The following is a 115,343-nucleotide window of genomic DNA, read 5'->3' as shown; positions in this document are numbered from 1 at the left end:
AGCAAGGTATACGACACACGCAATTTATAATAAAACATCTAAAGTGACACAAACTGATAATCAACAGGATGTTTCAAATGATAGTACAGACGAGGCGGATACTTCTTCATGATGTTTAGCTGACCTGTTGTGTAAATTAATCTGTGAGAATCAGAAACAATTAGAATATCATCTAGATATTGTTTTCCTATACTGATTTTGATATTTCGAGTCATTAAAGGTAGTTTGTTAGCAACAATATAAATTTTAGATTTTGTAAAAGCATTCATAGTTTTACATTAAAAAACCGGACAGAGTAAAAATCGTTTTGATTTTCATTCTGCCCGGTTGTTCATTTTTTATAGATTAACTTTAGTGAATAATAACTTGAAATTATTTAGCATACAGTTTACGTTGTAACTTATCTTCTGTAAATACCCAGCCAATATAAGAGTGGTCTATGACATTATCGTTTGTTACATGTGCAATTGCCACAAATGAATAATGATCATTTTTTAAATAACGCAAATCAATCAAACGAATTTCAGTAGAACCATCTGCTAACGTTGTTGTTTGCCAACGATAGATTGATGAAAAGTTTAAAAAAGTACGTATATCTTTATTACCTTTGACTTTCCATAAAATGGAGTCTGTTGATAATGTTTGACGTTCCACTTTATCACTAAACACCACATTCCTACCATATGCTTTTCCAACATAGTCATGTGCATCAGTTTGTATCGCGACACGCCATTCCATAAATTTTATTGTTGGCGCAACAAATACTTTAACAGGGTGATGCTCTTGTTGAATTGCTTTTAAAGCTTGTTGCTTAATTACGGCTCTCATTTTAAAACGAATCATGTAATAAATGATTAGTAAAGCGATTATAGGAAAGAAGACTGCAAATGGATGCAAGCCTATAACCCATAATACAATACCAATACAAAGAACTGTGAAAATAATAGGGTCAAATGTGTTAATCACACTTAATTGAATCCATTTGTTTGTGATAGGTCTAAGTGCTTGTGTACCATAAGAATTGAATATATCTACAAAGACATGTAAAAATACTGCGAGCTGAGCCCACATCCATACATGAAATGGGTTGGTTCCACTAAAGAACGTGAATATTAAAAATGTAATTAAAATTGGCCATAGTATTGTGAAAGGGATGGAATGCGTGATACCTCTATGATGCGAAATATATGTTGCATTGTCCTTTAATTTAAGAACAGTATCCCCATCAGGAATTAATGAACCAACGATAAGGGTTGTAGCTGTTGCACCAAACGTAGAAGCCATTGCTGGATCTTGAGTTGCAAGTGCTGTAAGGCCCACCCCAATTGCGATATGTGTTGCAGTGTCCATATCAGTTCACTCATTTCATAATATTATATATACCATTATAATCCAATTTCGCAAATAACTAAATTAACTTACATACTAACCATGATTTTAATGTACAATAAAAACATTATGAGTAAAGACAATTAATTTTGGTGAGGAAAGGGTTTTATAAATGTATCAGCAGTCTAGTTTTAAAGAAAATTTGATACACTGGTTTGATGAAAATCAAAGAGAAATGCCATGGCGACAAACGACCAATCCGTACTATATTTGGTTAAGTGAGGTCATGTTACAACAGACACAAGTTAAAACAGTTATTGACTATTATCATCGTTTTGTTGAACGATTTCCAACTGTGGAAGTTTTGAGTCAAGCTTCGGAAGATGAAGTGTTAAAGTATTGGGAAGGCTTAGGATATTATAGTAGAGCTCGAAATTTTCATACGGCGATTAAAGAAGTTTATGATAAATATGAAGGCTTAGTTCCCAAAGATCCTGATCAATTTAAAGCGTTAAAAGGTGTTGGCCCATACACACAAGCTGCAGTAATGAGCATTGCATATAATGTACCACTAGCAACTGTAGACGGAAATGTTTTTCGAGTATGGTCTAGATTGAATGATGACTATCGAGATATTAAATTACAATCGACGAGGAAATCGTACGAACAAGAATTGTTACCGTATGTTACTACAGAAGCTGGAACGTTTAATCAAGCTATGATGGAATTAGGGGCATTAATTTGTACACCGAAAAATCCATTATGCTTATTTTGTCCAGTTCAAGAAAACTGTGAGGCATTTGATAAAGGTACATTTGAAAAGTTACCTGTTAAATCTAAAAATGTAAGTAAAAAAGTAATTGAGCAATCCGTCTTTTTAATTAGAAATAATCAAGGTCAATATCTGTTGCAAAAGCGTAGCGAAAAATTATTGCATGGTATGTGGCAATTTCCTATGTTTGAAAGTGAGCATGCTAGACGTAAAATGACTGAAAAAATCGGTCATGACATTCAACCAGTAGAAACACCTATTTTTGAGTTGAAGCATCAATTTACTCATTTAACATGGAAGATTAAAGTATACGCCGTTTCAGGAGCAATTAACATTGAAACATTACCAGATGACATGATTTGGTTTGATTTAAGTGATCGAGATCAATATACATTCCCTGTACCTATGTCAAAGATTTATCAATTTATAAATGGGTAACATTCGATGATTGGTAATATTATCGGAAAACATAGTGACATTAATTTTAAAAAGTATAAATGATATCTTTAAATCTCATAGAATAACAATGTCAAAAAGTTAAAGTGTTGATATATAAAAGTGATGATTTTATATACTTTAAATGGGACATGTAAATCTCTGTTGTAGTACTTAGCAATATTACCGAGTTTAATTATTAAGTAGTAAAATCTTATTTCGTAAAAATATGTATTTATATAATACTATTTCTGAAATATGCTATAATTTATAATGGTTAAATTAACAGAAGGTGGTGTGGAGTATGGTCAGAGAATCCATACCTAAAGAAGGGGAAAACATTAAAATTCAGAGTTATAAACATGATGGTAAGATTCATCGCGTTTGGTCTGAAACAACAATATTAAAGGGTACTGATCATGTTGTCATTGGTGGCAATGATCATACGTTAGTAACGGAAAGTGACGGAAGAACTTGGATAACACGTGAACCGGCAATTGTTTACTTTCACTCAGAATATTGGTTTAATGTTATCTGCATGTTTAGAGAAGATGGAATTTATTACTATTGCAATTTGTCATCACCATTTGTTTGTGATGAAGAGGCATTAAAATATATAGACTATGATTTAGATATTAAAGTATATCCAAACGGAAAGTATCATTTATTAGATGAAGATGAATATGAGCAACATATGAATCAAATGAATTATCCGCATGATATTGATATTATTTTAAGACGCAACGTGGACATTCTTCAACAATGGATAGAACAGAAGAAGGGCCCATTCGCGCCAGATTTTATCAAAGTTTGGAAAGAACGTTACAAAAAAATTAGACAATATTAAGCAAATAAAGTGTAAATACTGATTAAATCATTTATATTGACTTAGTGATGTAAAGAAGTATGATAACTTTTGCTGTCGTGTGGGGACACAGTATCCATAGATTAAATTGAATAGAATATAACATACGAATAAGACAACGTATTTAATCACATGAATATGACAGAGGTTGAGATATCTTAATTTTAAAAATGTAAATTGTAAGAAGAATTTACATCTACAAATTATGTATCCAACCTCTATTCATTTTTATGCTTATGAATAGGATAGGGCAATAGATTAGGGGGGATTGTATGATTAAACGATATTTGCAATTTGTTAAGCCATACAAATATCGTATTTTTGCAACGATTATTGTTGGGATAATTAAGTTTGGTATACCAATGCTTATACCACTTTTAATTAAATATGCAATAGATGGCGTGATTAATAACCACGCACTAACGACTGATGAAAAAGTTCATCATTTAACTATTGCCATTGGTATCGCATTATTTATTTTTGTAATAGTGAGACCACCAATTGAATTTATACGTCAATATTTGGCGCAATGGACAAGTAATAAAATATTGTATGATATACGTAAAAAGTTATACAACCATTTACAAGCTTTAAGTGCGAGATTTTATGCTAATAATCAAGTAGGTCAAGTAATATCTAGAGTGATTAATGATGTTGAACAAACAAAAGATTTCATTTTAACCGGGTTAATGAATATTTGGTTAGATTGTATAACAATTATTATTGCACTATCCATAATGTTCTTTTTAGATGTGGAATTGACTTTAGCAGCACTGTTTATCTTCCCATTTTACATTTTAACGGTGTACGTTTTCTTTGGAAGATTAAGAAAATTGACACGTGAAAGATCTCAAGCATTAGCTGAGGTTCAAGGATTCTTGCATGAACGTGTTCAAGGTATTTCAGTCGTTAAAAGTTTTGCGATTGAAGACAATGAAGCGAAAAACTTTGATAAAAAGAATACTAATTTCTTAACACGTGCGTTGAAACATACAAGATGGAATGCCTATTCCTTTGCCGCAATTAATACAGTTACAGATATTGGACCAATTATTGTCATCGGTGTTGGTGCATATCTTGCTATTTCTGGATCAATCACAGTAGGTACACTTGCAGCATTTGTTGGATACTTGGAGTTATTGTTCGGACCTTTACGTCGTTTAGTCGCATCATTTACAACTTTAACGCAAAGTTTTGCTTCAATGGACCGTGTATTCCAATTAATTGATGAAGATTATGACATCAAAAATGGTGTTGGTGCTCAACCTATTGAAATTAAACAAGGTCGTATTGATATTGATCATGTTAGTTTTCAATATAACGATAACGAAGCTCCAATTTTAAAAGATATTAATTTGAGTATTGAAAAAGGAGAAACAGTTGCTTTCGTAGGTATGAGTGGTGGTGGTAAATCAACATTAATTAACTTAATACCGAGATTTTACGATGTAACTTCTGGGCAAATTTTAATAGATGGTCACAACATTAAAGATTTTTTAACGGGAAGTTTAAGAAATCAAATAGGATTGGTGCAACAGGATAATATTTTATTCTCTGATACAGTTAAGGAAAATATTTTACTTGGTCGTCCAACAGCAACAGATGAAGAAGTAGTTGAAGCGGCGAAAATGGCTAATGCACATGACTTTATTATGAACTTGCCACAGGGATATGACACTGAAGTAGGTGAACGAGGTGTTAAATTATCAGGTGGTCAAAAACAAAGATTATCGATTGCTAGAATATTTTTAAATAATCCGCCAATTCTTATCTTGGATGAAGCAACAAGTGCACTTGATTTAGAAAGTGAATCCATTATTCAAGAAGCATTAGATGTGTTGAGTAAAGATCGAACGACACTTATCGTAGCGCATCGCTTGTCCACTATTACACATGCTGACAAAATTGTCGTAATTGAAAATGGACATATTGTTGAAACAGGTACGCATCGTGAATTGATTGCAAAACAAGGTGCTTACGAGCATTTATATAGCATTCAAAACTTATAAAGTATTAGTTGTTTGACTTCAGTACAATCTTGTAGGGAAGATTTGTAACAGGATGGTGGGGTCATAACATAGAAAAAGCAGTAAGAGATTTTCTTCATTGAAAATAATCTTACTGCTTTTTTAAATTTAATTTCGAGATTCAATATTACTTTATCTCATTGTGGTATTAATTACAGGAATTGCTTTAAACTTATAAATCAAAGTCTTCTTCAACAATTTCAATGTCTGCATCAGATCTATGATATGTGAAAAAGCTAATTCTTATGCGGTCTAAATGCTCTAAATGGTGTCGATACTCTTCGATGGCTGCAACAATTTGCATAACATTGGCAAACGAATATTCCGTTTGATAAGGATGATTTATTAACTCATGCTGAAATGTAGACAATAAATCTTTTTTCTGCGGATTATCTAACTCATAATCAACATGTGTCACATTATAACGTGCTTTTTTAGAAAGGCTAGCTAAAATTTGCTCGTGAAAAGCAGTTAATGAATCTAAATCTAATTTGATTTGTAATAGGAAATTGTTATTAAGTAAATATAAGTCGTTTTGATAACGCGACAATTTGTTTAATACTTCATAAGCTTGTCTAGTCGTCTGAACTACTTCTCTGAAAAGTATTTTCTTTCTATTCTGTTGGTGAATATGTTTTTTTGTAATAGGACGTTCTTCGCTATAGTAATCATAAATTTTCTCTAACTTTTCGACACGTTGTTTTAAATTATGACTATCTTGTTTAATATTATTAAACTCCGTCGTATCATTTAATACTAATTTAAACCACATAAAAATATCTGAGGATATATTTAATGAATTATAGTAAATTTTTGTTTCAAATTTAGGTGGTAGAAACACAAAGTTAACTAGAGATGAACTTATGACACCAATCATTACAAGTACAAACCTGTAAAAGGCGGTAATATAGAAAGAACCGGTATGTTGTCCCATAATGATTAATGCTGTTACACTCGCCAAAGTAGCAACATGTGCTAAATTAAATTTAAATAAAATAGCAATAAGTACTATGACGGTAACACCCATAATGATAAAATTATCACTAAAAATTGTTACCATTGTAACAGATAATATGGCACCTATAATGTTACCCAATGCTTGATCAGAAACTGTTTTAAATGAACGATAAATACTAGGTTGCATTGCAACAACAGCACTGACACCAGCTAAGGCTTTCAGACCAACATCATCCGGTAGTAAAGAAGCGATAGACATAGCTAAAATAATGGCTATACCAGTTTTAAAAATCCGAGCTCCTAGTCTCAAAAATAATGACGCCCCTTTTAAGTTTATTGAATATCTAATATTCGTATTCATTACTGTTATACACTTACTAGTTACAAAATTCAAGCTTATTTATAGTTGTTAAAATAAATCATACATAATACTGATAGCGATGTAAAACTTTAGTCAGAGATTAAAAGAGTATAAATTTGTAAAATAAAAACTCACATAGTGACATATCAAGTTAAACGTTAATAGTTAACGATATAAAATGAATCTACTATGTGAGCATTTGTTTTATTTTAATTCAATTAAAAATATACTTCCTTAAAAGTTATTTCATTTGACTAAAAGCATAGTCTGCAGCTTTTAAAGTTTGTTTAATATCTTCTTCTGTATGTTCAGTTGTTAAGAACCAAGCTTCAAACTTAGAAGGTGCTAAATTGATACCTTGATTTAACATTAATTTGAAAAATTTACCGAACGCTTCGCCGTCAGAATGTTCAACTTGATCATAATGTGTGACTTTTTCATCTGTAAAGTACAATGTTAAAGATCCATAAATACGATTAATTGTAGCTGTGATATTATGTTTTTCGATTAATTTAAGTAAACCTTCTTCTAGTTGTTGGCCTAAGCTGTCTAATTTTTCATAAACACCGTCTTGTTCTAGTACTTCGAGTAATGCAATACCTGCTTTCATAGATAACGGGTTACCAGCCATTGTACCAGCTTGATATGCAGGTCCTAGAGGTGCTACTTGTTCCATAATATCTTGACGTCCACCATAGCCTCCAATTGGTAAACCACCGCCAACAATTTTACCAAATGCAGTTAAATCAGGGATAACACCTAATAAATCTTGAGCGGCACCGTAATGGAAACGGAATGCAGTAATTACTTCATCATAAATCACTAGTGTCCCATTGTTATGCGAAATTTCATTAACCTCTTCTAAAAATCCAGGTTGAGGCATTACCATTCCAAAGTTACCAACAATTGGTTCTACTAATACTGCGGCAATTTCATCACCCCAAAATTCAATTGCTTCTTTATATGCGTTAATATCATTGAAAGGTACAGTAATGACTTCACGTGCGACGCTTTCTGGAACACCAGCTGAGTCTGGAGAACCGAGCTGAGATGGGCCACTACCTGCTGCAACCAATACTAAATCAGAATGGCCATGATAAGATCCAGCAAATTTTATAATTTTATTTCTTTTAGTATATGCACGTGCAACACGAATTGTTGTCATGACTGCTTCTGTTCCAGAATTTACAAAGCGAATTTTCTCAAGAGATGGAATTGCATCACGTAATTTTTTGCTGAATTCAATTTCTAATTCAGTCGGTGTACCAAATAAAACACCTTTAGCAGCTTGTTCTTGAATTGCTTTAGTAATATGAGGATGTGCATGCCCCGTAATAATTGGACCGTATGCTTGAAGGTAATCAATAAATTTATTGCCATCGACATCATATAAATATGCACCGTGTCCTTCTTTCATAACAACAGGTGCACCGCCTCCTACAGCTTTATAAGAACGAGAAGGGGAATTGACACCGCCTAGAATATATTCGTTTGAAAGTTGTTGTAAACGTTCACTTTCACTAAAATTCATTTATATCAACCTCTTTTAATTTAATATTTTCATCTAATATCGTATCATAAAATTATTATAATGAAGAAAAAGGTGATTATATGTTGCAAAAAGGAGAACAATTTCCAATATTTAAATTAGAAAATCAAGACGGAACTGTCATTACAAATGATACATTAAAAGGTAAAAAGGCGATTATATATTTTTATCCTAGAGATAATACACCTACTTGTACCACAGAAGCTTGTGACTTTAGAGACAATTTAGAAATGTTCAATGATTTAGATGTTGCAGTATATGGTATAAGCGGTGATTCAAAGAAAAAACACCAAAATTTTATTGGGAAACACGGATTGAATTTCGATTTATTAGTAGATGAAGATTTTAAATTAGCTAAAGAAACTGGCGTATATCAGTTAAAAAAATCATTTGGCAAAGAAAGTATGGGCATTGTAAGAACGACTTTTATAATAGATGAACAAGGTAAAGTATTAGATGTTATCGAGAAGGTTAAGGTTAAAACACAAATAGAAGAACTTAAAAACATTTTGGGGTGACATATATGAAAGTTGTTGGGTTAAATCGTATGCGTGAAGTTGAAACTGAATTACAACAACGCTTTTCAGATTTAGATTTTAAATTTTATAAAAAAGCATCAGAAATACCTGAGAGCGACTTGGCTGATTTAGATATATTAGTTGGTTATGATGGCGGTATCAATGAGGCATTTTTACAACGTTGCCCGAATTTAAAATGGATTGCATGGTTTGCAACGGGTGTAAATACATTACCGTTAGATTATATTGCAGATCACGGCATACTTTTAACTAATGGAAAAGGTGTTCAAGCTAAACAATTATCTGAATACATTTTAGCTTTCATTTTAGATGATTATAAAAAGATGAAACTATCATATGATAACCAACGACAACATATATATGATTCGAAAATAACTGGTAAACGCCTATCAGGACAAACAGTTTTATTTTTAGGTACAGGTGCAATTGCTACTAGAACTGCGAAGTTAGCAAAGGCTTTTAATATGAATTTAATTGGTCTGAGCAAGTCAGGTCAGAACAAAGATGAGTTTGACGAGATATATACTATCGAATCACTTGAAAGCACATTACCAAATGCTGACATTATTATAAATGCTTTACCAGAAACGCAAGAAACGATTCATTTACTAAAGAAAAAACATTTTGAATTAATGAAAGATGAAGCACTTTTTATAAATATAGGACGAGGTAGCATAGTTAAAGAAGCGGTCTTAATAGAAGTATTAAAAAGTAAAGTTATTCGACATGCATATTTAGATGTGTTTGAAAATGAACCTTTGAAACCTAATCATGAATTATATGAATTGGAAAATGTAACTATAACAGCGCATATAACTGGTAATGATTATGAGGCAAAGTATGACTTATTAGATATTTTTAAAAACAATCTAGTTAATTTTCTCAATAAGAATGGTCTAATTGAGAATGAAGTTGATGCTAAAAAAGGCTATTAAATGAAATCATCATGTAAATATTGACACGCGCGCAATACTACAGTTATATTTATAGTAAGTAATAATAATTATTATATAAGAAAGATGGTGATATAGATGAGTGTTGAAATAGAATCAATTGAACATGAACTAGAAGAATCAATTGCATCATTGCGACAAGCAGGCGTAAGAATTACACCTCAAAGACAAGCAATATTACGTTATTTAATTTCTTCACATACTCATCCAACAGCTGATGAAATTTATCAAGCACTTTCACCTGATTTTCCAAATATAAGTGTTGCGACAATATATAATAACTTAAGAGTGTTTAAAGATATTGGAATTGTAAAAGAATTAACATATGGAGACTCATCAAGTCGATTCGACTTTAATACACATAATCATTATCATATTATATGTGAACAATGTGGTAAGATTGTTGATTTTCAATATCCACAGTTAAATGAAATTGAAAGATTAGCTCAGCATATGACTGACTTTGACGTAACACATCATCGAATGGAAATTTATGGAGTTTGTAAAGAATGCCAAGATAAATAATTTAACTTTGGTAGTATGACAAATTAAAAAAGCGTTAGCTTACTTCATATAAGTAAGCGTAATATTTAAGAAGTTAAACGACATGAAAGTTGTTTAACTTTTTTTTATGCTTATTCTGAAAAATATTTAAATTGAAGAAAAGAATATTCTAACTACGGAAGTGGTATTAACTAATAACTAGTATCCTTTATAAATAAACATAAAAATATTCAAACGAAGGTCTACTAAATAACTATCCATAAAGTGAGTATAAGTTTGTTTGTAAAACTGAAGTAAAAAGCATAAGGAATTACACTTTAAATACATATAGTACTTACGAATAGAAAATAATCCCTTCAACAGTAATTTTTAAACAAAAATAAGTGTTGTTTTATGTTGACTCTACTAGAATAACTTGATATTATATAAAAGTCGTCAAACGGCACTAATATTTAAAAAACAAATGTTTTAAGTTGTTGATTTAAAATATTAATAAAGTGTAAATTTGACTATTGAAATTCGAACAAATACATAATAAAATAATATTTGTTAAATTAATTGAGTTAGGAAATTTATTTTTTAGAAATAAAATAATTAAAAATAATTCTTGACTTACAAAAACTTACGAGTTATAATTAAATCTTGTAAGTGACAAACGAACATTGAAAACTGAATGACAATATGTCAACGTTAATTCCAAAAACGTAACTATAAGTTACAAACATTATTTAGTATTTATGAGCTAATCAAACATCATAATTTTTATGGAGAGTTTGATCCTGGCTCAGGATGAACGCTGGCGGCGTGCCTAATACATGCAAGTCGAGCGAACGGACGAGAAGCTTGCTTCTCTGATGTTAGCGGCGGACGGGTGAGTAACACGTGGATAACCTACCTATAAGACTGGGATAACTTCGGGAAACCGGAGCTAATACCGGATAATATTTTGAACCGCATGGTTCAAAAGTGAAAGACGGTCTTGCTGTCACTTATAGATGGATCCGCGCTGCATTAGCTAGTTGGTAAGGTAACGGCTTACCAAGGCAACGATGCATAGCCGACCTGAGAGGGTGATCGGCCACACTGGAACTGAGACACGGTCCAGACTCCTACGGGAGGCAGCAGTAGGGAATCTTCCGCAATGGGCGAAAGCCTGACGGAGCAACGCCGCGTGAGTGATGAAGGTCTTCGGATCGTAAAACTCTGTTATTAGGGAAGAACATATGTGTAAGTAACTGTGCACATCTTGACGGTACCTAATCAGAAAGCCACGGCTAACTACGTGCCAGCAGCCGCGGTAATACGTAGGTGGCAAGCGTTATCCGGAATTATTGGGCGTAAAGCGCGCGTAGGCGGTTTTTTAAGTCTGATGTGAAAGCCCACGGCTCAACCGTGGAGGGTCATTGGAAACTGGAAAACTTGAGTGCAGAAGAGGAAAGTGGAATTCCATGTGTAGCGGTGAAATGCGCAGAGATATGGAGGAACACCAGTGGCGAAGGCGACTTTCTGGTCTGTAACTGACGCTGATGTGCGAAAGCGTGGGGATCAAACAGGATTAGATACCCTGGTAGTCCACGCCGTAAACGATGAGTGCTAAGTGTTAGGGGGTTTCCGCCCCTTAGTGCTGCAGCTAACGCATTAAGCACTCCGCCTGGGGAGTACGACCGCAAGGTTGAAACTCAAAGGAATTGACGGGGACCCGCACAAGCGGTGGAGCATGTGGTTTAATTCGAAGCAACGCGAAGAACCTTACCAAATCTTGACATCCTTTGACAACTCTAGAGATAGAGCTTTCCCCTTCGGGGGACAAAGTGACAGGTGGTGCATGGTTGTCGTCAGCTCGTGTCGTGAGATGTTGGGTTAAGTCCCGCAACGAGCGCAACCCTTAAGCTTAGTTGCCATCATTAAGTTGGGCACTCTAAGTTGACTGCCGGTGACAAACCGGAGGAAGGTGGGGATGACGTCAAATCATCATGCCCCTTATGATTTGGGCTACACACGTGCTACAATGGACAATACAAAGGGCAGCGAAACCGTGAGGTCAAGCAAATCCCATAAAGTTGTTCTCAGTTCGGATTGTAGTCTGCAACTCGACTACATGAAGCTGGAATCGCTAGTAATCGTAGATCAGCATGCTACGGTGAATACGTTCCCGGGTCTTGTACACACCGCCCGTCACACCACGAGAGTTTGTAACACCCGAAGCCGGTGGAGTAACCTTTTAGGAGCTAGCCGTCGAAGGTGGGACAAATGATTGGGGTGAAGTCGTAACAAGGTAGCCGTATCGGAAGGTGCGGCTGGATCACCTCCTTTCTAAGGATATATTCGGAACATCTTCTTCAGAAGATGCGGAATAACGTGACATATTGTATTCAGTTTTGAATGTTTGTTCATTCAAATTAATGGGCCTATAGCTCAGCTGGTTAGAGCGCACGCCTGATAAGCGTGAGGTCGGTGGTTCGAGTCCACTTAGGCCCACCATTAATTTAATACCTATTTGGGGGCTTAGCTCAGCTGGGAGAGCGCCTGCTTTGCACGCAGGAGGTCAGCGGTTCGATCCCGCTAGTCTCCACCATTATTTGTACATTGAAAACTAGATAAGTAAGTAAAATATAGATTTTACCAAGCAAAACCGAGTGAATAAAGAGTTTTAAATAAGCTTGAATTCATAAGAAATAATCGCTAGTGTTCGAAAGAACACTCACAAGATTAATAACGCGTTTAAATCTTTTTATAAAAGAACGTAACTTCATGTTAACGTTTGACTTATAAAAATGGTGGAAACATAGATTAAGTTATTAAGGGCGCACGGTGGATGCCTTGGCACTAGAAGCCGATGAAGGACGTTACTAACGACGATATGCTTTGGGGAGCTGTAAGTAAGCTTTGATCCAGAGATTTCCGAATGGGGAAACCCAGCATGAGTTATGTCATGTTATCGATATGTGAATACATAGCATATCAGAAGGCACACCCGGAGAACTGAAACATCTTAGTACCCGGAGGAAGAGAAAGAAAATTCGATTCCCTTAGTAGCGGCGAGCGAAACGGGAAGAGCCCAAACCAACAAGCTTGCTTGTTGGGGTTGTAGGACACTCTATACGGAGTTACAAAGGACGACATTAGACGAATCATCTGGAAAGATGAATCAAAGAAGGTAATAATCCTGTAGTCGAAAATGTTGTCTCTCTTGAGTGGATCCTGAGTACGACGGAGCACGTGAAATTCCGTCGGAATCTGGGAGGACCATCTCCTAAGGCTAAATACTCTCTAGTGACCGATAGTGAACCAGTACCGTGAGGGAAAGGTGAAAAGCACCCCGGAAGGGGAGTGAAATAGAACCTGAAACCGTGTGCTTACAAGTAGTCAGAGCCCGTTAATGGGTGATGGCGTGCCTTTTGTAGAATGAACCGGCGAGTTACGATTTGATGCAAGGTTAAGCAGTAAATGTGGAGCCGTAGCGAAAGCGAGTCTGAATAGGGCGTTTAGTATTTGGTCGTAGACCCGAAACCAGGTGATCTACCCTTGGTCAGGTTGAAGTTCAGGTAACACTGAATGGAGGACCGAACCGACTTACGTTGAAAAGTGAGCGGATGAACTGAGGGTAGCGGAGAAATTCCAATCGAACCTGGAGATAGCTGGTTCTCTCCGAAATAGCTTTAGGGCTAGCCTCAAGTGATGATTATTGGAGGTAGAGCACTGTTTGGACGAGGGGCCCCTCTCGGGTTACCGAATTCAGACAAACTCCGAATGCCAATTAATTTAACTTGGGAGTCAGAACATGGGTGATAAGGTCCGTGTTCGAAAGGGAAACAGCCCAGACCACCAGCTAAGGTCCCAAAATATATGTTAAGTGGAAAAGGATGTGGCGTTGCCCAGACAACTAGGATGTTGGCTTAGAAGCAGCCATCATTTAAAGAGTGCGTAATAGCTCACTAGTCGAGTGACACTGCGCCGAAAATGTACCGGGGCTAAACATATTACCGAAGCTGTGGATTGTCCTTTGGACAATGGTAGGAGAGCGTTCTAAAGGCGTTGAAGCATGATCGTAAGGACATGTGGAGCGCTTAGAAGTGAGAATGCCGGTGTGAGTAGCGAAAGACGGGTGAGAATCCCGTCCACCGATTGACTAAGGTTTCCAGAGGAAGGCTCGTCCGCTCTGGGTTAGTCGGGTCCTAAGCTGAGGCCGACAGGCGTAGGCGATGGATAACAGGTTGATATTCCTGTACCACCTATAATCGTTTTAATCGATGGGGGGACGCAGTAGGATAGGCGAAGCGTGCGATTGGATTGCACGTCTAAGCAGTAAGGCTGAGTATTAGGCAAATCCGGTACTCGTTAAGGCTGAGCTGTGATGGGGAGAAGACATTGAGTCTTCGAGTCGTTGATTTCACACTGCCGAGAAAAGCCTCTAGATAGAAAATAGGTGCCCGTACCGCAAACCGACACAGGTAGTCAAGATGAGAATTCTAAGGTGAGCGAGCGAACTCTCGTTAAGGAACTCGGCAAAATGACCCCGTAACTTCGGGAGAAGGGGTGCTCTTTAGGGTTAACGCCCAGAGGAGCCGCAGTGAATAGGCCCAAGCGACTGTTTATCAAAAACACAGGTCTCTGCTAAACCGTAAGGTGATGTATAGGGGCTGACGCCTGCCCGGTGCTGGAAGGTTAAGAGGAGTGGTTAGCTTCTGCGAAGCTACGAATCGAAGCCCCAGTAAACGGCGGCCGTAACTATAACGGTCCTAAGGTAGCGAAATTCCTTGTCGGGTAAGTTCCGACCCGCACGAAAGGCGTAACGATTTGGGCACTGTCTCAACGAGAGACTCGGTGAAATCATAGTACCTGTGAAGATGCAGGTTACCCGCGACAGGACGGAAAGACCCCGTGGAGCTTTACTGTAGCCTGATATTGAAATTCGGCACAGCTTGTACAGGATAGGTAGGAGCCTTTGAAACGTGAGCGCTAGCTTACGTGGAGGCGCTGGTGGGATACTACCCTAGCTGTGTTGGCTTTCTAACCCACACCACTTATCGTGGTGGGAGACAGTGTCAGGCGGGCAGTTTGACTGGGGCGGTCGCCTCCTAAAAGGTAACGGAGGCGCTCAAAGGTTCCCTCAGAATGGTTGGAAATCATTCATAGAGTGTAAAGGCATAAGGGAGCTTGACTGCGAGACCTACAAGTCGAGCAGGGTCGAAAGACGGACTTAGTGATCCGGTGGTTCCGCATGGAAGGGCCATCGCTCAACGGATAAAAGCTACCCCGGGGATAACAGGCTTATCTCCCCCAAGAGTTCACATCGACGGGGAGGTTTGGCACCTCGATGTCGGCTCATCGCATCCTGGGGCTGTAGTCGGTCCCAAGGGTTGGGCTGTTCGCCCATTAAAGCGGTACGCGAGCTGGGTTCAGAACGTCGTGAGACAGTTCGGTCCCTATCCGTCGTGGGCGTAGGAAATTTGAGAGGAGCTGTCCTTAGTACGAGAGGACCGGGATGGACATACCTCTGGTGTACCAGTTGTCGTGCCAACGGCATAGCTGGGTAGCTATGTGTGGACGGGATAAGTGCTGAAAGCATCTAAGCATGAAGCCCCCCTCAAGATGAGATTTCCCAACTTCGGTTATAAGATCCCTCAAAGATGATGAGGTTAATAGGTTCGAGGTGGAAGCATGGTGACATGTGGAGCTGACGAATACTAATCGATCGAAGACTTAATCAAAATAAATGTTTTGCGAAGCAAAATCACTTTTACTTACTATCTAGTTTTGAATGTATAAATTACATTCATATGTCTGGTGACTATAGCAAGGAGGTCACACCTGTTCCCATGCCGAACACAGAAGTTAAGCTCCTTAGCGTCGATGGTAGTCGAACTTACGTTCCGCTAGAGTAGAACGTTGCCAGGCAGTTTTAAATCGGAGAATTAGCTCAGCTGGGAGAGCATCTGCCTTACAAGCAGAGGGTCGGCGGTTCGAACCCGTCATTCTCCACCATTTATTCTTACATATTGCCGGCCTAGCTCAATTGGTAGAGCAACTGACTTGTAATCAGTAGGTTGGGGGTTCAAGTCCTCTGGCCGGCACCATGGAAGAGCCATTAGCTCAGTTGGTAGAGCATCTGACTTTTAATCAGAGGGTCAGAGGTTCGAATCCTCTATGGCTCACCATTTGCGGGTGTGGCGGAATTGGCAGACGCACTAGACTTAGGATCTAGCGCCTTACGGCGTGGGGGTTCGACTCCCTTCACCCGCATATGCAGAAGTAGTTCAGCGGTAGAATACAACCTTGCCAAGGTTGGGGTCGCGGGTTCGAATCCCGTCTTCTGCTCCATTTTTATAGTGCCGGGGTGGCGGAACTGGCAGACGCACAGGACTTAAAATCCTGCGGTGAGTGATCACCGTACCGGTTCGATTCCGGTCCTCGGCACCATTTTCAATAAAAACATATGCGCCCGTAGCTCAATTGGATAGAGCGTTTGACTACGGATCAAGAGGTTATGGGTTCGACTCCTATCGGGCGCGTTAATTATACGGGAAGTAGCTCAGCTTGGTAGAGCACTTGGTTTGGGACCAAGGGGTCGCAGGTTCGAATCCTGTCTTCCCGATATACTGTAATTATTATGGGGGCTTAGCTCAGCTGGGAGAGCGCCTGCTTTGCACGCAGGAGGTCAGCGGTTCGATCCCGCTAGTCTCCACCATATTATTTACAAACTATATAAGGCGGTGTAGCTCAGCTGGCTAGAGCGTACGGTTCATACCCGTGAGGTCGGGGGTTCGATCCCCTCCACCGCCACTATTTATTAGTTGTAAAATTATATTTAGGACCTTTAGCTCAGTTGGTTAGAGCTAACGGCTCATAACCGTTCGGTCGCAGGTTCGAGTCCTGCAAGGTCCATATAATTTTGGAGGAATACCCAAGTCCGGCTGAAGGGATCGGTCTTGAAAACCGACAGGGGCTTAACGGCTCGCGGGGGTTCGAATCCCTCTTCCTCCGTTTTACTAATGGTCTCGTAGTGTAGCGGTTAACACGCCTGCCTGTCACGCAGGAGATCGCGGGTTCGATTCCCGTCGAGACCGCCATTTAATTTTATAATTAATAGCGATTTACCTATAATAATGGAGGAATACCCAAGTCCGGCTGAAGGGATCGGTCTTGAAAACCGACAGGGCCTTAACGGGCCGCGGGGGTTCGAATCCCTCTTCCTCCGCCATTATTTTTTATTATCGCGGGATGGAGCAGTTCGGTAGCTCGTCGGGCTCATAACCCGAAGGTCGGTGGTTCAAATCCGCCTCCCGCAATATTTTATAGGTCTCGTAGTGTAGCGGTTAACACGCCTGCCTGTCACGCAGGAGATCGCGGGTTCGATTCCCGTCGAGACCGCCATCATTACATTTTTATTATGGTTCAGTAGCTCAGTTGGTAGAGCAATGGATTGAAGCTCCATGTGTCGGCAGTTCGACTCTGTCCTGAACCATTTCTTAGCCGGCCTAGCTCAATTGGTAGAGCAACTGACTTGTAATCAGTAGGTTGGGGGTTCAAGTCCTCTGGCCGGCACCATTTATGGAGGGGTAGCGAAGTGGCTAAACGCGGCGGACTGTAAATCCGCTCCTTCGGGTTCGGCAGTTCGAATCTGCCCCCCTCCATTTATTATTTTTAATAGGGGCATAGTTCAACGGTAGAATAGAGGTCTCCAAAACCTTTGGTGTGGGTTCGATTCCTACTGCCCCTGCCATGGCGGCTGTGGTGAAGTGGTTAACACATCGGATTGTGGTTCCGACATTCGAGGGTTCGATCCCCTTCAGCCGCCCTTATTATTAATGGGCTATAGCCAAGCGGTAAGGCAACGGACTTTGACTCCGTCACTCGTTGGTTCGAATCCAGCTAGCCCAGTTATTGGCGGCATAGCCAAGTGGTAAGGCAGAGGTCTGCAAAACCTTTATCACCGGTTCAAATCCGGTTGCCGCCTCCAGGTTTATGCGGGAGTAGTTCAACTTTTAGAACACGTTCCTTCCCGGAACGAGGTATAGGTGCAAATCCTATCTTCCGCTCCATAATTTAATATTTGCGGGAGTAGTTCAACTTTTAGAACACGTTCCTTCCCGGAACGAGGTATAGGTGTAAATCCTATCTTCCGCTCCATAATTGCTTCCAAAGGGAAGTTTTTTGTTTACCATTAAGCCGGTGTGGCGGAATTGGCAGACGCGCGGGACTCAAAATCCCGTTCCACTTGTGGAGTGTCGGTTCGACCCCGACCACCGGTATAATTAACTGTTATTTACATAACATAACGTATTAGAAACCTTGTAAAACAAGGTTTCTTTTTATTTCTCTCTATACAATACAAATAAAAGTGGACTCAAATGGCACACGCTTTAATAGACTCTATGTCAAATTGTAATGATGAGTTCAATATTGGAAGTTAAGCAACTATGCATTGTTTAACTTCTTTTTTTGGTATTACATTAATGATAATGATTATATTATCTGGGGTTATATATTTGTTTCAACTTTTCTAATAATATATTTGTAAAAGTGCTATTTTATTCTGCTTTATACCAAGTCGATTCAATTTATCTATCTTAATAGTAATATGGCTATTTTAATATTTACAATTTATTACATTATTAGTCACAAGATGTAATTAGTAGTATTTTAAAATTAACATGACATTGATTAGTGAGTAGATTGTTCAAATTTACTTTATTCCTTTTGTGGATTGTTATATTTAGATTAAATTAGCCAACTAATCATTGTTAAAGTTAATTTTCTATAATATGATGAGTTTAATGTTCAAATTGGAGGTCGTTTATGAGTAACGCAAAGAATGCTGATAATAAACAGTTTTTCAGTAAGATTTTAAATTCTATTGGTGCTGGTGTTGTTATTGCACTTGTTCCGAATGCTTTATTAGGTGAAGTATTAAAAATATTTAAAAGTGGTAATGAAATTTTAGAATTAACGTATCAGTTAGTGATACTAATTCAATCATTTATGGCATTTATTATTGGGGTTTTAGCTGCTCATCAATTTAAATTTAATGGCGCAGGTGCTGCTATAGTAGGTACATCAGCTATGATTGGTTCAGGTGCTGTTGTATATAGTAATAATAGTTTTATGTTAAAAGGTATAGGTGACATTATAAATACGAGTTTGGTTGTTATTATTGCATGTCTTATATATATGGTATTACAAAACAAACTTGGATCTTTTGAATTAATTATATTACCAGTTTTAGTACCTATCGTTAGTGGGGGTATCGGTCTAATCACATTACCTTACATTCGAAAAATTACTCAAGCAATTGGAAATGTAATTCATTCTTTTACAGACTTAAATCCGTTGTTAATGTCTATACTTATTAGTGTGGCATTTTCATTATTAATGGTAACACCAATATCGTTAGTAGCGATTGCAACTGCGATTAGTTTAAACGGACTAGGAAGTGGAGCAGCAAACCTAGGTATAGTGGCTGCCTGTGTTACTTTCTTATTTGGCTCATTGCGTGTCAATTCTATTGGTGTAAATGCAGTTTTACTCATAGGAGCTGCAAAAATGATGATCCCAGTTTACTTGAAAAATTTAATTATTTCGATACCATTGACTATAAATGGAATAATTACTGGAATCATTGCTTACGTTCTTCAGGTTAAAGGAACACCATTGTCTGCTGGATTTGGATATACAGGATTAGTTGGCCCAATAAATGCATTTAACCGAATGTCAGGTGATCCAACAATGAATATTATTTTATTAGCACTTGGTTATTTTGTCATACCATTTGTATCGGCATTTATTGTTCATGAATTGTGTAAAAAATTCATTCCTATATATTCTAATGATATTTATAAATTTGAAGTTCCAAAACAATAATTTATAGCTTGATGACAAGAATAAGTTTTAATATATGATAAATATAGGCGTTACTGTCAATAAGATATTGATAGTAGCGCTTTTTTGATTGATTTTAAAATGTGAGATTTGTTCACGTATAATAGCGGATTTTTTATGTACAGTCTTTTAAAAAGAAGCTTTTCTTTATATTGATAAAAATACATTTATAAAACACTATTGCATCAAAATGTATTAATATGTATAATTATGAATATTAATTAGGGAGGGCTGTATAAATGAAGTGTTTAATTAGGTTTATATTAGTATTAGGGTTGTTAATTAGCAGTGCTATGGTGTATATCAATCCCACAGCACATGCTGAACAAGATCAAACATGGGAGAAGATTAAAGAACGCGGTGAACTTAGAGTGGGTCTTTCTGCAGATTATGCACCAATGGAATTTGAGCATACAGTTAATGGTAAGACTGAGTATGCAGGTGTAGATATTGATTTAGCTAAAAAAATTGCGAAAGATAATAATTTAAAATTAAAAATCGTCAATATGTCATTTGATAGTTTGTTAGGAGCTCTTAAAACTGGAAAAATTGATATTATTATTTCCGGAATGACTTCAACGCCTGAACGTAAGAAGCAAGTTGATTTTTCAGATTCATATATGATGACTAAAAATATCATGCTTGTAAAGAAAGATAAAGTTAATGAATATAAAGATATCAAAGACTTTAATAATAAAAAAGTAGGGGCACAAAAGGGAACTGAACAAGAAAAAATCGCTCAAACCGAAATTGAAAATGCATCTATTACTTCATTAAGCCGTTTACCAGACGTTATATTAGCATTGAAAAGTGGAAAGGTTGAAGGTGCTGTAGTTGAAAAACCTGTAGCAGAAGCATATTTAAAACAAAATCCTAAATTAGGAATTTCCAATGTGAAATTTAATGAAGAAGAAAAAGATACAGTGATAGCAGTGCCAAAAGATTCACCAAAATTATTGTCACAAATTAATAAAACGATTAAGGAGGTTAAAGATAAAGGATTAATCGATAAATATATGACTAATGCTGCAAATGCGATGAATGATGACAGTGGTTTTATTTCTAAGTATGGTAGTTTTTTCTTGAAAGGAATTAAGATTACAATATTAATTTCACTTATCGGTGTTGCATTAGGTTCTATTTTAGGTGCATTCGTTGCGTTAATGAAATTAAGTAAAATAAAAATTATTTCATGGATTGCTTCTATCTATATCGAAATATTAAGAGGAACACCAATGTTAGTTCAAGTATTTATCGTATTCTTTGGTATAACTGCTGCATTAGGACTAGACATTTCAGCTCTTGTTTGTGGAACAATTGCATTAGTTATTAATTCCTCAGCTTACATTGCTGAAATTATTCGTGCAGGTATAAATGCTGTTGATAAAGGCCAAATGGAAGCCGCACGTAGTCTAGGTTTGAATTATAGACAAACGATGAAAAGTGTAATTATGCCACAAGCAATTAAAAATATTTTACCAGCTTTAGGTAATGAATTTGTCACTTTAATTAAAGAATCATCTATTGTGTCAACAATTGGAGTTGGCGAAATTATGTTTAATGCACAAGTGGTTCAAGGTATTTCATTTGACCCATTCACACCATTAATAGTGGCAGCAGCATTATACTTTGTCTTAACATTTGTACTTACACGCATTATGAACATGATTGAAGGGAGATTGAATGCCAGTGATTAAAATAAACAATCTTAATAAAGTTTTTGGAGATAATGAAGTTTTAAAAGATATCAATCTTGAAATCAATCAAGGGGAAGTAGTAGCAATAATAGGTCCATCTGGTAGTGGTAAAAGTACATTGTTAAGATGTATGAATTTATTAGAAGTACCTACTAAAGGTCAAGTGATTTTTGAAGGCAATGACTTAACGGAAAAAGGGACACAAGTAGATAAACTACGTCAAAAAATGGGTATGGTATTTCAAAACTTCAACCTATTTCCACATAAAAAAGTTGTCGATAATATTATTTTAGCTCCTAAATTATTAAAGAAAGATAATAACGATGAATTACATAAGGAAGCATTGTCGTTATTAGATAAAGTGGGATTAAAAGAAAAAGCAGATGTATATCCGAATCAATTATCAGGTGGTCAAAAACAAAGGGTAGCAATTGCAAGAGCTTTAGCAATGCATCCAGATGTTATTTTATTCGATGAACCAACTTCAGCATTAGATCCTGAGGTAGTTGGTGATGTATTAAAAGTAATGAAAGACCTAGCCAAAGAAGGTATGACCATGGTGGTTGTGACACATGAAATGGGATTTGCCAAAGATGTAAGTGACAAAGTTATATTTATGGCAGATGGCGTTGTCGTAGAGTCAGGCACACCAGTCGAAATATTTGAACAACCGCAACATGAAAGAACACAAAATTTCTTAGCAAGAGTATTATAACAACCTAACGAAGCTTGAATATATGATGCGCACCACAAAGTTATATCATATATTCAAGCTTTTTATTATTAAAATTATGTGAAATGAAACCTCAATATGAATAATGGTTGTGTTAAAATAACATAGTATTATTTAATGGGGGGGCATACGATTGGATACAAAGCAGTTAAAGCAAGATATCATTGACTATGCATATACAATTGGTATCGACAGTATTGGATTTACTACTGCCGATCCCTTTGATGAATTGAAGCAAAAGCTAGAAGCATATCATGCAAATGGTTATGCCTCAGGATTTGAAGAATCTGATATTGCTTTACGAACGGAGCCTAAATTATCCTTACCAACAGCAAGGTCAATCATAGCAATTGCAGTTGGTTATCCTAACAAACTGAAAGGTGCACCTAAGAGTGTTAGAGGTGATCGCAGAGGCTTATTTGCTAGAGCATCGTGGGGTCAAGATTATCATACAATTATGCGTAAACGATTAGACATGTTAGCTGCATTTATTGAATCTAAAGTTCCAGATGTTGAAATAAAATCTATGGTAGATACGGGTGTATTATCAGATAGGGCAGTAGCAGAACGTGCAGGTTTAGGATTTGTTGGTCGTAATGGCTTTGTCATCAATCCTAAACTAGGAACATGGACATACCTCGGTGAAATGTTAGTCAGTATACCTTTTGAACCTGATGATCCATTATTAGATAGCTGTGGTGATTGTACAATTTGTGTTGATCGTTGTCCAACAAGTGCATTAGTTGGAAATGGCCAATTAAATAGTCAGAAATGCATTAGTTTTTTAACGCAAACAAAAGGCTATATGCCTGACCAATATCGTTATAAAATTGGGAATAGATTATATGGTTGCGATACGTGTCAACAAGTTTGTCCGAAAAATAGAGGTATTAATACCGAACAAGATGACATCATTTTGGAACCAGAAATTTTAAAGCCAAGATTAGTACCTTTACTACGTATGTCTAATAAAGAATTCAAACAAACATATGGTCACCTTGCAGGTGCTTGGCGTGGTAAAAAACCGATACAACGAAATGCTATTTTAGCATTGGCGCATTTTAATGAAGTGGATGCAATTCCAGAATTGAAAAAAGTTGCAACAACAGATGAAAGACCGATGATTCGAGCAACTGCTTATTGGGCTATTGGTCAAATTCTTGGGGAAGAAGCAAGAGATTTTATCAATGCAAATTATGATCAAGAGGATGCAGAAGTTCAAAATGAAATGATAAAAGGATTAGACACAAGGAGAGAATAGTAATATGACAAATCATATCGTTTTATATCAACCAGAAATCCCAGCTAATACTGGTAACATTGCACGTACGTGTGCAGGTACAAACACACATTTACATTTAATTAAACCTCTTGGATTTAGAACTGATGATAAAATGTTAAAAAGAGCCGGTTTAGATTATTGGGAATTTGTGAATATTACGTATCATGATAGTATTGAAGCATTTTTTGAAGCCACAAATGGCGAGTATTACTTATTAACAAAATTTGGTAAAAAGACTTATAGTGATTTTGATTTTTCAAATCATGACAAAGATTTTTACTTCATTTTTGGAAAAGAGACGACAGGATTACCAGACTGGGTGAAAGAGAAATATCAAGACACAGCATTAAGAATTCCTATGAGTGAACATATTCGTTCATTAAATTTATCAAATACTGCTGCGTTGTTAATTTATGAAGCGTTACGTCAACAAGATTTTCCGGGATTGAATTAAAATTTACTCATTTTCATTATAAAAATGATGCTTAAGTGCTATATTTAGAGTATAAGCATGTTAAACTTAAATGGTTTGATATAGTGAAAGTTAGGGTATAATAATTATTAATATCGCCGTTTTTATGTAAAATGCAAACTAAGAGGAGTGTAGAAATCATGGCAATGAACTTTAAAGTCTTTGACAATAGTCAACTTGTAGCAGAATATGCTGCTGATATTATTAGAAAGCAATTTAACAATAATCCTACTACAATTGCAGGTTTTCATTTAGACACAGATCAAGCGCCAGTTCTAGATGAATTAAAGAAAAATGTTGAAAAACATGCTGTTGATTTTAGCCAAATAAATATTTTAGATTATGACGATAAAAAATCATATTTCGAAGCGTTAGGTGTACCAGCAGGTCAAGTTTATCCAATTGCTTATGAAAAAGATGCAATCGAATTAATCGCTGATAAGATTAAAACTAAAGAAAATAAAGGGAAATTAACATTACAAGTTGTTTCTATCGATGAGCAAGGTAAGTTAAATGTTAGTATTCGTCAAGGACTAATGGAAGCAAGAGAAATTTTCTTAGTAGTGACAGGTGCTAATAAACGAGATGTAGTTGAAAAATTATATCAAGAAAATGGTAAAACAAGCTTCGAACCAGCCGATTTAAAAGCACATAGAATGGTAAATGTTATTCTTGATAAAGAAGCGGCTGCAGGTTTACCTGAAGATGTTAAAGCTTACTTTACGTCACGCTTTGCTTAATTAAAAATCTGTGAGGTATTGATTATGTCTAAAGACAAAGATCCAAAATTAAATTATCATGAAGAAGAAAACAGTATGGTAACTGATTTTGAAGATTTAAAAGAATTAGGTAAAGAAATGGAACAAATTTCTGATCAAAATGATCAAGAAAAGAATTCTGAAGAAGACAGTCAGTAAAGTATTATAATTGTGTAATATTCAGCTATTTATCATGTAAACAATGAATAGTATAGAACCTATATCAAATAGGATTGATAATCTTGAATATGAAGTTAGGTAGCATTTTGTTACCTAGCTTTTTATTATATTCATAGAAGCTGACTTTCCGCCAGTTTCTGAGTTTGTGGCCCGTTTCCCCAATTTGCAATGTCTGTAGAAATTGAGGATCCAATTTCACTTTGTTGTGGCCCCGCCAACTTGCATGAAATAGAAGCTGACATTCCGAATCCTCTATGTTGTGGACTGCAGTCAACTACTGCCAATATAACTTTGTAAAGCATAAAACATTGATTTGTGTACCAGACATAGTAATATATCAAAAATTCAATTTTAAATATTAAAACACCATTTAAACGGAATTGATAATTAATTACTCCAGACATAATTGAAAGAAGTCACCTATCAGTAATATTTTTAATGAAATCATTAAACCGCGTTTCTTAATATGCCAAGATTATGATATGCTATTGAAGAATGAAATTAGAGGAGATTTATATATTTATGTTAGGAAAATACTGGATTCAATTATTGATAGCAACAGTTATTATAAGTTTAATATCAATTAAAGCTTTTCCATTGGCAATTGGGGCATTATATTTACCTGTTATTTTCAAAGTAATAAAATTACAACTCAATTTATCAAAAGGATTAATCGATGATGTTAATGCGCAAACATTCATTAAAAGTAATCAATCAGGTATTGTAATAAGTGTAATTTGTTGTTTATTAATAACAGGAATATTGTATTATACACTTGATGGGTTTTATGCGAGTTTAACAGGAGTATTAGGTACGCTTGTTGCTCTAAATCCATATACGACAATTGTTAGTGCTGTATTATATATACTTACAGCTATTGCTACGGTTGAAGCTACTAAAACAAAGTATCGTAATTAAACTTAGTTCAATAATAACTAAATAATGATAGATAACACACTAATCGTATGACCGTATCACTGTAATAAAGGGTGAACACGTGCGATTAGTGTATTTTTATTTCAAATTATGAAAACGTTTTAATCATAAATTGCTCAATTAAATTATTTAATGATATACTACAGTTAAATAAACAGTGATAAGGGGAGAAATTGAATGTCAGTAAGAATTGAACATGATACTTTTGGAGAAATAGAAGTACCTGCAGATAAATATTGGGGTGCTCAAACAGAAAGAAGTAAACGTAATTTCCCAGTTGGTAAAGAGCGTATGCCAATCGAAGTAGTTTATGGTTTTGCACAACTAAAGCGTGCAGCAGCATTAGCTAATTTTGATTTAGGAAAATTAAGCGAGGCAAAGAAAGATGCTATTGTATACGCATGTGATCAAATTTTATCAGGTGAATTAGATGAACACTTCCCACTAGTTGTATGGCAAACAGGAAGCGGTACACAAAGTAATATGAATGTGAACGAAGTAGTAAGTTATGTTGCTAATATGTATTTAAAAGATCATCAAATTGATGAAAGTATCCACCCAAATGATGATGTAAATAAATCACAAAGTTCGAATGATACATTCCCAACTGCTATGCACGTTGCATTATATCAAGAGGTTGAAACAAAATTAGAACCTGCATTAAAACTTTTAAGAAATACTTTGAAAGAAAAAGAAGACAAATTTGATTCAATTATTAAAATTGGTCGTACACATTTACAAGATGCAACGCCGATCAAACTAGGACAAGAGATTAGTGGCTGGCGTTATATGCTTGACCGTTGCGAAATAATGTTATCTGAATCTAAGAAGCACATTTTAAATCTTGCCATCGGTGGTACGGCTGTTGGTACTGGTATTAATGCGCATCCTGAATTTGGTGATAAAGTGGCACATTATATTTCAGAAAATACGGGTTATCCATTTGTATCTTCTGAAAATAAATTCCATGCATTAACAGCACATGATGAAGTAGTACAACTACATGGAACATTGAAGGCGCTAGCAGGAGACTTAATGAAAATTGCTAATGATGTGAGATGGTTGGCTTCAGGGCCACGAGCTGGTTTGGCAGAAATTTCTATCCCTGAAAATGAACCAGGTTCATCAATTATGCCTGGTAAAGTTAATCCTACACAATGTGAAATGTTAACAATGGTTGCAGTCCAAGTAATGGGTAATGATACAGTTGTTGGCTTCGCAAGTTCACAAGGTAACTTTGAATTGAATGTTTATAAACCAGTTATTATGCATAATACACTACAATCAATTTACCTTTTAGCTGATGGTATGGAAACATTTAATAACAATTGCGCAGTGGGCATTGAACCAATCGAAGAGAATATTGATAATTATTTAAATCAATCATTAATGTTAGTTACTGCATTAAATCCACATATTGGTTATGAAAAAGCAGCTCAAATTGCTAAGAAAGCCCATAAAGAAGGTTTAACTTTAAAAGAATCTGCAATTCAAACTGGATATGTTACAGAAGAACAATTTGAAGCATGGATTAAACCAGAAGATATGGTAGATCCTCATTAATTAAATATTAATATAAAATAAAGTTTGGGCATTATAGTGTTCAAGCTTTATTTTTTGTCTATGTCAAATTGAACTTATAAGTCCGATTTGATATAGAGCCATGAAAAGGAAAAACTTTTCATGGAGTCCGTTTTATTATAGAACCTATTTTTTATATGATGAATTGTTGTACATGTATTGGCCAAACAACCTGTGATAAAAATCTTATGATGTCATGTATTGTCCATAGATACACGTAACGCAGTTGAAAAAGACTACAAGTTATTATCCAAGGATGTTATAAAATGAATAATTACTAAAATATCAAAATATAAAATCCTAAGCATCGTAAAAAACAAAAAACCGAACATCTGAAAAAATTAATAATTTTCCATCTATCCGATTTAAGTTGATACTTGATTTAGTTACAATGCGGTATTGCATGTTTAAATATCATGCAAAACTAATCAAATTAGTCATCCAAAGAAACGGAAATGACTTCCTTAGTCAAGGGGTGCACAAACTCTATTTTGTAACTTTCAAGTTCTAATTGTCTTAACGTTGAATCACCATATAAAGGATCACCAATAACAGGGTGACCAATTTCAGCTAAATGCACACGAATTTGATGAGTACGTCCAGTATCCAACTTGATTTCAAGTTGGCACACAGCTTCTTTTATCATTTTTGAAGTTAAAATGTGTGTAATTGCACGCTGTCCAGTAGGAGACACACGTCGTTTATTCGAATGGAATTTATCTTTACCAATTGGCATATCAATCGTTTGTGGTTTTAAAGGTAAAAGTGCCTTAACATTTGCTTTGTATATCCGCGTAATATCATTGTCTTCTAACATGCGATCAAGAATTTTTTTCATTAAAGGATTTTTAGCAACAATTAATAATCCTACTGTTTCCTGGTCCAGTCGATGAATTGGTTCGACATAGTCACTATCAATAGTGTAAATCACATGATTCATTAAAGTATTGCTTTCTTTTAAATCATTAGGGTGAGTCTTAACACCTTTAGGTTTCATTACGATTGCCATATCATCGTCTTCGTATTTAATTTGTGCATAACGATAACTTGGAACATAATTACTTTTTTCATCGATGGTTGGAACAAATACATCGTCGCCAGTATGCACTTTATCCATTAATCGCGCAGGTTTATCATTAATAGTAATATCTTTAGACATATTTAAATGATGTAAATCTTTTTTAGGTACCTTAAGTTGTTGGAAAATATCTCGTAAACTTAAGTCATTAAAGTTTTCTGGTATTTTAAATTTCATAAAATCCTCCTATAGTCTTTAATATCATATCACAAATCAGTTCTCCGAAATATAACTATTGAGTAATCAAGGCCATTTTATCATGTTCACGTCTAAGATTTAAAAATATAATAACTCAATGTATAATAGTTAATACACGTAAAAATGAATTGGAGCGATTTGATGGAACAAAGGACGCGACTAGCTTTATTAAAAGAGATTGCCGAATTTTTAAACGAAGAAACTGAAATGTATAGCATGACCCAAGGTGCGTTAAAATATTTAATTGAGGGCAGTAATTTCACGACAGGCTGGATATTTTTCATCAATAGCGTAGGTGAACATGAACTTGTATCACATGTGGCTCTACCACAATCTTTGACAGCAGACCACTGTCACTATATTAAAGATGGGTCTTGTTGGTGTGTGAAAGCATTTAATCAACGTAGGCTAATGAAAGCGTCGAATATCGTCAATTGTTCTCGTATTAACTTAGCCTCTAAAGCATTTCCTAGCCAAAATGACAATATTACACATCATGCAACGGTACCACTTAAATCGGGTCAAGAACAATTTGGCATTTTAAATGTAGCGTCACCAAATACTGAAATATATAGTGATGAAGATTTAGAGTTGCTAGAGTCTGTCGCATTTCAATTAGGGTCAGCCATCAAACGTATTTATTTAACAGACCGTGAAAAAGAAGCAGCAAAAATTAATGAACGTAATCGTTTAGCTAGAGATTTACATGATTCAGTAAATCAAATGTTATTTTCTGTAAAACTAACAGCACATGCTGCGTATGGCATGTCAAGCGAATCCATCGCTAAACAAGCATTCAAGACGATTGAGGAAACGAGTCAAAATGCCGTTAATGAAATGCGTGCATTGATTTGGCAACTTAAGCCAGTTGGACTTGAGCAAGGTTTAATTCATGCTTTGACAGCATATAGTAAATTAATGCATATACAATTAAATGTAAATGTAGAAGGTTTAATCGATTTATCTAATGAAATCGAAGAAAACATATATAGAGCATTACAAGAGTGTATTAATAATGTTAAGAAACATGCTGATACGAATAAAATGGATCTTACATTAAAACAAATGAACGATATACTATATATTGACGTGATTGATTATGGTCAAGGATTTGAGATCGATAATGTTCAGATAGCTTCATCACACGGTATTAATAACATAAAACAAAGAGTTAAATTATTAAGAGGTAAAGTGACCTTTCATTCTCAGCCAACAAAGGGTACACAAATACAATTCACAATTCCTATAAAATAGCTTGATTTAAGGAGATAACCCATGAACAAAGTAATATTAGTAGATGACCATTATATTGTGCGACAAGGATTGCGATTTTTATTATCCACGATTGAAAACATAGAAGTTTTACAAGACTTTGCAGATGGAGAAACATTTTTAGAATATTTAAAAGAGCATGAGCACCCTGATATTGTGCTATTAGATTTAGTGATGCCTGGCATGAATGGTATTGAAATTACGGAATATATTAAGGCACATTATCCGGATATTAAAGTTTTGGTATTAACAAGTTATGTTGATGATGAACATGTAATTTCAGCAATCAATAAAGGTGCTGATGGTTATGAAATGAAAGACGTTGAGCCTCAGCAATTAATTGAAACTATTAGACGAGTTATGAACGGTGAAAAAATGATACATCCTAAGGCACAAGATGTATTCGAAACAGTTAGCCAAAAACCACACTACACGAATAAGTTGTCAAAGAGAGAAATTGAAGTGTTACGTGAAATGGTTAAAGGTAAAACAAATAAAGAGATTGCAGAAACTTTATTTGTATCTGAAAAAACAATTAAAACACATGTCAGTCATATATTTAGTAAATTACAAGTTAGCGATCGTACACAAGCAGCAATTTATGCAATGGAAAATAAGTTGATTTAGAATGAGCTTTTAAATATTTGTCGAAAAATAGACAATTTTTAATCTGATTTTGATGAATTTTTTATAGCGATAGGGTTTATTATACAGTTTTCTTTGTAAATTTGATATCATTATAAAAGTGTAAGTTTTATCAAATCTAGTGATTATGCATAAAATTTTACTTCATTTACTTTCGCTTCATTATAAAGTAAACTTAACTCTTGTTGACTTGATCAAAATTTAATACAAATGTGAAATTGACTCTTTTCATTTTATTAAAAATATATTAAGATGTAATCTGTGTTTCAAGAAATGTGTATTATTGCAATTTCTTGTGTCCGGATAAAATTCCCCAAACAGAAAGGTAGATAACAGAATGGATAGACAGAGTTTTACAGATTTAATTCAAACAAAATTTAAAATGGTTCGTATAGAGGCTGGTTATACGCAAGATACTATGGCGCAAACAATTGGACTTTCTAAAAAGACTTTAGTACAAATCGAAAAAGAGAGAGTATTACCAAACTGGACAACTTGTATTTCAATTTGTGCATTATTCAGAGACTCTGAAGTATTAAACAGTACATTTGGCTGTGATCCATTAGAAATCGTTCAAACAATTTCAAGAAATCACTGTGCTTATCCAAACCATGCACCAACAAGTGATATTTATTGGAATAACATTGAGACTCGTAATGGGTACATTTTACAAAGTAACAAAGTAAGCAATATTTATCGTGTATTAAATCCAGATAACCAACCAATTTTCGGTACTTCTAAAATGAGAGAAGCTGAAACATACTTTAACAGAAATGCTAAAGAAGAATTAGTACATATCTAGGCCTATATACTTTTAATAAATAATAAAAGCGATGTAACACACCTGTTTCGAGAGGTGAGGCATCGCTTTTTGTATGTAAACTAATAATAAATTGAGCAGAAAGTGAAATGATTAATGAATTAAAAAATAAAAATAGTGGTATAATGAATAACTATGTTGTCACAAAGGAGTCAAAATTATGAATGCACTATTTATTATCATATTTATGATTGTAGTAGGGGCGATAATTGGGGGCATTACTAATGTAATTGCAATTAGAATGCTGTTTCACCCCTTTAAACCATACTATATATTTAAATTTAGAGTCCCATTTACACCAGGTTTAATACCGAAAAGACGCGAAGAAATTGCAACTAAAATTGGCCAAGTGATTGAAGAGCATTTGCTTACAGAAACTTTAATTAATGAAAAATTAAAAAGCGAGCAATCACAGCAAGCAATAGAATCTATGATTCAACAGCAGTTACAAAAGTTGACGAAAGATCAATTGTCAATAAAACAAATTACTTCTCAAATCGATATTGATTTAGAACAAGTATTGCAAACTAATGGAAATCAATATATTGAATCACAATTGAATAATTATTATACAAAGCATCAAAACCAAACAATAGCATCTTTATTGCCAAATCAACTTGTAACATTTTTAGATCAGCATGTAGATAACGCAACAGACTTATTATGTGATCGTGCAAGGAATTATTTATCATCTGCAAAAGGCACACAAGATATTAATGATATGTTGGATACTTTTTTCAATGAGAAAGGTAAGTTAATTGGTATGTTGCAAATGTTTATGACAAAAGAGAGCATTGCAGATCGCATTCAACAAGAACTTATACGTTTAACATCTCATCCTAAAGCAAGAACAATTGTGACATCGTTAATTACCAATGAATATCAAACTTTTAAAGATAAACCATTGAATGAACTGTTAGATGCATCGCAGTTTAATGAAATCGCTGAAAATCTATCAGTGTATGTAACAACATATGCAAGCAAACAAGCGAATAAGCCAGTGGTTACGTTAATGCCTCAATTCGTTGATTATTTAGAAGGTCAACTCTCTAGCAAATTAGCAAATTTAATCATTGAAAAATTATCGATCCACTTATCTACAATTATGAAAAAAGTGGATTTACGAGGATTAATTGAAGAACAAATTAATACGTTTGACTTAGATTATATTGAAAAATTAATTATAGAAATTGCTAACAAAGAACTAAAGTTGATTATGTCATTAGGTTTCATTTTAGGTGGTATTATTGGATTTTTCCAAGGTTTGGTTGCAATCTTTGTCTAAAAAAGCGAGATGTGGTAAAGTAATATCGAACGTTTTAATAAACATCACAACAAAGGGAGTGCTATAACCATGGCAGTAAATTTATATGATTATGCAAATCAATTAGAACAAGCTTTAAGAGAAAGCGAAGAATACAAAGCAATCAAAGAAGCATTCGCTAATGTAAAAGCTAACGAAGAATCTAAAAAGTTATTCGACGAGTTCCGTGAAACTCAAATTAACTTCCAACAAAAACAAATGCAAGGTGAAGAAATTGCTGAAGAAGATTTACAAAAAGCGCAAGAACAAGCGCAAGCAATTGAAAAAGATGAAAACATCTCTGCATTAATGAATGCTGAACAAAAAATGAGTCAAGTATTCCAAGAAATCAACCAAATTATCGTTAAACCATTAGACGAAATTTACGCTGACTAATATTAAAATAATATTTTTCAATCCTTTAAATAGAGGAATAGACTGCCGACAGAGTCCGAGACTTTGTGGGTAGTTTTTTTAGTTTTGATAACGGAAGTTAGAGGCTCTCTGTCAAATTGGGCAGATGCGTTCACTATCGGAATTTAGGCTACTAAACATGTCCTAGCTTTAGCTCAGAATGGACGACGGAAGCTGGGCAATCAAACATGGCTAGCTCTATGCCAAAACGGGCAGATGAGCTTGATAACGGAAGTTAGAGGCTCTCTGTCAAATTGGGCAGATGCGTTCAGTATCGGAATTTAGGCTACTAAACATGTCCTAGCTTTAGCTCAGAATGGACGACGGAAGCTGGGCAATCAAACATGGCTAGCTCTATGCCAAAACGGGCAGATGAGCTTGATAACGGAAGTTAGGCTAGTAAACGTGTCCTAACTTCCTTTTTGCATTTTGAAGTGTAAAGTTTTCAACATAATACTATTAGTTCGGTCATGTATCGGACTGATGGAAAAGCGTTTCACTTTTAATGACTCATTAAGAACGGCCTGAAAATGTTTGGCGTATTAAGTGCAATGATAGTTTTGACATTTAGTTTCTAATTGGTCATTACTGCCGAGCAAATCTAGTAGAGTAATCATGTAAATCTTTAATGTGTCAGTTGGTTCACTAGCGGTGTTAATAACTACGGAAATTGCATTTCCGACTGAAATTTTTGAAAAATATCAACGTACGCTACAAATAAAATTTTAAACTGTTATAAATGTGTCTCAATTTCATATGTTCATCGACGATATGAAGCGTATTATGGTAAAATGAAGAAATAATAAACTTGTTAATAAATAAAACATCACGATTTGACTAAAGCACTTTATTATTGTGTAGATAATAGTTTTTTAACGAAATAAAAATGGCGACTGGTTTTAATAAATCAGCTAATGAATCACTACACCTATAAGTATGAATATAGTGATTAGAATGCTTTGTATAGTTGGATTTTGCAAAATTGATGTTAGAACCTTTAATTAAGGAGATATGGATGTATGGTTAAATTTATTCATTGTTCGGATTTACATTTAGATAGTCCTTTCAAATCTAAGAGTCATATAAGCCCTAAAATTTTTGAGGATGTTCAAAAAAGTGCTTATGAAAGTTTTAAAAATATTGTAGATATTGCATTACAACAAGATGTTGATTTTGTAATTATCGCGGGTGATTTATTTGATAGTGAAAACAGAACATTACGTGCTGAAATTTTCTTAAAACAGCAATTTGAACGTTTACAAAATGAACAAATCTTTGTTTATGTTTGTCATGGTAATCACGATCCTTTATCATCAAAGATTTCATCAAACTGGCCAGATAATGTTTCTGTATTTTCAAATAAAGTTGAGACGTATGAAGCAATTACTAAATCTGGTGAAACAATTTATATTCACGGATTTAGTTATGAAAATAGAGCAAGTTATGAGAACAAGATTGATGAATATCCATCAAGTCAAGGCCAAAAAGGCATACATATTGGTGTCTTGCATGGTACGTATAGTAAATCTTCAGTTAACGAAAGATATACCGAGTTCATTTTAGAAGATTTAAACAGTAAATTGTATCATTATTGGGCTTTAGGTCATATACATGAACGTCAACAATTAAGTGATATGCCTGTAATTAACTATTCAGGTAATATTCAAGGTAGACATTTTAATGAGCAAGGTGAAAAAGGTTGCTTATTAATCGAGGGTGACCACTTAAAATTAAAGACTAAATTTTATCCTACACAGTATATTAGATTTGAAGAAGCAACTATTGAAACGGATAAGACATCTAAGCAAGGTTTATACGAGATCATTCAAAACTTTAAAGAACAAGTGAGAGAAGAAGGAAAAGCCTTTTATCGTTTAACGCTTGTTATTAATAGTGAGACATTAATTTCACCTCAAGATTTATTACAAGTTGAAGAAATGATTACAGATTATGAAGAAAACGAAAATCAATTTGTATATATTGATGAGTTAAAAATACAATATGCACAAAATGATGAGTCACCTTTAGTTAATGAATTTTCAGCGGAATTATTAGTCGATCAAACTGTTTTTGATAAAGCGATGTCAGATTTATATTTAAATCCAAGGGCATCAAAGTTCCTAGACGATTATGGAACATTCGACCATACAGCATTAGTTAATCGTGCTGAAGAAATATTAAAAGCTGAAATGAGAGGTGAACAAAATGATAATTAAATCACTTGAAATTTATGGTTACGGTCAATTTGTTCAACGTAAAATTGAATTTAATAAAAACTTCACTGAAATTTTTGGTGAAAATGAAGCGGGTAAATCGACGATTCAAGCATTCATCCATTCGATATTATTTGGTTTTCCAACTAAAAAGTCTAAAGAACCAAGGCTAGAACCACGTCTAGGTAACCAATACGGTGGTAAATTAGTACTTATTCTTGATGATGGCTTAGAGATTGAAGTTGAACGAATTAAAGGCAGTGCTCAAGGTGATGTGAAAGTATATTTACCTAATGGTGCTGTGCGTGATGATGCTTGGTTACAAAAGAAACTTAATTATATTTCTAAAAAGACATATCAAGGTATCTTTTCATTTGATGTACTAGGGCTTCAAGACATTCATAGAAATCTAAATGAAAAACAATTGCAAGATTATTTATTACAAGCAGGGGCTTTAGGATCAACTGAATTCACGTCAATGCGCGAAGTGATTAATCGTAAAAAAGATGAATTATATAAAAAATCAGGTAAAAATCCGATCATTAATCAACAAATTGAGCAATTAAAACAACTAGAAAGTCAAATTCGTGAAGAAGAAGCTAAGCTAGAAACATATCATCGCTTAGTAGATGATCGAGATAAATCATCACGTCGATTAGAGAATTTAAAGCATAATTTAAATCAATTATCAAAAATGCATGAAGAAAAACAAAAAGAGGTTGCTTTACATGATCATTCACAAGAATGGAAGTCTCTAGAACAACAGTTAAATATTGAGCCAATCACATTCCCAGAAAAAGGTGTGGATCGTTACGAAAAAGCACGAGCGCATAAGCAATCGTTAGAAAGAGATATTGGTTTAAGAAATGAGCGTTTAGCTCAACTTAAAGAAGAAGCGACTCAATTAGAGCCAGTTAAACAATCTGATATTGACGCCTTCATTAGTTTGAATCAACAAGAAAATGAAATTAAAAATAAAGAATTTGAACTTACTGCAATCGAAAAGGATATTGCGAATAAACAACGTGATAAAGATGAATTGCAAGCAAATATTGGTTGGTCTGAAACGCATCATGACGTAGATAGTTCAGAGGCAATGAAAAGTTATGTCAGTGAGCAAATCAAGAATAAACAAGAACAAGCTGCATACATTAAACAATTAGAACGTAGTTTAGAAGAAAATAAAATCGAAGATAATGCGGTTCATAGCGAACTAGATTCTGTTGAAGAAAAAATAGTTCCTGAAGAGACTTTTGAAAAGAAAAAAGAATACTCACAACAAGTCATTGAATTAAACGAAAAAGAGAACTTGTATAGCAAATTGAAAGAACGTTTCGAAATTGAGCAACAAGAAAAACAAAAACGTCAAAAATTGTTACGAACAACGTTTATTCTTTTAACATTAGTAGGTATTGGTTTAACTGCCTTCTCATTTATTTCAAACAACATGTTGTTTGGTATTATTTTCGCAGTATTAACTTTAGTATTTGTTATCGGTATCATCATGTCTAAATCAAAAGAAGTAGATTATAGCGAGGCCATCACAGATGAAATCGAAGAAATTAAAGCACAACTAGCCATTTTAGATGAAAATTATGACTTAGATTTTGATCTTGATGAGCAATATCGCATTCGTGATCACTGGCAACAAGCTTTGAAAAATAAAGATATTTTAGAAGAGAAACGTCAGTATATTGAAGGTCGTTTAAATGATGCGAAAGGGCGTCATGATGAATTACAATCGACAGTTGAGAACGTTAAGGATGAATTATACTTATCATCTAAAATTTCAAATGATTTAATTGTTGATAGTATTTCTACAATGGCGAATATTAAAGCATTAGATCAACATATCAGTGATTTAAATCAACAACGCCAGCAATTGGTTCAAGAATTAGATACATTCTACAATCATGCTGAAGCTGTTACAAAATCACAATTTGTTTATTTCAACAAATTATCTTTATTCCACGATGTGCAACAATGGTTGAAATCAGCTGAAGACACGAATGAAAAATGGCGTATTAATGCTGAAAATACCAAACTTGTTACAAATGAATTAAATCATTTAAATGCTCAATTAGAAGAAAATAATAAAGAAATTACAGCACTATTCGATTTTATCAATGTTGGTACTGAAGAAGATTTTTACCAACATCATGAAGATTACCAAACTTATACTAGTAATTTGAGTCGTTTTAATGATTTAACTAAATATCTTGAGAACCAAAACTATTCTTATGAATTAAGTTCTAGTTTAAGTGAAAAAACAACTGCACAACTTGAAGAAGAAGATCATTTATTGGCTACTCAAGTTGACGAATATAATGAGCAATATCTTGAAATGCAAGCACAAGTCAGTGATTTAAGTGCACAAATCAATCACATGGAAACTGATACAACGCTTGCTAATTTAAGACATGAATATCACAGTCTTAAAAATCAACTTAATGATATCGCAAAAGATTGGGCAAGTTTAAGTTATTTACAAAGTTTAGTTGATGAACACATTAAACAAATTAAAGATAAACGTTTGCCTCAAGTTATTAATGAAGCGGTAGAAATATTGAAGCATTTAACAGATGGCAGATATACAATGATTAACTATAATGAAGATTCAATTACGGTTAAACATGTTAATGGTCAATTATATGATCCTGTTGAACTAAGTCAATCTACAAAAGAATTACTTTATGTAGCTTTACGTATCAGTTTAATTAAGGTACTAAGACCATATTATCCGTTCCCATTAATTGTTGATGATGCATTTGTTCATTTTGATAAAAAGCGTACTGAAAAAATGTTGAATTATTTACGATCATTATCAGAACACTATCAAGTACTATACTTTACATGTGTAAAAGATAATATTGTTCCATCAAAAGAAGTGATTACATTAAACAAAATAGAGGAAGGCGGGAAACGATGAGAAATATAGAGAATCTAAATCCCGGAGATTCAGTTGATCACTTTTTCTTAGTGCATAAAGCTACACAGGGTGTAACAGCACAAGGTAAAGATTATATGACATTACATTTGCAAGATAAAAGTGGTGAAATTGAAGCGAAATTTTGGACGGCTACAAAAAATGATATGGCAACAATCAAGCCTGAAGAAATTGTACATGTTAAAGGTGACATCATAAACTATCGCGGAAATAAACAGATGAAAGTCAACCAAATTAGACTAGCGACAACTGAAGATCAATTAAAAACAGAACAATTTGTAGATGGTGCACCTTTATCACCGGCAGAAATACAAGAAGAGATTTCTCATTATTTGCTAGAAATTGAAAATGCTAATTTACAACGTATCACACGTCATTTATTGAAAAAATATCAAGAACGATTTTACACATATCCAGCTGCTAGTTCTCATCATCATAACTTTGCGAGTGGCTTAAGCTATCATGTATTAACGATGTTACGTATTGCAAAATCAATTTGTGACATTTATCCATTGTTAAACAAAAGTTTGTTATATAGTGGTATTATTTTGCATGATATTGGTAAAGTTAGAGAATTGAGTGGTCCTGTTGCGACGTCGTATACAGTCGAAGGTAACTTATTAGGACACATCTCGATTGCGAGTGATGAAGTAGTTGAAGCAGCTCGTGAATTGAACATTGAAGGAGAAGAAATCATGTTGTTAAGACATATGATTTTATCTCATCATGGTAAGTTAGAGTATGGTTCGCCAAAACTGCCATACTTAAAAGAAGCAGAAATTTTATGCTATATCGATAACATCGATGCTAGAATGAATATGTTTGAAAAGGCTTATAAAAAAACTGACAAGGGTCAGTTTACAGATAAAATATTTGGTCTTGAAAATCGTAGATTCTACAATCCTGAATCACTCGATTAAGAATTAAAAGATATCGGACAGATGAGTATACTGAAACATGAGCTCATCTGTCCGATTTTTAATGCGAAAAAACCGAGCGGCCGTGGTATGATTTTTGAACCACGGTCGCTCGGTTTTGTGTTATTGGCTCATGCCGGATTGTCCGCCTTGTGCGCCACCTTGTTTAAGTTTTTCAGGGTTTAAGATTTTATCTTCGACAACTGATTTAATATCACGATCTTTAAAGTCAACATCGTATTCTTTTAATAGATCTTTGTATGCATCAGTTAATAATTTTGGATTTTTTTGTACTTTCTGATCGACTAATTTTTCTTTCAGGCTTTGTTTTTCACTGTTAAAGTCTGTTGGTTTATCAGCTTTAATAATATGATATCCAAAGCTTGATTTAACAACCTCTGATACTTCACCATCTTTAAGCTTAAATAGTGCTTTTTCAAAATCTTTATCAGTTTGTCCTTTAAGAACATAACCTAATTCGCCATCTTTTTTAGCTGAACCAGTATCCATTGATTCTTTTTTAGCGATTTCACCAAATTTACTTGGATCTTTTGAAACTTCTTTTTGAATTTCTTCAGCTTTTTGTTTCGCTTCTTTATCATCTAAGCCTTCTTTGTCGCTTTTCTTAGATTTAACTTTAATTAAAATATGTGAAGCTTTCTTGCTGTCTTCTTTAATTTCAGAATCAGAGATTTTAATTTTATCTGATAGTAATTCTTTATGATAAGCAGCAGTACGTAAATTTTCTTTATATTTATCGGCTGTTAAACCTTGCTGTTGAAGGGCCTTTTCAAATTTATCTTTACCGCCGTATTGCTTTTGCATTTTTTCAATTTGTTCGTCAATCTTCTTATCATTAACTTTATTTTTATATTTATCAGCTAAAATTTTATTTAACATTTCAGTAAATGATGCATTTGCAATTTGATCTTTACCGATTTTTTTCATTGTATCTGCAACTGTTACGTCTCCAGCTTTAGAAGAAATTAATGTATTTTCTTTAGAGTCTGTGGCACTAGCGCCACAAGCGCCTAATAATAAAGCACTAGCTGTTACCGGAACGATTAATTTGTTTATCATCTTCATAGTTGAAACTCCTTTGTAAGTTAATCATCGTGAATATAACATAGTTTTATATTATCACCAATCAATAACCCATGACATCAGACTAGAGCATTAGGTTTAGGGGTAGAAATTGATGAAAATAAAAAAACAAGGTCTATATACATTTGATTGTAAGCTATTACATAGCCTAAAAACAAATAATAACACCTTGCTATAATTATTTTGTTATAAATGATATGGATTTTTAATTTTTTTCAAAATATTAATACCTGTACTATGTTCTTCTATATATTGTCCATAATTAGAAAATATAATTATTTTTAAATATAATAAATCTGTAATGGAAATACCGAAATTCAATGCCAATAAGAACATAAAATAATGTCCATATTGCGGGAATGAAATTGTTAGATAAACGAACATTGCAGATAAGATAATTAACGGCAATATTAAGTTAATGCAAAAATAAAATTTGTGTACAGGTTGATTGACGTAGGTATTATAGAATATAAGCCATTTTCTTTTAGTTAACTTATGAACTTTAAACGATTTTCTATATTGTAAGAAAAATAATAAATGTATACTTTTATGTAATGGATACGTCATAAATACAAGTAATAAAAAGATGAGAAAATGTCTATCTGATAATGGCGTATTAGATAAAAAATACATTACTTCATAACTAACTAAAAACATAATGATGGTTGCAACTGCACTCATAAATGCAATTCTAGGCAAACCAAATCGTGCATTGATATCAATTTGTCTTTTACATAAAAACATATCTTACGCCTCATCTCTTTTCAATATAAGTTAGATTATAACTAACTCAGGTTCAGTAATTCAATAGTAACATATCATGTTAGAAGAATTGTTATATAAGAAGAAAGGGGCGACGTATTGTTTGATTTGAAACGCGAAAGTGGAGTTTGGTAAAATTGGCTGATTGACTAGCGTAGAAGTAGAATGCAGAATAAATTTCTGCGAACACATCTTCTTGCTAATAAAGCATCACTTATGAAAAAGGCGCGTGTGACATGAGTATTTGAAAACTTGAATAATATAAAAAATGGATATGGCAGGGCATATGCAAAAGCATCTTTTGACCAACTAAGTCATACAAATGCTAAAAATATAGTGATATGTAATTATAATAAACACCAGATTAATAATTTGTGCAAGTAAGGTATATGTAATGTTTATATAAGGTTCGGCTCAATGAAAATATAAGTATGTTGATTGTCGATAATGATTTAAGTAAAGCGTAATCAAAGTGCAAGGATAACACAATGAATCCTAAGCAATGTTTTCAATCAATTCATAAATAGGATTTAAGCGAAAACTACTACAAACAATGTCTTCCTATAATTTGTAAACATAAGTTCATTTGAGTTTTAAAAAAGAGATGACAAGAAATATCTAATTTCTAATGTCATCTCGTTTATTTGGCATTAAAATTTAAAAAATAAATATGCTGTTACTAATAAAAATAGTTGTGATCGAGAACGTAACCTGCTACTTAGAAATTTCGTTTCCAATATCCTCGCCACGATTTTGTAAATTTTCGATGTGTGACTGTAAACGTTCAATATTAGGATTGATGTCAGATTTGAAGTTTCCAAGTAATGACTTAATTTCACCACCAATTGAACTACCAAATTCCGCACTTTCGTTTTTAATTTGAACACCATAGTTTAAAATGTCATTAAAACTTTGTTTAATCGTTTCAAATTCACGTTGTAGTTCTGATTTTGAACCAGTAGGGGCAGTACGATCGATTGTGTTGTTCTTGACACTTTTGTCGTCTCGTCCTTGAAGTGCAACTACAAAACCAGCTGCTACACCAACACCGATACCGAATAGAATGCGTGATGCTTTCATTTATATTCTCCTCACTTTTAACATCTGTTATCTTGATAACTCATTTTGTTTAAAATTGCTAACCTTGATGTTATCACTTCAAACGCAATTGTTATAATATTAATCATATTATACCCGTTCGAGCTTAGATTAAGCATACATTTAAAATTGTGCTTGAATTTGTTCAGCAATTTGTTGTTTTGCATCGTTATCTAAAATATCTTCATGTGTTTCCCACTTATAACCAAATCCATCAATATCATTTTCGTATCGAGGAATTAAGTGGAAATGAATATGAAATACAGATTGATCTGCAAACTCACCATTATTTTGAATAATGTTTAAACCATCAGGATTAAATGCACGCTTAATAGCATTTGCTACTTTAGGTAATGCTGCACCGATATGTTTCATTGTTTCTTCATCAGTTTCAAAGATATTAGCAGAAGCTTTTTTAGGAATTAATAACGTATGTCCTTTAGTAACTTGTGATATATCTAAAAAGGCATAGACATAATCGTCTTCATATACTTTAAAGCTAGGAATTTCTCCAGTTAAAATTTTGCCGAAAATTGTTTCTGACATGATGACTACACTCCTTTTCAACTTGTATTACCATTCATTATAACATTGTCGCTAAAAATTCGATATTAGGACATGTGTATTTAATATGAGCATTTTATAATTTTTGGTACAATATAAGTCATGGAGGTGCCTTATGACAGTTAAAGTAGAACAGCTTACAGGTGGATATGGAAAACGCCCTGTAATTAAAGATATAAATTTTGAATTAAACAAAGGCGAAATTGTTGGACTTATTGGCCTTAATGGCGCTGGTAAGAGTACAACGATTAAACATATGCTAGGATTGCTTACACCTATGGAAGGATCTCTATCAATTTCAGATATCAACATTAATGATGACATAGAGGCTTATAGAAGAAAGTTATCTTATATTCCGGAATCACCGGTTATTTATGAAGAACTCACATTAGAGGAACACATTGAGATGACAGCAATGGCATATGATATTGATCGTGATGAAGCGATGAATCGAGCAATGCCATTATTAAAGACATTCCGTTTAGAAAATGAATTGAAAGTTTTTCCGAGTCATTTTTCTAAGGGGATGAAACAAAAAGTCATGATTATTTGTGCGTTTATCGTTAATCCCGAATTGTATATTATAGACGAACCATTCCTTGGCCTAGATCCATTAGGAATTCAATCCATGTTAGATTTAATGGTTGAAAAGAAAAACGAAGGTAGAACCGTTCTAATGAGTACACATATTTTAGCAACAGCTGAACGTTACTGTGATCGTTTTATCATACTTGACGAAGGTGAAGTCGTTGCATTTGGAGATTTAGAAGCATTGAGACAACAAACTGGCTTACATAATCAAACATTAGACGATATATATATTCATGTGACGCAAGGTGGAGATGTACATGCGTAACCAAGCGACCACATTATTTAATAAAAGATTACATGCCCTTCGTAAAGAGAAAAATTATTATAATAAGTTTATATTTAATGGTCATTTCATGGTCTTTTTACTTATTTTGCTGGGTGCATTTATTTTTGGATATGGTGAATGGTTAAAACATATTCCAACGAATATCAATTTTTCATTAATAGCAGCAGTGATTGTAGCATTGACATCCATTTTTCCAATGCGACCACTCCTAAAAGAAGCGGATAAAATCTTTTTATTACCATTTGAAAAACACATGTCTCAATTTATGCGTCATGCGATTTTATATAGTTACTTTGCGCGCATATTAATCCAACTCATTATTGTTATTGTAATGTTCCCGTTGTTTTACAATATTAATCAACATAATGTGGCATTTTATATTTGTTTTGGAGTCAGTGCATTAATTTTTCCATATGTTGGTTTACGCTTAAGATGGCAATGGTATCAATCGGGACTTAAAACATGGCAAGTTAATTTAATATCATTCATCACCTTTGCTCTAACATATTACTTACTATTAGCTCCAAAATGGTACATCGCATTTGTGATGGTTGCTTTGCCTGTGTTAATAGAATTTTTAGTTAAAAAATTTAAACCAGGCTTTTTGTATCCTTGGGAGAAAATGATTGCAATCGAACATCGACATCATATGAATTATTATAAATTTGTTAATATGTTCACCGATGTAAAACATTTGAAAGAATCTGCAGTCAGAAGAAGTTATCTAGATATACTTTTACCAGTTCCAAAGGGTAGTAAATTTAACTCTAATGCGATGTATTTATTCTTATTTATTAGAAGCTTTATAAGAGGGAGAGACGCATTTAATATTATCTTTAGGTTAGTAATTATTGCAGTTTTATTAATGGTTTGGTTATCATATCCATTAGTGACAGCAATTATTGGGTGTTTATTTGTATATATTATATTGTTACAAATGGCACAATTTTATTCACAGCAAGCATATGGCTTATGGCCTCAAGTGTGGCCTGTACCTGAAGAGAAGGTAATCAAAGGGTATGAACAGTTTTTATATAGATTAATGTTTGTTATTTGTACTGTGTTTGCAATGACATTTATTATAAAACATATGACGTTATTCTATGTTGTACTCATTTTCTATATTGTAGGTTTATTAACGATTAGAAGTATTATTAAAAAGTTGAAATATCAGGAAACATTATTACGAGACTAAAAAACTTCCATTGGCATGTATGTTGTAAAGGTGCATGTAATGTTGAACGCCAAATGATACGGCGTTCAGATTACATTAGCATCTATACGTTAACAGCATAACCAATGGAAGTTTTCTTCGAATCTATTCTTTTATTGGGTATAGATATCTTTCAAAATAACTTGAATGTTGTCCGCTTGAACCAAAGTAATGACTTAATGCGTCTTTTGAAAAATGGTCATTAAAGGCATCAGATTGCTTAAAGTCTTCGTATGCATGTCGATCAGCAAATCCGAAATAAATTTTGTATGTTGTACCTTTAGCAGGTCTTAACAAACGATAGCTTTTAAAGCCACCAAAGTTTCTGAAATTATCGTCTACACTAATCAGTTTCTTTTCAAGTTGATATGCATGATCTTCTGTTGATGGAATGAAGATTGCACAATAGAAATGATGTTCACTGAATTCACCAATTTCTTTAATAACTTCATATATTGAAGGTGATTTTAAAACAGTCTCACCATCAGTTTCTTCAAAAATAACTGAAGTATCTGATGCTGAAAATTGGAATAGTTGATGGGTCGGGTTATTGATTTTTATCTGATGTAAAAATCCATAAGTGCCATAAGATGTATATAGTTTCTTCATATGAAAGGTCCCCCTTATGTTTTTATTTATTATACGATGATAAACTAGTCATTACCACTATTAATAATTGATTAAAATTACTATAATGAATCTTGCGAGATATTTAGAAGTAATGATACAAAATAATGGACTTTAGAATTTAAATTTACAATAAATAGTTCTATGATTAAATGTCAGTTTTATGACATTTATTTATTGAAAATACGAACGAATGAGCGATATGATAATATAGATAAGAATGATTTTAATTTAGGAGGCCTTTATGGTGCATAATAAAAACAATACAATTTTAAAAATGATCAAAGGTGAAGAAACATCACATACACCTGTTTGGTTTATGCGACAAGCTGGCCGTTCGCAACCAGAATATCGAAAATTGAAAGAAAAATATTCACTATTCGATATTACACATCAGCCGGAGTTGTGCGCTTATGTAACACATTTACCAGTTGATAATTATCATACAGATGCAGCAATTTTATACAAAGATATTATGACACCATTAAAGCCAATTGGTGTCGATGTAGAAATTAAATCGGGTATTGGTCCAGTGATTCATAATCCAATCAAAACAATTCAAGATGTTGAGAAACTTTCTCAAATAGACCCCGAACGAGATGTACCATATGTATTAGATACAATTAAACTTTTAACAGAAGAAAAGTTAAATGTGCCGCTAATAGGATTTACTGGGGCACCATTTACATTAGCGTCATATATGATTGAAGGCGGACCATCGAAAAATTACAATTTTACAAAAGCGATGATGTATAGAGATGAAGCAACATGGTTTGCTTTAATGAATCATTTAGTTGATGTATCTGTTAAATATGTAACAGCTCAAGTCGAAGCAGGTGCCGAATTGATTCAAATTTTCGATTCATGGGTAGGTGCATTAAATGTCGAGGATTACAGACGTTACATTAAACCACATATGATTCGATTAATCAGTGAGGTTAAAGAAAAACATGATGTGCCGGTAATTTTATTCGGTGTAGGTGCCAGTCATTTAATCAATGAATGGAATGATTTACCGATTGATGTATTAGGCCTAGATTGGAGAACGTCTATTAATCAGGCTCAACAATTAGGCGTTACTAAAACATTACAAGGGAATTTAGATCCATCAATTTTATTAGCACCATGGAATGTCATTGAAGAGAGATTGAAACCAATATTAGATCAAGGTATGGAGAACGGTAAACACATCTTTAATTTAGGACACGGTGTATTCCCAGAAGTGCAACCAGAGACGTTACGTAAAGTAAGCGAATTCGTACACACATATACACAAAGATAATCATAGTTTTACATTGAAGCACATGAAAGATAATTCATTTAAAGGAAGGTATTATCAATGACTAAAAAAATGGGATTATTAGTTATGGCTTATGGCACACCTTATAAAGAAAGTGACATAGAGCCATATTATACAGATATTAGACATGGTAAACGTCCATCTGAAGAAGAACTTCAAGATTTGAAAGATAGATATGAATTTATAGGTGGTTTATCACCATTAGCAGGTACAACAGATGACCAGGCTGATGCGCTAGTTTCAGCATTAAATAAAGCATATGCAGATGTTGAATTTAAACTATACTTAGGATTAAAACACATTTCACCATTTATCGAAGATGCGGTTGAACAAATGCACAATGATGGCATTACTGAAGCAATCACGGTAGTACTAGCACCACATTATTCTTCATTTTCAGTAGGATCATATGACAAACGTGCTGATGAAGAAGCTGCAAAATATGGTATTCAACTTACACATGTGATACATTATTATGAACAACCTAAATTTATTGAATATTGGACGAATAAAGTCAACGAAACATTAGCTCAAATACGGGAAGAGGAACATAAAGACACGGTATTAGTTGTTTCGGCACATAGTTTGCCAAAAGGTTTAATCGAAAAGAATAATGATCCATATCCACAAGAACTAGAACATACTGCACTTTTAATTAAAGAACAATCTAATATTGAACATATCGCGATTGGTTGGCAATCTGAAGGTAATACAGGTACACCTTGGTTAGGGCCAGATGTACAAGATTTAACACGTGATTTATATGAAAAACATAAGTATAAAAACTTTATATATACGCCAGTAGGTTTTGTATGTGAGCATTTAGAGGTGCTTTATGACAATGATTATGAATGTAAAGTTGTTTGCGATGATATTGGTGCGAATTATTATCGTCCAAAAATGCCGAATACACATCCATTATTTATCGGTGCAATTGTTGATGAAATCAAGTCTATATTTTAATGACGAAAGAAGCGTGAAACGTTGTGACTAAATCAGTGGCTATTATAGGAGCGGGGATAACAGGTTTATCAAGTGCATATTTTTTAAAACAGCAAGATCCTAATATTGATGTAACCATCTTTGAAGCATCGAATCGTCCGGGGGGAAAGATTCAATCGTATCGTAAAGATGGTTATATGATTGAACTAGGGCCTGAATCTTATTTAGGTAGAAAAACGATTATGACAGAATTAGCGAAAGATATTGGATTAGAACAAGATATTGTTACAAATACGACTGGACAATCTTATATTTTTGCGAAAAACAAATTGTATCCTATTCCAGGTGGATCAATTATGGGAATTCCGACAGATATCAAACCGTTTGTGACAACTAAATTAATTTCACCACTTGGAAAGTTAAGAGCAGGGTTAGATTTACTTAAAAAACCTACTCAAATGCAGAATGGTGACATTTCTGTTGGTGCATTTTTCAGAGCAAGATTAGGTAATGAGGTACTTGAGAATTTAATAGAGCCTTTAATGGGTGGTATTTATGGTACCGATATTGATAAATTAAGTTTGATGAGTACGTTTCCTAATTTTAAAGAAAAAGAAGAGGCATTCGGAAGTCTGATAAAAGGTATGAAGGATGAGAAAAATAAGCGTCTGAAACAAAGACAATTATATCCTGGCGCACCAAAAGGACAATTCAAACAATTTAAGCATGGTTTAAGTTCATTTATTGAAGCATTAGAACAAGATGTTATTAAAAAGGGTGTATCAATTCAATATAATACGACAGTAGATGATATTATTACGTCTCAAAAACAATATAAAATTGTTTACAATGATCAACTAGAAGAAGTGTATGATGGCGTATTAGTAACGACACCACATCAAGTGTTTTTAAATTGGTTTGGTCAAGATCCAGCTTTTGATTATTTTAAAACGATGGATAGTACGACTGTTGCAACTGTTGTATTGGCATTTGATGAAAAAGACATTGAAAATACCCATGATGGTACTGGCTTCGTGATTGCGAGAACGAGTGATACAGACATTACCGCATGTACTTGGACATCGAAAAAATGGCCATTTACTACACCGGAAGGTAAGGTTTTGATTCGTGCGTATGTAGGTAAACCAGGTGATACTGTGGTTGATGATCATACAGATAATGAATTAGTATCGATTGTACGTAGAGATTTAAGTCAAATGATGACATTTAAAGGTGATCCTGAATTTACAATTGTCAATCGTTTGCCGAAAAGTATGCCACAGTACCATGTCGGTCATATTCAACAAATTAGGCAGATTCAAGCACATATTAAACAAACATATCCACGACTTAGAGTAACTGGTGCATCTTTTGAAGCGGTTGGACTACCTGATTGTATTACACAAGGTAAAGTTGCTGCTGAAGAAATAGTTGCAGAGTTGTAAGTTAATTGTTGAATGGTGTTGGTGTAGGTACGACGCCTTTAGATAATGTTTGATGAAATATAGTCATTTTTAAGTTATATAATGGTGGAAGTAATGTGTAAATATAGATACTTTCAGTGGGAATTATTTTTGTGAAATTGAAGCAGAGACAAAGGTTTAGCTGTTTTTGAATGATATTGAAATGATGACAATACACTTTAATTAGAAATGTCACTTTGCGATATAACATTTCTAATTAAGGTGTTTTTATTTTACAATTATAGGTAATCAGTCATTTTTTTAAAAATAGAAAAGAAGTAGTAAGTTGAAAGGAGAGAATGAGATGACAGATGTAATTATTGTACATTCTATGCATGGAAATAGTAGAAATCATTGGTATCAGTGGTTGGAGCATAACTTAACTTTAGAAGGATATGACGTAACATTATTTAATTTTGAATCCCCTGAAGCGAAGACAGTGGATCAGTGGATTGAAGCTATGACGAAACAAATTAATGTACGCAAAAAGGATACATATTTTGTAACACATGGTTTAGGTTCAATCACAGCTTTAAAATATATTGAAATGATTGATCAGCCGATTGAAGGCTTTTTCAGTATAGCGGGCTTTAAAGAAGATGCAGAAAATATAGATTTAGATATTGATTTAAGTAATGTAACCATTGATTACGATAATATTAAAAAGAAAGTTGACAATTTTTACGGATTGAGTTCTAAAAATGACAAATACGTTTCATATAAAGAAACCCAGCGTTTAATGAATGCATTAGAGGGGAACTTGCGAATCGTGGAAGATGGAGGGCACTTCTTAGAAGAGGATGGCTTCGAAACATTTACAGCGTTGCAAGATCGGATGCAAGATTACATGACACGATAGTTAGTGTATGGGGTGTGTTATGTTGTGTCAGTAGGTAGCTGCTGATTTTGAAAAATTGTTTTAATTGAGGCGTCAAGCAATGTCTTAGGGCTACAATGTTATATTGGTAGTCGCTGACTGAAAGAATATGCGGTGTAACAAGCTTTTATAATTTCTTTTTCAGAAGGTATAGGCGTTGTAAACTTTATAACTCCTATACCTTTTTAAATGCTTTAACACTATTTATGACAACTATTAGACACTTATATGATAAAAGGGAATAAGAAGCGTTTTTTTACACAAAAAACTTTGAAAATGTCGTTGACGTACACTACAAAAATGAATATACTAATATTTGTGTTCAACAGAGAACATGTTGCTACGATATTTAAGTAATTATTTAAGAGATAACATTTAAATTAAATCCAAAAAGTTCTTGACTTTAGGTTTTTGATTATGGTATATTAATTAGGTAATTCAAAATAATATTAGCGCGGGATGGAGCAGTTCGGTAGCTCGTCGGGCTCATAACCCGAAGGTCGGTGGTTCAAATCCGCCTCCCGCAATACATAGTTTTTAATTTAATAGGTCTCGTAGTGTAGCGGTTAACACGCCTGCCTGTCACGCAGGAGATCGCGGGTTCGATTCCCGTCGAGACCGCCATTATTATTACCATTACGGTTCAGTAGCTCAGTTGGTAGAGCAATGGATTGAAGCTCCATGTGTCGGCAGTTCGACTCTGTCCTGAACCATTCTTAATTCATGGCGGTTGTGGTGAAGTGGTTAACACATCGGATTGTGGTTCCGACATTCGAGGGTTCGATCCCCTTCAGCCGCCCCATAATCGTTTACATTAGCGGGTGTAGTTTAATGGCAAAACCTCAGCCTTCCAAGCTGATGTTGTGGGTTCGATTCCCATCACCCGCTCCATTATTTTCTATTATTCCACAGTAGCTCAGTGGTAGAGCTATCGGCTGTTAACCGATCGGTCGTAGGTTCGAGTCCTACCTGTGGAGCCATGGCTCCTTGGTCAAGCGGTTAAGACACCGCCCTTTCACGGCGGTAACACGGGTTCGAGTCCCGTAGGAGTCATACAAACAGAAGTGGAATATCGCTTCTGTTTTTTTATTACATATTTATTGTTGAGGAGAGTTGTCCGAGCTGGCCGAAGGAGCACGCCTGGAAAGTGTGTAGGCGCCACAAGCGTCTCGAGGGTTCGAATCCCTCACTCTCCGTAAAAATAAGCTTTAAAACCTTGATTTAACAACTTTTCATTCTAGCAAGTGTCAAATAGGTGTCAAGAAAATAATTCTCTGACTCGTTGACCTTGCTCTTTTTTATGTTCTTCAAGTAGGTGTGAATAGGTTTTTAACGTTTGCGATATTATAGAGTGACCTAATCGTTTGCTAATATATTCAATCGATATGCCTTTTGATAGTAAGTAAGATGTGTGAGTATGTCTAAGTGAATAGGGAGTGATGTTATCATTATTTAATCCTATTACTTCTTTTGCTTTTTTAAATGATTTGCTCACTGATGTATGACTAACTGAAAATAGCTTCCCGTTAATTCTACGTGGCAATCTAGCCAACTTTGAATTTATACGCATAATATCTCTTGGATTAACTTCTACGTCTCGTTTTGAATTCTTTGTTTTTGTTCCGGGTAAATGAGCTATACCATTTGCTTTGTTTAAATCTTTGTATGTCATATTGATAACATCGCTATATCTTGCACCAGTAATACCTAAAATATACAGAAAGATATAACTTTCTTCATCTCTTTTTTTAAAGTACTCTAGTAAGTTTAAGTAGTCTTTAATCGTTATATATTTAAACTTCTCATCTTTAGATTTTTCAGTGCCTTTGATATTAACATCATAGGTAGGGTCTTTTTTTAAATAACCATCATATAATGCGTCTTTGATACATCTTGCTAAACAACCGTGAACCTTTCTCACTGTTTCATCGGTATGACCTTGTGCGTATTTATTTAAAAATCTCTGATATTCAATTCGAGTTATATTTTTTACTAGCATGTTTAATCCGAAAAACTCGCTAAATAACTTAATTGATCTTTCGTACCAATAAAACTGTTTGCTGGATAACTGTTTTTTATTTTTTATATTTATCCAATCACTGTAGTATTCTTTAAATTTTTTGTTATCTTCAATGTTATTTCCGTCCTCCAAATCTCTAATCAATTGTTGTGCAGCATTACTTGCCTCTGCTTTAGTTTTGAATCCCGACTTTCTTTTCCTCCTTGATTTGAAAGGTGGATGTTTTACATCGTATTGCCAAGGTGTTGACGTTTATTCTTCTTTTTGTATTAATAAATGATGCCATTTTATTTCTCCTCCTCAAAATTGGTAAAAAAATAATAAGGGTAGGTGGGCTACCCGAAATTATTTAGTTTGACTTTATTCATACCTTTCTGGTTCGAGACCCATTTCTCTTAAAATTTGGTCGCTATTTTCTTGTGCTCTTTGAGCTTCTTCAGGTGTATAAAAATGCTTATACTCTCTTTTATATATCGGGTCTGTTTCTCCCTCTACATATCCTTCTCTAATAGGGTTATTTGTAGTTGTAAATGCTTGTCCATTATAAATTTCTGTAACTGTATTCCCGTTTTCTATAACTGTGTAATTGTTTTTATTGCTTTGTTGTTGATTGTTATGATTACTATTATTATTTAAGACTGGTTGATTATTATTTGCATTTTGAACTTGCTCATTATTGTTTTTGTTTATATCTTGATTCTTCTTTACGTTCTTTGGTTTATTATTATTTTTCTTAGCTTCTTTTTTTACTTCTGATTTTTTTTCGTCTTCAAATTCCTTATTTTCATTGCTAGCATTCCCACATGCGACTAAAATCATTGTACTAGCTAGTAATAGACTGAATAATCTCCTCATACTGTTATCTCCTTTTATTTATATGTGAATCGATAGTTTTATAATTAAACAATATCTAAATTCTTAGATTTGTCTAACTAAGTGTATACGATTCATTTATATAATTATAAAATAATTGAAACTTTAGTACAATGTATTAATTTTATATGTTAAAAAGTTAAGATTATTAGTATAAAGATATCATTCATTCTCCGTTAATTTAACAGAAATACAATGAAATGTTAGTATTCTTAAAAGAGCAAGTGTCAAATACGTATCAAGAAAAAGTTTTTCTGACTCGTTGACCTTGTTCTTTCTTGTTCTAAAATAAAACGTGCAAATAAAAAAGTTATCTGCTTTTCTATTTGCACGATATGGTTTGGAAATTAAAGAATATAAATAAGGGACTACTGCTAATTTATGAGGTTAAAGTTTCAATGATTTTTGATTTATTAGACCATTTTAATATCTCAAGGTTTTCATGTTCTGCTACAGTTTGTGCTCTTTCATTTATCGGATGATCTACATCATTTACAATTCTCAACATGATAGGTTCTAATTTGTTTCTGGATGGTCTGTTTGGTTTGATATCACGGTAAATATAAGCTTCATTAGTTATTTTGTTGAAATCTAAGTTGTTTGTAAAGTTAACTAGTTTTTCTGGTTGTGATTTTGTTTCAGAAACAATATAATCAATAGAATATTTTAAACCTGATTGTCCAGAAACAGAAACTTGTGCTAAACCTCTTATTTCTTGGTCATATAAGAATTCAAATACTTCTTCATAGAATATGTTTGTAACGTTAGATTTAGTAGTTAAAGTAAGGTCATAAATTTTCAATATGCCTTGAATTAAATTATGTTTAGACTGAGCAAAACTCTCATTTTTAACATCCGCTGTAATTTCTTTATCAACTAATTTTAAATTAAATTGATTTAAAATATTCTGTATAAGTTTAGTTCTCGTTTTTGTGTTTATATCAATACCCAACATTTCTAATTCATTAATCGTCAATCCGTCATCTGATAGACAAATTTCATTATTAGGTAGTGTATCAGCATATATTCTAATAAAATCATTCCAATGGTTCTTTAAGGGAGTAGTAATTTCTGTAGAACTATCTAATTCTTTGAAGATATAATTTTGTTTTAACCAGTTGAAATATTCGTTCATTCTTTCTTCGATAGTCTTCACTAAGTATCCCTCCATTTCTTTTACAGTAATCTTGATTCTATTATAACATTATCGTGTTTTATATTAGTATACTTCATAAAGAAGTCTAATGATTCTATAATTTCATCTGTTAATTCTAAATCTTCAATATCTTTTAATGGGATCGAAATAACACCATTATTATATTCTTCAGTATATATGTGTATATGTGGCGTAGGTATTCTTTCATTATTTGGTGGATTTGCATGATCACTACCATTAACATCGAACCTAATCATATCGGTGGTTAAACCATAAATACTTGGTTTTAAAAGAAAATCGGTTTTAAAAAATCGAATCACGATTAATTCAGAAGAGTAGTGGTATTTTTAAATTTTACTTAATGATATTGCTAAGTTCTGGAGTAAATCCAGTAGGATGACCACAAAGTTTTCTTGTAGTTACATAATTCTTTTGAGCCGTTTCAGCTTGATATAACTTATTTACATTATTTCTGCTAATTTCACGTAAGATAGTAGATGCGGATCGTTCTAATTTACGTGCAATAGGTCTTAAAGAATAATTTTCTCTATTCGTGCTCAGTTAGTATAAGATAGTTATCGCTCATATTGGCAATACTTAAATGTGTTTTCGTGGTTGTAAACACCTTACAATAAAGTGCCCATCGTGGGTATTTTTATGAATTTTTATTGGGTTGCACTTAATATTACAATGTATTGATTAATAAATAATTACTTTTTTCAATAATTACATTGCTATCCAAAACCATAAAACCTTTTACAATTTGGTTGTTTTTTTATTGATATATAACATACTCATAAAAGTTGGCAAAAAATAATAAGGGTAGGCGGGCTACCCAAATTTTTAGAGTGAAGTTAATCTTAAAGTTTCTCTGTATTGTATAGCTTTTGGTTCATCAATGAATTGAACTGTGCTATTGTGTTCTGATAAAACTTTATCTTTAATTTCATTAATATTAACTTTAAAGAATTCTTTTCTTCCGTTAACTTTATATTTTTTAAAGTATTCGTGTAATTTGCTTTCAAGCTCAAAAGCATTTTCAGAGAAAATTAAAGCGTGCACATCGAATTCAAAGGGAACAGATGCGCTACTTAATTCATTAATTCTATCCATTGGTTCTAATCTACGGGTTACACCAATCTTATAAACATTTTCTCCAAATGAACCGATATTTGATATTATATAAACGAACCCTGATTGAGCATTATCTTTTCTGTCCTCTACATTTTCTCTTTCAGAATTTAAATCCTTGAGTGATTGATCTAATTCTCTAATCTTTTCAATATATAATTCTTTTTCGACTTGTAAATCTGTGTTATTTAAATACATTGTCAGCTTTTTGATTTCATTATTGTGGTGTCTAATGTCTTTATCAAGCTCTTTTAGTTTTTTCTCCATTTCTTTTTCTGCTTGTTCTATTTCTTTCAGTCTAGCTCGTTCTTCTCTTCTTATGATTTTTTCATCTTCTATCTTAACTTGATATTTGTGCATTAAATCTAACATCTCAAGTTTTATGTCAAGTAAAGTTTCAGGAATACGTACATTATCCGTTTCAAATATTTTATTTATCCCTTCATAACTTTTAAATATTTTGTTCTGCATGCTTTCGATATTTTTGCTATTTACTTTATTAATTAATTGAGAAGTTTCAGCATTAAATAATCGTATTATTTGCTTGGCCTGTGCATTTTGATGTCTCTTATTCTCTGTAGAAACATTAAATATTTTCACTTCTTCAAGATTTAGTAATTCTTTTTCTTTCATTTGTAATTTTTTAATATATGTATTAATTTGAGATGAGTCTACTTCAACTAAATCGAAGGGATAAGTTAATTCTATATCATATTTAAATAATTCATCATTTAAATAACTAGTAATGTGTTCAAGTTCTTTAGTACCTTCTTCTATACTAGATATTAAATCATTTTTTAGATTCTTCAATTCTTGTATTTCACGCTTGATTTTTTGATTTTCAATGTTGATACTTTTATTTTTTTCTTTCAAGTTTTGAAGTGTTACTAAATCGGGTTCTACAAATTTATTAACAAGTATTAATTTAGATAATGCATATATTGATAAACTGAACGGGATTATTGCTATACCTGGTGTGCCTATACTAAAGAAAGATGTTACTAAGATTGTCCATATTACCCATTGCTTTTTTAAAATTTCTTTTTTCATTTACCTATTCTCCTTAATTTGAATTTATGTGTATTTAAATACTCTCGATGGCTTAATTGCTTTAGAGTTTTGACGCAGTGACAACAAATGATATATATTTTTTTAATAATCTACTATCGCTTTTACTATATAATTTTTGCTACCTTTTATTATTTAATTGATATAACTAATTTAGAAATTGTTTTATTGCTACTAAAACGTTTGCAATTGTTGAGAAGATACTTATTGTACCAAAAACCACAGTCGTTATAAAAAATAATTTTTGAGTTCTTAAACCTTCATCGTTATTTGATTCTTCATTAAATATCCATTTGCATACCTTCGTTATTTTTTCAGTTAATTTATATGAAATAATAAAAAAACATAAAAAAAGCGCATAAAAATGCCAAGAAGAGTCCATTTTAGAAATATTTATATTGATATGATGGCTTAGGATATAAAAAAATACTAAAAAATAAATTATTACTTTACTAATCTTTCTAAAGCTAGATTTCCTACATGAATTAGATGTTAAAGGTATAGAAAGTATAGCGTATAGACTTATTGCTGTTACAAAGAACATTAAAAATATATGTGAAATAGATGATAATAACTTAAAGTATTCTTGATTATTAGATAAATGTACGAGTATATCTATTATAATGTAAGGCACAAATAAGAATGGGAATATGACAAGTGAAAATATTAAGTTTTTTTGGAAGTTACTTTTATCGATATGTTCTTTTACTGTATTTAAACTTTTTCTTAGAACCTGTTTTATCATTGCTATTAATCCTCCAAATAAGCTGAATTTTACAAAATTAATATTATTTTTATAAAGTGTGTAATTTTGCTTAGTATGTATAAAGGTTGAAACGAATTTTAATTAATCCCTATTTTCCAGTTTACTTGTGAACTTCTACACATCATTTCTTCTACTGATTTACCTGTGTCATTGGCAATCCCTGTCGGTTTACCCATTGTTTTAGCTTGTGCCAAATTTTTGCAGTTCAATATTGATTAAAGTTAAAGTTTTGATTATTTTTTATCCATTAGATTTATTTTGGACTTATTGCGGAAAGTTACCTGCATAATTAGAACAATGAATTAGTAATTGGTTTTAATGGTATATATTATCATAATACTTCTAAAATTTATGATTTACTTAAATGTAAATATTCGGTAATTTCAAACAGGTATCTGACATGTTTTTCCAAACTCATGCAATGAAACGGTTGGACTAAAGCCTTGCCTACGTCCATAATTTCAAAGTTCCGGGTTGGTTTAAGATGTCTCCATTCGTCAATTTGTGATAAGTGGTTTCTTCATATAGACTTCTACTTTTAGTACTTTTGATAAATTGTGTCTTAATTAAATTTTTTTCAAGAAGATAATATTCTGATTCATAATTAGAAAGTTGAGGATTTTCTTCTATATTTGTTAACTTTGATGTTACTAAATGTAATATTAACTTACCATAATTAGCATTCTTTGACACTTATGTTTATAACTTTTCAAGTCGATAATTAATATTATAATTATACGGAATAATAGTCATGATAGGGAGAATTGCGACATACATACACAACAAAAAGTGTACATTGTTAAATTAGCATTCCACAATATGTTTTTCATACAAGGTATGATTGGATTTAAAGATGCAGCTCATCAACATTTTCATAGGGGATTTTTAAAATTAAGTATTGAAAAATAAAATATTTATATTATAATATAAATAAGTCAACGACCATGCGTGGACAGTAAAACGAAGTACATGCGAATGTAGTAGCCGTTTACTATGAGACTAGGCATTATAATTGAATATCATAGTATAAATTGCCATGAGAGTAGAAGCTTCAGTTTATGAAGACTTCGAAATCATGGTTTTTTATTTTTAGGGTGAAATTTTAGTTCATAGTAAATATATATATGTTTTTAATTAGACTAAATCATAACATTAAATTTTTTAGATGAAGCTAGCGATATTACGAAATGATATATAGAAGATTTCAGTTATAACAGTATACGAAGTAATCCTCTCCGTTTAACGGAAAATAGTTAATAATCAGTTAATTTTAAATTCAATTATAGATTATTTGTGATAATACAAACATTATTTTTTAAGATTTGATTAAAGTTCGTTTTTATTTTTATAGCGAAAAAGTTGAGTGTCGGCAATTTTATCATATTGTTCGAATATAAAGGGAACTATTTAAATGTAATGAAGGTTGCGCCAAAATGACCGGTTTTCAGCATTATAAATGAATAAATTGTGTCATTTTTAATATTTTATAGCATTTTATTTTTTAATAAACAGTTAATTTTATAAATAAGTGAAATAATCTAGAATAAATTTGTATTAAAAATTTATATAGAAAGAAAGTGAAACTTATGTTTAAGAAAAAAATGTTAGCTGCAACTTTGTCAGTAGGACTGATTGCACCTTTAGCATCTCCGATTCAAGAATCTAGAGCAAATACTAATATTGAAAATATTGGTGATGGTGCTGAAGTAATCAAACGTACGGAGGATGTAAGTAGTAAGAAATGGGGCGTTACTCAAAATGTCCAATTCGACTTTGTAAAAGATAAAAAATATAACAAAGACGCTTTAATTGTTAAAATGCAAGGTTTTATTAATTCCAGAACTTCATTTTCAGATGTGAAGGGTAGTGGATATGAATTAACTAAACGAATGATTTGGCCATTCCAATATAATATAGGACTGACGACTAAAGATCCAAATGTTAGCTTAATCAATTACCTTCCTAAAAACAAAATAGAAACTACTGATGTTGGTCAAACATTAGGATATAACATTGGAGGTAATTTCCAGTCAGCACCATCTATAGGTGGCAATGGCTCATTTAATTATTCTAAAACAATTAGTTATACCCAAAAGAGTTATGTCAGTGAAGTAGACAAGCAAAACTCAAAATCAGTTAAATGGGGTGTTAAAGCAAACGAATTTGTTACGCCTGATGGTAAAAAATCTGCGCATGATAGATATTTATTCGTACAAAGTCCAAATGGTCCAACAGGTTCAGCAAGAGAATATTTTGCTCCTGATAATCAATTGCCACCTTTAGTTCAAAGTGGCTTTAATCCATCATTTATCACTACACTATCACATGAAAAAGGTTCAAGTGATACGAGTGAATTTGAAATTTCATATGGTAGAAACTTAGATATTACATATGCGACTTTATTCCCTAGAACTGGTATTTACGCAGAAAGAAAGCATAATGCATTTGTAAATAGAAACTTTGTAGTTAGATATGAAGTTAATTGGAAAACACACGAAATTAAAGTGAAAGGACATAATTAATATGAAAATGAAAAAATTAATCAAATCATCAGTTGCTTCATCAATTGCACTGCTTTTGCTATCGAATACAGTTGATGCAGCTCAACATATCACACCTGTAAGCGAGAAAAAAGTAGATGACAAAATCACTTTATACAAAACAACAGCAACATCTGATAATGATAAATTGAATATTTCTCAAATTTTAACGTTTAATTTCATTAAGGATAAAAGTTATGACAAAGATACGTTAGTACTTAAGGCAGCCGGAAACATTAATTCAGGTTATAAAAAGCCTAATCCAAAAGATTACAATTACTCACAGTTTTATTGGGGCGGTAAGTATAATGTTTCGGTTAGTTCAGAATCAAATGATGCTGTAAATGTTGTTGACTATGCACCTAAAAATCAAAATGAAGAATTCCAAGTTCAACAAACATTAGGTTATTCTTATGGCGGAGATATTAATATATCTAATGGCTTATCAGGTGGATTGAATGGATCAAAATCATTTTCAGAAACAATAAATTATAAACAAGAAAGTTACAGAACTACGATTGATAGAAAAACAAATCATAAATCAATTGGCTGGGGTGTTGAGGCGCACAAAATTATGAATAATGGTTGGGGACCATATGGTAGAGATAGTTATGACCCAACATATGGTAATGAACTGTTTTTAGGTGGTAGACAAAGTAGTTCAAATGCTGGACAAAATTTCTTGCCAACACATCAAATGCCTTTATTGGCGCGTGGTAACTTTAACCCAGAATTTATAAGCGTACTTTCTCATAAACAAAATGATACAAAAAAATCTAAAATCAAAGTAACTTACCAAAGAGAAATGGATAGATATACTAATCAATGGAATCGACTACACTGGATTGGTAATAACTACAAAAATCAAAATACAGTAACGTTTACATCTACTTATGAAGTTGATTGGCAAAACCATACTGTTAAATTAATCGGTACGGATTCTAAAGAAACTAATCCTGGAGTATAGAATTGTATATGATTAAATAATCAACAAAGTGCAATTATTTTAATTATCAAACGGAATTAAAGTACTAACATAATTTTTATTTACACACATGATAATTTTTAGTTAGGGAAATGTAGATTGCTTTGCTAAATAGCAGGGTGCTAAATTTGCGAAATTAGAATTATTTAGAAACTTCCAACATATAAAAAATTATTAAAAAAATGGAACCACGTCTTAATCGGCGTGGTTCTTTTTGTATATATAGCATCTATAATTGTATGACGGTAAAAGTTCATTACAAACTTGGTATTGGTAAATTTATCATTTTAAGTATCGGTGATTTAATTGAAATAGAAACTATTATCGAAGAAACACTATATAACACGATAATTATACGTTACTAAACTTTTCTTCAAGTTGTTTTTTGTTTTCAAATGAAAATACCTCTACATTATATTGAGACAACATAGTTGATACTGCTTCGCTAATATCATCTTGTTGTTCTGTAATGATATTAAGTCTAGCATTAGAATCAAAATTTTTATTTCTATGTACTTCAACATCATTCCAATCGAAAAGGACATTTTTTGCATTGTTTTTATCGATTCGTTTAATTGTTTTAACATACTCTGTAGCTTCTCCTGGAAATACTGCTTCGAAACTATGGATTAACTTAGATTTCCCCTCTACCTTAAATTCGGGAAATATATTAGGATAAATCTTTCTGTTTGATAGAAAATATTGCATCACTTCGTCTTTAAATAAGGACTTAATATTTTCTTTCTTTAATATTCCCAAATAACTGATCTCGGAAATAGCCAAAACATAATCATGAATAGCTTGAGATAAGTTTATTCTATTTGTATAAAAGTTTATGTGCTTATTTTCGATGACTAGACTGTAGTTTTGTACAATATTATTGAGAAGTTGATACTTTTTTTGTTTTTTATTACTAGTTAAATCTATACCTAATTGTTCCATGTTCCACAAAGTTTCACCATGATCAGTTAGTTTATATCGATCCCCTGAAAAAGAAATATTTACAGAAATAGAATCACCAAAATAATCGACGATAGGTGAATAAAATTCTATAGTTTCATTTTCTAATGGGATAAACTTTGATTCTGTTTGTAAGTAATCAAAATAGTCTTTGCTAATAGATTTAATTGTGTTGTCATGCATAGTATCACCAACTCATGAATAGATTAGTTTCAATTTTAATATTATCATTATGATTAGTTTTTGTATATTCAAGCAAAGTAAATAATTGTTTTACAAAATCAGAGCTATCGTCAAATATATTATAAGGTAAAGGATATGCTTTCATATGGGTTGCGCCGTCAGCTTTTTGTATAAATTCTTTTTCAGAAAATATATTAATTCTATTTCCCCTTATTTTCTCATTATTAGAGTTTTTATGAAAACCGTCATTAAGATTTAAACGTAACAAGCTATAGTTGTAACGGCATTCTCTGAAATTTATAGTTGCTTTTCCAGGCTTTAAAAAATAGCTTAAAGTGAAAAAGTATTCAGAATTACATGATGTTATGTTAATATCTCCCTTACAAGTTTCGTCTAATTTAATGTTGTATTGTTCAAGTATTTCTTTACTTAGATTTACTAAATAATTTAAATCTTCATCGTTCAGTTTCAAATGCATTTAAACATCTCCTTAGTTTAGATTTTACGATCTTAAATCCTTATATTATTTTCAGTATTTGTAGTAAGTTATACAGATGTTTTCTATAAACTTAATAATTATTCCTTTTTAGCGTCATAATCGTATAGCAATACATGACAATGGAATATTTATTAATTTATTTAATACCGTCATTTTTAACATTATTAATAATTTGTGATAATGTTAGATATATTTTTCATTAAAGATGTAATGGCTATTGTTGCCGGAATTTTAATGTTTATTTTTAACGTCTATTTTGGCTTTGAAGTGCTTGGAGATCATTCGTGGTTCTATTTACTAATCACATATGCTACACGTTACGTTTATATGTTTATAGAAGGGAGTATACCAGTTACATTAACATTGGCGATCTATATTATTATCAAGTTGCTATTAGCAGTTTTACTCTTTAAAGGATTTAAAAAATGGAGCGGTAGAACAATTAAAGATTAAAGATTGGGGCGCTAATGGTAAAAGAAATTTAGTTGTGTTTAAAAGGGAGAAAAGAGAACAGATAAATATGAATATAAAATAATTTTGTATTCGGACAGCAGGGGTATTAGACGCGATTGACAATGTCTGGTTAATTAAATGTAATGTTTATTTAAGCGATGAATATTAGGTGAAAAGTTTTTGAATTTGAATGTAATTGAGGTTTATTGATTAGACATTTTATTGAATTGCGTGTTATTATATAAATGTAAAAATAAGACGACATGCGCGAACATGTCGTCTAAGCAAGCCAAACGCAGGCTTCTAAAATATTTTTTTAACCATTCCAACTTGCCAAAGTTAATGCGGAATGGTTTTTTTATTTTCCGCTATTTGAAATAAAAATGACGTTTTAATATATTATGGGCTAGGTGGTTTGTAAGAAAGGGTTAGTTATTAAGGTTTTATAAATTAAGGAAATTTGAGTTTAAGGTTTATTCAATTGTGATTTTGTTGATGTCTCTTTTATTTAAGTTAAAACCTTTATGATCAGTAAAGTCTTGACCAACTGTACCAGTGATTTTTGGATCATTAGAATCCTTACTATGAATCGTCACTTTATCACCAGTTTTTAACAATCCTTGTTCTTCTAATTTTTTTGTTAAACTTTTCCAAGTAGCATTTGCATCTAACTTTGTATTGAAATCGCTACCATCAATGTTTTGCTTAGATATATCAATTTGAGTTAATTTTGAAAAATTACTTGGAGTGCTGGTTACATCATCATGATTAGCAGTAGATTCTACATTACTAGATTGACCGTCTGTACGAACATAAGACACTTTTACAGATTCATACCCGTTACCACTAATAATATTTGAATCAATTAATGAATCTTTAACTTTTTTCCACAATTGACCATTTGTCATATTTTCTTCTGCTTTTGCTGTTTTAACAACTTTATTTGTATCTAATCCTAAGTATGAAGAATGTAAGCCTGTTCCTAATGTTGTTAATACTAAAGCACTTGCTACTAATGTTTTACCTAAAAATTTTGTATTCATTTTAATTGCTCCTTTTTTTATATTGTAAACGTTTACAATGAAAATATAATAATATTTTTTTAAAAGAACAATTAACTAAATATCAAAAATGTATTAACTATCTATTAACTAAAAAATAGAATAATTTTTTAACATCGTTTTGTTGTTTTGAATTATAAAAACTAAAGTAAAAATGTTGGAAGTGAAAGATTGTTGATGAGAATTTTGAGATGTAGATAAATATCAAACTAGTCTATAGGTAAAAATTTATAATTAATTTGAAAAGAATGTCTCAAATAATGTTTGAATTAGCAGGTGTCATACTAAGTAATGTTAAGTAAACATTTTATACTTTATCAGAACAAAAAAGACATGTATCAACATGTCAGTGAAACTAATCCATATTATCTTAACAACGAAATTGAATCGAACCTGTAAAACGTATTTACAAATCGCAACTACTCTATCTAAGGCAAAATCGCAAAATCTGATCCCCGAAATAACATATCTCGAAAAAAATTCCATAATTCAATCATCTTCAATAATTAACAATACATTACTAGTTCCAAATATACTCATACATACATGTTTCATTGATTGACTGCATATTGTCATAAATAATAGGGGAACTAATCGCTAATAATGTTGTTAAACACAATACATAGTAAAGTGAAAGATTATAAATACATGAATTGTTCACCATTCCGCCATATATTTTCAATCACCTAATTTCCGAATAAATATTACAATTTTAATTCAATAATTAATATTTAAGACCAAAATAATCCTAAAAAGTCAATTTTAATTGCGTGATATTGAGTTTTAAGCATATTTAAATAAATGAGTCAATTCATGTAAAATAATTTAATAAAATGTTAATAAGTGGTTAATTAATATTTAATTAATATTTTTATTTAAAATGTATATAGTAAATGTGTATCTAGATACATTAACTATAAAAATAAATTTGGAAGGAGGTGAAATATGAATAAAAATGTAATGGTTAAAGGTTTAACTGCTTTAACTATTTTAACATCTCTTGGTTTTGCTGAAAATATTTCTAATCAGCCTCATTCAATTGCCAAAGCAGAAAAGAATGTCAAAGAAATTACCGATGCAACTAAGGAACCATACAATTCAGTGGTAGCATTTGCGGGTGGTACTGGTGTAGTTGTTGGTAAAAATACAATCGTAACTAACAAACATATCGCTAAAAGTAATGATATTTTTAAAAATAGAGTATCAGCACATCATTCGAGTAAAGGTAAAGGCGGAGGAAACTACGACGTTAAAGACATTGTAGAATATCCCGGAAAAGAAGACCTTGCGATAGTTCATGTTCATGAAACAAGTACAGAAGGTTTGAATTTTAATAAGAACGTTAGTTATACAAAATTTGCAGACGGAGCAAAAGTGAAAGATAGAATTTCTGTTATTGGTTATCCAAAGGGTGCACAAACAAAATATAAAATGTTTGAATCGACAGGAACGATTAACCATATCAGTGGAACGTTTATGGAATTTGATGCGTATGCACAACCAGGTAATTCAGGATCTCCTGTATTGAATTCTAAACATGAACTGATTGGTATTTTATATGCAGGTAGTGGAAAAGATGAATCTGAAAAGAATTTCGGTGTTTATTTCACACCACAATTAAAAGAATTTATTCAAAATAATATTGAAAAATAAGTATCATCAATTCATTCGTGAAGTTGATTTTTTAAAGAGTGATTAAGAAAACGGTTACATAATTAACTAAATATACTGAATTATGTATCTAGATATCAAAATAATTAAAAAAGAGGAACTTAAAATGAACAAAAACGTAGTCATCAAGAGTTTAGCAGCATTAACAATTTTAACATCTGTAACAGGTATTGGAATAACATTGGTTGAGGAAGTACAACAAACTGCCAAAGCAGAAAATAATGTCACAAAAGTTAAAGATACAAATATTTTTCCATATACTGGTGTAGTTGCTTTTAAAAGTGCAACTGGATTTGTAGTTGGAAAGAATACTATTTTAACAAATAAACATGTGTCGAAAAATTACAAAGTGGGCGATAGAATTACTGCACATCCAAATAGTGATAAAGGTAATGGTGGTATTTATTCGATTAAAAAGATTATTAATTATCCAGGTAAAGAAGATGTATCAGTCATTCAAGTTGAAGAGCGTGCAATAGAACGTGGACCAAAAGGCTTTAATTTTAATGATAATGTAACGCCATTCAAATATGCGGCAGGGGCTAAAGCTGGTGAGCGAATTAAAGTGATTGGTTATCCACACCCATACAAAAATAAATATGTTTTATATGAGTCAACTGGCCCTGTGATGTCAGTAGAAGGTAGCAGTATTGTATATTCAGCGCATACTGAAAGCGGAAACTCTGGATCACCTGTATTAAACAGCAACAACGAATTAGTTGGTATTCATTTTGCTTCTGATGTAAAAAATGATGATAACAGAAATGCATATGGCGTCTACTTTACACCAGAAATTAAAAAATTCATTGCAGAAAACATAGATAAATAAACAAATTGACTTTAAACGAGCGTTGCAACATATCTCGAATTGTAAAGGAGCTTGAAAATGAATAAAAATATAGTCATTAAAAGCATGGCAGCATTAGCCATTCTAACCTCAGTAACTGGAATAAATGCTGCAGTCGTTGAAGAGACACAACAAATAGCAAATGCAGAGAAGAATGTTACGCAAGTTAAAGATACAAATAATTTTCCATATAATGGCGTCGTTTCATTTAAGGATGCGACAGGTTTTGTAATTGGAAAAAATACAATTATCACCAATAAACATGTATCAAAAGATTATAAAGTTGGCGATAGAATTACTGCCCATCCAAACGGTGACAAAGGAAATGGTGGTATATATAAAATTAAAAGCATTTCTGATTATCCGGGTGATGAAGACATCTCTGTCATGAATATTGAAGAACAAGCAGTTGAACGTGGACCAAAAGGCTTTAATTTTAATGAAAATGTCCAAGCATTCAATTTTGCGAAAGATGCTAAAGTTGATGACAAAATTAAAGTTATTGGTTACCCATTACCTGCTCAAAATAGTTTTAAACAGTTTGAATCTACAGGAACTATAAAAAGAATCAAAGACAATATTTTAAATTTTGATGCATACATTGAACCCGGGAATTCAGGATCACCAGTTCTAAATTCTAACAATGAGGTCATAGGTGTGGTGTATGGCGGTATTGGAAAAATTGGTTCTGAATATAATGGTGCCGTATACTTTACGCCTCAAATCAAAGATTTTATTCAAAAGCACATTGAACAATAAACAAATTTAAATATACACCATGAGCATGTGTTCAATAATTTTAATGAAAAACATCGGTCGAATATAACATAAAAAAACGTCTATATCAAAAGCATCATGAATAAACAGAGGAGCAGAAAAATGAATAAAAATATAATCATCAAAAGTATTGCGGCATTGACGATTTTAACATCAATAACTGGTGTCGGCACAACAGTGGTTGATGGTATTCAACAAACGGCCAAAGCCGAAAATAGTGTGAAATTAATTACCAATACGAATGTTGCACCATACAGTGGTGTTACATGGATGGGCGCTGGAACAGGATTTGTTGTTGGAAATCATACAATCATTACCAATAAACATGTTACTTATCACATGAAAGTCGGTGATGAAATTAAAGCGCATCCTAATGGTTTTTATAATAATGGTGGTGGACTCTATAAAGTTACTAAAATTGTAGATTATCCTGGAAAAGAAGATATTGCGGTTGTACAAGTTGAAGAAAAATCAACACAACCAAAAGGTAGAAAATTCAAAGATTTCACTAGTAAATTTAATATAGCATCAGAAGCTAAAGAAAATGAATCTATATCAGTCATTGGTTATCCAAATCCTAATGGAAATAAACTACAAATGTATGAATCAACTGGTAAAGTGCTATCAGTGAATGGAAATATAGTGACATCTGATGCGGTTGTCCAACCTGGCAGCTCTGGTTCACCTATATTAAATAGTAAGCGAGAAGCAATTGGTGTTATGTATGCTAGTGATAAACCAACAGGTGAAAGTACGAGGTCATTTGCTGTTTATTTCTCTCCTGAAATTAAGAAATTTATTGCAGATAATTTAGATAAATAAATCATCCATCCATACATTGATAAATGATTTTTAGAAATTAACAACAAAATCAACAATTTTAAACATCTCTGTGATTCTATTTATTCGAAATGATTTAAAAAATAAAACTTCAAAAACCTAACCTTATATTTATACGAATACTTAGAGGAGCACAAAAATGAATAAAAATATAATCATCAAAAGTATTGCAGCATTGACGATTTTAACATCAGTGACTGGCGTCGGCACAACAGTGGTTGAGGGTATTCAACAAACGGCTAAAGCTGAACATAATGTGAAACTAATCAAAAATACTAATGTAGCACCATACAATGGTATCGTTTCGATAGGATCTGGAACAGGATTCATTGTCGGTAAAAATACAATTGTTACCAACAAGCATGTCGTTGCAGGTATGGAAATTGGCGCACATATTATTGCGCATCCGAATGGTGAATATAATAATGGCGGATTTTATAAAGTTAAAAAAATTGTCCGTTTTTCAGGTCAAGAAGATATTGCCATTCTACATGTGGAAGATAAAGCTGTTCATCCAAAAAACAGGAATTTTAAAGATTACACAGGCATTTTAAAAATAGCATCAGAAGCGAAAGAAAATGAACGCATTTCAATTGTTGGCTATCCAGAACCATATATAAATAAATTTCAAATGTATGAATCAACAGGAAAAGTGCTGTCAGTTAAAGGCAACATGATTATTACTGATGCTTTCGTAGAACCAGGCAACTCAGGTTCAGCTGTATTTAACAGTAAATACGAAGTTGTAGGTGTTCACTTTGGTGGAAACGGTCCTGGAAATAAAAGTACAAAAGGATATGGTGTTTATTTCTCTCCTGAAATTAAGAAATTCATTGCAGATAACACAGATAAATAAATCCTTACATAGATAAATGATTTTAAAAATTAACAACAAACTCAACAATTCAAATCATCTCTGTGATTCTATTTATTCGAAATGATTAAAAAAAATAAAACTTCAAAAAGCTAACATTATAATTATACAAATACTTAGAGGAGCAGAAAAATGAATAAAAATATAATCATCAAAAGTATTGCAGCATTGACGATTTTAACATCAATAACTGGTGTCGGCACAACAATGGTTGAAGGTATTCAACAAACAGCCAAAGCCGAAAATACTGTTAAACAAATTACAAATACAAATGTTGCACCATACAGTGGTGTTACATGGATGGGCGCTGGAACAGGATTTGTAGTTGGAAATCATACAATCATTACCAATAAACATGTTACCTATCACATGAAAGTCGGTGATGAAATCAAAGCACATCCTAATGGTTTTTATAATAACGGTGGTGGACTTTATAAAGTTACTAAGATTGTAGATTATCCTGGTAAAGAAGATATTGCGGTCGTACAAGTTGAAGAAAAATCAACACAACCAAAAGGTAGAAAATTCAAAGATTTCACTAGCAAATTTAATATAGCATCAGAGGCTAAAGAAAATGAACCTATATCAGTCATTGGTTATCCAAATCCTAATGGAAATAAACTACAAATGTATGAATCAACTGGTAAAGTATTATCAGTGAATGGGAATATAGTGACATCGGATGCAATTATTCAGCCTGGTAGCTCTGGTTCACCTATATTAAATAGTAAACACGAAGCTATTGGTGTAATCTATGCCGGTAATAAGCCATCAGGTGAAAGCACAAGAGGATTTGCTGTTTATTTCTCTCCTGAAATTAAGAAATTCATTGCAGATAATTTAGATAAATAATTAAAACTTAGACATTCACCCAATCCTGACAAAATATACTATAACTAACATTTATTAATATATATTGCATTATTTAATATGCATCAAAGCCAATCAACGATTGATTTTCACCAACTCAATTGTTGATTGGTTTTATTTATGTATGAATGAACAACTTTTTGACATCATTAAGAATATAAATGATTTTGAAAGCATTTGAAAGCTACAACATTTCTATAAAATTTTTCAATAACAATTGCGCCACTAAAACTCAAAATTTCCACCACCAACATCCAAATTATCAACATCGCAACATAACCAAATGTTATAATAAATCTATTACACAAAGAGATAAATTACTTATTCAAAGGCGGAGGAATCACATGTCTATTACTGAAAAACAACGTCAGCAACAAGCTGAATTACATAAAAAATTATGGTCGATTGCGAATGATTTAAGAGGGAACATGGATGCGAGTGAATTCCGCAATTACATTTTAGGCTTGATTTTCTATCGCTTCTTATCTGAAAAAGCGGAACAAGAATATGCAGATGCCTTGTCAGGTGAAGACATCACGTATCAAGAAGCATGGGCAGATGAAGAATACCGTGAAGACTTAAAAGCAGAATTAATTGATCAAGTCGGTTACTTCATTGAGCCACAAGATTTATTTAGCGCGATGATTCGTGAAATTGAAACGCAAGATTTCGATATCGAACATCTGGCGACGGCAATTCGTAAAGTTGAAACATCAACACTAGGTGAAGAAAGTGAAAATGACTTTATCGGACTGTTCAGCGATATGGATTTGAGTTCAACGCGACTAGGTAACAATGTCAAAGAACGTACTGCACTAATTTCCAAAGTCATGGTTAACCTTGACGACTTACCATTCGTTCACAGCGACATGGAAATTGATATGTTAGGTGATGCATATGAATTCCTAATCGGGCGCTTTGCGGCGACAGCGGGTAAAAAAGCAGGCGAGTTCTATACACCACAACAAGTATCTAAGATACTGGCGAAGATTGTCACAGACGGTAAAGATAAATTACGTCATGTGTACGACCCAACATGTGGTTCCGGTTCATTGTTGTTACGTGTTGGTAAAGAAACGCAAGTGTATCGTTATTTCGGTCAAGAACGTAACAATACCACTTACAACTTAGCGCGCATGAACATGTTATTACATGATGTGCGCTATGAGAATTTTGATATCCGTAATGATGATACGTTGGAAAATCCAGCCTTTTTAGGCCATGCATTTGATGCGGTTATTGCGAACCCACCATACAGTGCGAAATGGACTGCAGATTCAAAATTTGAAAATGATGAACGCTTCAGCGGTTACGGCAAACTTGCGCCAAAATCCAAAGCAGATTTTGCCTTTATTCAACACATGGTACATTACCTAGACGATGAAGGGACCATGGCAGTCGTACTACCACATGGTGTATTATTCCGAGGGGCCGCAGAAGGTGTCATTCGTCGTTATTTAATCGAAGAAAAGAACTACTTAGAAGCCGTGATTGGCTTACCTGCCAATATTTTCTATGGGACAAGTATTCCAACATGTATCCTTGTATTTAAAAAATGTCGCCAACAAGACGATAACGTATTATTTATCGATGCATCCAATGATTTTGAAAAAGGAAAAAATCAAAACCATTTAAGCGATGCCCAAGTCGAACGTATTATTGACACATATAAGCGTAAAGAAACGATTGATAAATACAGTTACAGTGCGACATTACAAGAGATTGCCGATAACGATTACAACCTAAACATACCGAGGTATGTCGATACATTCGAAGAAGAAGCACCGATTGATTTAGATCAAGTCCAACAAGATTTGAAAAATATCGATAAAGAAATCGCAGAAATTGAACAAGAAATTAATGCATACCTGAAAGAACTTGGGGTGTTGAAAGATGAGTAATACACAAAAGAAAAATGTGCCAGAGTTGAGATTCCCAGGATTTGAAGGCGAATGGGAAGAGAAGCAGTTAGGGGATCTTACTACCAAAATAGGTAGTGGAAAGACTCCCAAAGGTGGAAGTGAAAACTATACAAACAAAGGCATACCATTTTTAAGGAGTCAAAATATTAGAAATGGTAAATTAAATCTTAATGACTTAGTTTATATTAGTAAAGATATAGATGATGAGATGAAAAATAGTAGAACGTACTATGGTGATGTTCTTTTAAATATTACAGGAGCATCAATAGGTAGAACAGCCATTAATTCGATAGTTGAAACGCATGCTAATTTAAATCAACATGTATGTATTATTAGATTGAAAAAAGAGTATTATTATATTTTTTTTGGACAGTATCTATTATCAAGAAAAGGAAAAAGGAAAATTTTCCTTGCACAAAGTGGAGGTAGTCGAGAAGGTCTAAACTTCAAAGAAATTGCTAATTTAAAAATCTTCACCCCAACTATATTTGAAGAACAGCAAAAAATAGGCAAGTTCTTCAGCAAACTTGACCGACAAATTGAATTAGAAGAACAAAAACTTGAATTACTTCAACAACAGAAAAAAGGCTATTTGCAGAAAATCTTCTCACAGGAATTGCGATTTAAGGATGAGAATGGAAATGATTATCCAGAGTGGGAAGAGAAGAAGTTAGGTGAATTATCACAAATTGTACGAGGTGCTTCTCCTAGACCTATTAAAGATCCTAAATGGTTTAACAAGGAATCAGACATAGGATGGTTAAGAATTTCTGATGTAACAGACCAAAACGGGAAAATCTATCATTTGGAACAAAAGTTATCAATTGAGGGTCAAGAAAAAACAAGGGTTTTACTAACAACACATTTATTATTAAGTATTGCGGCAAGTATTGGAAAACCTGTAATGAATTTTGTGAAAACGGGAGTTCATGATGGATTTTTAATATTTTTAAATCCTAAGTTTAATATATTCTTTATGTACTATTGGCTTGATTATTTCAAGGAGAAATGGAGTAAATACGGTCAACCAGGTAGTCAGGTTAATTTGAATTCAGAAATTGTCAAATCTCAGACACTGAATATGCCAAGCAATCATGAACAAGAAAAAGTGGGACTGTTTTTTAGTAGAAATGAAAAACTAATTGAATTGCAGCAAGAAAAAATAATGTATCTTAAGCGACGTAAGCAGGCTTTAATTTTAAAAATGTTTATATAATAGTATTAAATATGATATTTAGTTCAGCATAGAATATAAGGAAACATAAATCCCTTCACTATTAGTTTAGCGAGGGGATTTTCGTTATGTATAAAAAAGAACAGATAAATTAATAATTTCTCAATATCATCCATTTATCTTCAATGTATTTAATAGGGTCTCAAATTTTTGTTTAAGATTTTCGTTATTGTTTTTGAGTTTATTTATACTTTGTTGGGCTGCTTCGCTTGCTTTCCCTTCAAATGTACCTTCTAAACTTTGCGAAGAATTATTAATTGTTTCAATGATTTCATTTAATGTTTGAGATTTTAATGCTACATTATTTTTAGCATTGCTAACCATATTATCAGTACTATTACGCATTTCTTGCTTTAATTGTTGTAATCTAGCTTCTTCTTGACTTTTCTTTGCATCTTTTGAGCTCATATAAATTACCCTCTTTAACTAAATAGTCCAAAAACATCGCTTTCTTCTAAATCTTTTTCTTCGAATTTATTTGCAGCAAATTCTAGTTTTTCAGCAAATTGTAGCAAGTCTTTTTTGTTTTGATCTAATGCCTGAATTAAGTCATCCATTAAACCACTATTATAAAACTTGAAATTACCCGAACTTCCCTCAACTGATAAAATCTCCATATACTGTTCAAGATCGTTAGGTGTTATAAATTCATGTGAACCGCTTAGAAGCTCTGATTGATATTTATCTAAAATACGATTAGCCCCTGACATTGTTTCTTCTCTATATTCATCCAATGCAGTAATTATTTGTGTATACAAAAATAGTCTATCACGAATTGTGCTAGCGATATTACGCACTTCATCAGGCTGAATTTTTACTTTTTTGCCTGAATTTTTGGAACTACTTTTGGTTTTTTTAACAGAGATTTTCTTTTCTGCTTTTAATTTTTTACTATCGCCTCTTTTGGGAATTAATGGTTCGTCCTCATCATTTAATTCATCATCAAAAGGATTTAAATCAATGCTTAAATCTTCTTTTTGTTTATTATTAAATCCTTCTATATCAAGGTCATTTGATTCGAATAATTTATCTTTTTTATTGAGAATAGCAAAAGGATCAAAATCATTTTCACTTGGTCTATTTAATATAGAACTATCGATTTTGAAAGAGTCGAAAAATCTGCTATTTATACCAAATGGGTCAAATAACTGAAATCTATTATTAAGAAATGGGTCATGATTAAATTGTTCAAGTTCTGGCATTTCCTTCACTGTACCATCCGCATCGAAATCATTGTATGATTCAATTGTGTGTTGACCAATTAAAGGAAGAGCAGTTATAAATCCATCATAATGTGGCATTACAATTATATTTTCACCAATTGGATGATCGAAGAAGTTAAAGTTATTAATAGGATCATCAAAATGGCCAATATTGCGTATTTTTGAATCATATACACCATTATCAATGTCTTTTTTAAAGTCGCCAGTAAATGAATGGTATACGTTAGGTGCTGCAAACGTTGTACCGTTATCCAGATTATGTTTTATTAAATTATATTGAGCTAAAAACGCACCTAAACTATGTCCTAATGGGTGAATTTCACTATCTGGATATTTCTTTTTAACTGATTCAGTAAAAGCATCACTTTCGTCCATTTGAGTCGGTGCAAACTTAGCTGCCCATAGATCACCGAAAAGTGCTTTATTATTTAAATTAGAAGAAAAACTAAAAAGGTCATTTTTATCTTTTATTGTATTGTATTTTTTGTGAATAGTTGAGTTTTTTAAATCTTTATAATGATTATTAATTTTTAGATTATTTGTGTTATGATGAATGGGAAGTTGTAAATCAGTACGAATATCATTTAGACTATATGGGTCAGTGCCAGCGTAACCTATTAAAAGTTGACTCTTATCAACTTTACCTTTGATTACTGGAGCGAAAACATATGCTCTAAACCCATTCTGGGTGTCGTCGCGTTTTTCGATGACTTTGTATTGTTTTTTATTTGAAAATGTATATACCTCATCAACTGATAACTTATCATATGAATTTTCGGATAACATTCTTGCATCGCTATCTCTTAATAACATGTGGAACACTCCTTATAAAAAATAAAAAAGAGGTAATAATAAAAATGAAAAAATATATCAAACTACTTATTATAGTAATTATAACATGTTTAATTATAGTAGGGTATTTGTTACACAAAAGTAAAAAAGAACATTATATTGAGACACAAGAAAAGCGAATAGATTTGTATTTTAAATATAATCTTAACAATTATCATTCAATGAAAGTTACAAGTTTTAAAAAGAATCCAATGGGGGGTTATTTTATAAAAGGCTTTGTCAATAATAAAAAAAATTATAAATTTGATGCTGTGATATTTTCTGATACTAATAAACAATTTAAAGGAGATTTAGGTTATAAAGAGGATGAAATAGGTGAATTATTTAGAGAAAAAAATGCTAATGACCGATTAACTGTCGATGAAATAATTGAAAAAGAACACTTGGACAAAAGTGAATATGAAGCCGAGCCACCGTTATTTTTCTTTTCAGGTCCACTTGAATAAATAATATGAATAGATTAGATAATTTAATGATTTATATTTTAAAGGAAACTAAATCTATATTAAAGAATATGTAAAACTAAAATTTACTAATGTTAAAACCATTAGTCATATGGGTTGCAACGTTTTTACATTCATCGTAATACTCTGTATGCTTCATTAATTTAAAATGTTCGTCAATAAATCCAATGAAAAGGAGATGGGTTTTTTGAATAAAAAACCTCTTGTGATTGTATTTATAATTATAATATTGATTCTAGGCGGAATCTTTTTGAAGATGAAATATGATGAAATGAAATATTATGATGAGCAAAAAGAAAGAATCATATTATTTATGAAATATAATGTTAAAGGGTTTAAAGAAATACAATTCGAGGAACAAAAAGAAAACCCAATGGATGGTTATTCTATTAGTGGTTATATAAATAATGATAGAAAGTTATCATTTACAGCTGGCATAAGATCTATTGATGATTTTCAATTTGATACCGATATTTCTTATCCAGGTGAATTGGGTAGAAAATTTATTAAAAATCCTAAGTCAGTTTCTGAAATAAAGAAAGAGCAAAATACGTCCAATAAATAATAGTTCATATTGTGATGAATCAAAAATATAAGTCATTAGATGAATTTAAATATGATATAAAATCTTGCAATGCTTATAAAATCTCGACACTATAAAAATAGTATAGTGCCGAGTTTTTATTAATTATTTAGTTAATTCAAAGTTTACACCGGCCTCATTAGAGTTTGTGACACTTTTATTAATTAAAGTGTAACCTGCAATTGAAATTTTTGATTCTATATTTGAAGCTGTATTTGTAGTTTCAGGATTATAGAAGCTACATTCATATGTTTTATCATCTTTCTTTTTAATTACAAACATACCTTTGGCTTTAACTTCGACTTTAGTACCATTAATGTCAAAAGTTTTAGTACTATCACTATAATTAACCCCAGCAAATATGCCATCATTATCTTTTATTACATGAAAATCTTCATCTTGTTTAATATTATTTACAATATTATTCTTCGATTTAAAATCACTTTTTGTTAAACCAGGATACAAAACATATGCATATTTACTGTCTGATGTATTATGTGTTTGAGTTACTTCGTAATAATCATCATTTTTTTGAGTGTTGCTTTGACTGTTGTTAATATCTTTCCACTTGCCAATATGTGTTTCTTTTTTTACAGATATTTTTGGCTTGTCTAAGAAATGGTAACCAATGTTCTTTTTAGTATCGCTGGACTCTAAAAAGACGGAATGGGTTTCCTGAGTATTATCATTTGAAGTAGTATTTTCAATATCATCTTTATATAATTTATACTCATTTGCTTTACGATTTTCAATCGTTGTAATTGGATTTTCTGATGAACCAGTACTTTTAATGCCAGTTCCTAAGAAGACAATTTTATCGTTTAATATGAAATATGATTTTTTGGCAGTTAAAGTTTTGTCCTGATTTTCATAATCCATACCAATGCTAGCATGTTGTTCATCGAATTTTGTTCCGCCTACAAAGGAATTATCATTCTTAGTATTTGTAGATGGCATATCATTTAAAGTAGTAGTACCTGGAAGACGAGTCATATCGGCTGTTGCCCAGAAGTTATCACGATAGTGTTTGACATCGCTGTTATATAAATAAGACATGCCTGCACCGGTGTGCCAACCTTTTAAGTTCTCTCCATTGATACTTTCGTAACGTGCGACATTTTTCGATGTCATACTTAATCCAAATGCAAAGTCTAATTCTTTGTTGTGATAGGTGACACGATCCATGTCATTATATATTTTAAGTTGTTGTGTTAAACCGTTAGTAGAAATAGTGCTGTCTTCAATTAAAGACTTCATTTTGCTTATATCTGAATAAGAGCTTAAATAATCGTTTTGTTTATAACTTGAATCAGATTTAACAGAAGTTTTAACGATTTGCTTATATTTAGCTTTTGTTGACTCATCCATGGCATCACTTAATCTCAACAATGATATCATTACAGTTGCAGATGCTGAGTGACTCGTTTCATTTTCACGGCTAATGGCTCTACCACGTGATAAATCCATCATTTCACCTTTATAAATGAGTGGTAAAAATCCGTCGTCAATCCATGATTTTAAGGTTGTATTATTTTGGGTTTTATCATTAAAAGGTGTTTCTTTTATCATCGGCATCATTTGAGAAATCCCCTCTAAGAGTACAACGCCATAAGCACCAGTGTATGGGACATCTTTATGGTCGATATATGAACCATCTTTATAAAATCCATTACGTTCTTTATCAGTGGCAGAATCTTGAACGTAAGTGAAGACTTTATTAAATGAATCTATTGAATTTTTCATCATATCTTTATCTTCTTCGATAATACTTTCTAAAAGTTTTACTTTAGAAATGTCTACTAAATTTCCGCCTTTAGCTTGTTCAGGTTTTCCTACAGAAGATAATATTTTGTCACTATCTGGGGCGAAAGTTTTAATAGGGGCAGTGTATTTTTTCTTTTCATCACTTGAAATATCACCATTCAGTAATATTAGGGTATTTGTTAATGCTCTAGGTGTTCCAATTTCATAATCCCACCAATTTAAAGCTTTTTTCTTTGATGAATCAGTTATTTTAAAATTCTCAGTCAATTCTTTTACTTTTTTATCTGGCTCTTTTCCATAGGCATTTTCATGCAGCCAGTCAAGTGCATCTTTCACTTTCTTCTTGTTTTCATCTGTTTTTAACTTAGTATCTTTATGCTTCATCGCTTCTGCGATTTTCTCAATATTACGATAGGTACGAGTCATATCCGCAGACTTCGTATCTAAATCTTTTGAGTTTTCCCACAAGTATTTCCTATCACTTTCAGTTTTCATTTCCTTGAGTAATTTCTCTGCCTCTTTCTCCGTAGCATCAAACTTCTTCTTCATATCTGGATTATTCTCATCATACTTATCATAACCATAGTTAACGTCCAGCCATGTGTTCCTCAACTTTTCATAATCTGGCGTTTGAACATTCGTATCAGCCACAGCGATTTGATGTTTATCAATACTTCTGAATTCACCACCATTCAAAGTAATCACTCCGGCCATTAATAACGTAATGGTGGATAATTTTTGCCATTTCTTCATTTTATATGTCATTGACATGTCTCCTTTTTGTGTTGCGCGTGCGCAATTAATATTATGATTAATTAATAATTTAACTTTCCAAAGGATTGGAAAATTCGTTGATGCATGGAAACTATCAGTCACCATGAGATTTATTTAGTATCTATAAATGTAAAGAAATTAAAATTAGAAAATTAAATATTAACAATCTTATCGATTATAGCATTTTAAATAATTAATTTATACAATATTTAAAATAATTAAAATTGATGTAATGTAAAATGTTAGAAATGAGACAAATTTTGTTTTAAGTAATAAAATGGTAAGTGAACCTAAGAAGATATTTATTTATATTTATAATAAGATTGCTATTTTATATATAATGCGAAATGCAAAGCTGCGCGATTTTATGTATTTATTACTATGTCAAGCGAATAATTATTAAAAGTATTTTGAAACAACGCATTATAAGAGGAATATACGGAACATTGAAAAAAGATAGCATGTCAAAGTAAATTGTTTTTTGAAATCTAAAATCTATAAGAAATAAATACTACAATAGGGGGTTAAAATGAAAAAGAGATGTGTATTTGTGGTAGTTGTTGCAATATTAATAGGCCTAATTGTTATTGCTTATGCGCATAATAAACAAATAAAGGCTCATTACATTGAGACACAAGAAAAACGAATCGATTTGTATTTTAAGCATAATCTTAACAATTATAAAAATATGAAGGTGACAGATTTTCATAAAACTCCGATGGGTGGGTATTTCATTGTAGGTTATATAAATGATGATAAAAAATATAAATTCCAAGCAAGTATAGATTCGGGAAGCAATAATCAATATCAGAAAGATATTGGTTACCATGAAGATAAATTAGGCAAATTATTCAAAGAAAAAGACCCTAAATATAAACTCTCAGTCGATGAAATAATTGAAAAAGAACACTTAGACAAAAGTGAATATGAAGCCGATCCACCGTTATTCTTCTTTTCTGGGAGATTAGAGTGATGAAAAAGAAATATATCTTAATAATAGTTGTAGTAATTATAATAGGTTTGGTAGTTATTGCATATGCGCATAATAAGCAAATTAAAGACCATTACATTGAAATACAAGAAAAGAGAATAGATTTATATTTTAAATATAACCTTAATAATTATCATTCAATGAAAATTACTAGTTTTAAAAAGACGCCTATGGGTGGCTATATTGTGGATGGATATGTTAATCACAACAAAAATTATGATTTTAAAGTTCTCATCTCTGCAACTGACAATCATCAATTTGAAGATAGCATAGGATACGATGATAAGACATTTGGTAAATTATTTAAAGAAAAAGACCATAAAAATGAATTAAAATCTACAGACATTATAAAAAAAGAACACTTGGACAAAAGTGATTATGAAGCCGATCCACCGTTATTCTTCTTTTCTGGGAGATTAGAGTGATGAAAAAGAAATATATTTTAATAATAGTTAGTGTAATTTTAATAGGTATGATAGTTATTGCATATGCACATAATAAACAAAAAAAGACCATTACATTGAAACGCAAGAAAAGAGAATAGATTTATTTTTTAAGTATAACTTGAATCATTATAAGTCACTTAAAGTAACGAGATTTAAAAAGTCGCCAATGGACAGTTATTTTATAGGTGGTTATATAAATAACAATAAAGATTATGAATTTCAAGCTTTTATTAATGTAGGTGGTAGAAAGCAATTTCAAAGAGATATAGGATATGACGAAGAAAAACTTGGAAAACTATTGAAAGAGCAAGAAATAAAAAATTGGAAAACCGTCGATCAAATAATTAAAAATGAACATTTAGATAAAAGTGAATATGAAGCCGAACCGCCGTTGTTTTTCTTTTCAGGATCGTTGGATTAGATTCGGTTGTATGGTGTAATAAAAATTATTATTATCCTCACAATCATTAAAGGACAAGAGTATTTAAAAAAAGATCATTACATAACATACAAAAAGTGACTATTACGAATACCAAAATTAATAATACTCGCTTTTTTGTATATATAATTGATTAAAACTATAGCTATACAGATAAACAGAACAATCTCTAAATTTAATAAGATAAACTCTTTTGACCATATATCAGATGTAGTCTTATTAAATAGATTTAAGAAATTTCCAACAGGCGGTATAAAAAATAGCAAGAACTTTAGTACTGGATAACTTTGAACAGTAATTAGGGACAACTTTCTTTACAGATGACTAGTCTATTAAAATGAATCAGCTTTTTTGAGAATTATTTTACTTAGACTGGTACTCTATAGTTTCTCAAATATCTTGTATTTTAATTTGACGAATTCAATTTAAGAGGATAGACACTCTTTGTTCAAGCATTAATAAAATCGCCTACATTTAAAATTAAACAACCCTTTAAAGGAGTTTTTTAAATAAAGCTAGGCGACTCATTATTGAGTTGATCAAATATCATTGAAACCAGAGCAAGTCTATAAAATATTTGTAACTGTTATTACTTTATCATCCTCTTTTTCAAAATAAAGTATATCTTCTTTATATTCATCCTCTAAATGTAAGTATTCTATTTCTTCCATTTCCCAAGTTGCTATATGTCGCAATGTTTAGTTGTCTAACTTCCGATATTGAACGCATCAGTCCAATTTGGCATAGAGCACTCTTTAGTTCTTGATGTTTCTCTTTAAAACCTTGCATATTTTACAAAAAGAAAAATTAGCAGTATAATTGAGATAACGAAAATAAGTATTTACTTATACACCAATCCCCTCACTATTTGCGGTAGTGAGGGGATTTTTATTGGTGCGGGCAATTAGTGTTATTTCTGCACTAATAGGAGGTTTAGTTGGCGCAGGTGTTGGTAGTTTCCTTGGATCTATAGCTGCATCGAATATTGATACTAGTAAGGGAATATATTTAAAATTAAAAACTAAAAAGAATGCAGCCGGGGAATACGTTCTGATAGGAGAAAAATGGGGATATCAGTAAGGGTGATTTTATGGATAGATTAAAATATTCACTTAAAGTTGGTATTTTAGCATTATTATTATTTTGTACTTTAAATTATTTAGTTCCAATGCAAAGCAATGCTTTTTCAATAATTATATATTCGGCAATTTTTGCTGTGTTACTTATGCTTTTAGTTTATATATTTTTAGGAATTTTAAAGAAATGACATGAAACAAATTAGCATTGGCTATGAAAAAATCTATGAGGATAGAATTTTTCATAGCCATTTTTTAAAAGAGCAAGAAATAAAAAATTGGAAAACCGTCGATCAAATAATTAAAAATGAACACTTAGTTAAAAGTGATTATGAAGCAGAACCACCTTTGTTCTTCTTTTCGGGATCGTTGGATTAGATTCGGTTGTACAGCATAATGGAAAATATTATAATAAATTTATAAAAAAAGGTATTTTATTTTGAAATCATGTCCCTCCGTTACATTTAGTAGTGGAGGAGTTTTATTTTAATAATGTTTACACCTATATTTTTAAATTTATTAAATGATGTAGGTTCAATTTTTTAGTTAGGGTGGGGAATCAATTGAAAGTTATTGAGAAAGTTCATTATGAAGATATTTTAGAATCAAAAATAGTTCAATTAATTCAGTCATTAGTTAAGGACAAAATGGATCAACTTTTTATTACTTCTGAACATTTTGCTATTGACATAGACAAGGTATTATTTCAACTTAATTTAAAAGTTAAATATATTAAAATGGAGAGTAATACTTCGGGTTATTTAAGTGGAAGAACGATTTATATCAATAATAATCTCTCGATTAATAATACAAGATTTGCAATAGCTCGTGAACTCGGCCGTTTTTTATACAAAATTAAAGATAACAACGATAATAGTCTAAAGAATTTACATGAAATGATTTATGAAAGCGACGTAAATCAGTTTTCAGTCGACTTACTTATGCCTGAAAAGCAAATAGAGGCATTAGTCTATAATTTTTATGAAGTCAATAATATCAATCTAAATTCTGGTTTATCTGAAAAAGAACGAAACAAACTATTGAACCTTATATCAACTAAGTTGGAAGTTTCGAAAGTAGCTGCTGGATTAAGGCTGTATAATTTAGGAATACATATTTGATAAATATCAGAAAATCTAGTCGATTTATTAAAACCAAAAGAAAACTAATACAATTCAAGACCATGCAAACTCATTTATAAACATTGTCCGTTTAAAGATTGGTATGCATGGTCTATTTTTATAAAATATATTTAATTACAGGTTTAAACATCTATAACAAAATCCCAACAGCAAAAAATAAATCTACATTAATCATTTATCGCGACTCAAGGAAATCATATATTTCTATTCCTTCTAACATATCGTCAATTTTAATGAGTAATTTCTCAACTAATATTCCAGGCAAATAGGCACGTGCTTTGGTGGCTTGCATCCATGCTGGTTTTGGATTATATTCGCCAATGTACCAATCAATGACTGTTGGTTTGATCATTTGACATAATCCAGCCACACCAAATTGGCCATTGGATTCTTTTGTAATAATTGCATGTAAAATTAAATGCTCGATTAGATCACAGTATACTAAGTTTTCTTTCTTTTGAACGTTGTATGAGTACTTAAATTCGGAAATGAATCTTAGGTCAGATAAGTTTTGGAATTTGTCTTCGCTTATGTGATGACAATATAATCCTTCGCTAGCTCTAGTGTATTTTCCTTTTGAAATACTTTTGATTTCTCCATTTAAAAATCGCGTGTATGATTTTTCCTTATAATAATCATCGGTTACAGCGCCATATTTATTTAAAAGGTATGCTACAGCTTGCGAGTAAGTAGCGTCTAATAATTGACTATATTCATTATATTTAGCTGTATATTCGTTTTTCTCCACTTCAATATACCTCTTTTCAAACTTTATGATATGAAATGCTTGTAATTTACAAAAAATAAAATCAGTACTCACGTAGTTACATTCGACTTTTATATGTCTATTACTCTTGTATAATACGCCAATTGATTAATATTTTGTCATTGAATTCTACATTTTTGTATTGTTTTAATAGTTCTTCAGTTCTTTGTAAACAGACTGTAACTGTATCTTCAATTGATAAATTAAATGCTGCAAAGTCTTCTAACTCTGTCCCTTTGTGAATTAAATCGATAATGTCTGGTTTCACACCTAGGGAAGAGAGTGATTCCATCATATAAGGTGTAAAGAGGGTATGCTCTGCATTGTCGATTGAAATAATACCGAGTTTAAGTTGATTAAAAAGACCATGCATAGTCATTAAGGTGTATTTTTCAAGTTGTTGTATATTCTCAAATGTTATCATAGTTTTTCTCCTAAAAATTACAATTAATCAAAGTATACCCTTATTTAACTTTAGTTTCTGCTGAATTTTTTGCATGGTTATCATGTTTTTCTACTTTATTATCAGCATTTTTATCACTTTTATCATCGACTTTTTGATTTGGTATGTCATTTTGAATTGCTTTGTTATTATCATTGTCATGATGTTGAATGTCTTCTGACTCACCATCTGTTTCATCATGATCACTCATACCTGGGTTGTATTTAGGGCTTCTCTTTTTAAATGCTTCAAATTCTTCTTTATCTTTTTCTGACATATCATCAAAAATATTAATAATCTTACCATTGTGTCGATTAACAATAGCGCAACGTTTTAAAGGTGTGCCAACTGCATCGCGGACTAGATGTTCAACATAATATTCATGTTCATTGCTTCGTTCAAGATTTGTTTTATAATTTAATGTTTGATATTCATTAACGCCTCTAGCTTTATAATTGTTTCGAACGATATCTTCGGCTTCTTGTGGTGTCATTTGCTTGTCTGTATTTGACTGTGTAGTGTTGTCAGTTTGTTGCGTCTTTTTATTAGTGTCATTTGATTTACTATTATTTTCTTTATGTTGATTAGCTCCACAGGCAGTTAATAGTGACAATGATAATGTGATTGCAACGATAGCTTTGAATTTCATTTTTTTATCTCCTTGATTTGATTATGTATAATTAATTTTTCCGTAAAAGAAGGGTAGCCGAACTACCCTGAAATTTTATTCTGTTGAAGCGTCGTACATGCTATCTTCATTGTGAATATTTTGACTAGGTGGTGCTTCACTAGTGGTAGGTTTGCTATGGGGCATAGGCTCTACAGGAGCAGTTTCTTCATTAGATTCACTTTTTTCTACACTAGATTTATCACTTTTAGACGTATTCTGCTTATCTTCATCTTTACTAGACTGTTCATTTTCTTCAGAATCATTATTTGCACTAGAAGTTGTAGCAGGTGTAGTAGCCGAAGCTTCATAACTTACATTATCGCTATTTGAACTCGCAACAGCTACTTCTGTATCTTGCTTGTCTTTTTTAGCTTTTGATGTTTTTTTAGCATCGGATAAATCAAATGTAATCTTCTTGACGCTAAATAAACTAGAAATAACTTCTAATTTTTTATCTTTTGCGTTGGCTATGTTTTCTGACACATCGAAAACAATTTTACCTTGAGCAGTGCTATCTGGATTTATACGCTGTAAGAAAAATGAATTTTCTATACTACCATTGTCACTTTGATTAGCAGACATTGAACCTGTATTATCTGCTTCAAATGTTTTATCACCGGATTTTAGCTTAAACATTGAACTATCAATTGTTAACGCTTCTTTACCTTTGTTTTTAATCGTCACATCAGCAACGACAAATATACCTTTAGCGTTTGTTGGTGCAAGAGATGGTCCTACAGATTTCATAGTTTCCACTGAATTTACAGTGACTTCAAGGTCGCCATTTTTAACAGTTTCACCGATTTTATGGGTTTTGTTCGTTTCTTTAGAACTATTTCCGCCAAGGTTACCTGTAATACCAGCTGTACAAGCTGAAATACCGATGATAATTAAAATAAATAATACTAGACAACCACCACAGCCCCAGAACCATCCTTTTTTAGATTTCTTTTGTCCGTATTGCTGGTTCTGTTGGTTTTGTTGATTTTGGAAAGCTTGGAATTGTTCCCATTGTCTTCGCTCTTCTTCGCTTTTGAATTGATTGCTCATGCCTAAAAAATCTCCCTCATTATTTACTATGTGATTAGTGCATAAAGCTAAATACAATTTGAATTCAATTCGCTTGTTGTTTAATATTTATCAGGTTCACATGCACGTTTATCTTTATCTCTATCTAAATGTGGTCGATATGCTGGATGATCGGCAGTGACACCATTCGGATATACTTGTCTAAGTTGCTTACAATTAGCAAATGATTGTTGCGTGTTTGTTTCAGTTGATGGTGAGGTCTTAGGTTGCGTGGATTGATGATGGTTACTTGATTGTTGCTTTTCTTTTAAATCATCTTTCAAGTCGTCTTGTGATTTATCTTCTGCAACGTTTGGTGTGTTAATATCATCGTCTGATTGATCTTTTGTTGTTATTTCATCAATTTCATGTTGATTATTTTCAGTATTTTCATTTGCAGGTACTTCTTCGGTTAATTGTAAATCCTCATCTGTTGCTGTTTCTGATTTTTCCTCAGGCTTATCTTCATTTTTATTTTCATCTTTTTGAGTTAATTGCGTTTTTGATGATTGATTATTAGTGGAATTGTCATTATTACTAAACATCATTGAACAGGCTGATAATAAGATTATTAATAAAATAAAAGAAATAAGGCAACCGCCGCATCCTTTTAACATGCCGCGTCTTTCAGAATTTTTAACAGATTGGTTTTGATTCTTGTTGTTCTCTGTATTCAAAGGTAAATCTCCTCTATATTTATATGTTATTTTCATGATTTACTACATAAAACCTGGATGCATTTAAGAGGGAGTTATTAAGTGTAAAACGCTTTCACTATATCACATAATCATATTTTACCAAATTAGTAGTGGAAATACTTTAATTTTTTTCAAAACTTTAAAAATATTTTTGGATTGTAGAAGTGTTAATTTAATAATTGTAAAGTTGTATTACGACTCAAAATGACACGAACATGACAACTTAATTTAACAAAATAATAATTTCTATTTGCTATAATATATTGTATTTATTTTTAGAGGTGTTGCTTTTGAAAAAGTTTTTAAGATTCAAGGGGATGAAAATATGTTTAATGCTATATCTACTGATTTTTTTAAGTAGTTGTGGCACAAATAATAAAATAGTAGACCAACGATTTGAAATACAACAACATAATGAAACAATAGGTAGTATTTACTTTTCAGCAGACTATGCACATATAAGAGGTATAGAAAAAGGCCCTGCAAAATATTTCGTAGACAAAGTAGGCAGCAAACGTTACTTATTTATTGAATATATTCCGGATAATGTATTGAATTGCAAGCCGGACTTTTGGAAAACGTTAAAATATAAAAAGGACAAGGTAACATATTATGTATATCTCATTGAAAATTTAGATGATGAAGTATTCCATTTAAGTGCATTACAAGACATGAATCGTATACCAATTGACATTGCAGATGATGTGGCAAAAATGGGTAAATCACCACATCAAAATGACAGAATGACACTAAAATTAAATAAAAATAACTGATAATAGTAGACGAATGATATAACGATATGTATTGAGCATTATAACAATCATATCAATGCATCAATTCGTCTACTTTTTTATATTTTTAAACATAACCACTGCTAGAATGTCATAAAATCGTTATAATTATAATGTAAATGATTTTGGAGGAATAACGCATGGACTTTTGGTTATATAAACAAGCACAACAAAATGGACATCATATTGCGATAACAGACGGTCAAGAATCTTATACTTATCAAAATTTATACTGTGAAGCGAGTCTATTGGCTAAAAGACTCAAGGCTTATCAACAATCTCGTGTCGGGCTATACATAGATAATTCGATTCAATCGATCATTTTAATTCATGCATGTTGGTTGGCTAATATTGAAATTGCAATGATTAATACAAGATTGACACCTAATGAGATGACGAATCAGATGAGGTCAATTGATGTGCAATTGATTATTTGCACCTTACCCCTGGAATTGCGAGGGTTTCAAATTGTATCGTTGGATGATATTGAATTCGCTGGAACGGATATTACAATGAACGGTTTGTTGGACAACACAATGGGTATCCAATATGATACATCGAATGAAACTGTGATGCCGAAAGAGTCGCCGTCCAACAAATTAAATACATCATTTAATTTAGATGACATTGCATCGATTATGTTTACATCAGGGACAACTGGCCCTCAAAAAGCGGTGCCACAAACGTTTCGTAATCATTATGCCAGTGCAATCGGATGTAAAGAGAGCTTGGGATTTGATCGTGACACTAATTGGCTATCTGTCTTGCCGATTTATCATATTTCGGGTCTCAGTGTACTTTTAAGAGCTGTTATTGAAGGGTTTACTGTGCGCATTGTTGATAAATTCAATGCCGAACAAATTTTAACGATGATTAAAAATGAACGCATCACGCACATTTCGCTTGTGCCACAAACTTTAAATTGGCTTATGCAACAAGGTTTACATGAACCTTATGATTTACAAAAAATATTACTCGGCGGTGCTAAATTATCTGCCACTATGATAGAGTCGGCATTACAATATAACCTGCCAATTTATAATTCATTTGGTATGACTGAGACATGTTCGCAATTTTTAACAGCAACACCGGAAATGTTGCATGCACGTCCTGACACTGTTGGTATGCCAAGTGCCAATGTTGATGTAAAAGTTAAAAATCCTAATAAAGAAGGTCATGGAGAATTAATGATTAAAGGCGCCAATGTGATGAATGGATATTTGTATCCAACAGATTTAACGGGTACGTTTGAAAATGGTTATTTTAATACGGGTGACATTGCTGAAATAGATCATGAAGGTTATGTCATGATTTATGACCGACGTAAAGATTTAATTATTAGTGGCGGTGAAAATATTTATCCATATCAAATTGAAACGGTAGCGAAGCAATTTCCAGGTATCAGTGACGCAGTATGTGTAGGGCATCCTGATGATACTTGGGGCCAAGTGCCTAAATTATATTTTGTCAGTGAAAGTGACATTTCAAAGGCACAATTGATTGCATATTTATCACAACATTTAGCGAAATATAAAGTACCGAAACACTTTGAAAAGGTTGATACTTTACCTTATACATCAACAGGTAAATTACAAAGAAATAAGTTGTATAGAGGATGATTTGATGAAGTTGACAGCTTTGCATTTTTATAAATATAGTGAGCCATTTAAGTCACAAATTGTAACACCGAAAGTCACTTTAACGCATCGTGATTGTTTGTTTATCGAATTGATTGATGACAAAGGAAATGCATATTTCGGGGAATGTAACGCTTTTCAAACAGATTGGTATGATCATGAAACAATTGCCTCAGTGAAACATGTAATTGAGCAATGGTTCGAAGATAATAGAAATAAATCATTTGAAACGTATGAAGCAGCACTAAAATTAGTAGATTCATTGGAAAATACGCCTGCTGCAAGGGCAACTATTGTCATGGCATTGTATCAAATGTTTCATGTACTGCCTTCATTTTCAGTAGCATATGGAGCGACAGCGAGCGGCTTATCAAATAAACAACTAGAGTCATTAAAAGCAACAAAGCCGACCAGAATTAAATTAAAATGGACGCCTCAAATCATGCATCAAATTAGAGTGTTACGGGAATTAGACTTTCACTTTCAATTGGTTATAGATGCAAATGAGTCCTTGGATCGTCAAGATTTCACACAGTTACAGTTATTAGCGCGTGAACAGGTTCTTTATATCGAAGAGCCATTTAAAGATATCTCCATGCTTGATGAAGTAGTGGATGGAACAATACCTCCAATAGCCCTTGATGAAAAGGCAACATCGTTGTTGGACATAATTAATTTGATAGAATTATACAATGTGAAAGTTGTTGTATTAAAACCGTTTCGTCTAGGTGGCATTGATAAAGTGCAAACGGCAATTGATACTTTGAAAAGTCATGGTGCAAAAGTGGTTATTGGCGGCATGTACGAATATGGTTTAAGCCGCTATTTTACAGCGATGCTTGCTCGTAAAGGTGATTATCCAGGAGATGTTACACCAGCAGGTTATTATTTTGAACAAGATGTGGTGGCGCATTCAGGCATATTAAAAGAGGGGCGACTCGAATTTCGCCCCCCTTTAGTGGATATAACTCAATTACAACCATATTAATGGTTATGTTTATGTGAATGCTTGCTTGCTGACTTGTCTTTTTTTAACGGAACAGGGTCAAAGCCGCCTTTATGAAGCGGATGACATTTTAAAATACGACGGATACCTAAATAAAGGCCTTTGAAAGCACCGTGGTATTGAATCGCTTCTCTAGTGTACTCTGAACATGTTGGATAAAAACGACAAGTTGGTGGAGTGAGTGGCGAAATGAAACGTTGATAAAAATGAATCATCGCCAAGAATATCTTTTTCATAATTAATGCCTCCAACGATAGTAATTAACTATTATATTAACATACAATGTAGGGATGTGATGCGCGTGAAGTTTAGGGATAAAGATAATCGTCAAGTTAATTTGACATTTAAAAAGGATAATGAGATAGCAGATGGCAATCATGTGCTAGCTATTCCAACGTTTAAAAATCAATTGCTTTTTACCAAACATAATTTACGGGGGATTGAATTTCCTGGTGGTAAAAGGGAACGCGGGGAAAGTAGTGCTGAAGCAGTTACACGTGAATTATATGAAGAAACAGGCGCCAAAGTTAAAAATATTTATTACATAGCACAATATACCATTGAAACACATGATCAAACTGATTTTGTAAAAGATGTATATTTTATCGAAGTTGAATCATTGGTAAGCAAGAACGATTATTTAGAAACAGCAGGGCCAGTGTTGTTTAACTGTATCAATGATATTGAACTCGCACAACGGAGTTTCTTACTGCAAGATAGTACCATTTTAAAATGCGTAGAGAGGGTGCAATCACTTGGGTTTTATCAAACGTAAACGAATGCCAATTGAATCTTTTACGCATCAATTCGAAGAAATTACATATTTGTCAGATGACTTACAAGTAAAAGCTTTAATGATGACACCACATCATGAAGTAAATCGCATTGTAGTTTATTTGCGAGGTGGCAAAGGTCAAGTAGGACGTGTGCGCGCAGGTAGATTAATGCAATTTTCAGATAGTCAAACTTTAGTGATTGGGCCATACTACCGAGGTAACAATGGGAGTGAAGGTAAAGACGAATTTTACCGTGGCGATTTAAATGATGTGACGCAATTATTAAGGTTGCTACATGATAAATATCCACATGCATTTATCCACATGGTTGGTTTTTCGCGAGGTGGTTTACAAGGATTGTTGACATTTCAAGACTTACCAGTAACAAGTTATACAATCTGGGGTGGTGTCTCAGATATTGATTTAATGTATGAAGAACGTGTCGATTTAAGAGGCATGCTACGAAGAATGATTGGTCATCCGAAAAAAGATCGAGCGGCATATGAGGCACGCCAAGCGATTCCAAACATTAATGAAAACAGTCCGCCAATATTAATTGTACATGGAGGGAAAGACCAGCAAGTTGGTATTCATCATGCGTATTATTTAGCGGACCAACTAGAGTTAAAAGGTGCTACGCATGAAACATTTTATCAAATGGCAGAAGGACATGTGCCAAGACCACCAGCGATGGTTGAAACATTGACTTATATTAAAGAGTTTATGAACCAAGTTGAGTCGCATAGCTAGTATGAAACGTGGTGTGCGCATGGGAACTATCAAGCTTTGAAGATGTGTGATATACGTTGAATGAGGGGTATGCGCTTTCAATGAAAATGTGCTCCATGCAGATAACTGTATGTGCTTTTTGTGAATAGGAACAACTTGCGTTGAGTTAACGATAAGTACTTTATGCAAAGTGGGGCGACATGCATAGCGTAAGGAACCGGTACTTTATGTGAAGACGTGCTGCTTCCATTAAATGAGTGATGCGAGTTTGGCATGAAGGTCACCTTAAATGTGCATTGTTGTAATAAAATTGCCTATAAATTTTTAGCACATAAAATAAGAGGAGCCAACCATTGTTAGACTATAACAACGGTTGGCTCTTTAATTAGTATTCAAATTTATTTGTTGAAGCTACCTTTTTCAGCAATATGTTCAACTTTTTCACCAAATTTTTCGAAGTTCTTTTCAAAACGTTGAATTAAATCTTCTGCTTGTGCTTTATATTTCTCTTTGTCGCTCCAAGCATTAATTGGATTTAAAATTGTTTTCGGTACATCTTCAATTTCTACAGGAATGCTTAAACCAAACGTACTATCTTTTGTATATTCTGCATTTTTCAATTTGCCAGAAATCGCTTGGTTTACCATTTGACGTGTGTAATGTAAGCTGATTCTACGTCCTACACCATATTTTCCGCCAGTCCATCCAGTATTAACAAGATAAACATCAACATCATGTAAATCGATAAGTTCACCTAATAAATCAGCGTAAACAGTAGGGTGTAACGGGAAGAACGGTGCTCCGAAACATGTTGAGAATGATGGTTCAGGTTCTGTCACACCACGCTCTGTACCAGCTAATTTAGAAGTGAAACCACTCAAGAAATGATACATTGCTTGGTCTTTATTTAACTTTGAAATCGGTGGAATAACACCAAATGCATCCGCAGTTAAGAAAATAATTGTATTTGGATGTGCTGCTTTTGATGGTACTACAATATTGTCAATGTGATTAATTGGATAAGCGGCACGCGTGTTTTCTGTATAACGATTGTCTTCAAAGTCCACTGAACCATCTTCTGCAACTACAGTGTTCTCTAAAATTGCACCATATTTGATTGCGTCAAAAATCTGTGGTTCTTTTTCTTTGGAAAGATTAATTGCTTTTGCATAGCAGCCACCTTCGATATTAAAGACCCCGTTTTTATTCCATCCGTGTTCATCATCACCGATTAGTTTACGGTGTGGGTCAGCCGATAAGGTTGTTTTACCAGTGCCAGATAGACCAAAGAATAATGCAACATCGCCTTTTTCACCAACGTTTGCTGAGCAATGCATGCTCATAATATCTTGCATCGGTAAGAGATAATTCATTACAGAGAAGATACCTTTTTTCATTTCACCAGCGTATTCAGTACCGCCGATTAAAATGACTTTGTGTTTAAATGAAATAATGACAAAGGTTTCAGATTTAGTACCATCAACTTCTGGATCTGCTTTAAAATGTGGTGCAGAAACGATAGTGAAGTTAGGTTTAATCTTTGTAGCTTCTTCTTTTGATTCAGGTCTAATAAACATATTTTTAGCAAATAAATTATGCCATGCTAATTCATTGATGACTGTAAGTTTTAACATTGTATCTTTATCGCTACCAGCGTAGCCTTTAAATACGTATAGTTCATCTTTTTTATCTAAATAGTCTAGTACTTTATGGTATAACTTCAAGAAAGTTTCTTCATCGATAGGTTGATTAATTTCTCCCCAATCAATGTTATCTCTATATGAAGGTTCAGAGACAAAAAATTTGTCTTTAGGCGAACGACCAGTATATTTTCCAGTACTTGCATTAACAGCACCAAGTTCTGTTAATACCCCTTCGTTATTGTCTAAGATTTTATTATAAAGTTGTGTCGTCGAAAGTTGAAAATGTGACGTTGGTTTTTTCAGTAATTTGTCAATTTTAGTTGTTTCAGTGTATGTGTCTACTGACATCCTAAATCCCTCCAAAGCGATAATTTAAATGTAAGCCTTTACATTTAATTAGTATAACACATTAACATAATTAATCTACAATATTTTACTGTAAATTTATTTGTGAAAAATTGACATTAATTCATTAATTAGGTACTATTATTTTTAACGGATTCTCTTATCCTGAGTGGTGGAGGGACATGGACCCAATGAAACCCAGCAACCTCTTTTTTTATAAAAGAAAGGTGCCAAACCGTTTGCAGACAAATAGGTCTGAACGATAAGAGCGAATGGACGTATTAGGCCTTCTCTCTATATTAATAGTTAGAAGGTCTTTTTTATTTAGCTCACAGAGAGAGAATTTTCGTAATATAAATTTAAAGGAGCAAACTATGTTAAATAACAAACGATTATTTACTTCAGAGTCTGTTACAGAAGGACACCCAGATAAAATCGCTGACCAAGTGTCAGATGCAATATTAGATGCTATTTTAAAAGACGACCCAAATGCACGTGTAGCTTGTGAAACAACTGTTACAACAGGTATGGCATTGATCGCCGGCGAAATTTCTACAACAACATATGTTGATATTCCGAAAGTTGTTAGAGAAACAATTAAAGAAATTGGATACACAAGAGCAAAATATGGTTATGATTATGAAACAATGGCAATTTTAACTGCGATTGATGAACAATCACCTGACATTGCACAAGGCGTGGATAAAGCATTAGAGTATCGTGATAAAGATAGCGAAGAAGAAATTGAAGCAACAGGTGCAGGTGACCAAGGTTTAATGTTTGGTTACGCAACGAATGAAACAGAGACGTATATGCCTCTAGCAATTTATTTATCACATCAATTGGCAAAACGTTTATCAGATGTGCGTAAAGATGGTACGTTAAATTATTTACGACCAGACGGTAAAGTTCAGGTCACTGTTGAATATGATGAAAATGATAACCCAGTACGTATTGATACGATTGTCGTATCAACACAACATGCTGAGGATGTGACACTTGAACAAATTCAAGAAGACATTAAAGCACATGTCATTTATCCAACTGTTCCAGAAAACTTGATTAATGAACAAACTAAATTCTACATCAATCCTACAGGACGCTTTGTAATCGGTGGACCTCAAGGTGATGCAGGATTAACAGGACGTAAAATCATTGTTGATACGTACGGTGGCTATGCACGTCATGGTGGCGGATGCTTCAGTGGTAAGGATCCTACAAAAGTAGACCGTTCAGCTGCATACGCTGCACGTTATGTGGCTAAAAATATTGTTGCAGCAGGTTTAGCAGATCAATGTGAAGTACAATTGGCATATGCGATTGGTGTTGCAGAACCAGTGTCAATTGCAATTGATACATTTGGAACAGGTAAAGTTTCTGAAGGGCAACTTGTTGAAGCAGTTAGAAAACACTTTGACCTAAGACCTGCTGGTATTATTAAAATGCTTGATTTGAAACAACCAATTTACAAACAAACTGCTGCTTATGGTCATTTTGGACGTACAGATGTCTTATTCCCATGGGAAAAATTAGACAAAGTGGAAGAATTAAAAGACGCAGTAAAATAATAAGATGAATTGAATATAGCTAAATAAAAGATTTTCGATATATAAATGATAATATGTATCGAAAATCTTTAGCTTTTCTATTATAATTAAAGTTATTCATATATTAAAAAGGAGCGTTGTTGTGATGGATTTATCTTCACCGGTAGTCATTGGACTCATTATTGCAGTAGTCATTGCATTAATCTTTTTTGTCCTTTTCTTAGTTGCCTTAGGTAGTAAGAAAAAAGTTAAGCGACAAACAGAAGAAAAGTATGAACAACAAGAACAAAACATTAAAAAGTCTCATGAAGAAGCTTTAGAGAAAGAGCGTATTCAAAATAAAAAGACAATTACAAAACAACAAGAAGATTATAATCACATGGTTAGTACAAAAGATCGTGAGATTGACGCATTAAAATTGTTCTCGAAAAATCATAGTGAATATGTAACGGACATGAGATTAATTGGTATTCGTGAAAGATTAGTTAAAGAAAAACGAATTCGACCAGAAGATATGCACATTATGGCAAATATCTTTTTACCAAAGGATGGCTTTAATAATATTGAACGAATTAGTCATTTAGTATTAACAAGAACTGGTCTTTATATTATTGATTCTCAATTGTTAAAAGGTCATGTTTATAATGGTATTAGTGGCGGTCAATTTAAAGATTTACCACCAATGGAACAAGTATTTGATACATTGGATTTAGATAAATCTAGACCACAAACTATTGTGATGGATCAAAATGATGACAAACGTTCATTATCTTTTGTAAATTATTCAGATCAAATTGAGGCGATTAAACAATTGGCTGAAGACTTACAAAAAGAATTAGGTGCCAAATATACGCCAACTTCAATTTTATACTTTAATCCTAAAAATGAAGGCGATGTAACGATTTCAAATTATAATCAAAATAGTGCTGTCAAAGTGCTTGTCGGTGCTGAACAATTAGACGAGTTCTTTAACAAATTTGTATTCCATGGTCGTATTCAATACAACGTGGAAGACTTACAACAAATGATGGATAAAATTGAATCATTCAACTAAATGTTAGGCTGAAGTGATGACTATATGTTGTGACTTCGGCTTTTTTAGTTTGTCATAATTTAAACAGAATTGCTTTTACATTTTGATTAATGTTTGAGAGATATTACTAGAATTTTAGTGGTTGATTTCTCTAAGTGTTTTTTCTCATGTATTCAACTCAGATTTGTTATGATAACAGGGTATAATACATCAAAAAGGTGAGGCGATATTTATGGAGGTTAAAACATTTTATAATGGAAACACGATGCCACAAATTGGTTTAGGGACATTTCGTGTGGAAAATGATGAAAATTGCATGGAAAGTGTTAAGTATGCCATTGAACAAGGATATCGTAGTATTGATACCGCAAAAGTTTATGGGAATGAAGAACAAGTAGGTGCTGGCATTCGTGCCGGATTGGAGTCAACTGGTATTGCTAGAGAAGACTTATTTATTACTTCAAAATTATATTTTGAGGATTTCGGTCGTGAAAATGTAGCAGCTGCTTACGAAGCTAGTTTATCTAGATTAGGTTTAAAATACTTAGATTTGTATCTAGTACATTGGCCAGGTACGAACGAAGCCGTAATGGTTGATACATGGAAAGGTATGGAAGATTTATATAAAAATAATAAAGTTAAAAATATAGGTGTCAGCAATTTTGAACCTGAACATTTGGAAGCTTTGTTGGCACAAGTGTCAATTAAACCTGTAATTAATCAAGTTGAATATCATCCATATTTAACGCAACATAAATTGAAATTATATTTGGCAGCACAACATATCGTGATGGAATCTTGGTCACCATTGATGAATGCACAAATTTTAAATGATGAGACAATTAAAGACATTGCTCAAGAATTAGGAAAGTCACCTGCCCAAGTTGTTTTAAGATGGAATGTGCAGCATGGTGTGGTTACAATCCCTAAATCGGTAACACCAAACAGAATCTCTGAAAACTTCCAAATATTTGATTTCGAATTATCAGATGAACAAATGACGCGAATTGATGGTTTAAATCAAGATAAGAGAATTGGACCTGATCCAAAAACTTTTGAAGGATAGATTAAAATCACTCAACTGATGAAAAGGTTAGATGAATTGTCACAGGCTGGGACATAAATCAATGTTCTATGCTCTACGAAGTTATATTGGCAGTAGTTGACTGAACGAAAATGCGCTTGTAACAAGCTTTTTTCAATTCTAGTCAACCTTGCCGGGGTGGGACGACGAAATAAATTTTGAGAAAATATCATTTCTGTCCCACTCCCTTTATTTTCGACTAGTTTGGAGAATGTATTGACATTCACATTATTTAAACGGTAACAAAGATTATTGAAATTTGGTAGGCATTTTATGGTGCTAAAAAATTTGCATGAAAATTAAAAAATGCTTCGTTCAGGAAGGTGTCGTAATTTACCTATTTGCTGAATGAAGCATTTTATTTTTAAATATGATAGCCAATATAACAAGCTATAAATCCAATGATGAATTGTAAAAGTGAATAATTGAGAAAAAGGTTAATATTAAATTTTGGCGTCATCATTAGTGTAAGTTCCTTGGCTAACGTTGAGAAAGTTGTTAAGCCACCTAAAAAACCGGTAACAAAGAACGCAGGGAACCATGAGATTGAAATTGATAAGCCTATAGTTAATCCAATTAAAAAACTACCAACTAGATTTACTATCAATGTTGCGATAGGTAACTTTGAAGTAAATTTATGATTAAAATAATCAGTAATGGCACTTCTAGTAATTGCACCGAAACCGCCGCCAATCATGACTAAAATGATTGATATCATGATAAACCACCACCTAGTTTTATACCGACGTAACATAACAAAATACCAAAGACATAACTTGTTACAGCATATAGTAGTAAAGTTATAAATTGTTGATGATCAAACATATGTATTAATTCTAATTGAAATGTTGAAAAAGTCGTTAAAGCACCAAGAAAACCAGTCGTAATAGCTTTTTTTAGCGTCGGATGGTTTGAAAAAAATGCAATTGTTAAGGCTGTTAGCAATCCCATTACAAAGGCACCAGTCAAATTGGCTATCAGTGTTCCGATTGGAAAACCTCCGTCAGTATTCAGAAAAGAAATGAGGTAACGTAATAAAGCGCCTAAAGCACCACCGATAAAAATATATACATATTGCATTTGGTTCACCTCGAAAAGAAGTAGTTTGAATTTAAAAAAGAGGTTTTGGCAACGCGACGACAAAAATTGTCGATGCATTATCAAACCTCATTATATGTTATATCTTGTTGTATAACTATAGCGATTAGATGTATAGTTATGATTTCGAAAATCTAATATTTTTTATACGCAACAACGTCATCAAATTGTTTTACTCATTATAGCATGATACATTGTATTGTTTTGTATTAAGGCTACATTGACATTTTATCTTTTTTAAATAAAACCGAATGTACGAACAATTGAAAAGATATGTACTAAAATAACAATTAGAATAATCCAAGGCAAACTTTTACTCGCAATTCTAATCCAATCTGCATCAGGCTTTAGTGATTTAATTGAACGATCTGCAAAAATTATAGACAAAATTAGTACAATTGAGTTAATAACACTGCAGAAAAGTATTAATTTAATAAAAGAATTAAAAAGTCCACTTAGGAAAACGTTATTTGTATTAAAGAAAAAGCTTAAAATAATCATTAAGCTAGATAAGTAAAAGTATTTTTTTGAACGAGACATGCTAGACCTCCTGGATGGTTATCATTTACATATCGTATCATAAACAATCATAAAACAATAGTTTTATTAACTTGTAGACACAATGTTTACTAAAGTCATTTTTTAAAAATATAGGCAAAAAATTAGCTATATATTATAAAAGCGTGATATAAATGTTTTATATAACAAAGAAATAAAAATCATTTTTTACAAATGGTTGTAAGAAAAAGACATGCAGATGTTGTTAAAATTTTAATAAGAATCAAGGAGGCTATATTATATGGCTAAACTAAATGTAGAAGTATTTGCGGACGGTGCAGATATTGAAGAAATGAAAGCAGCTTATAAAAACAAACAAGTGGATGGTTTTACAACAAATCCTAGTTTAATGGCGAAAGCGGGCGTAACAGATTACAAAGCTTTTGCTGAAGAAGCTGTGAAAGAAATTCCAGATGCTTCAATTTCATTTGAAGTATTTGCAGACGATTTAGAAACTATGGAAAAAGAAGCAGCAATTCTAAAACAATATGGCGAAAATGTATTTGTTAAAATTCCTATTGTAAATACAAAAGGTGAATCAACGATTCCTTTAATTAAAAAGCTTTCAGCTGACAATGTGAGATTAAACGTTACGGCTGTTTACACAATTGAACAAGTTAAAGAAATAACTGAAGCAGTAACTGAAGGTGTGCCAACATATGTTTCAGTATTTGCAGGACGTATTGCAGATACAGGCGTAGATCCATTACCATTAATGAAAGAGGCTGTAAAAGTTACGCATAGTAAAGACGGCGTTAAATTATTATGGGCAAGTTGCCGCGAATTATTCAATGTGATTCAAGCTGATGAAATTGGTGCAGATATTATTACATGCCCTGCAGATGTTGTGAAAAAAGTGAATACAAACTTAGGTCGCGATATTAACGAATTATCAGTAGATACAGTTAAAGGCTTTGCGAAAGATATTCAATCTTCAGGTCTTTCTATTCTATAATATATAAATATATTTAAACCCTCATAGGCATTGTGCTTATGGGGGTTTTTCCATAATAGTTATTAATGAAGAAGAAGTCAAAATTCAGCTAAGTAAAAGCTCGAGTTATAAAAAAGTCTAAATTGATTCAACAGGAGTAGAAAAGGAAATTAGTCTCGCATATTTTAGAAAATGAATAAAAACAATTACTATATGCAACTTAAGAATTAAATATTATTTAAGCCACATACCTATTAGAGTACAAAATATACAAGTTGTACTTATATCTAGGTATGTGACTTTTGATTTTAAGCGTAAAGCAAAAGTTTTTATGTTTGTATTAGTTCTAAATTATTTTGCACTTGATGACACGTATTTTTGAGTTTAAGTGGTGACTCAAGTTCAATAAAATAAATATCAGATAGATAATTTGAAAATAATATGAAAGGTTATCTCAAAATTATCCCCATATTATAAAGAGCAGAGCTAACAAGTTATTTAAGAAGTGCATGAATATTACCACTTCTAATCGTTTTGTTTTTATATAAATTATACCAAAAATCAAACCAGAATATAAGTAAGGTAAATAACCAATCCAAGTGTCAGATTCGTGTAATGATGCAAAAACTAAACTAGACACAATTAACCCTAAAAACAAGTGTTTTCTGAAGATAACCCTTATTATCATACCGCGAAAAACAATTTCTTCCACAATAGCGGGGATGATGGTAACAGTGAAAATAGAAATATAGAATGGTGTATTTCGTATTTCTTGCTCTAATTGTTGTTCATTTGCCGGTACGTCATGAAAATATAAATAAAGATTATCTAACCCATAAATTAATAGTGCACCGCCTATAATATGAATAACTTGAGACAATGTTAATTTTTTAAAAGAGAATAAATTGATTTTGAATAGCCTCAATAGAATTAAACCTACTAATACAATTAGCATGCTATAAAGTAAATGTACTTCACTGACAACTATGCCGATAAATAAAATGATAGTAATAAAAAATGCTGCCATTAAAGTTAAAAAATAATTTCCTCGTGTAACCGATAAATCATCGTAAAAAAAGTCTTTGAATTTTTGCATGCTAAATCCTTTCTTTTCATTTTTTAAAATTATTTTGAATGCAATATGTTTAAGGATAGATTCATTATATATGAAACATATATACGATTAAAATTTATCATTGTACCTACCTAAAAAGCATTAGTTTGGAAAATTAGCAGACTGTATTTTAGCGTCAAATCACCATAAATGAAATTGTAATATGGATTTTTGTAGATTTGATACATATATTTCTGTAAAATATATAAAATACACTTTCAATTGACGCTAATGTTTAAAATTACGTCAATATTATAAAGGAGAGAAATCCTTAATTATGAATAAAGCATCATTTGATAAAAAAGTTAAAAAGCAATTATGGTTTTTGAACAAGAAGGAGAAACAAGCATTAGATCAACGATTGTCTTCTATATCTGATGATGATAGCGTTAACTTAAATAAGCCTGTTACCTTTGCTAATGCTTACTTAAGACAAAATGTATTTCGAAATAAAGAAACAAAAAGTTATAGTATGTTTGTTACATTAGTAGTGATGATGTTTGCTTATGTTGCTTTATTAGGCTTGTTTTTATTTGGGCTAATTACAAGTCTATCTGGCGTACAATTTTTCGTTAGTCCTAAGGTAGATTTATCAACAACTGTTGTTATTTTAACAATTATTGGAGCGATTTTATTAATGATTGTTAGCATATATTTTATAAAAATTGTGACATCATACTTTACTAAGAAACTTTTAGAAATTAAATTTAATTCGAAATAGTATTTTCAATGAAGTGCTTCAAAGCTAAACTTTCATGACATTTTTTTGAAACTAGAGAAAATGGCTCATCAACTTCTAGCTGAATGCCTTCTTGAAAATGTATTAATGTTGAATTCTCTATGGCAGTCATACCAACAATATAATGTGCATTGATATAAATTTGTATCGGTGCACGTTTATGTTTTAACGGAAAAAGTATAGTTTTTGGGTTGATGTAAATAGGAACCAGTTTATTAATATTTAGTATGTTTTTTGCAGTCTCAATTAGCACACTTTGTGATGATAAATGCAATTTCGCATAATATGAAACGAGTTTGTTAATTGGAACTTTAAGAATGTAATCGCAATGTAAAAAGACACAATTTGTTTCGAGATGGTTTGAAGTAGCAGTTTGGATATAAAGTAGATATTTAGTAGAATTGTCTTGCAAATATAGTACTCCTCGTATAATAAGTTGTTAATTTAATGGTTAAAATAAATTTATATGAAGATGTTAGGGTGTTTCAACATCATTAACACATCGACCGAAATTTCACAATAAACTAATTAAAATTATGTTGGCATTTACGCTTAACGGACATCTTAATTAATTTAATCGTTGAAAGCGATAATGACATGATTTCAGCAATTTCAAATTGCTTGTATCCTTCAAGGTATAGTTTGAGCCATAGTCTTTCTCTTTGATTTAAAAGCTTGAAGATATCTTGTAAACGAAGGTCATGTTCATTAAAGTATGTTGGTTGTTCAGTTAATGTTGGTGAATTATTCTCACATAAAATGACATCTTTTAATTGATTTTGTTGTCTGAATAAATCGATAAGGTAAAAATTTAATCGAGTGAATAAAAAAGAGGATAAAGATTGCTTGCTTGAGGGTTTATATATCTGACTCAATTGCCACATTTTTATCAAGAGTAGTTGATAATACTCATCATAATTATAGCTAATATTATATTTTTTAAAAGATGGTGTATGATTTTGTGGTGTTTGTTGTATACGTCATTAAATTTCAAGTAGTCATTCTCCAAGTTATACGTATAACAAATATTTCCGGATAAAGTTAGAATAAAATATTTAGAAAAATCATTCATTTGCGTAATCGCTAAATTAAGTGTTAAATATAAGACATAAGTAATTAATTTAATGTGATATGATGTATTATTACTTTGCTAAATAGTAGATAGAACAAAATTTGTAATCGGGAGGTAACAATGGATTACGCACATTTAAATTTAGAACATTTTTTTGCACGAAACGACGATTTAGATGTTATAAGAGATCGCGCTGATTTCGTGATGATAAATAACTTCACTAATGAAATGATGTATCGTGATGGTCAAATTGAAGGCACGATTGATTTAAATCAGTACTATTATAAAAATAGATCAAATGCAGCAAGTTTTATTATGATGGATTATAAAAAAGAAACTAAGTAAACGAACAAAAGAATTTTTTGTTTTTTAATACGTGAATAATAAGATTATTGATATAAAGGTTTTCAAAGGTTATACAAAAAGATAAAACATTTATGATTCGTAGATCAACGTAAAGTAATGTTGATAAATGGTTTAAAACGTTTCATTTACATTACTGTTTATTTATGAATATGTAACAATGCATAGATAAAATTGTTAAACGGTTTTAATAATGTTAAACTTTATTATCGTAGTCAAACTGAATGTATAACAACAATGACCTAAGAGGTGTGGATATGAATAAACACAAGAAAGGTTCTATTTTTGGAATAATAGGACTTGTTGTCATATTTGCTGTTGTCTCATTTTTATTTTTCTCAATGATATCCGATCAGATATTTTTCAAACATGTTAAATCCGACATTAAGATTGAAAAGTTAAATGTTACATTAAACGATGCAGCAAAGAAACAAATAAATAATTATACGAGTCAACAGGTATCAAATAAAAAGAATGATGCATGGAGAGATGCATCTGCAACTGAAATTAAAAGTGCAATGGATAGCGGTACTTTTATCGATAATGAAAAGCAAAAATATCAATTTTTAGATTTATCAAAGTATCAAGGGATTGATAAAAATAGAATTAAACGTATGTTAGTAGATAGACCAACGTTATTGAAACATACGGATGATTTCTTAAAAGCTGCTAAAGATAAGCACGTTAACGAAGTTTATTTAATTTCACATGCATTATTAGAAACTGGCGCAGTTAAAAGTGAATTAGCTAATGGAGTCGAAATTGATGGCAAAAAATACTACAATTTCTATGGAGTAGGAGCCCTTGATAAAGACCCAATTAAAACAGGTGCAGAATATGCTAAAAAGCATGGTTGGGATACACCTGAAAAAGCTATTTCAGGCGGTGCTGATTTCATTCATAAGCACTTCTTATCAAGCACAGATCAAAATACATTGTATAGTATGAGATGGAATCCAAAAAATCCAGGAGAACATCAATATGCTACTGATATTAAGTGGGCAGAAAGTAATGCAACAATTATCGCTGACTTTTATAAGAATATGAAGACTGAAGGAAAATACTTCAAATACTTTGTGTATAAAGATGACAGTAAACATTTGAATAAGTAATTTGATAGAGTTAAGTTATGATATAACTTGCTCAAGTATAAAAAGACGCTTTCTATCGCAATAAATAGAAAGCGTCTTTTTATTTCTTAAAATATGATAAGTGTTAGATACAACCCTATGAGGGTTATAAATAGTACTGGAATTGTAATGATGATACCAGTTTTAAAGTATGTGCCCCAAGAAATCTTAACATCTTTTTGTGTTAAGACGTGTAACCACAGTAATGTAGCTAAAGAGCCTATCGGTGTAATTTTTGGACCTAAATCAGAACCGATAACATTCGCATAAATTAGGCCTTCTTTTAACATGCCATGGACATTTGATTGACCAATAGCAATCGCATCTATTAAAACTGTAGTCATATTATTCATTATTGATGATAAAAACGCTGAAATGAAGCCCATTCCCAAAATGGTGCTAAATAGACCGTAATTGGAAATATATTCTAATATTTTAGCCAATATTAAAGTAATGCCAGCATTTCTTAAGCCGAATACGACGATATACATACCAATTGAAAATAATACTATATTCCAAGGTGCGCCCTTAATGACTTGCTTAATATTTACAGCATTTGATTTACGAGCCAACATTAGAAAAATAAAAGCAATGATTCCAGTGAAAATTGATACCGGAATTTTAGTAAATTCACTGATTAGATAGCCGAAAAGTAATATAACTAGAACAATCCATGAAATTTTAAATAGCTTTAAATCATTAATGGCATCTTTAGGATGCTTTATATTATTATCATCAAACGTTTTAGGTATCGCCTTTCTAAAATATAACCACAATACTATAATACTTGCTAAAAGCGAGAATAAATTAGGTATAATCATTCTACTAAAATATCGAACGAATCCTACATGAAAATAATCAGCAGATATAATATTCACTAGATTGCTCACGATCAAAGGTAAAGAAGTTGTGTCAGCTATAAAACCACTCGCAATAATAAAAGGGAATATGGCCCGCTTACTAAAACCTATATTTTTAACCATCGCTAATACAATAGGCGTTAAGATTAACGCTGCGCCATCATTTGCGAAAAATGCAGCAACAATGGCACCCAATAATATGATATAAACGAACATTTTTAAACCATTTCCTTTTGAAGCATGAAGCATGTGAATAGCTGACCATTCGAATAATCCAACTTTATCTAATATTAATGAAATAAGAATGACTGAGACAAAAGTCAAAGTAGCATTCCAAACAATACCTGTTACTTCGAAAACATCGGAAAAACTTACAACACCAGTAATAACAGCAATAAAGGCACCAGTTAATGCGGTAATGCCAATATCTAGGCCTTTAGGTTGCCATAATACAAATAATAAAGTTACTAGAAAAATGAGTGTCGCTAAAGTTGTCATCATTAGCATTCACCAGTCTTAAGGTTATGACAAAAACATCGTTGGTTAGAGGTATGAACCTTAGACAAGTTATTAATTACGGACTCAAAAATATTATGATTAAGCTGGTATAAATGTTTATTTCCGATTTTTCGTGTCGTAACTAAGTTGGTTTTTACTAATGCTTTCAAATGATAGCTAAGTGTGGGTTGAGAGAATTGAAAATGTGCTAACAAATCACAAGCGCATAACTCTCCACAAGAAAGTAAATCTAGTATTTCTAATCTGCTTGAATCTGATAAAACTTTTAAAAATGTTGCTAGTTCTTTATACGTCATAACATACCTCCTAGACGTTAAATAGATTATCATCTATATAGATGAATGTCTATGTTCCTTTGGTATATTACACGATATGACTATGTAATTTGAATTTGGTTTTAGTATTAAAAGGGTATTAAAGATAAATTATAGATATTGATTTTGCAAAATATACTCTTTGTTTTGCATTGAAAAAGGTGATTAGCCATATCTTGAGTGTATGGCCAATCACCTTAGTTGAATTTATTTTGTAATCAAGGGTATTGATTAAGAAGCTTTGTTTTTACGACTAAAAATCATAAATAGAATTACTAATGAGATTAATATCTTTGCTATAAATTTCAATTTAATTCACCTCGTTAAAAATATTTTAACACAAACACTAAGGTTGATATTAAATGAAAAGTTTTAAATGGTTTAATGGTTGTGAAAGTGAAATAATAGCTTACCTTAATAAATTTTATTGGAAATACCAAATTGCTATAATTATAGGTAATAGTTTAAATATAATATTTTGAATTACAAAAGGATGGATGATATATGCGTGTAGCAATAATAGGCATGGGAACTGCTGGTGTAAGTGTATTGAGAGAGTTAGTTAAGCACCCGAAGTTTAATCAATTAGATATAGATTTATACGATGATAAAGTAAATATGGGACAGGGCGTACCATTTCAAAATGATAGTTCTGAGCTGCTAATTAATATGCCTTCGAAAAAGATGAGTTTAAATTTAGATGATGAGACTGAATTTTGGAAGTGGTATAAACAACAAACTGATTTTAATTTTGATGAACCTGCATATTTACCGAGATTTGTATTCGGACATTATATGAAATCTTATTTATCTATGTTCACGAAAAAATATCCAAATATATCAACTAATTATAATAAAGTTCAAGAGATTTATACAAATTCTAATATCGATGAAACGAATTTAACTTATTACATATGTACTACAAATTCAGAACAATCATGGCAAGCGTACGATTATGTATTTTTAACATGTGGTACATTTGCCTACCATGATCCATATAACTTAAAGGGTAAAAAAGGATATATCGCTACGCCTTATCCAACATATAATACGTTAGACGAAGTAAATGAACTGGACGATATTGCGATTATTGGTACAGGCCTTGCCAGTTTAGATGTTGTCCGTTATGTTGCTGCTCATCATCCGAAATTACCAATTACTATGACGAGTCGTTCTGCTCATTTACCAAGTGTAAGAGGTACAATGATAGACGTGACATTCAAGTACTTAACTAAAGACAAATTAAATGACATTAAAAAACATCATTTCGGCAATGCACCGCTTGATACTATAGTTTCTTTATTTTTAAAAGAATGTGCTGAATATGACATTGATTTTAAAAAATTAGTACATAGACGTACAGGAAATCATATTGCAGATTTGAAGTATGATTTAGCGCGTCCAACAGAAATGGGCATTTTCCAAAGTATGATTGAACATTTGAAAGAGAATTTAAATTGGATATGGAATAGCTTAAGTATTGAAGATCAACATCAATTTAATCAAAAATACTCAAAGATGATTCAATTAAATTCAAATCCAATGCCTCCAAGAACTGCTGAACTAATTATTGAATTAATAGAAAATAAGTCTTTAATTTTGAAAAAAGATTTAGAAGATGTGAAACATGATGGCAAGTTGTATTATTTTTCATACAAAAACCAAGAATCAGTAGACATGTATAATGTTGTCATTAACGCGACAGGTGCAAAAAGTCATTTAAATGAATTGGATCAAGATGATCAATTAATTAAAAATCTTGAAAATAGACAAATTGTACAAGCACATCCAATGGGAGGCATACAAATCATACCGGAAACCAATCAAGTTATTAGTCCAAGGTTTGGAACATTAACAAATATGATTGCGATAGGTCAAATGACAAACGGTGTTAATAAACTACGAAATGGTGTGAAAATGATAGTAGAACAAGTTGCGCATACAGTATCTCAATTATATGATGCTTTAGAATCGAATGAGCAACAACAGCGCAGTTACAATCAATAATTTGTAACTAGAAGATAATAAAGAGAACGCTCTATAGAGACGAATTGAAGGTTTGATTTTAATGTCTGTTAGTAAGAATCATATCAATGAGATGCCTATAGTACTCAGATTATATTAAATTAAAACCGTCATTAATTGTTTTTTTAGAAAACATATAGTATCATTTTAAATGTAGTTGACATACTACGTACTCAAATAATCTATAACAATTTCATATATAATTCTTTCGGGGCAGGGTGAAATTCCCAACCGGCAGTAAATAAAGCCTGCGACCTGCTAATATGTTTCATATTAGTGGCTGATCTAGTGAGATTCTAGAGCCGACAGTTAAAGTCTGGATGGGAGAAAGAATGTTAATTATCGACAAAGATAATGTAGCGTATTTGTAAAAATGTGTACAAATAGGCTTATTTAACGATAAATTTTTCTCCTTGCATCTTAATTCATGATGTGAGGATTTTTGTTTATAGAGGTGATCATTTGAGTCAATTTATGGATTATGCGATTCAACTTGCAAATATGGTACAAGGTCAAACAGGTGTTAATCCACCCGTTGGCGCTGTTGTAGTTAATGAAGGTAGGATTGTTGGTATTGGTGCACACTTGAGAAAAGGTGACAAGCATGCGGAGGTTCAAGCACTTGATATGGCACAACAAAATGCTGAAGGTGCGACGATTTATATTACGTTAGAGCCATGTAGTCATTTTGGTTCAACACCACCCTGTGTTAACAAAATTATTGATTGTAAGATAGCAAAAGTAGTATACGCAACAAAAGACAATTCGTTAGACACACATGGTGATGAGACGTTACGGGCTCACGGTATTGAGGTTGAATGCGTTGATGATGAACGGGCATCACAATTATACCAAGACTTTTTTAAAGCAAAAGCAAAGCAACTGCCACAAATTACAGTGAAAGTATCTGCAAGTTTAGATGGTAAACAAGCGAATGATAATGGACAAAGTCAATGGATTACTAACAAAGAGGTTAAACAAGATGTCTATAAGTTAAGACATCGACACGACGCAGTGTTAACTGGAAGACGTACAGTTGAATTAGATGATCCACAATATACTACACGTATTCAAGATGGAAAAAACCCTATAAAAGTAATATTGTCTAAGTCTGGGAATATTCATTTTAATCAGCAAATTTATCAAGATGAATCAACACCAATTTGGATATATACTGAAAATCCAAATTTAACAAGCAATCAAACACATATTGAAATTATTTACTTGAAGTCTTGTGATTTAACAACAATTCTTCACAATTTATATAAAAGAGGAGTTGGAACTTTGCTAGTCGAGGCAGGTCCAACCACTACTTCAGAATTTCTCCAATCTAATTATATAGATGAATTTATTCTCTATTATGCCCCGAAATTAATTGGCGGATCTGGAAATTATCAATTTTATCAAACAAATGATGTGATTGAGATACCAGATTCGAACCAATTTGAAATTGTTCATTCCGAGTTATTAAATCAAAATGTTAAATTAACTTTACGAAAGAAGTGATGATGCATGTTTACTGGCATCGTTGAAGAAATAGGTGTCGTTAAAAGTGTTCAAATTCGTCAATCAGTCAGGACGATTGAAATTGAAGCACATAAGATTACGGCAGATATGCATATTGGTGATTCCATCAGTGTTAATGGTGCATGTTTAACAGTGATTGATTTTAATCAGACATCTTTTACTGTTCAAGTAATTAAAGGCACTGAAAATAAAACCTATTTAGCAGATGTTAAGCGACAATCAGAAGTAAATTTAGAGCGTGCCATGAGTGGTAACGGTAGGTTTGGTGGACATTTTGTCCTCGGTCATGTAGATGAACTAGGAACAGTTTCAAAAATAAATGAAACAGCCAATGCCAAAATTATTACGATTCAATGTAGCCAACATATTAATAATCAGTTAGTTAAGCAAGGGTCTATTACTGTGGATGGTGTTAGTCTAACGGTATTTGATAAGCATGATAACAGTTTTGACATTCATCTTATTCCAGAAACGAGGCGTTCAACGATTTTATCATCCAAAAAATTAGGAGATAAAGTACATTTAGAAACAGACGTTTTGTTTAAATATGTTGAAAATATTTTAAATAAAGATAAAGACCAATTATCTGTAGATAAATTAAGAGCATTTGGTTTTTAGGAGGGGTAGCATGCAATTCGATAATATTGACAGTGCTTTAATGGCTTTAAAAAATGGAGAACCAATTATTGTAGTAGATGATGAGAATCGTGAAAATGAAGGTGATTTAGTAGCGGTTACTGAATGGATGAACGATAATACCATTAATTTTATGGCGAAAGAAGCAAGGGGATTAATATGCGCACCAGTGTCTAAAGATATTGCACAACGTTTGGATTTGGTACAAATGGTTGATGATAACTCCGACATCTTTGGTACGCAATTTACAGTGAGTATTGATCATGTAGATACAACAACAGGAATTAGTGCTTATGAACGTACATTGACTGCCAAAAAGCTCATTGATCCTAGTAGTGAAGCTAAAGATTTTAATCGTCCTGGTCATTTATTTCCATTAGTAGCACAAGATAAAGGCGTATTAGCTAGAAATGGACACACAGAAGCGGCTGTTGATTTAGCTAAACTTACTGGTGCCAAGCCCGCTGGTGTCATTTGTGAGATTATGAATGATGACGGCACGATGGCGAAAGGACAAGATTTACAAAAGTTTAAAGAAAAACATCAATTAAAGATGATTACGATTGATGATTTAATTGAATATCGTAAAAAATTAGAACCAGAAATTGAATTTAAGGCAAAAGTGAAAATGCCTACAGATTTCGGAACATTTGATATGTATGGTTTTAAAGCGACATACACAGATGAAGAGATAGTTGTACTGACAAAAGGTGCAATTCGACAACATGAAAATGTACGCTTACATTCTGCGTGCCTTACAGGCGATATTTTCCATAGTCAACGTTGTGATTGTGGTGCTCAACTTGAATCGTCTATGAAGTATATCAATGAACATGGTGGCATGATTATTTATCTACCTCAAGAAGGTCGTGGCATAGGATTGTTAAACAAATTACGCGCATATGAATTAATTGAGCAAGGATATGATACAGTAACTGCAAATTTAGCATTAGGTTTTGATGAAGATTTACGAGATTATCATATTGCTGCACAGATTTTAAAATATTTTAACATCGAACATATCAATTTATTAAGTAATAATCCAAGTAAATTTGAGGGATTAAAACAATATGGCATTGATATTGCAGAAAGAATTGAAGTTATCGTACCAGAAACGGTACATAATCATGATTATATGGAAACGAAAAAAATAAAAATGGGTCATTTAATATAGGAGGACTTTAACATGAATTTTGAAGGTAAATTAATTGGAAAAGATTTGAAAGTTGCAATCGTAGTTAGTCGATTTAATGATTTTATCACTGGAAGATTACTTGAAGGTGCAAAAGATACTTTGATTCGACATGATGTTAATGAAGACAATATTGATGTAGCATTTGTGCCAGGTGCGTTTGAAATTCCTTTAGTAGCTAAAAAATTAGCCTCATCAGGAAATTATGATGCAGTAATTACATTAGGATGCGTAATTCGCGGTGCTACGTCTCATTATGATTATGTTTGTAATGAAGTCGCGAAAGGTGTTTCTAAAGTGAATGATCAAACTAATGTACCAGTCATATTTGGTATTTTAACGACTGAAAGTATTGAACAAGCTGTGGAAAGAGCAGGTACGAAAGCTGGCAATAAAGGTGCTGAAGCAGCAGTAAGTGCAATTGAAATGGCTAATTTATTAAAATCTATAAAAGCATAGAGCACTGTTGTGAGTTCATAATCAAAGATTTATAAATGTTTCAGAACTGCCAATATAACATTTAGGAGCCTAGAACATTGATTATTGTTCCAGACTCCTAAATTATTGTTTATGTCTTGCTCTATTTACGGCATAATTTTTTAATTGTACTTAAACCTAACATAACTGTAGCTCCTAAAGCTGCAATTATGCCAACACGTTTTAAGCCAGCAGGTTTCACAAATTCTTTTACAGCAAGAGATAGGTTTTGTGGGCGTTCTGCTAATCTTCTCATAAAATACGCAAACCAATCATCGCCATAAGGTACATAAATAGTGAAATTATAGCCTTCATTTGCGATTTCTTCTGCTAACTCTGATCTAAAACCATAGAGCATTTGGAATTCCATACGATCTTTTTCAATGTGATTTTCTTTCATAAATTGTTTTACATGATTAATGATGCGATGGTCATGTGTTGCAATTGAAGTGAAATTGCGTGCGTTTAACAAACGTTGTTCAATTATTTTGATGTAATTTGCATCTACGTCTTCCTTAGATTGAAATGCAATTGATTCGTTTTCTTTATATGCACCTTTAACCAAACGTAATCGTAAATCTTGGTACTTATCAACTAATTCGTGGCTATCGTATAAATATGCTTGAATTACAGTGCCAACATTTCTAAATTCGCCTTTTAAGCGATCTAAAACTTGAACAATTTGTTGCAGGCTAGCATATTTTTCAGTATCAATATTTATATGCATATTGTTGTAAGTATTTGCTTTAAGTAAAATCTCTCTTAAATTTTGGTAAGCTAATTCTAAGTCGAATTCTGCACCTAACTGACTCAATTTAACAGACATATGTGCCTTTACGCCATGTTGATGAAGCGCGTCCATAATTGTTAAAATTTGTTCTTTAGCATGATTACTTTCTTCAACTGTACCGACAAATTCCCCTAAATTGTCTACCGTAACAGCGATATTCTTGTCATTTAAGTATTCGATTGTATTAATTAACTCTGGAATTGTATTTCCGGCAACGACTTTATTGGCGCCCAAACGTGGGCCCACTTTTTTTGCTGCGTTGTTTAAAAAACTATTATTAGATAATCCGATAAAAAAATTCTTTAATAGTGCCATTGCTACTCCTCCAAACCCTTGTGTTTACAATAAGTTTAGCATGAAAAAAATATTCGAGAAAGCGTTTTCATCAAAAACAATCAAAAATAATTATGTATAATTACACTATTATTGATGTTGATTTCATTTATATATAATAATATGGACAACAATAATACTATAAATAGAAATCTACATAGTGAATTTGCTATAATTATGTTATTGAAGATTAATGAAAAAGGGGCAGTATAATAATGTGGAAGTGGGAAGCTGAAAATGATGCGAAAGGCGTCGTTGTTATTGCTCATAATATATTAGAACATACGGGAAGATATGCATATGTTATTACGATGTTAAGAAGAAATGGCTATCATGTGATTATGGGAGATTTGCCTGGTCAAGGTCAAACTTCAAGAGCTAATAAAGGACAAATTGAAAACTTTCAAACGTATCACGAAAGTTTGCTAGACTGGTTAAAGATAGCTAATGAATATAAAATTCCTACTTATGTATTAGGGGTAGGACTTGGCGGTTTGATTTTATTAAATTTACTTGAAAAAGTAGAATTGCCAATCGAGGGGATGATGTTAATTTCTCCTATGCTAGAACTTCAAAAGAATGGAAAAAATCGTAAAGATAAACTTGTTTCAAATATAGGTAAAATTTCAAAAGACACACGTTTTAATGTTGGTGTAGAACCAAAAGATTTAACACGTAATTTAGAAATTGTTGAAGAAACAGTTAACGATGGTTTAATGTTAAAAAAAGCAACGTATCATTGGTATAATACAATTAATGAGACGATGAAAGATACGATGGCTCATATTCATGACATTCAACCAATGCCAACGCTATTAATGTATGGAACGAAGGATTTAATTGTTGATACTAGGGCAATTGATGAGTTTAAAGAAAAATATCAAACACCTGAATTATATTTTAAAGCTTGGCAAGGTTTTTACCACGAGGTTCACAATGAGCCAGAACGTGATGAAGTAATGCGTTATATTCTGACTTTCTTAAATAACAGCGTCAATACAATGGGCTTTATTGTTGAAGATGACGAAATTGTAGAAATTTAATATTCTAAAAAGATGAGACAGTAGATGCTCATCTTTTTTTTTACTTTTTTAAGGTTGAGAATGTATATCACATTTTATATACATTTGATTTGTAAGAAATGTTTTGATTTATACAAATCATATCTTGAAAAATAACCAATTTAGCCTCATTCGGTTTGATTTAATTTGTTAAATTTAAGGCTAACTAATTAATTTAGTTTAATCAATTTTCATGAGAGTTATATGTAATAAAAATTCAATGCGTATCTTTTTTGAAGAAATATATGTAGAATTGTTGCAATTTAATGGTAATATTGATATATTTTCTTTGTATATAAATTATAAAATTAATATGTAATAGAGTGATTTGTTTTATGTACTATTATCTTATTTCTAAATATTAACTCTATTGATTATTGGTTTTTATACTTATTTAATTTTATTCAACTTTGACAATTGAATAGAAAGCAAGTTTATTTACACTTGTAGTTTTATGCATAAGTTAGCACATACAAGTTTCGGGATTGTTGGGATGTTTGTTAATACTTGTATGGTAGCTAAATATGTGATTATTAATTGGGAGATGTTTAGCATGAAAAAAGTAAATAACGACACTGTATTTGGGATTTTGCAATTAGAAACACTTTTGGGTGACATTAACTCAATTTTCAGCGAGATTGAAAGCGAATACAAAATGTCTAGAGAAGAAATTTTAATTTTACTAACTTTATGGCAAAAAGGTTCTATGACGCTTAAAGAAATGGACAGATTTGTTGAAGTTAAACCGTATAAGCGTACGAGAACGTATAATAATTTAGTTGAATTAGAATGGATTTACAAAGAGCGTCCTGTTGACGATGAAAGAACAGTTATTATTCATTTCAATGAAAAGTTACAACAAGAGAAAGTAGAGTTGTTGAATTTCATCAGTGATGCGATTGCAAGTAGAGCAACAGCAATGCAAAATAGTTTAAACGCAATTATTGCTGTGTAAGTTTAATAGCATAAAAAGAGGTTTTCATTAAGTTGAAAACCTCTTTTTGTTGTTGGTATTAATTTTTCAAATGTTGACTACTCAATCCTAAATTATAAATAGTATAGCGCAGCAAATGCTTAAGAAATTTTTTCTATGGCACAAATGAATGGAGCATGATTACGTTGGTTTAAAAATTGATATTGCAAAACTTGCGCATGCTTTTGATCCAAAGTACTCAAGTAATCAAGCAATGCATGCTTCTCAATTTGTCCTTCGCTATGACCATGATATATAACAAGTACAATAATACCTTCAATTGACATTAATGATAGCAATGAATTAATAGCTTGGATTGTCGTGTCAGGCTTTGTCACGATAGATTTATCACCTTTAGGCAAATAACCTAGGTTAAAGATGGCTGCATCAATATGACCTTTATGTGCATCATTTATATGATGTTCAATATTTTCATGTCCATCTTTTATTAAAGAAACATGATTGA

General features: G+C 32.3%; 108 protein-coding genes, 36 tRNA genes, 3 rRNA genes, 10 pseudogenes and 2 riboswitches (2 of these 159 running past the window's edge). Of the genes and pseudogenes, 114 read left to right on the top strand and 43 right to left on the bottom strand.

The window, feature by feature from the left end; all coding sequences use genetic code 11:
* A protein-coding gene (locus tag JQN76_RS13335) for a membrane protein (protein ID WP_000886468.1) crosses the window boundary here: on the top strand, window positions 1-112 show its 3' portion. It extends 725 nt beyond the left edge of the window; 112 of the gene's 837 nt are visible here — the last part of the coding sequence; its start codon lies off the left edge, out of view; the stop codon is at window positions 110-112.
* Between the two features lie 260 nt (window positions 113-372).
* Here the strand turns inward: JQN76_RS13335 and JQN76_RS13330 are convergent, their stop codons facing one another.
* Complete coding sequence (locus JQN76_RS13330; RefSeq protein WP_000379098.1) at window positions 373-1,350, bottom strand: metal-dependent hydrolase; 978 nt, start codon at window positions 1,348-1,350, stop codon at window positions 373-375.
* A 151-nt stretch (window positions 1,351-1,501) separates the two neighbouring features.
* Between JQN76_RS13330 and mutY the strand changes: the two genes are divergently transcribed.
* The 4 genes and pseudogenes from mutY (at window position 1,502) to JQN76_RS13310 (ending at window position 5,511) form a co-directional block, all read left to right on the top strand.
* Window positions 1,502-2,539: an A/G-specific adenine glycosylase gene (gene mutY / locus JQN76_RS13325; RefSeq protein WP_000284766.1), complete on the top strand. Its 1,038-nt coding sequence runs from the start codon at window positions 1,502-1,504 to the stop codon at window positions 2,537-2,539.
* Window positions 2,540-2,840: 301 nt separating this feature from the next.
* Window positions 2,841-3,383 (top strand): nucleoside tri-diphosphate phosphatase, encoded by a 543-nt coding sequence (gene ntdP / locus JQN76_RS13320; RefSeq protein ID WP_000251253.1) that lies wholly within the window; start codon window positions 2,841-2,843, stop codon window positions 3,381-3,383.
* 290 nt (window positions 3,384-3,673) lie between these two features.
* Entirely contained in the window at window positions 3,674-5,410 is a 1,737-nt protein-coding gene (locus JQN76_RS13315; RefSeq protein ID WP_000597230.1) for an SAV1866 family putative multidrug efflux ABC transporter, read from the top strand.
* A gap of 8 nt (window positions 5,411-5,418) precedes the next feature.
* Window positions 5,419-5,511 (top strand): annotated as a pseudogene (locus JQN76_RS13310) (hypothetical protein).
* A gap of 89 nt (window positions 5,512-5,600) precedes the next feature.
* Here JQN76_RS13310 and JQN76_RS13305 read toward each other — a convergent pair.
* Window positions 5,601-6,695: an FUSC family protein gene (locus JQN76_RS13305; protein WP_001236371.1), complete on the bottom strand. Its 1,095-nt coding sequence runs from the start codon at window positions 6,693-6,695 to the stop codon at window positions 5,601-5,603.
* A gap of 292 nt (window positions 6,696-6,987) precedes the next feature.
* Window positions 6,988-8,277: a glutamate-1-semialdehyde 2,1-aminomutase gene (locus JQN76_RS13300; RefSeq protein ID WP_001011598.1), complete on the bottom strand. Its 1,290-nt coding sequence runs from the start codon at window positions 8,275-8,277 to the stop codon at window positions 6,988-6,990.
* An 80-nt stretch (window positions 8,278-8,357) separates the two neighbouring features.
* Between JQN76_RS13300 and JQN76_RS13295 the strand changes: the two genes are divergently transcribed.
* The 43 genes from JQN76_RS13295 (at window position 8,358) to fumC (ending at window position 27,791) form a co-directional block, all read left to right on the top strand.
* The gene (locus JQN76_RS13295; RefSeq protein ID WP_001836823.1) at window positions 8,358-8,813 is read left to right on the top strand and encodes a peroxiredoxin; all 456 of its coding nucleotides are present in this window, start codon (window positions 8,358-8,360) and stop codon (window positions 8,811-8,813) included.
* A gap of 5 nt (window positions 8,814-8,818) precedes the next feature.
* Window positions 8,819-9,769 carry a phosphoglycerate dehydrogenase gene (locus tag JQN76_RS13290; protein WP_000869449.1) on the top strand — a complete coding sequence of 317 codons (951 nt, stop codon included), beginning with the start codon at window positions 8,819-8,821 and terminating at the stop codon, window positions 9,767-9,769.
* Window positions 9,770-9,865: 96 nt separating this feature from the next.
* Window positions 9,866-10,312: a peroxide-responsive transcriptional repressor PerR gene (gene perR, locus JQN76_RS13285; protein ID WP_000110011.1), complete on the top strand. Its 447-nt coding sequence runs from the start codon at window positions 9,866-9,868 to the stop codon at window positions 10,310-10,312.
* A 740-nt stretch (window positions 10,313-11,052) separates the two neighbouring features.
* Window positions 11,053-12,604 (top strand): 16S ribosomal RNA (locus tag JQN76_RS13280).
* Between the two features lie 91 nt (window positions 12,605-12,695).
* A tRNA-Ile gene (locus tag JQN76_RS13275) sits at window positions 12,696-12,772 on the top strand.
* Window positions 12,773-12,790: 18 nt separating this feature from the next.
* A tRNA-Ala gene (locus JQN76_RS13270) sits at window positions 12,791-12,866 on the top strand.
* Window positions 12,867-13,079: 213 nt separating this feature from the next.
* A 23S ribosomal RNA gene (locus tag JQN76_RS13265) occupies window positions 13,080-16,002 on the top strand.
* 72 nt (window positions 16,003-16,074) lie between these two features.
* A 5S ribosomal RNA gene (gene rrf / locus JQN76_RS13260) occupies window positions 16,075-16,189 on the top strand.
* The 16S, 23S and 5S rRNA genes sit together here with 28 tRNA genes alongside, the layout of an rRNA operon.
* An 11-nt stretch (window positions 16,190-16,200) precedes the next feature.
* A tRNA-Val gene (locus tag JQN76_RS13255) sits at window positions 16,201-16,276 on the top strand.
* A 16-nt stretch (window positions 16,277-16,292) separates the two neighbouring features.
* Window positions 16,293-16,368: transfer RNA gene (locus tag JQN76_RS13250), tRNA-Thr, on the top strand.
* A gap of 5 nt (window positions 16,369-16,373) precedes the next feature.
* Window positions 16,374-16,449: transfer RNA gene (locus tag JQN76_RS13245), tRNA-Lys, on the top strand.
* Window positions 16,450-16,452: 3 nt separating this feature from the next.
* Window positions 16,453-16,534: transfer RNA gene (locus JQN76_RS13240), tRNA-Leu, on the top strand.
* 3 nt (window positions 16,535-16,537) lie between these two features.
* A tRNA-Gly gene (locus JQN76_RS13235) sits at window positions 16,538-16,612 on the top strand.
* A 10-nt stretch (window positions 16,613-16,622) separates the two neighbouring features.
* Window positions 16,623-16,711 (top strand) — tRNA-Leu (locus tag JQN76_RS13230).
* 18 nt (window positions 16,712-16,729) lie between these two features.
* Window positions 16,730-16,803, top strand: a tRNA-Arg gene (locus JQN76_RS13225).
* A 9-nt stretch (window positions 16,804-16,812) separates the two neighbouring features.
* Window positions 16,813-16,886, top strand: a tRNA-Pro gene (locus JQN76_RS13220).
* A gap of 17 nt (window positions 16,887-16,903) precedes the next feature.
* Window positions 16,904-16,979 (top strand) — tRNA-Ala (locus JQN76_RS13215).
* 21 nt (window positions 16,980-17,000) lie between these two features.
* Window positions 17,001-17,074, top strand: a tRNA-Met gene (locus JQN76_RS13210).
* 28 nt (window positions 17,075-17,102) lie between these two features.
* Window positions 17,103-17,176, top strand: a tRNA-Ile gene (locus JQN76_RS13205).
* Between the two features lie 9 nt (window positions 17,177-17,185).
* Window positions 17,186-17,275, top strand: a tRNA-Ser gene (locus JQN76_RS13200).
* Between the two features lie 10 nt (window positions 17,276-17,285).
* A tRNA-Asp gene (locus tag JQN76_RS13195) sits at window positions 17,286-17,361 on the top strand.
* Window positions 17,362-17,399: 38 nt separating this feature from the next.
* Window positions 17,400-17,492: transfer RNA gene (locus JQN76_RS13190), tRNA-Ser, on the top strand.
* A 14-nt stretch (window positions 17,493-17,506) separates the two neighbouring features.
* Window positions 17,507-17,580: transfer RNA gene (locus tag JQN76_RS13185), tRNA-Met, on the top strand.
* Window positions 17,581-17,589: 9 nt separating this feature from the next.
* Window positions 17,590-17,665 (top strand) — tRNA-Asp (locus tag JQN76_RS13180).
* 18 nt (window positions 17,666-17,683) lie between these two features.
* Window positions 17,684-17,756 (top strand) — tRNA-Phe (locus JQN76_RS13175).
* A 7-nt stretch (window positions 17,757-17,763) separates the two neighbouring features.
* Window positions 17,764-17,839: transfer RNA gene (locus JQN76_RS13170), tRNA-Thr, on the top strand.
* 5 nt (window positions 17,840-17,844) lie between these two features.
* Window positions 17,845-17,925, top strand: a tRNA-Tyr gene (locus tag JQN76_RS13165).
* Between the two features lie 15 nt (window positions 17,926-17,940).
* Window positions 17,941-18,014 (top strand) — tRNA-Trp (locus JQN76_RS13160).
* Window positions 18,015-18,016: 2 nt separating this feature from the next.
* Window positions 18,017-18,089, top strand: a tRNA-His gene (locus tag JQN76_RS13155).
* Window positions 18,090-18,100: 11 nt separating this feature from the next.
* Window positions 18,101-18,172, top strand: a tRNA-Gln gene (locus JQN76_RS13150).
* Between the two features lie 5 nt (window positions 18,173-18,177).
* A tRNA-Cys gene (locus JQN76_RS13145) sits at window positions 18,178-18,251 on the top strand.
* Between the two features lie 7 nt (window positions 18,252-18,258).
* Window positions 18,259-18,333: transfer RNA gene (locus JQN76_RS13140), tRNA-Gly, on the top strand.
* Window positions 18,334-18,346: 13 nt separating this feature from the next.
* Window positions 18,347-18,421: transfer RNA gene (locus JQN76_RS13135), tRNA-Gly, on the top strand.
* Window positions 18,422-18,459: 38 nt separating this feature from the next.
* Window positions 18,460-18,543, top strand: a tRNA-Leu gene (locus tag JQN76_RS13130).
* Window positions 18,544-19,090: 547 nt separating this feature from the next.
* A complete protein-coding gene (locus JQN76_RS13125) occupies window positions 19,091-20,152 on the top strand; it encodes a PTS sugar transporter subunit IIC (protein WP_000063551.1) in 1,062 nt (353 codons plus the stop codon).
* Between the two features lie 257 nt (window positions 20,153-20,409).
* The gene (locus JQN76_RS13120; RefSeq protein ID WP_000649907.1) at window positions 20,410-21,867 is read left to right on the top strand and encodes an ABC transporter substrate-binding protein/permease; all 1,458 of its coding nucleotides are present in this window, start codon (window positions 20,410-20,412) and stop codon (window positions 21,865-21,867) included.
* Window positions 21,860-22,582: an amino acid ABC transporter ATP-binding protein gene (locus JQN76_RS13115; RefSeq protein WP_000590809.1), complete on the top strand. Its 723-nt coding sequence runs from the start codon at window positions 21,860-21,862 to the stop codon at window positions 22,580-22,582. Before JQN76_RS13120 ends, JQN76_RS13115 begins: the two co-directional genes overlap by 8 nt.
* A 151-nt stretch (window positions 22,583-22,733) precedes the next feature.
* A complete protein-coding gene (gene queG / locus JQN76_RS13110; RefSeq protein WP_000379980.1) occupies window positions 22,734-23,861 on the top strand; it encodes a tRNA epoxyqueuosine(34) reductase QueG in 1,128 nt (375 codons plus the stop codon).
* Between the two features lie 4 nt (window positions 23,862-23,865).
* Window positions 23,866-24,336, top strand: a complete 471-nt coding sequence (gene trmL, locus JQN76_RS13105; protein ID WP_000181394.1) for a tRNA (uridine(34)/cytosine(34)/5-carboxymethylaminomethyluridine(34)-2'-O)-methyltransferase TrmL — start codon at window positions 23,866-23,868, stop codon at window positions 24,334-24,336.
* Window positions 24,337-24,494: 158 nt separating this feature from the next.
* Window positions 24,495-25,094 (top strand): 6-phosphogluconolactonase, encoded by a 600-nt coding sequence (locus tag JQN76_RS13100; protein ID WP_001251224.1) that lies wholly within the window; start codon window positions 24,495-24,497, stop codon window positions 25,092-25,094.
* Window positions 25,095-25,118: 24 nt separating this feature from the next.
* Window positions 25,119-25,271: an SAS053 family DNA gyrase inhibitor gene (locus JQN76_RS13095; RefSeq protein ID WP_000031108.1), complete on the top strand. Its 153-nt coding sequence runs from the start codon at window positions 25,119-25,121 to the stop codon at window positions 25,269-25,271.
* 543 nt (window positions 25,272-25,814) lie between these two features.
* Entirely contained in the window at window positions 25,815-26,210 is a 396-nt protein-coding gene (locus JQN76_RS13090; RefSeq protein WP_000901023.1) for a hypothetical protein, read from the top strand.
* Window positions 26,211-26,405: 195 nt separating this feature from the next.
* Window positions 26,406-27,791 carry a class II fumarate hydratase gene (gene fumC / locus JQN76_RS13085; RefSeq protein WP_000116229.1) on the top strand — a complete coding sequence of 462 codons (1,386 nt, stop codon included), beginning with the start codon at window positions 26,406-26,408 and terminating at the stop codon, window positions 27,789-27,791.
* A 451-nt stretch (window positions 27,792-28,242) separates the two neighbouring features.
* On the opposite strand, the gene JQN76_RS13080 is transcribed toward fumC, so the two are convergent.
* Complete coding sequence (locus JQN76_RS13080; protein WP_000669376.1) at window positions 28,243-29,064, bottom strand: RluA family pseudouridine synthase; 822 nt, start codon at window positions 29,062-29,064, stop codon at window positions 28,243-28,245.
* Window positions 29,065-29,226: 162 nt separating this feature from the next.
* Between JQN76_RS13080 and JQN76_RS13075 the strand changes: the two genes are divergently transcribed.
* The 9 genes from JQN76_RS13075 (at window position 29,227) to yhaM (ending at window position 39,619) form a co-directional block, all read left to right on the top strand.
* Window positions 29,227-30,339 carry a GAF domain-containing sensor histidine kinase gene (locus JQN76_RS13075; RefSeq protein WP_000437970.1) on the top strand — a complete coding sequence of 371 codons (1,113 nt, stop codon included), beginning with the start codon at window positions 29,227-29,229 and terminating at the stop codon, window positions 30,337-30,339.
* A 21-nt stretch (window positions 30,340-30,360) separates the two neighbouring features.
* Window positions 30,361-30,984 carry a response regulator gene (locus JQN76_RS13070; protein ID WP_001045133.1) on the top strand — a complete coding sequence of 208 codons (624 nt, stop codon included), beginning with the start codon at window positions 30,361-30,363 and terminating at the stop codon, window positions 30,982-30,984.
* A gap of 355 nt (window positions 30,985-31,339) precedes the next feature.
* Window positions 31,340-31,804 carry an XRE family transcriptional regulator XdrA gene (xdrA, locus tag JQN76_RS13065; protein WP_000375864.1) on the top strand — a complete coding sequence of 155 codons (465 nt, stop codon included), beginning with the start codon at window positions 31,340-31,342 and terminating at the stop codon, window positions 31,802-31,804.
* 178 nt (window positions 31,805-31,982) lie between these two features.
* The gene (locus JQN76_RS13060; RefSeq protein WP_000992524.1) at window positions 31,983-33,107 is read left to right on the top strand and encodes a DUF445 domain-containing protein; all 1,125 of its coding nucleotides are present in this window, start codon (window positions 31,983-31,985) and stop codon (window positions 33,105-33,107) included.
* A 69-nt stretch (window positions 33,108-33,176) separates the two neighbouring features.
* Window positions 33,177-33,521: a YlbF/YmcA family competence regulator gene (locus JQN76_RS13055; protein ID WP_000290301.1), complete on the top strand. Its 345-nt coding sequence runs from the start codon at window positions 33,177-33,179 to the stop codon at window positions 33,519-33,521.
* A 648-nt stretch (window positions 33,522-34,169) separates the two neighbouring features.
* A complete protein-coding gene (locus JQN76_RS13050) occupies window positions 34,170-34,268 on the top strand; it encodes a hypothetical protein (RefSeq protein ID WP_031797668.1) in 99 nt (32 codons plus the stop codon).
* 290 nt (window positions 34,269-34,558) lie between these two features.
* The gene (locus tag JQN76_RS13045) at window positions 34,559-35,755 is read left to right on the top strand and encodes a metallophosphoesterase family protein (RefSeq protein WP_000238223.1); all 1,197 of its coding nucleotides are present in this window, start codon (window positions 34,559-34,561) and stop codon (window positions 35,753-35,755) included.
* On the top strand, window positions 35,745-38,681 hold the full coding sequence (locus JQN76_RS13040) for an ATP-binding protein (protein WP_000584628.1): 2,937 nt from the start codon (window positions 35,745-35,747) through the stop codon (window positions 38,679-38,681). Before JQN76_RS13045 ends, JQN76_RS13040 begins: the two co-directional genes overlap by 11 nt.
* Window positions 38,678-39,619: a 3'-5' exoribonuclease YhaM gene (yhaM, locus tag JQN76_RS13035; RefSeq protein ID WP_001244180.1), complete on the top strand. Its 942-nt coding sequence runs from the start codon at window positions 38,678-38,680 to the stop codon at window positions 39,617-39,619. The genes JQN76_RS13040 and yhaM overlap by 4 nt, the downstream gene beginning before the upstream one ends.
* A 120-nt stretch (window positions 39,620-39,739) precedes the next feature.
* Here yhaM and prsA read toward each other — a convergent pair whose 3' ends face one another.
* The 4 genes from prsA to JQN76_RS13015 all read right to left on the bottom strand — a co-directional run bounded on the left by prsA (window position 39,740) and on the right by JQN76_RS13015 (window position 43,126).
* Window positions 39,740-40,702 (bottom strand): peptidylprolyl isomerase PrsA, encoded by a 963-nt coding sequence (gene prsA / locus JQN76_RS13030; RefSeq protein WP_000782121.1) that lies wholly within the window; start codon window positions 40,700-40,702, stop codon window positions 39,740-39,742.
* A gap of 204 nt (window positions 40,703-40,906) precedes the next feature.
* Window positions 40,907-41,464, bottom strand: coding sequence for a DUF3267 domain-containing protein (locus JQN76_RS13025; protein WP_000477963.1), 558 nt, complete (start codon window positions 41,462-41,464; stop codon window positions 40,907-40,909).
* A gap of 732 nt (window positions 41,465-42,196) precedes the next feature.
* On the bottom strand, window positions 42,197-42,562 hold the full coding sequence (locus JQN76_RS13020) for a YtxH domain-containing protein (protein ID WP_000648118.1): 366 nt from the start codon (window positions 42,560-42,562) through the stop codon (window positions 42,197-42,199).
* 141 nt (window positions 42,563-42,703) lie between these two features.
* Complete coding sequence (locus JQN76_RS13015) at window positions 42,704-43,126, bottom strand: HIT family protein (RefSeq protein WP_000004981.1); 423 nt, start codon at window positions 43,124-43,126, stop codon at window positions 42,704-42,706.
* A 133-nt stretch (window positions 43,127-43,259) separates the two neighbouring features.
* On the opposite strand from JQN76_RS13015, the gene ecsA reads away from it, so the two are divergent.
* Window positions 43,260-44,000, top strand: coding sequence for an ABC transporter ATP-binding protein EcsA (gene ecsA, locus JQN76_RS13010; RefSeq protein WP_000216874.1), 741 nt, complete (start codon window positions 43,260-43,262; stop codon window positions 43,998-44,000).
* Window positions 43,993-45,216 (top strand): ABC transporter permease EcsB, encoded by a 1,224-nt coding sequence (gene ecsB / locus JQN76_RS13005; RefSeq protein ID WP_001836879.1) that lies wholly within the window; start codon window positions 43,993-43,995, stop codon window positions 45,214-45,216. The genes ecsA and ecsB overlap by 8 nt, the downstream gene beginning before the upstream one ends.
* 123 nt (window positions 45,217-45,339) lie before the next feature.
* Here the strand turns inward: ecsB and traP are convergent, their stop codons facing one another.
* A complete protein-coding gene (gene traP, locus JQN76_RS13000) occupies window positions 45,340-45,843 on the bottom strand; it encodes a signal transduction protein TRAP (RefSeq protein ID WP_000737976.1) in 504 nt (167 codons plus the stop codon).
* A 162-nt stretch (window positions 45,844-46,005) separates the two neighbouring features.
* On the opposite strand from traP, the gene JQN76_RS12995 reads away from it, so the two are divergent.
* The 13 genes from JQN76_RS12995 to JQN76_RS12935 all read left to right on the top strand — a co-directional run bounded on the left by JQN76_RS12995 (window position 46,006) and on the right by JQN76_RS12935 (window position 51,639).
* Complete coding sequence (locus JQN76_RS12995; protein ID WP_001790154.1) at window positions 46,006-46,116, top strand: hypothetical protein; 111 nt, start codon at window positions 46,006-46,008, stop codon at window positions 46,114-46,116.
* Window positions 46,106-47,143: a uroporphyrinogen decarboxylase gene (gene hemE, locus JQN76_RS12990; protein ID WP_000233526.1), complete on the top strand. Its 1,038-nt coding sequence runs from the start codon at window positions 46,106-46,108 to the stop codon at window positions 47,141-47,143. The genes JQN76_RS12995 and hemE overlap by 11 nt, the downstream gene beginning before the upstream one ends.
* A 57-nt stretch (window positions 47,144-47,200) precedes the next feature.
* On the top strand, window positions 47,201-48,124 hold the full coding sequence (gene hemH, locus JQN76_RS12985; RefSeq protein WP_001836880.1) for a ferrochelatase: 924 nt from the start codon (window positions 47,201-47,203) through the stop codon (window positions 48,122-48,124).
* 23 nt (window positions 48,125-48,147) lie between these two features.
* Window positions 48,148-49,548: a protoporphyrinogen oxidase gene (gene hemY, locus JQN76_RS12980; RefSeq protein WP_000167550.1), complete on the top strand. Its 1,401-nt coding sequence runs from the start codon at window positions 48,148-48,150 to the stop codon at window positions 49,546-49,548.
* Window positions 49,549-49,870: 322 nt separating this feature from the next.
* The gene (locus tag JQN76_RS12975; RefSeq protein WP_000132890.1) at window positions 49,871-50,425 is read left to right on the top strand and encodes an RBBP9/YdeN family alpha/beta hydrolase; all 555 of its coding nucleotides are present in this window, start codon (window positions 49,871-49,873) and stop codon (window positions 50,423-50,425) included.
* A 471-nt stretch (window positions 50,426-50,896) separates the two neighbouring features.
* Window positions 50,897-50,970 (top strand) — tRNA-Met (locus tag JQN76_RS12970).
* Between the two features lie 21 nt (window positions 50,971-50,991).
* Window positions 50,992-51,067, top strand: a tRNA-Asp gene (locus JQN76_RS12965).
* Between the two features lie 16 nt (window positions 51,068-51,083).
* A tRNA-Phe gene (locus JQN76_RS12960) sits at window positions 51,084-51,156 on the top strand.
* Window positions 51,157-51,169: 13 nt separating this feature from the next.
* Window positions 51,170-51,245 (top strand) — tRNA-His (locus JQN76_RS12955).
* Window positions 51,246-51,260: 15 nt separating this feature from the next.
* Window positions 51,261-51,334: transfer RNA gene (locus JQN76_RS12950), tRNA-Gly, on the top strand.
* Window positions 51,335-51,348: 14 nt separating this feature from the next.
* Window positions 51,349-51,423 (top strand) — tRNA-Asn (locus JQN76_RS12945).
* Window position 51,424: 1 nt separating this feature from the next.
* Window positions 51,425-51,496: transfer RNA gene (locus JQN76_RS12940), tRNA-Glu, on the top strand.
* Between the two features lie 54 nt (window positions 51,497-51,550).
* Window positions 51,551-51,639 (top strand) — tRNA-Ser (locus JQN76_RS12935).
* Between the two features lie 62 nt (window positions 51,640-51,701).
* On the opposite strand, the pseudogene JQN76_RS12930 reads toward JQN76_RS12935, so the two are convergent.
* The 8 genes and pseudogenes from JQN76_RS12930 to JQN76_RS14280 form a co-directional block, all read right to left on the bottom strand.
* Window positions 51,702-52,749 (bottom strand): annotated as a pseudogene (locus tag JQN76_RS12930) (tyrosine-type recombinase/integrase).
* Between the two features lie 74 nt (window positions 52,750-52,823).
* On the bottom strand, window positions 52,824-53,318 hold the full coding sequence (locus JQN76_RS12925; protein ID WP_001253316.1) for a hypothetical protein: 495 nt from the start codon (window positions 53,316-53,318) through the stop codon (window positions 52,824-52,826).
* A gap of 397 nt (window positions 53,319-53,715) precedes the next feature.
* Window positions 53,716-54,492 (bottom strand): DUF1828 domain-containing protein, encoded by a 777-nt coding sequence (locus JQN76_RS12920; RefSeq protein WP_000848323.1) that lies wholly within the window; start codon window positions 54,490-54,492, stop codon window positions 53,716-53,718.
* Window positions 54,493-54,512: 20 nt separating this feature from the next.
* Window positions 54,513-54,749: a DUF6978 family protein gene (locus JQN76_RS12915; protein WP_000617705.1), complete on the bottom strand. Its 237-nt coding sequence runs from the start codon at window positions 54,747-54,749 to the stop codon at window positions 54,513-54,515.
* A 100-nt stretch (window positions 54,750-54,849) separates the two neighbouring features.
* Window positions 54,850-55,053 (bottom strand): annotated as a pseudogene (locus tag JQN76_RS12910) (helix-turn-helix domain-containing protein); the annotation flags it as partial.
* A 282-nt stretch (window positions 55,054-55,335) separates the two neighbouring features.
* Window positions 55,336-56,673 (bottom strand): SNIPE associated domain-containing protein, encoded by a 1,338-nt coding sequence (locus JQN76_RS12905; protein ID WP_001836672.1) that lies wholly within the window; start codon window positions 56,671-56,673, stop codon window positions 55,336-55,338.
* A 166-nt stretch (window positions 56,674-56,839) separates the two neighbouring features.
* Complete coding sequence (locus JQN76_RS12900; RefSeq protein ID WP_000595640.1) at window positions 56,840-57,436, bottom strand: membrane protein; 597 nt, start codon at window positions 57,434-57,436, stop codon at window positions 56,840-56,842.
* 98 nt (window positions 57,437-57,534) lie between these two features.
* Window positions 57,535-57,666, bottom strand: a complete 132-nt coding sequence (locus JQN76_RS14280; RefSeq protein WP_255200699.1) for a hypothetical protein — start codon at window positions 57,664-57,666, stop codon at window positions 57,535-57,537.
* 1,377 nt (window positions 57,667-59,043) lie between these two features.
* On the opposite strand from JQN76_RS14280, the gene lukE reads away from it, so the two are divergent.
* The 3 genes from lukE (at window position 59,044) to JQN76_RS14275 (ending at window position 61,347) form a co-directional block, all read left to right on the top strand.
* Window positions 59,044-59,979, top strand: coding sequence for a bi-component leukocidin LukED subunit E (lukE, locus tag JQN76_RS12895; protein WP_000473596.1), 936 nt, complete (start codon window positions 59,044-59,046; stop codon window positions 59,977-59,979).
* 1 nt (window position 59,980) lies between these two features.
* On the top strand, window positions 59,981-60,964 hold the full coding sequence (lukD, locus tag JQN76_RS12890; RefSeq protein WP_000782446.1) for a bi-component leukocidin LukED subunit D: 984 nt from the start codon (window positions 59,981-59,983) through the stop codon (window positions 60,962-60,964).
* Between the two features lie 257 nt (window positions 60,965-61,221).
* Window positions 61,222-61,347: a hypothetical protein gene (locus tag JQN76_RS14275; protein ID WP_000216885.1), complete on the top strand. Its 126-nt coding sequence runs from the start codon at window positions 61,222-61,224 to the stop codon at window positions 61,345-61,347.
* On the opposite strand, the gene JQN76_RS12885 is transcribed toward JQN76_RS14275, so the two are convergent.
* Together JQN76_RS12885 and JQN76_RS12880 are read right to left on the bottom strand one after the other, a co-directional pair.
* On the bottom strand, window positions 61,334-62,125 hold the full coding sequence (locus JQN76_RS12885) for a DUF1828 domain-containing protein (protein WP_000543856.1): 792 nt from the start codon (window positions 62,123-62,125) through the stop codon (window positions 61,334-61,336). The genes JQN76_RS14275 and JQN76_RS12885 overlap by 14 nt on opposite strands.
* 4 nt (window positions 62,126-62,129) lie before the next feature.
* Window positions 62,130-62,603: a DUF6978 family protein gene (locus tag JQN76_RS12880; RefSeq protein WP_000550252.1), complete on the bottom strand. Its 474-nt coding sequence runs from the start codon at window positions 62,601-62,603 to the stop codon at window positions 62,130-62,132.
* A gap of 195 nt (window positions 62,604-62,798) precedes the next feature.
* On the opposite strand from JQN76_RS12880, the pseudogene JQN76_RS12875 reads away from it, so the two are divergent.
* Window positions 62,799-63,077 (top strand): annotated as a pseudogene (locus JQN76_RS12875) (BsaG family lantibiotic immunity ABC transporter permease subunit); the annotation flags it as partial.
* A gap of 473 nt (window positions 63,078-63,550) precedes the next feature.
* Here JQN76_RS12875 and JQN76_RS12870 read toward each other — a convergent pair.
* Complete coding sequence (locus JQN76_RS12870; protein ID WP_001092776.1) at window positions 63,551-64,120, bottom strand: DUF4888 domain-containing protein; 570 nt, start codon at window positions 64,118-64,120, stop codon at window positions 63,551-63,553.
* Between the two features lie 963 nt (window positions 64,121-65,083).
* Between JQN76_RS12870 and splA the strand changes: the two genes are divergently transcribed.
* From splA to JQN76_RS12820, 9 genes are all read left to right on the top strand, one after another.
* Window positions 65,084-65,791 carry a serine protease SplA gene (gene splA, locus JQN76_RS12865; RefSeq protein ID WP_001039433.1) on the top strand — a complete coding sequence of 236 codons (708 nt, stop codon included), beginning with the start codon at window positions 65,084-65,086 and terminating at the stop codon, window positions 65,789-65,791.
* A 124-nt stretch (window positions 65,792-65,915) separates the two neighbouring features.
* Window positions 65,916-66,638 carry a serine protease SplB gene (gene splB, locus JQN76_RS12860; RefSeq protein ID WP_001039444.1) on the top strand — a complete coding sequence of 241 codons (723 nt, stop codon included), beginning with the start codon at window positions 65,916-65,918 and terminating at the stop codon, window positions 66,636-66,638.
* Window positions 66,639-66,695: 57 nt separating this feature from the next.
* Window positions 66,696-67,415, top strand: coding sequence for a serine protease SplC (gene splC / locus JQN76_RS12855; protein ID WP_001038872.1), 720 nt, complete (start codon window positions 66,696-66,698; stop codon window positions 67,413-67,415).
* Between the two features lie 120 nt (window positions 67,416-67,535).
* Window positions 67,536-68,255 (top strand): serine protease SplD, encoded by a 720-nt coding sequence (gene splD / locus JQN76_RS12850; RefSeq protein ID WP_001038706.1) that lies wholly within the window; start codon window positions 67,536-67,538, stop codon window positions 68,253-68,255.
* Between the two features lie 157 nt (window positions 68,256-68,412).
* Complete coding sequence (gene splE / locus JQN76_RS12840; protein ID WP_001038757.1) at window positions 68,413-69,129, top strand: serine protease SplE; 717 nt, start codon at window positions 68,413-68,415, stop codon at window positions 69,127-69,129.
* Window positions 69,130-69,279: 150 nt separating this feature from the next.
* On the top strand, window positions 69,280-69,999 hold the full coding sequence (splF, locus tag JQN76_RS12835) for a serine protease SplF (protein WP_001038690.1): 720 nt from the start codon (window positions 69,280-69,282) through the stop codon (window positions 69,997-69,999).
* A 64-nt stretch (window positions 70,000-70,063) separates the two neighbouring features.
* Complete coding sequence (locus JQN76_RS12830; RefSeq protein ID WP_001791797.1) at window positions 70,064-70,198, top strand: hypothetical protein; 135 nt, start codon at window positions 70,064-70,066, stop codon at window positions 70,196-70,198.
* Window positions 70,199-70,361: 163 nt separating this feature from the next.
* Complete coding sequence (locus JQN76_RS12825) at window positions 70,362-71,918, top strand: type I restriction-modification system subunit M (RefSeq protein ID WP_000028648.1); 1,557 nt, start codon at window positions 70,362-70,364, stop codon at window positions 71,916-71,918.
* A complete protein-coding gene (locus JQN76_RS12820; RefSeq protein ID WP_047210362.1) occupies window positions 71,911-73,155 on the top strand; it encodes a restriction endonuclease subunit S in 1,245 nt (414 codons plus the stop codon). Before JQN76_RS12825 ends, JQN76_RS12820 begins: the two co-directional genes overlap by 8 nt.
* Window positions 73,156-73,281: 126 nt before the next feature.
* Here JQN76_RS12820 and JQN76_RS12815 read toward each other — a convergent pair whose 3' ends face one another.
* On the bottom strand, window positions 73,282-73,581 hold the full coding sequence (locus JQN76_RS12815; protein WP_000095395.1) for a WXG100 family type VII secretion target: 300 nt from the start codon (window positions 73,579-73,581) through the stop codon (window positions 73,282-73,284).
* Between the two features lie 14 nt (window positions 73,582-73,595).
* Window positions 73,596-75,209, bottom strand: a complete 1,614-nt coding sequence (locus tag JQN76_RS12810) for a hypothetical protein (protein WP_001836790.1) — start codon at window positions 75,207-75,209, stop codon at window positions 73,596-73,598.
* A 44-nt stretch (window positions 75,210-75,253) separates the two neighbouring features.
* Between JQN76_RS12810 and JQN76_RS12805 the strand changes: the two genes are divergently transcribed.
* Window positions 75,254-75,694 (top strand): DUF1433 domain-containing protein, encoded by a 441-nt coding sequence (locus JQN76_RS12805; protein WP_000759947.1) that lies wholly within the window; start codon window positions 75,254-75,256, stop codon window positions 75,692-75,694.
* Between the two features lie 205 nt (window positions 75,695-75,899).
* On the top strand, window positions 75,900-76,277 hold the full coding sequence (locus JQN76_RS12800) for a DUF1433 domain-containing protein (RefSeq protein WP_001036003.1): 378 nt from the start codon (window positions 75,900-75,902) through the stop codon (window positions 76,275-76,277).
* 123 nt (window positions 76,278-76,400) lie between these two features.
* On the opposite strand, the gene JQN76_RS12795 is transcribed toward JQN76_RS12800, so the two are convergent.
* Together JQN76_RS12795 and JQN76_RS14230 are read right to left on the bottom strand one after the other, a co-directional pair.
* Complete coding sequence (locus tag JQN76_RS12795) at window positions 76,401-78,824, bottom strand: polysaccharide lyase 8 family protein (protein WP_047210363.1); 2,424 nt, start codon at window positions 78,822-78,824, stop codon at window positions 76,401-76,403.
* A pseudogene (locus JQN76_RS14230) lies at window positions 78,821-78,895 on the bottom strand (hypothetical protein); the annotation flags it as partial. The gene JQN76_RS12795 and the pseudogene JQN76_RS14230, both read right to left, overlap by 4 nt.
* A 467-nt stretch (window positions 78,896-79,362) precedes the next feature.
* On the opposite strand from JQN76_RS14230, the gene JQN76_RS12790 reads away from it, so the two are divergent.
* The 3 genes from JQN76_RS12790 (at window position 79,363) to JQN76_RS12780 (ending at window position 80,691) form a co-directional block, all read left to right on the top strand.
* Window positions 79,363-79,806 (top strand): DUF1433 domain-containing protein, encoded by a 444-nt coding sequence (locus JQN76_RS12790; RefSeq protein ID WP_000745473.1) that lies wholly within the window; start codon window positions 79,363-79,365, stop codon window positions 79,804-79,806.
* Window positions 79,806-80,249 carry a DUF1433 domain-containing protein gene (locus JQN76_RS12785; protein ID WP_000731418.1) on the top strand — a complete coding sequence of 148 codons (444 nt, stop codon included), beginning with the start codon at window positions 79,806-79,808 and terminating at the stop codon, window positions 80,247-80,249. The genes JQN76_RS12790 and JQN76_RS12785 overlap by 1 nt, the downstream gene beginning before the upstream one ends.
* A 139-nt stretch (window positions 80,250-80,388) precedes the next feature.
* Window positions 80,389-80,691 carry a DUF1433 domain-containing protein gene (locus JQN76_RS12780; RefSeq protein WP_025174957.1) on the top strand — a complete coding sequence of 101 codons (303 nt, stop codon included), beginning with the start codon at window positions 80,389-80,391 and terminating at the stop codon, window positions 80,689-80,691.
* Window positions 80,692-81,275: 584 nt separating this feature from the next.
* Here the strand turns inward: JQN76_RS12780 and JQN76_RS14270 are convergent.
* Both JQN76_RS14270 and JQN76_RS14225 read right to left on the bottom strand, forming a co-directional pair.
* On the bottom strand, window positions 81,276-81,404 hold the full coding sequence (locus tag JQN76_RS14270; RefSeq protein ID WP_001215822.1) for a hypothetical protein: 129 nt from the start codon (window positions 81,402-81,404) through the stop codon (window positions 81,276-81,278).
* Window positions 81,400-81,498, bottom strand: a pseudogene (locus JQN76_RS14225) (hypothetical protein); the annotation flags it as partial. The pseudogene JQN76_RS14225 and the gene JQN76_RS14270, both read right to left, overlap by 5 nt.
* Before the next feature lie 111 nt (window positions 81,499-81,609).
* On the opposite strand from JQN76_RS14225, the pseudogene JQN76_RS12775 reads away from it, so the two are divergent.
* The 4 genes and pseudogenes from JQN76_RS12775 to JQN76_RS12765 all read left to right on the top strand — a co-directional run.
* A pseudogene (locus tag JQN76_RS12775) lies at window positions 81,610-81,789 on the top strand (hypothetical protein); the annotation flags it as partial.
* Between the two features lie 10 nt (window positions 81,790-81,799).
* A complete protein-coding gene (locus tag JQN76_RS12770; protein ID WP_000375476.1) occupies window positions 81,800-81,976 on the top strand; it encodes a hypothetical protein in 177 nt (58 codons plus the stop codon).
* A gap of 7 nt (window positions 81,977-81,983) precedes the next feature.
* Window positions 81,984-82,163: pseudogene (locus tag JQN76_RS14335) on the top strand (DUF1433 domain-containing protein); the annotation flags it as partial.
* A 114-nt stretch (window positions 82,164-82,277) separates the two neighbouring features.
* Window positions 82,278-82,906 (top strand): annotated as a pseudogene (locus tag JQN76_RS12765) (ImmA/IrrE family metallo-endopeptidase).
* Window positions 82,907-83,102: 196 nt separating this feature from the next.
* Here the strand turns inward: JQN76_RS12765 and JQN76_RS12760 are convergent.
* The 5 genes from JQN76_RS12760 to JQN76_RS12740 all read right to left on the bottom strand — a co-directional run bounded on the left by JQN76_RS12760 (window position 83,103) and on the right by JQN76_RS12740 (window position 86,586).
* Window positions 83,103-83,675, bottom strand: a complete 573-nt coding sequence (locus JQN76_RS12760; protein ID WP_000414214.1) for an SAV1803-related protein — start codon at window positions 83,673-83,675, stop codon at window positions 83,103-83,105.
* Window positions 83,676-83,775: 100 nt separating this feature from the next.
* Window positions 83,776-84,117 (bottom strand): DUF3969 family protein, encoded by a 342-nt coding sequence (locus JQN76_RS12755; protein ID WP_000627537.1) that lies wholly within the window; start codon window positions 84,115-84,117, stop codon window positions 83,776-83,778.
* Between the two features lie 40 nt (window positions 84,118-84,157).
* Window positions 84,158-84,784 (bottom strand): hypothetical protein, encoded by a 627-nt coding sequence (locus JQN76_RS12750; protein ID WP_000669027.1) that lies wholly within the window; start codon window positions 84,782-84,784, stop codon window positions 84,158-84,160.
* A gap of 75 nt (window positions 84,785-84,859) precedes the next feature.
* Entirely contained in the window at window positions 84,860-85,855 is a 996-nt protein-coding gene (locus JQN76_RS12745; protein WP_000070655.1) for a DUF4352 domain-containing protein, read from the bottom strand.
* An 80-nt stretch (window positions 85,856-85,935) separates the two neighbouring features.
* The gene (locus JQN76_RS12740; RefSeq protein ID WP_076079519.1) at window positions 85,936-86,586 is read right to left on the bottom strand and encodes an excalibur calcium-binding domain-containing protein; all 651 of its coding nucleotides are present in this window, start codon (window positions 86,584-86,586) and stop codon (window positions 85,936-85,938) included.
* 302 nt (window positions 86,587-86,888) lie between these two features.
* Here JQN76_RS12740 and JQN76_RS12735 point away from each other — a divergent pair, with 302 nt between their 5' ends.
* The 3 genes from JQN76_RS12735 to menC all read left to right on the top strand — a co-directional run bounded on the left by JQN76_RS12735 (window position 86,889) and on the right by menC (window position 89,987).
* Complete coding sequence (locus tag JQN76_RS12735) at window positions 86,889-87,344, top strand: DUF4909 domain-containing protein (protein WP_072433592.1); 456 nt, start codon at window positions 86,889-86,891, stop codon at window positions 87,342-87,344.
* A 158-nt stretch (window positions 87,345-87,502) separates the two neighbouring features.
* A complete protein-coding gene (menE, locus tag JQN76_RS12730; RefSeq protein WP_000348374.1) occupies window positions 87,503-88,981 on the top strand; it encodes an o-succinylbenzoate--CoA ligase in 1,479 nt (492 codons plus the stop codon).
* A 4-nt stretch (window positions 88,982-88,985) separates the two neighbouring features.
* Complete coding sequence (gene menC / locus JQN76_RS12725) at window positions 88,986-89,987, top strand: o-succinylbenzoate synthase (RefSeq protein ID WP_000778525.1); 1,002 nt, start codon at window positions 88,986-88,988, stop codon at window positions 89,985-89,987.
* Here the strand turns inward: menC and yidD are convergent.
* Complete coding sequence (yidD, locus tag JQN76_RS12720; RefSeq protein WP_000718107.1) at window positions 89,984-90,241, bottom strand: membrane protein insertion efficiency factor YidD; 258 nt, start codon at window positions 90,239-90,241, stop codon at window positions 89,984-89,986. The genes menC and yidD overlap by 4 nt on opposite strands.
* Window positions 90,242-90,306: 65 nt before the next feature.
* On the opposite strand from yidD, the gene ytkD reads away from it, so the two are divergent.
* Together ytkD and JQN76_RS12710 are read left to right on the top strand one after the other, a co-directional pair.
* A complete protein-coding gene (gene ytkD, locus JQN76_RS12715; protein ID WP_000672014.1) occupies window positions 90,307-90,780 on the top strand; it encodes an RNA deprotection pyrophosphohydrolase in 474 nt (157 codons plus the stop codon).
* Between the two features lie 4 nt (window positions 90,781-90,784).
* On the top strand, window positions 90,785-91,531 hold the full coding sequence (locus tag JQN76_RS12710; protein WP_001834463.1) for an alpha/beta hydrolase family protein: 747 nt from the start codon (window positions 90,785-90,787) through the stop codon (window positions 91,529-91,531).
* 377 nt (window positions 91,532-91,908) lie between these two features.
* Here JQN76_RS12710 and pckA read toward each other — a convergent pair whose 3' ends face one another.
* Window positions 91,909-93,501, bottom strand: a complete 1,593-nt coding sequence (gene pckA, locus JQN76_RS12705) for a phosphoenolpyruvate carboxykinase (ATP) (RefSeq protein WP_000109906.1) — start codon at window positions 93,499-93,501, stop codon at window positions 91,909-91,911.
* 154 nt (window positions 93,502-93,655) lie between these two features.
* Window positions 93,656-93,767: riboswitch (SAM riboswitch) on the top strand.
* A 105-nt stretch (window positions 93,768-93,872) separates the two neighbouring features.
* Between pckA and metK the strand changes: the two genes are divergently transcribed.
* The 3 genes from metK (at window position 93,873) to JQN76_RS12690 (ending at window position 97,144) form a co-directional block, all read left to right on the top strand.
* Window positions 93,873-95,066: a methionine adenosyltransferase gene (gene metK / locus JQN76_RS12700; protein WP_000933822.1), complete on the top strand. Its 1,194-nt coding sequence runs from the start codon at window positions 93,873-93,875 to the stop codon at window positions 95,064-95,066.
* 124 nt (window positions 95,067-95,190) lie between these two features.
* Complete coding sequence (locus tag JQN76_RS12695) at window positions 95,191-96,099, top strand: nuclease-related domain-containing protein (RefSeq protein WP_000366163.1); 909 nt, start codon at window positions 95,191-95,193, stop codon at window positions 96,097-96,099.
* Between the two features lie 211 nt (window positions 96,100-96,310).
* Window positions 96,311-97,144, top strand: coding sequence for an aldo/keto reductase (locus JQN76_RS12690; protein ID WP_000453314.1), 834 nt, complete (start codon window positions 96,311-96,313; stop codon window positions 97,142-97,144).
* A gap of 382 nt (window positions 97,145-97,526) precedes the next feature.
* Here the strand turns inward: JQN76_RS12690 and JQN76_RS12685 are convergent, their stop codons facing one another.
* The 3 genes from JQN76_RS12685 to JQN76_RS12675 form a co-directional block, all read right to left on the bottom strand.
* Window positions 97,527-97,880: a fluoride efflux transporter FluC gene (locus JQN76_RS12685; protein WP_000623478.1), complete on the bottom strand. Its 354-nt coding sequence runs from the start codon at window positions 97,878-97,880 to the stop codon at window positions 97,527-97,529.
* Complete coding sequence (crcB, locus tag JQN76_RS12680; RefSeq protein WP_001200542.1) at window positions 97,877-98,242, bottom strand: fluoride efflux transporter CrcB; 366 nt, start codon at window positions 98,240-98,242, stop codon at window positions 97,877-97,879. The genes JQN76_RS12685 and crcB overlap by 4 nt, the downstream gene beginning before the upstream one ends.
* Window positions 98,243-98,497: 255 nt before the next feature.
* Entirely contained in the window at window positions 98,498-98,800 is a 303-nt protein-coding gene (locus JQN76_RS12675) for a hypothetical protein (protein ID WP_000091445.1), read from the bottom strand.
* Window positions 98,801-99,059: 259 nt separating this feature from the next.
* On the opposite strand from JQN76_RS12675, the gene JQN76_RS12670 reads away from it, so the two are divergent.
* The gene (locus JQN76_RS12670) at window positions 99,060-99,773 is read left to right on the top strand and encodes a transaldolase (protein ID WP_001096494.1); all 714 of its coding nucleotides are present in this window, start codon (window positions 99,060-99,062) and stop codon (window positions 99,771-99,773) included.
* A 439-nt stretch (window positions 99,774-100,212) separates the two neighbouring features.
* On the opposite strand, the gene sdpA is transcribed toward JQN76_RS12670, so the two are convergent.
* The gene (gene sdpA, locus JQN76_RS12665; protein ID WP_001168901.1) at window positions 100,213-100,848 is read right to left on the bottom strand and encodes a CPBP family intramembrane glutamic endopeptidase SdpA; all 636 of its coding nucleotides are present in this window, start codon (window positions 100,846-100,848) and stop codon (window positions 100,213-100,215) included.
* A gap of 295 nt (window positions 100,849-101,143) precedes the next feature.
* Here sdpA and JQN76_RS12660 point away from each other — a divergent pair, with 295 nt between their 5' ends.
* Window positions 101,144-101,587, top strand: a complete 444-nt coding sequence (locus JQN76_RS12660) for a hypothetical protein (RefSeq protein ID WP_001030469.1) — start codon at window positions 101,144-101,146, stop codon at window positions 101,585-101,587.
* Here JQN76_RS12660 and JQN76_RS12655 read toward each other — a convergent pair.
* Window positions 101,574-102,017, bottom strand: coding sequence for a competence protein ComK (locus JQN76_RS12655; protein ID WP_001153742.1), 444 nt, complete (start codon window positions 102,015-102,017; stop codon window positions 101,574-101,576). The two genes, JQN76_RS12660 and JQN76_RS12655, sit on opposite strands and share 14 nt — an antisense overlap.
* A gap of 112 nt (window positions 102,018-102,129) precedes the next feature.
* Window positions 102,130-102,599 (bottom strand): annotated as a pseudogene (gene sigS, locus JQN76_RS12650) (RNA polymerase sigma factor SigS).
* 198 nt (window positions 102,600-102,797) lie between these two features.
* On the opposite strand from sigS, the gene JQN76_RS12645 reads away from it, so the two are divergent.
* Together JQN76_RS12645 and sagB are read left to right on the top strand one after the other, a co-directional pair.
* On the top strand, window positions 102,798-103,022 hold the full coding sequence (locus JQN76_RS12645; protein ID WP_000384171.1) for a hypothetical protein: 225 nt from the start codon (window positions 102,798-102,800) through the stop codon (window positions 103,020-103,022).
* Window positions 103,023-103,297: 275 nt separating this feature from the next.
* Complete coding sequence (sagB, locus tag JQN76_RS12640) at window positions 103,298-104,152, top strand: peptidoglycan release complex glucosaminidase SagB (protein ID WP_001032833.1); 855 nt, start codon at window positions 103,298-103,300, stop codon at window positions 104,150-104,152.
* An 86-nt stretch (window positions 104,153-104,238) separates the two neighbouring features.
* Here the strand turns inward: sagB and arsB are convergent, their stop codons facing one another.
* Together arsB and JQN76_RS12630 are read right to left on the bottom strand one after the other, a co-directional pair.
* The gene (gene arsB / locus JQN76_RS12635; protein WP_000989122.1) at window positions 104,239-105,531 is read right to left on the bottom strand and encodes an arsenite efflux transporter membrane subunit ArsB; all 1,293 of its coding nucleotides are present in this window, start codon (window positions 105,529-105,531) and stop codon (window positions 104,239-104,241) included.
* Complete coding sequence (locus tag JQN76_RS12630; protein WP_000221177.1) at window positions 105,531-105,845, bottom strand: ArsR/SmtB family transcription factor; 315 nt, start codon at window positions 105,843-105,845, stop codon at window positions 105,531-105,533. The genes arsB and JQN76_RS12630 overlap by 1 nt, the downstream gene beginning before the upstream one ends.
* A 522-nt stretch (window positions 105,846-106,367) precedes the next feature.
* Between JQN76_RS12630 and JQN76_RS12625 the strand changes: the two genes are divergently transcribed.
* The 5 genes from JQN76_RS12625 to ribH all read left to right on the top strand — a co-directional run bounded on the left by JQN76_RS12625 (window position 106,368) and on the right by ribH (window position 111,702).
* The gene (locus tag JQN76_RS12625) at window positions 106,368-107,870 is read left to right on the top strand and encodes an FAD/NAD(P)-binding protein (RefSeq protein ID WP_001261668.1); all 1,503 of its coding nucleotides are present in this window, start codon (window positions 106,368-106,370) and stop codon (window positions 107,868-107,870) included.
* Window positions 107,871-108,088: 218 nt separating this feature from the next.
* A riboswitch (FMN riboswitch) is annotated at window positions 108,089-108,224 on the top strand.
* Between the two features lie 126 nt (window positions 108,225-108,350).
* Window positions 108,351-109,394, top strand: coding sequence for a bifunctional diaminohydroxyphosphoribosylaminopyrimidine deaminase/5-amino-6-(5-phosphoribosylamino)uracil reductase RibD (gene ribD, locus JQN76_RS12620; protein WP_001836682.1), 1,044 nt, complete (start codon window positions 108,351-108,353; stop codon window positions 109,392-109,394).
* Between the two features lie 6 nt (window positions 109,395-109,400).
* Window positions 109,401-110,033 carry a riboflavin synthase gene (locus tag JQN76_RS12615; RefSeq protein ID WP_000493892.1) on the top strand — a complete coding sequence of 211 codons (633 nt, stop codon included), beginning with the start codon at window positions 109,401-109,403 and terminating at the stop codon, window positions 110,031-110,033.
* 10 nt (window positions 110,034-110,043) lie between these two features.
* Window positions 110,044-111,225, top strand: coding sequence for a 3,4-dihydroxy-2-butanone-4-phosphate synthase (gene ribB, locus JQN76_RS12610; RefSeq protein WP_001159022.1), 1,182 nt, complete (start codon window positions 110,044-110,046; stop codon window positions 111,223-111,225).
* Between the two features lie 12 nt (window positions 111,226-111,237).
* Entirely contained in the window at window positions 111,238-111,702 is a 465-nt protein-coding gene (gene ribH, locus JQN76_RS12605) for a 6,7-dimethyl-8-ribityllumazine synthase (RefSeq protein ID WP_001008551.1), read from the top strand.
* A gap of 121 nt (window positions 111,703-111,823) precedes the next feature.
* Here ribH and JQN76_RS12600 read toward each other — a convergent pair whose 3' ends face one another.
* Window positions 111,824-112,825: a proline dehydrogenase family protein gene (locus JQN76_RS12600; RefSeq protein WP_001196354.1), complete on the bottom strand. Its 1,002-nt coding sequence runs from the start codon at window positions 112,823-112,825 to the stop codon at window positions 111,824-111,826.
* Window positions 112,826-112,936: 111 nt separating this feature from the next.
* Between JQN76_RS12600 and JQN76_RS12595 the strand changes: the two genes are divergently transcribed.
* The 3 genes from JQN76_RS12595 to JQN76_RS12585 all read left to right on the top strand — a co-directional run bounded on the left by JQN76_RS12595 (window position 112,937) and on the right by JQN76_RS12585 (window position 114,859).
* Window positions 112,937-113,056 (top strand): hypothetical protein, encoded by a 120-nt coding sequence (locus tag JQN76_RS12595; protein WP_001790712.1) that lies wholly within the window; start codon window positions 112,937-112,939, stop codon window positions 113,054-113,056.
* 2 nt (window positions 113,057-113,058) lie between these two features.
* Window positions 113,059-113,886, top strand: a complete 828-nt coding sequence (locus JQN76_RS12590; RefSeq protein ID WP_000266096.1) for an alpha/beta fold hydrolase — start codon at window positions 113,059-113,061, stop codon at window positions 113,884-113,886.
* A gap of 571 nt (window positions 113,887-114,457) precedes the next feature.
* Window positions 114,458-114,859 carry a transcriptional regulator, SarA/Rot family gene (locus JQN76_RS12585; protein WP_000757543.1) on the top strand — a complete coding sequence of 134 codons (402 nt, stop codon included), beginning with the start codon at window positions 114,458-114,460 and terminating at the stop codon, window positions 114,857-114,859.
* Between the two features lie 119 nt (window positions 114,860-114,978).
* Here JQN76_RS12585 and mnmM read toward each other — a convergent pair whose 3' ends face one another.
* Window positions 114,979-115,343: the 3' portion of a tRNA 5-(aminomethyl)-2-thiouridylate-methyltransferase MnmM gene (gene mnmM / locus JQN76_RS12580; RefSeq protein WP_000764419.1), read on the bottom strand. 199 nt of this gene lie beyond the right edge of the window; 365 of the gene's 564 nt are visible here — the last part of the coding sequence; its start codon lies off the right edge, out of view; it ends in the stop codon at window positions 114,979-114,981.

The organism is Staphylococcus sp. SM3655, assembly GCF_016917315.1.
GTDB classification, from domain to species: domain Bacteria; phylum Bacillota; class Bacilli; order Staphylococcales; family Staphylococcaceae; genus Staphylococcus; species Staphylococcus aureus.
This window is presented reverse-complemented; position numbering and strand designations above follow the sequence as displayed.

Excerpts from the sequence above, each read along its gene's own strand:
- hemE (WP_000233526.1), top strand. The coding sequence starts at position 46,106 with ATGGTGCATAATAAAAACAATACAATTTTAAAAATGATCAAAGGTGAA.
- pckA (WP_000109906.1), bottom strand. The coding sequence starts at position 93,501 with ATGTCAGTAGACACATACACTGAAACAACTAAAATTGACAAATTACTG.
- JQN76_RS12625 (WP_001261668.1), top strand. The coding sequence starts at position 106,368 with ATGCGTGTAGCAATAATAGGCATGGGAACTGCTGGTGTAAGTGTATTG.
- JQN76_RS13330 (WP_000379098.1), bottom strand. The coding sequence starts at position 1,350 with ATGGACACTGCAACACATATCGCAATTGGGGTGGGCCTTACAGCACTT.
- hemH (WP_001836880.1), top strand. The coding sequence starts at position 47,201 with ATGACTAAAAAAATGGGATTATTAGTTATGGCTTATGGCACACCTTAT.
- JQN76_RS12885 (WP_000543856.1), bottom strand. The coding sequence starts at position 62,125 with ATGCATGACAACACAATTAAATCTATTAGCAAAGACTATTTTGATTAC.
- JQN76_RS12695 (WP_000366163.1), top strand. The coding sequence starts at position 95,191 with ATGGATTTATCTTCACCGGTAGTCATTGGACTCATTATTGCAGTAGTC.
- menC (WP_000778525.1), top strand. The coding sequence starts at position 88,986 with ATGAAGTTGACAGCTTTGCATTTTTATAAATATAGTGAGCCATTTAAG.
- JQN76_RS12745 (WP_000070655.1), bottom strand. The coding sequence starts at position 85,855 with ATGAGCAATCAATTCAAAAGCGAAGAAGAGCGAAGACAATGGGAACAA.
- JQN76_RS13015 (WP_000004981.1), bottom strand. The coding sequence starts at position 43,126 with ATGTCAGAAACAATTTTCGGCAAAATTTTAACTGGAGAAATTCCTAGC.
- ecsA (WP_000216874.1), top strand. The coding sequence starts at position 43,260 with ATGACAGTTAAAGTAGAACAGCTTACAGGTGGATATGGAAAACGCCCT.
- JQN76_RS13100 (WP_001251224.1), top strand. The coding sequence starts at position 24,495 with ATGGCAATGAACTTTAAAGTCTTTGACAATAGTCAACTTGTAGCAGAA.
- JQN76_RS12925 (WP_001253316.1), bottom strand. The coding sequence starts at position 53,318 with ATGAGGAGATTATTCAGTCTATTACTAGCTAGTACAATGATTTTAGTC.
- JQN76_RS12900 (WP_000595640.1), bottom strand. The coding sequence starts at position 57,436 with ATGATAAAACAGGTTCTAAGAAAAAGTTTAAATACAGTAAAAGAACAT.
- traP (WP_000737976.1), bottom strand. The coding sequence starts at position 45,843 with ATGAAGAAACTATATACATCTTATGGCACTTATGGATTTTTACATCAG.
- JQN76_RS13315 (WP_000597230.1), top strand. The coding sequence starts at position 3,674 with ATGATTAAACGATATTTGCAATTTGTTAAGCCATACAAATATCGTATT.
- menE (WP_000348374.1), top strand. The coding sequence starts at position 87,503 with ATGGACTTTTGGTTATATAAACAAGCACAACAAAATGGACATCATATT.
- JQN76_RS13120 (WP_000649907.1), top strand. The coding sequence starts at position 20,410 with ATGAAGTGTTTAATTAGGTTTATATTAGTATTAGGGTTGTTAATTAGC.
- JQN76_RS13025 (WP_000477963.1), bottom strand. The coding sequence starts at position 41,464 with ATGTTTTTATGTAAAAGACAAATTGATATCAATGCACGATTTGGTTTG.
- sagB (WP_001032833.1), top strand. The coding sequence starts at position 103,298 with ATGAATAAACACAAGAAAGGTTCTATTTTTGGAATAATAGGACTTGTT.
- yhaM (WP_001244180.1), top strand. The coding sequence starts at position 38,678 with ATGAGAAATATAGAGAATCTAAATCCCGGAGATTCAGTTGATCACTTT.
- yidD (WP_000718107.1), bottom strand. The coding sequence starts at position 90,241 with ATGAAAAAGATATTCTTGGCGATGATTCATTTTTATCAACGTTTCATT.
- JQN76_RS12585 (WP_000757543.1), top strand. The coding sequence starts at position 114,458 with ATGAAAAAAGTAAATAACGACACTGTATTTGGGATTTTGCAATTAGAA.
- ribB (WP_001159022.1), top strand. The coding sequence starts at position 110,044 with ATGCAATTCGATAATATTGACAGTGCTTTAATGGCTTTAAAAAATGGA.
- JQN76_RS12660 (WP_001030469.1), top strand. The coding sequence starts at position 101,144 with ATGAATAAAGCATCATTTGATAAAAAAGTTAAAAAGCAATTATGGTTT.
- JQN76_RS12795 (WP_047210363.1), bottom strand. The coding sequence starts at position 78,824 with ATGACATATAAAATGAAGAAATGGCAAAAATTATCCACCATTACGTTA.
- JQN76_RS13125 (WP_000063551.1), top strand. The coding sequence starts at position 19,091 with ATGAGTAACGCAAAGAATGCTGATAATAAACAGTTTTTCAGTAAGATT.
- arsB (WP_000989122.1), bottom strand. The coding sequence starts at position 105,531 with ATGATGACAACTTTAGCGACACTCATTTTTCTAGTAACTTTATTATTT.
- ecsB (WP_001836879.1), top strand. The coding sequence starts at position 43,993 with ATGCGTAACCAAGCGACCACATTATTTAATAAAAGATTACATGCCCTT.
- sdpA (WP_001168901.1), bottom strand. The coding sequence starts at position 100,848 with ATGCAAAAATTCAAAGACTTTTTTTACGATGATTTATCGGTTACACGA.
- crcB (WP_001200542.1), bottom strand. The coding sequence starts at position 98,242 with ATGCAATATGTATATATTTTTATCGGTGGTGCTTTAGGCGCTTTATTA.
- JQN76_RS12735 (WP_072433592.1), top strand. The coding sequence starts at position 86,889 with ATGAAAATATGTTTAATGCTATATCTACTGATTTTTTTAAGTAGTTGT.
- ribH (WP_001008551.1), top strand. The coding sequence starts at position 111,238 with ATGAATTTTGAAGGTAAATTAATTGGAAAAGATTTGAAAGTTGCAATC.
- splC (WP_001038872.1), top strand. The coding sequence starts at position 66,696 with ATGAATAAAAATATAGTCATTAAAAGCATGGCAGCATTAGCCATTCTA.
- JQN76_RS12710 (WP_001834463.1), top strand. The coding sequence starts at position 90,785 with ATGCCAATTGAATCTTTTACGCATCAATTCGAAGAAATTACATATTTG.
- splD (WP_001038706.1), top strand. The coding sequence starts at position 67,536 with ATGAATAAAAATATAATCATCAAAAGTATTGCGGCATTGACGATTTTA.
- JQN76_RS12790 (WP_000745473.1), top strand. The coding sequence starts at position 79,363 with ATGAAAAAGAGATGTGTATTTGTGGTAGTTGTTGCAATATTAATAGGC.
- lukD (WP_000782446.1), top strand. The coding sequence starts at position 59,981 with ATGAAAATGAAAAAATTAATCAAATCATCAGTTGCTTCATCAATTGCA.
- splA (WP_001039433.1), top strand. The coding sequence starts at position 65,084 with ATGAATAAAAATGTAATGGTTAAAGGTTTAACTGCTTTAACTATTTTA.
- JQN76_RS12915 (WP_000617705.1), bottom strand. The coding sequence starts at position 54,749 with ATGATTAGGTTCGATGTTAATGGTAGTGATCATGCAAATCCACCAAAT.
- JQN76_RS13070 (WP_001045133.1), top strand. The coding sequence starts at position 30,361 with ATGAACAAAGTAATATTAGTAGATGACCATTATATTGTGCGACAAGGA.
- JQN76_RS13080 (WP_000669376.1), bottom strand. The coding sequence starts at position 29,064 with ATGAAATTTAAAATACCAGAAAACTTTAATGACTTAAGTTTACGAGAT.
- JQN76_RS12810 (WP_001836790.1), bottom strand. The coding sequence starts at position 75,209 with ATGTTATTAAGAGATAGCGATGCAAGAATGTTATCCGAAAATTCATAT.
- JQN76_RS12685 (WP_000623478.1), bottom strand. The coding sequence starts at position 97,880 with ATGATATCAATCATTTTAGTCATGATTGGCGGCGGTTTCGGTGCAATT.
- JQN76_RS12750 (WP_000669027.1), bottom strand. The coding sequence starts at position 84,784 with ATGAAATTCAAAGCTATCGTTGCAATCACATTATCATTGTCACTATTA.
- perR (WP_000110011.1), top strand. The coding sequence starts at position 9,866 with ATGAGTGTTGAAATAGAATCAATTGAACATGAACTAGAAGAATCAATT.
- JQN76_RS12785 (WP_000731418.1), top strand. The coding sequence starts at position 79,806 with ATGAAAAAGAAATATATCTTAATAATAGTTGTAGTAATTATAATAGGT.
- JQN76_RS12905 (WP_001836672.1), bottom strand. The coding sequence starts at position 56,673 with ATGAAAAAAGAAATTTTAAAAAAGCAATGGGTAATATGGACAATCTTA.
- JQN76_RS12870 (WP_001092776.1), bottom strand. The coding sequence starts at position 64,120 with ATGAATACAAAATTTTTAGGTAAAACATTAGTAGCAAGTGCTTTAGTA.
- JQN76_RS12590 (WP_000266096.1), top strand. The coding sequence starts at position 113,059 with ATGTGGAAGTGGGAAGCTGAAAATGATGCGAAAGGCGTCGTTGTTATT.
- JQN76_RS12630 (WP_000221177.1), bottom strand. The coding sequence starts at position 105,845 with ATGACGTATAAAGAACTAGCAACATTTTTAAAAGTTTTATCAGATTCA.
- JQN76_RS12880 (WP_000550252.1), bottom strand. The coding sequence starts at position 62,603 with ATGCATTTGAAACTGAACGATGAAGATTTAAATTATTTAGTAAATCTA.
- JQN76_RS13300 (WP_001011598.1), bottom strand. The coding sequence starts at position 8,277 with ATGAATTTTAGTGAAAGTGAACGTTTACAACAACTTTCAAACGAATAT.
- JQN76_RS12995 (WP_001790154.1), top strand. The coding sequence starts at position 46,006 with ATGATTAAATGTCAGTTTTATGACATTTATTTATTGAAAATACGAACG.
- splF (WP_001038690.1), top strand. The coding sequence starts at position 69,280 with ATGAATAAAAATATAATCATCAAAAGTATTGCAGCATTGACGATTTTA.
- JQN76_RS12975 (WP_000132890.1), top strand. The coding sequence starts at position 49,871 with ATGACAGATGTAATTATTGTACATTCTATGCATGGAAATAGTAGAAAT.
- JQN76_RS13090 (WP_000901023.1), top strand. The coding sequence starts at position 25,815 with ATGTTAGGAAAATACTGGATTCAATTATTGATAGCAACAGTTATTATA.
- JQN76_RS12690 (WP_000453314.1), top strand. The coding sequence starts at position 96,311 with ATGGAGGTTAAAACATTTTATAATGGAAACACGATGCCACAAATTGGT.
- splB (WP_001039444.1), top strand. The coding sequence starts at position 65,916 with ATGAACAAAAACGTAGTCATCAAGAGTTTAGCAGCATTAACAATTTTA.
- JQN76_RS14275 (WP_000216885.1), top strand. The coding sequence starts at position 61,222 with ATGACGGTAAAAGTTCATTACAAACTTGGTATTGGTAAATTTATCATT.
- JQN76_RS12670 (WP_001096494.1), top strand. The coding sequence starts at position 99,060 with ATGGCTAAACTAAATGTAGAAGTATTTGCGGACGGTGCAGATATTGAA.
- JQN76_RS12615 (WP_000493892.1), top strand. The coding sequence starts at position 109,401 with ATGTTTACTGGCATCGTTGAAGAAATAGGTGTCGTTAAAAGTGTTCAA.
- JQN76_RS12675 (WP_000091445.1), bottom strand. The coding sequence starts at position 98,800 with ATGTCTCGTTCAAAAAAATACTTTTACTTATCTAGCTTAATGATTATT.
- JQN76_RS13060 (WP_000992524.1), top strand. The coding sequence starts at position 31,983 with ATGAATGCACTATTTATTATCATATTTATGATTGTAGTAGGGGCGATA.
- JQN76_RS13045 (WP_000238223.1), top strand. The coding sequence starts at position 34,559 with ATGGTTAAATTTATTCATTGTTCGGATTTACATTTAGATAGTCCTTTC.
- lukE (WP_000473596.1), top strand. The coding sequence starts at position 59,044 with ATGTTTAAGAAAAAAATGTTAGCTGCAACTTTGTCAGTAGGACTGATT.
- JQN76_RS12645 (WP_000384171.1), top strand. The coding sequence starts at position 102,798 with ATGGATTACGCACATTTAAATTTAGAACATTTTTTTGCACGAAACGAC.
- splE (WP_001038757.1), top strand. The coding sequence starts at position 68,413 with ATGAATAAAAATATAATCATCAAAAGTATTGCAGCATTGACGATTTTA.
- JQN76_RS12740 (WP_076079519.1), bottom strand. The coding sequence starts at position 86,586 with ATGAAAATAACATATAAATATAGAGGAGATTTACCTTTGAATACAGAG.
- JQN76_RS13040 (WP_000584628.1), top strand. The coding sequence starts at position 35,745 with ATGATAATTAAATCACTTGAAATTTATGGTTACGGTCAATTTGTTCAA.
- JQN76_RS12755 (WP_000627537.1), bottom strand. The coding sequence starts at position 84,117 with ATGATAACATTTGAGAATATACAACAACTTGAAAAATACACCTTAATG.
- JQN76_RS12825 (WP_000028648.1), top strand. The coding sequence starts at position 70,362 with ATGTCTATTACTGAAAAACAACGTCAGCAACAAGCTGAATTACATAAA.
- trmL (WP_000181394.1), top strand. The coding sequence starts at position 23,866 with ATGACAAATCATATCGTTTTATATCAACCAGAAATCCCAGCTAATACT.
- JQN76_RS12820 (WP_047210362.1), top strand. The coding sequence starts at position 71,911 with ATGAGTAATACACAAAAGAAAAATGTGCCAGAGTTGAGATTCCCAGGA.
- metK (WP_000933822.1), top strand. The coding sequence starts at position 93,873 with ATGTTAAATAACAAACGATTATTTACTTCAGAGTCTGTTACAGAAGGA.
- prsA (WP_000782121.1), bottom strand. The coding sequence starts at position 40,702 with ATGAAGATGATAAACAAATTAATCGTTCCGGTAACAGCTAGTGCTTTA.
- JQN76_RS13295 (WP_001836823.1), top strand. The coding sequence starts at position 8,358 with ATGTTGCAAAAAGGAGAACAATTTCCAATATTTAAATTAGAAAATCAA.
- JQN76_RS13075 (WP_000437970.1), top strand. The coding sequence starts at position 29,227 with ATGGAACAAAGGACGCGACTAGCTTTATTAAAAGAGATTGCCGAATTT.
- ntdP (WP_000251253.1), top strand. The coding sequence starts at position 2,841 with ATGGTCAGAGAATCCATACCTAAAGAAGGGGAAAACATTAAAATTCAG.
- JQN76_RS13290 (WP_000869449.1), top strand. The coding sequence starts at position 8,819 with ATGAAAGTTGTTGGGTTAAATCGTATGCGTGAAGTTGAAACTGAATTA.
- mutY (WP_000284766.1), top strand. The coding sequence starts at position 1,502 with ATGTATCAGCAGTCTAGTTTTAAAGAAAATTTGATACACTGGTTTGAT.
- JQN76_RS12770 (WP_000375476.1), top strand. The coding sequence starts at position 81,800 with ATGGATAGATTAAAATATTCACTTAAAGTTGGTATTTTAGCATTATTA.
- fumC (WP_000116229.1), top strand. The coding sequence starts at position 26,406 with ATGTCAGTAAGAATTGAACATGATACTTTTGGAGAAATAGAAGTACCT.
- JQN76_RS13095 (WP_000031108.1), top strand. The coding sequence starts at position 25,119 with ATGTCTAAAGACAAAGATCCAAAATTAAATTATCATGAAGAAGAAAAC.
- JQN76_RS13055 (WP_000290301.1), top strand. The coding sequence starts at position 33,177 with ATGGCAGTAAATTTATATGATTATGCAAATCAATTAGAACAAGCTTTA.
- JQN76_RS12815 (WP_000095395.1), bottom strand. The coding sequence starts at position 73,581 with ATGAGCTCAAAAGATGCAAAGAAAAGTCAAGAAGAAGCTAGATTACAA.
- xdrA (WP_000375864.1), top strand. The coding sequence starts at position 31,340 with ATGGATAGACAGAGTTTTACAGATTTAATTCAAACAAAATTTAAAATG.
- JQN76_RS12600 (WP_001196354.1), bottom strand. The coding sequence starts at position 112,825 with ATGGCACTATTAAAGAATTTTTTTATCGGATTATCTAATAATAGTTTT.
- JQN76_RS13020 (WP_000648118.1), bottom strand. The coding sequence starts at position 42,562 with ATGAAAGCATCACGCATTCTATTCGGTATCGGTGTTGGTGTAGCAGCT.
- JQN76_RS12805 (WP_000759947.1), top strand. The coding sequence starts at position 75,254 with ATGAAAAAATATATCAAACTACTTATTATAGTAATTATAACATGTTTA.